The 112,906-nt window shown below is 60.5% G+C and carries 110 protein-coding genes and 1 tRNA gene (2 of these 111 cut by a window edge); 43 read left to right on the top strand and 68 right to left on the bottom strand.

All coding sequences use genetic code 11. The features are described 5' to 3' along the window. From chvE to AC097O_RS06715, 16 genes are all read left to right on the top strand, one after another. Window positions 1–517, top strand: partial view of a multiple monosaccharide ABC transporter substrate-binding protein gene (gene chvE / locus AC097O_RS06790; RefSeq protein ID WP_479592072.1) — the final stretch only. 554 nt of this gene lie to the left of the window's left edge; the window shows 517 of its 1,071 coding nt (coding positions 555–1,071); its start codon lies beyond the left edge, outside the window; the stop codon is at window positions 515–517. A 135-nt stretch (window positions 518–652) separates the two neighbouring features. Continuing rightward, entirely contained in the window at window positions 653–2,158 is a 1,506-nt protein-coding gene (gene mmsA, locus AC097O_RS06785; RefSeq protein ID WP_479592097.1) for a multiple monosaccharide ABC transporter ATP-binding protein, read from the top strand. 23 nt (window positions 2,159–2,181) lie between these two features. Continuing rightward, on the top strand, window positions 2,182–3,378 hold the full coding sequence (mmsB, locus tag AC097O_RS06780) for a multiple monosaccharide ABC transporter permease (RefSeq protein WP_479592071.1): 1,197 nt from the start codon (window positions 2,182–2,184) through the stop codon (window positions 3,376–3,378). After that, window positions 3,375–4,898, top strand: a complete 1,524-nt coding sequence (locus AC097O_RS06775; RefSeq protein WP_479592070.1) for a sugar ABC transporter ATP-binding protein — start codon at window positions 3,375–3,377, stop codon at window positions 4,896–4,898. Before mmsB ends, AC097O_RS06775 begins: the two co-directional genes overlap by 4 nt. Next, the gene (locus AC097O_RS06770) at window positions 4,891–5,931 is read left to right on the top strand and encodes an ABC transporter permease (RefSeq protein WP_479592069.1); all 1,041 of its coding nucleotides are present in this window, start codon (window positions 4,891–4,893) and stop codon (window positions 5,929–5,931) included. Before AC097O_RS06775 ends, AC097O_RS06770 begins: the two co-directional genes overlap by 8 nt. Continuing rightward, window positions 5,928–6,896, top strand: a complete 969-nt coding sequence (gene yjfF, locus AC097O_RS06765; protein WP_479592068.1) for a galactofuranose ABC transporter, permease protein YjfF — start codon at window positions 5,928–5,930, stop codon at window positions 6,894–6,896. Before AC097O_RS06770 ends, yjfF begins: the two co-directional genes overlap by 4 nt. 8 nt (window positions 6,897–6,904) lie before the next feature. Next, window positions 6,905–8,641, top strand: coding sequence for an IlvD/Edd family dehydratase (locus AC097O_RS06760; protein WP_479592067.1), 1,737 nt, complete (start codon window positions 6,905–6,907; stop codon window positions 8,639–8,641). Window positions 8,642–8,657: 16 nt separating this feature from the next. Beyond that, on the top strand, window positions 8,658–9,587 hold the full coding sequence (locus AC097O_RS06755; protein ID WP_479592066.1) for a dihydrodipicolinate synthase family protein: 930 nt from the start codon (window positions 8,658–8,660) through the stop codon (window positions 9,585–9,587). 131 nt (window positions 9,588–9,718) lie between these two features. After that, on the top strand, window positions 9,719–10,417 hold the full coding sequence (gene queC, locus AC097O_RS06750) for a 7-cyano-7-deazaguanine synthase QueC (protein WP_479592065.1): 699 nt from the start codon (window positions 9,719–9,721) through the stop codon (window positions 10,415–10,417). A gap of 160 nt (window positions 10,418–10,577) precedes the next feature. Further along, the gene (gene prsT, locus AC097O_RS06745; RefSeq protein ID WP_479592064.1) at window positions 10,578–13,382 is read left to right on the top strand and encodes an XrtA/PEP-CTERM system TPR-repeat protein PrsT; all 2,805 of its coding nucleotides are present in this window, start codon (window positions 10,578–10,580) and stop codon (window positions 13,380–13,382) included. Window positions 13,383–13,565: 183 nt separating this feature from the next. Beyond that, complete coding sequence (gene xdp1, locus AC097O_RS06740) at window positions 13,566–14,411, top strand: exosortase-dependent surface protein XDP1 (protein WP_479592063.1); 846 nt, start codon at window positions 13,566–13,568, stop codon at window positions 14,409–14,411. A gap of 158 nt (window positions 14,412–14,569) precedes the next feature. After that, complete coding sequence (locus tag AC097O_RS06735; RefSeq protein ID WP_479592062.1) at window positions 14,570–14,875, top strand: hypothetical protein; 306 nt, start codon at window positions 14,570–14,572, stop codon at window positions 14,873–14,875. Between the two features lie 87 nt (window positions 14,876–14,962). Next, window positions 14,963–15,442, top strand: a complete 480-nt coding sequence (locus AC097O_RS06730) for a hypothetical protein (protein ID WP_479592061.1) — start codon at window positions 14,963–14,965, stop codon at window positions 15,440–15,442. Window positions 15,443–15,444: 2 nt separating this feature from the next. After that, entirely contained in the window at window positions 15,445–15,981 is a 537-nt protein-coding gene (locus AC097O_RS06725; RefSeq protein ID WP_315187223.1) for a hypothetical protein, read from the top strand. Between the two features lie 36 nt (window positions 15,982–16,017). Further along, window positions 16,018–16,524 carry a hypothetical protein gene (locus AC097O_RS06720; protein WP_479592060.1) on the top strand — a complete coding sequence of 169 codons (507 nt, stop codon included), beginning with the start codon at window positions 16,018–16,020 and terminating at the stop codon, window positions 16,522–16,524. Between the two features lie 33 nt (window positions 16,525–16,557). Beyond that, complete coding sequence (locus tag AC097O_RS06715; protein WP_479592059.1) at window positions 16,558–17,337, top strand: hypothetical protein; 780 nt, start codon at window positions 16,558–16,560, stop codon at window positions 17,335–17,337. A 76-nt stretch (window positions 17,338–17,413) separates the two neighbouring features. On the opposite strand, the gene AC097O_RS06710 is transcribed toward AC097O_RS06715, so the two are convergent. Together AC097O_RS06710 and AC097O_RS06705 are read right to left on the bottom strand one after the other, a co-directional pair. Next, on the bottom strand, window positions 17,414–17,836 hold the full coding sequence (locus AC097O_RS06710; RefSeq protein ID WP_479592058.1) for a group I truncated hemoglobin: 423 nt from the start codon (window positions 17,834–17,836) through the stop codon (window positions 17,414–17,416). A gap of 11 nt (window positions 17,837–17,847) precedes the next feature. Next, entirely contained in the window at window positions 17,848–18,765 is a 918-nt protein-coding gene (locus AC097O_RS06705) for a DUF3034 family protein (RefSeq protein WP_479592057.1), read from the bottom strand. Between the two features lie 146 nt (window positions 18,766–18,911). On the opposite strand from AC097O_RS06705, the gene AC097O_RS06700 reads away from it, so the two are divergent. Then, window positions 18,912–20,546 carry an AMP-binding protein gene (locus tag AC097O_RS06700; protein WP_479592056.1) on the top strand — a complete coding sequence of 545 codons (1,635 nt, stop codon included), beginning with the start codon at window positions 18,912–18,914 and terminating at the stop codon, window positions 20,544–20,546. Here AC097O_RS06700 and dinB read toward each other — a convergent pair. Next, complete coding sequence (dinB, locus tag AC097O_RS06695; protein ID WP_479592055.1) at window positions 20,543–21,757, bottom strand: DNA polymerase IV; 1,215 nt, start codon at window positions 21,755–21,757, stop codon at window positions 20,543–20,545. The genes AC097O_RS06700 and dinB overlap by 4 nt on opposite strands. 210 nt (window positions 21,758–21,967) lie before the next feature. Here dinB and AC097O_RS06690 point away from each other — a divergent pair, with 210 nt between their 5' ends. Both AC097O_RS06690 and AC097O_RS06685 read left to right on the top strand, forming a co-directional pair. Continuing rightward, window positions 21,968–22,729, top strand: coding sequence for a substrate-binding periplasmic protein (locus AC097O_RS06690; protein ID WP_479592054.1), 762 nt, complete (start codon window positions 21,968–21,970; stop codon window positions 22,727–22,729). Window positions 22,730–22,833: 104 nt separating this feature from the next. After that, window positions 22,834–22,992, top strand: coding sequence for a hypothetical protein (locus AC097O_RS06685; protein WP_479592053.1), 159 nt, complete (start codon window positions 22,834–22,836; stop codon window positions 22,990–22,992). A 235-nt stretch (window positions 22,993–23,227) separates the two neighbouring features. On the opposite strand, the gene AC097O_RS06680 is transcribed toward AC097O_RS06685, so the two are convergent. From AC097O_RS06680 to AC097O_RS06660, 5 genes are all read right to left on the bottom strand, one after another. After that, on the bottom strand, window positions 23,228–24,619 hold the full coding sequence (locus tag AC097O_RS06680) for an 8-oxoguanine deaminase (RefSeq protein WP_479592052.1): 1,392 nt from the start codon (window positions 24,617–24,619) through the stop codon (window positions 23,228–23,230). Between the two features lie 93 nt (window positions 24,620–24,712). Beyond that, entirely contained in the window at window positions 24,713–25,174 is a 462-nt protein-coding gene (locus AC097O_RS06675; protein WP_479592051.1) for a DUF4864 domain-containing protein, read from the bottom strand. A gap of 90 nt (window positions 25,175–25,264) precedes the next feature. Then, window positions 25,265–26,173 carry a YihY/virulence factor BrkB family protein gene (locus tag AC097O_RS06670; RefSeq protein ID WP_479592050.1) on the bottom strand — a complete coding sequence of 303 codons (909 nt, stop codon included), beginning with the start codon at window positions 26,171–26,173 and terminating at the stop codon, window positions 25,265–25,267. A 69-nt stretch (window positions 26,174–26,242) separates the two neighbouring features. Beyond that, complete coding sequence (locus tag AC097O_RS06665; protein ID WP_479592049.1) at window positions 26,243–27,271, bottom strand: response regulator; 1,029 nt, start codon at window positions 27,269–27,271, stop codon at window positions 26,243–26,245. After that, entirely contained in the window at window positions 27,268–31,410 is a 4,143-nt protein-coding gene (locus AC097O_RS06660) for a PAS domain-containing protein (protein ID WP_479592048.1), read from the bottom strand. The genes AC097O_RS06665 and AC097O_RS06660 overlap by 4 nt, the downstream gene beginning before the upstream one ends. 529 nt (window positions 31,411–31,939) lie before the next feature. Here AC097O_RS06660 and AC097O_RS06655 point away from each other — a divergent pair. The 4 genes from AC097O_RS06655 to AC097O_RS06640 are packed head-to-tail and all read left to right on the top strand — an operon-like array spanning window position 31,940 to window position 34,777. Continuing rightward, on the top strand, window positions 31,940–32,818 hold the full coding sequence (locus AC097O_RS06655; protein WP_479592047.1) for a transglutaminase-like domain-containing protein: 879 nt from the start codon (window positions 31,940–31,942) through the stop codon (window positions 32,816–32,818). Between the two features lie 53 nt (window positions 32,819–32,871). Further along, window positions 32,872–33,249 (top strand): DUF4398 domain-containing protein, encoded by a 378-nt coding sequence (locus tag AC097O_RS06650; protein WP_479592046.1) that lies wholly within the window; start codon window positions 32,872–32,874, stop codon window positions 33,247–33,249. A 13-nt stretch (window positions 33,250–33,262) separates the two neighbouring features. Further along, entirely contained in the window at window positions 33,263–34,192 is a 930-nt protein-coding gene (locus AC097O_RS06645; RefSeq protein ID WP_479592045.1) for an OmpA family protein, read from the top strand. Between the two features lie 9 nt (window positions 34,193–34,201). After that, the gene (locus AC097O_RS06640) at window positions 34,202–34,777 is read left to right on the top strand and encodes a BON domain-containing protein (RefSeq protein ID WP_479592044.1); all 576 of its coding nucleotides are present in this window, start codon (window positions 34,202–34,204) and stop codon (window positions 34,775–34,777) included. A 132-nt stretch (window positions 34,778–34,909) separates the two neighbouring features. Here AC097O_RS06640 and AC097O_RS06635 read toward each other — a convergent pair whose 3' ends face one another. From AC097O_RS06635 to AC097O_RS06610, 6 genes are read right to left on the bottom strand one after another with little or no spacing between them, the layout of a single operon-like run. Beyond that, on the bottom strand, window positions 34,910–35,401 hold the full coding sequence (locus AC097O_RS06635; RefSeq protein ID WP_479592043.1) for a dihydrofolate reductase: 492 nt from the start codon (window positions 35,399–35,401) through the stop codon (window positions 34,910–34,912). After that, on the bottom strand, window positions 35,398–36,231 hold the full coding sequence (locus AC097O_RS06630) for a thymidylate synthase (protein WP_479592042.1): 834 nt from the start codon (window positions 36,229–36,231) through the stop codon (window positions 35,398–35,400). The genes AC097O_RS06635 and AC097O_RS06630 overlap by 4 nt, the downstream gene beginning before the upstream one ends. 6 nt (window positions 36,232–36,237) lie before the next feature. Then, window positions 36,238–36,552, bottom strand: coding sequence for a CcdB family protein (locus AC097O_RS06625; RefSeq protein WP_479592041.1), 315 nt, complete (start codon window positions 36,550–36,552; stop codon window positions 36,238–36,240). Window positions 36,553–36,555: 3 nt separating this feature from the next. Then, window positions 36,556–36,843 (bottom strand): type II toxin-antitoxin system CcdA family antitoxin, encoded by a 288-nt coding sequence (locus AC097O_RS06620; RefSeq protein WP_479592040.1) that lies wholly within the window; start codon window positions 36,841–36,843, stop codon window positions 36,556–36,558. A 42-nt stretch (window positions 36,844–36,885) separates the two neighbouring features. Beyond that, complete coding sequence (locus AC097O_RS06615) at window positions 36,886–38,313, bottom strand: FAD-binding oxidoreductase (RefSeq protein ID WP_479592039.1); 1,428 nt, start codon at window positions 38,311–38,313, stop codon at window positions 36,886–36,888. 16 nt (window positions 38,314–38,329) lie between these two features. Beyond that, a complete protein-coding gene (locus AC097O_RS06610; RefSeq protein ID WP_315187161.1) occupies window positions 38,330–38,710 on the bottom strand; it encodes a DUF2069 domain-containing protein in 381 nt (126 codons plus the stop codon). 21 nt (window positions 38,711–38,731) lie between these two features. Between AC097O_RS06610 and AC097O_RS06605 the strand changes: the two genes are divergently transcribed. Further along, window positions 38,732–39,979, top strand: a complete 1,248-nt coding sequence (locus AC097O_RS06605) for a YihY family inner membrane protein (RefSeq protein WP_479592038.1) — start codon at window positions 38,732–38,734, stop codon at window positions 39,977–39,979. 5 nt (window positions 39,980–39,984) lie between these two features. Here AC097O_RS06605 and AC097O_RS06600 read toward each other — a convergent pair whose 3' ends face one another. Both AC097O_RS06600 and AC097O_RS06595 read right to left on the bottom strand, forming a co-directional pair. After that, the gene (locus AC097O_RS06600) at window positions 39,985–40,944 is read right to left on the bottom strand and encodes a sensor domain-containing diguanylate cyclase (RefSeq protein WP_479592037.1); all 960 of its coding nucleotides are present in this window, start codon (window positions 40,942–40,944) and stop codon (window positions 39,985–39,987) included. Between the two features lie 151 nt (window positions 40,945–41,095). Beyond that, entirely contained in the window at window positions 41,096–41,761 is a 666-nt protein-coding gene (locus AC097O_RS06595) for a phosphatase PAP2 family protein (RefSeq protein ID WP_479592036.1), read from the bottom strand. 143 nt (window positions 41,762–41,904) lie between these two features. Here AC097O_RS06595 and AC097O_RS06590 point away from each other — a divergent pair, with 143 nt between their 5' ends. Beyond that, complete coding sequence (locus AC097O_RS06590; RefSeq protein ID WP_315187152.1) at window positions 41,905–42,357, top strand: CBS domain-containing protein; 453 nt, start codon at window positions 41,905–41,907, stop codon at window positions 42,355–42,357. Between the two features lie 155 nt (window positions 42,358–42,512). Here the strand turns inward: AC097O_RS06590 and AC097O_RS06585 are convergent, their stop codons facing one another. After that, window positions 42,513–43,736, bottom strand: coding sequence for a polyhydroxyalkanoate depolymerase (locus tag AC097O_RS06585; RefSeq protein ID WP_479592035.1), 1,224 nt, complete (start codon window positions 43,734–43,736; stop codon window positions 42,513–42,515). A gap of 182 nt (window positions 43,737–43,918) precedes the next feature. On the opposite strand from AC097O_RS06585, the gene AC097O_RS06580 reads away from it, so the two are divergent. Continuing rightward, a complete protein-coding gene (locus AC097O_RS06580) occupies window positions 43,919–44,575 on the top strand; it encodes a glutathione S-transferase (protein ID WP_315187147.1) in 657 nt (218 codons plus the stop codon). Between the two features lie 31 nt (window positions 44,576–44,606). Here AC097O_RS06580 and AC097O_RS06575 read toward each other — a convergent pair whose 3' ends face one another. Next, window positions 44,607–45,029, bottom strand: coding sequence for a cupin domain-containing protein (locus AC097O_RS06575; protein WP_479592034.1), 423 nt, complete (start codon window positions 45,027–45,029; stop codon window positions 44,607–44,609). A gap of 112 nt (window positions 45,030–45,141) precedes the next feature. Here AC097O_RS06575 and aroC point away from each other — a divergent pair, with 112 nt between their 5' ends. Beyond that, window positions 45,142–46,239 carry a chorismate synthase gene (gene aroC / locus AC097O_RS06570; RefSeq protein ID WP_479592033.1) on the top strand — a complete coding sequence of 366 codons (1,098 nt, stop codon included), beginning with the start codon at window positions 45,142–45,144 and terminating at the stop codon, window positions 46,237–46,239. A gap of 46 nt (window positions 46,240–46,285) precedes the next feature. On the opposite strand, the gene AC097O_RS06565 is transcribed toward aroC, so the two are convergent. The 25 genes from AC097O_RS06565 to AC097O_RS06445 all read right to left on the bottom strand — a co-directional run bounded on the left by AC097O_RS06565 (window position 46,286) and on the right by AC097O_RS06445 (window position 68,180). Next, window positions 46,286–47,149 carry an NAD-dependent epimerase/dehydratase family protein gene (locus AC097O_RS06565; RefSeq protein ID WP_479592032.1) on the bottom strand — a complete coding sequence of 288 codons (864 nt, stop codon included), beginning with the start codon at window positions 47,147–47,149 and terminating at the stop codon, window positions 46,286–46,288. 49 nt (window positions 47,150–47,198) lie between these two features. Then, window positions 47,199–48,077, bottom strand: a complete 879-nt coding sequence (locus tag AC097O_RS06560) for a glycosyltransferase family 2 protein (protein WP_479592096.1) — start codon at window positions 48,075–48,077, stop codon at window positions 47,199–47,201. A 350-nt stretch (window positions 48,078–48,427) separates the two neighbouring features. Next, complete coding sequence (locus AC097O_RS06555) at window positions 48,428–49,387, bottom strand: GDP-L-fucose synthase family protein (RefSeq protein ID WP_479592031.1); 960 nt, start codon at window positions 49,385–49,387, stop codon at window positions 48,428–48,430. A gap of 10 nt (window positions 49,388–49,397) precedes the next feature. Then, complete coding sequence (gene gmd, locus AC097O_RS06550) at window positions 49,398–50,492, bottom strand: GDP-mannose 4,6-dehydratase (RefSeq protein ID WP_479592030.1); 1,095 nt, start codon at window positions 50,490–50,492, stop codon at window positions 49,398–49,400. Window positions 50,493–50,900: 408 nt separating this feature from the next. Continuing rightward, on the bottom strand, window positions 50,901–51,701 hold the full coding sequence (locus tag AC097O_RS06545; RefSeq protein WP_479592029.1) for a glycosyltransferase family 2 protein: 801 nt from the start codon (window positions 51,699–51,701) through the stop codon (window positions 50,901–50,903). A gap of 65 nt (window positions 51,702–51,766) precedes the next feature. After that, the gene (locus AC097O_RS06540; RefSeq protein ID WP_479592028.1) at window positions 51,767–53,230 is read right to left on the bottom strand and encodes a glycosyltransferase; all 1,464 of its coding nucleotides are present in this window, start codon (window positions 53,228–53,230) and stop codon (window positions 51,767–51,769) included. Between the two features lie 18 nt (window positions 53,231–53,248). Further along, on the bottom strand, window positions 53,249–53,677 hold the full coding sequence (locus AC097O_RS06535; protein WP_479592027.1) for an FAD synthase family protein: 429 nt from the start codon (window positions 53,675–53,677) through the stop codon (window positions 53,249–53,251). After that, complete coding sequence (asnB, locus tag AC097O_RS06530; protein WP_479592026.1) at window positions 53,671–55,203, bottom strand: asparagine synthase (glutamine-hydrolyzing); 1,533 nt, start codon at window positions 55,201–55,203, stop codon at window positions 53,671–53,673. Before asnB ends, AC097O_RS06535 begins: the two co-directional genes overlap by 7 nt. A gap of 29 nt (window positions 55,204–55,232) precedes the next feature. Beyond that, on the bottom strand, window positions 55,233–56,477 hold the full coding sequence (locus tag AC097O_RS06525; protein WP_479592025.1) for a hypothetical protein: 1,245 nt from the start codon (window positions 56,475–56,477) through the stop codon (window positions 55,233–55,235). 17 nt (window positions 56,478–56,494) lie between these two features. Continuing rightward, the gene (locus tag AC097O_RS06520; protein ID WP_479592024.1) at window positions 56,495–57,598 is read right to left on the bottom strand and encodes a DegT/DnrJ/EryC1/StrS family aminotransferase; all 1,104 of its coding nucleotides are present in this window, start codon (window positions 57,596–57,598) and stop codon (window positions 56,495–56,497) included. 4 nt (window positions 57,599–57,602) lie between these two features. After that, entirely contained in the window at window positions 57,603–58,010 is a 408-nt protein-coding gene (locus tag AC097O_RS06515) for a sugar 3,4-ketoisomerase (protein ID WP_479592095.1), read from the bottom strand. Between the two features lies 1 nt (window position 58,011). Then, the gene (locus AC097O_RS06510) at window positions 58,012–58,692 is read right to left on the bottom strand and encodes a hypothetical protein (RefSeq protein ID WP_479592023.1); all 681 of its coding nucleotides are present in this window, start codon (window positions 58,690–58,692) and stop codon (window positions 58,012–58,014) included. Further along, on the bottom strand, window positions 58,682–60,487 hold the full coding sequence (locus tag AC097O_RS06505) for a glycosyltransferase family 61 protein (protein ID WP_479592022.1): 1,806 nt from the start codon (window positions 60,485–60,487) through the stop codon (window positions 58,682–58,684). Before AC097O_RS06505 ends, AC097O_RS06510 begins: the two co-directional genes overlap by 11 nt. Next, window positions 60,488–61,222 (bottom strand): ABC transporter ATP-binding protein, encoded by a 735-nt coding sequence (locus tag AC097O_RS06500; RefSeq protein WP_479592021.1) that lies wholly within the window; start codon window positions 61,220–61,222, stop codon window positions 60,488–60,490. It abuts the gene before it with no gap. A 1-nt stretch (window position 61,223) separates the two neighbouring features. After that, window positions 61,224–62,000 carry an ABC transporter permease gene (locus AC097O_RS06495; protein ID WP_479592020.1) on the bottom strand — a complete coding sequence of 259 codons (777 nt, stop codon included), beginning with the start codon at window positions 61,998–62,000 and terminating at the stop codon, window positions 61,224–61,226. A 132-nt stretch (window positions 62,001–62,132) separates the two neighbouring features. Next, window positions 62,133–62,220: transfer RNA gene (locus AC097O_RS06490), tRNA-Ser, on the bottom strand. 54 nt (window positions 62,221–62,274) lie between these two features. Then, window positions 62,275–62,640: a 6-carboxytetrahydropterin synthase gene (locus AC097O_RS06485; RefSeq protein WP_479592019.1), complete on the bottom strand. Its 366-nt coding sequence runs from the start codon at window positions 62,638–62,640 to the stop codon at window positions 62,275–62,277. Window positions 62,641–62,655: 15 nt separating this feature from the next. Continuing rightward, complete coding sequence (gene queE / locus AC097O_RS06480) at window positions 62,656–63,294, bottom strand: 7-carboxy-7-deazaguanine synthase (RefSeq protein ID WP_479592018.1); 639 nt, start codon at window positions 63,292–63,294, stop codon at window positions 62,656–62,658. A gap of 47 nt (window positions 63,295–63,341) precedes the next feature. Next, window positions 63,342–63,998: an urease accessory protein UreG gene (ureG, locus tag AC097O_RS06475; RefSeq protein ID WP_479592017.1), complete on the bottom strand. Its 657-nt coding sequence runs from the start codon at window positions 63,996–63,998 to the stop codon at window positions 63,342–63,344. 48 nt (window positions 63,999–64,046) lie between these two features. Further along, window positions 64,047–64,793 (bottom strand): urease accessory protein UreF, encoded by a 747-nt coding sequence (locus AC097O_RS06470; RefSeq protein WP_479592016.1) that lies wholly within the window; start codon window positions 64,791–64,793, stop codon window positions 64,047–64,049. Further along, window positions 64,793–65,368, bottom strand: coding sequence for an urease accessory protein UreE (gene ureE, locus AC097O_RS06465; RefSeq protein ID WP_479592015.1), 576 nt, complete (start codon window positions 65,366–65,368; stop codon window positions 64,793–64,795). The genes AC097O_RS06470 and ureE overlap by 1 nt, the downstream gene beginning before the upstream one ends. A gap of 293 nt (window positions 65,369–65,661) precedes the next feature. Next, window positions 65,662–67,380 (bottom strand): urease subunit alpha, encoded by a 1,719-nt coding sequence (gene ureC, locus AC097O_RS06460; RefSeq protein ID WP_479592014.1) that lies wholly within the window; start codon window positions 67,378–67,380, stop codon window positions 65,662–65,664. A 2-nt stretch (window positions 67,381–67,382) separates the two neighbouring features. Then, window positions 67,383–67,688, bottom strand: coding sequence for an urease subunit beta (locus tag AC097O_RS06455; RefSeq protein WP_479592013.1), 306 nt, complete (start codon window positions 67,686–67,688; stop codon window positions 67,383–67,385). Continuing rightward, entirely contained in the window at window positions 67,685–67,870 is a 186-nt protein-coding gene (locus AC097O_RS06450; protein WP_479592012.1) for a hypothetical protein, read from the bottom strand. Before AC097O_RS06450 ends, AC097O_RS06455 begins: the two co-directional genes overlap by 4 nt. A gap of 7 nt (window positions 67,871–67,877) precedes the next feature. Next, window positions 67,878–68,180: an urease subunit gamma gene (locus AC097O_RS06445; RefSeq protein ID WP_295954086.1), complete on the bottom strand. Its 303-nt coding sequence runs from the start codon at window positions 68,178–68,180 to the stop codon at window positions 67,878–67,880. 163 nt (window positions 68,181–68,343) lie between these two features. Here AC097O_RS06445 and AC097O_RS06440 point away from each other — a divergent pair, with 163 nt between their 5' ends. The 3 genes from AC097O_RS06440 to AC097O_RS06430 are packed head-to-tail and all read left to right on the top strand — an operon-like array spanning window position 68,344 to window position 73,512. Continuing rightward, window positions 68,344–71,871, top strand: a complete 3,528-nt coding sequence (locus AC097O_RS06440; protein ID WP_479592011.1) for an ATP-binding protein — start codon at window positions 68,344–68,346, stop codon at window positions 71,869–71,871. Continuing rightward, a complete protein-coding gene (locus tag AC097O_RS06435) occupies window positions 71,861–72,874 on the top strand; it encodes a response regulator (protein WP_479592010.1) in 1,014 nt (337 codons plus the stop codon). The genes AC097O_RS06440 and AC097O_RS06435 overlap by 11 nt, the downstream gene beginning before the upstream one ends. A gap of 8 nt (window positions 72,875–72,882) precedes the next feature. Then, window positions 72,883–73,512, top strand: a complete 630-nt coding sequence (locus tag AC097O_RS06430) for a flavin reductase family protein (protein WP_479592009.1) — start codon at window positions 72,883–72,885, stop codon at window positions 73,510–73,512. Window positions 73,513–73,571: 59 nt separating this feature from the next. Here the strand turns inward: AC097O_RS06430 and AC097O_RS06425 are convergent, their stop codons facing one another. Further along, window positions 73,572–74,177, bottom strand: coding sequence for a hypothetical protein (locus tag AC097O_RS06425; protein WP_479592008.1), 606 nt, complete (start codon window positions 74,175–74,177; stop codon window positions 73,572–73,574). A gap of 6 nt (window positions 74,178–74,183) precedes the next feature. After that, a complete protein-coding gene (locus tag AC097O_RS06420) occupies window positions 74,184–74,894 on the bottom strand; it encodes a YebC/PmpR family DNA-binding transcriptional regulator (RefSeq protein WP_315187063.1) in 711 nt (236 codons plus the stop codon). 282 nt (window positions 74,895–75,176) lie between these two features. On the opposite strand from AC097O_RS06420, the gene AC097O_RS06415 reads away from it, so the two are divergent. Next, entirely contained in the window at window positions 75,177–75,644 is a 468-nt protein-coding gene (locus tag AC097O_RS06415; RefSeq protein WP_479592007.1) for a CYTH domain-containing protein, read from the top strand. Window position 75,645: 1 nt separating this feature from the next. On the opposite strand, the gene AC097O_RS06410 is transcribed toward AC097O_RS06415, so the two are convergent. Then, window positions 75,646–76,818, bottom strand: a complete 1,173-nt coding sequence (locus AC097O_RS06410; protein WP_479592006.1) for an MFS transporter — start codon at window positions 76,816–76,818, stop codon at window positions 75,646–75,648. Between the two features lie 163 nt (window positions 76,819–76,981). On the opposite strand from AC097O_RS06410, the gene AC097O_RS06405 reads away from it, so the two are divergent. The 3 genes from AC097O_RS06405 to AC097O_RS06395 are packed head-to-tail and all read left to right on the top strand — an operon-like array spanning window position 76,982 to window position 79,513. Then, window positions 76,982–77,932 carry a diacylglycerol/lipid kinase family protein gene (locus AC097O_RS06405; protein WP_479592005.1) on the top strand — a complete coding sequence of 317 codons (951 nt, stop codon included), beginning with the start codon at window positions 76,982–76,984 and terminating at the stop codon, window positions 77,930–77,932. Then, window positions 77,929–78,732: a metallophosphoesterase family protein gene (locus AC097O_RS06400; protein WP_479592004.1), complete on the top strand. Its 804-nt coding sequence runs from the start codon at window positions 77,929–77,931 to the stop codon at window positions 78,730–78,732. The genes AC097O_RS06405 and AC097O_RS06400 overlap by 4 nt, the downstream gene beginning before the upstream one ends. Then, window positions 78,722–79,513, top strand: a complete 792-nt coding sequence (locus AC097O_RS06395; protein ID WP_479592003.1) for a phosphatase PAP2 family protein — start codon at window positions 78,722–78,724, stop codon at window positions 79,511–79,513. The genes AC097O_RS06400 and AC097O_RS06395 overlap by 11 nt, the downstream gene beginning before the upstream one ends. A gap of 4 nt (window positions 79,514–79,517) precedes the next feature. Here AC097O_RS06395 and AC097O_RS06390 read toward each other — a convergent pair whose 3' ends face one another. The 8 genes from AC097O_RS06390 to AC097O_RS06355 all read right to left on the bottom strand — a co-directional run bounded on the left by AC097O_RS06390 (window position 79,518) and on the right by AC097O_RS06355 (window position 89,262). Then, the gene (locus tag AC097O_RS06390; RefSeq protein ID WP_479592002.1) at window positions 79,518–80,444 is read right to left on the bottom strand and encodes an SGNH/GDSL hydrolase family protein; all 927 of its coding nucleotides are present in this window, start codon (window positions 80,442–80,444) and stop codon (window positions 79,518–79,520) included. Between the two features lie 80 nt (window positions 80,445–80,524). After that, a complete protein-coding gene (locus AC097O_RS06385; RefSeq protein WP_479592001.1) occupies window positions 80,525–82,018 on the bottom strand; it encodes a sensor domain-containing diguanylate cyclase in 1,494 nt (497 codons plus the stop codon). Window positions 82,019–82,109: 91 nt separating this feature from the next. Continuing rightward, entirely contained in the window at window positions 82,110–83,303 is a 1,194-nt protein-coding gene (locus AC097O_RS06380) for an MFS transporter (RefSeq protein WP_479592000.1), read from the bottom strand. Window positions 83,304–83,373: 70 nt separating this feature from the next. Then, window positions 83,374–84,453, bottom strand: coding sequence for an ABC transporter ATP-binding protein (locus tag AC097O_RS06375; protein ID WP_479591999.1), 1,080 nt, complete (start codon window positions 84,451–84,453; stop codon window positions 83,374–83,376). Between the two features lie 147 nt (window positions 84,454–84,600). Next, window positions 84,601–85,503, bottom strand: coding sequence for a carbohydrate ABC transporter permease (locus AC097O_RS06370; RefSeq protein WP_479591998.1), 903 nt, complete (start codon window positions 85,501–85,503; stop codon window positions 84,601–84,603). A gap of 2 nt (window positions 85,504–85,505) precedes the next feature. Continuing rightward, window positions 85,506–86,420 carry an ABC transporter permease subunit gene (locus AC097O_RS06365; protein WP_315187034.1) on the bottom strand — a complete coding sequence of 305 codons (915 nt, stop codon included), beginning with the start codon at window positions 86,418–86,420 and terminating at the stop codon, window positions 85,506–85,508. 131 nt (window positions 86,421–86,551) lie between these two features. After that, on the bottom strand, window positions 86,552–87,793 hold the full coding sequence (locus AC097O_RS06360) for an ABC transporter substrate-binding protein (RefSeq protein WP_479591997.1): 1,242 nt from the start codon (window positions 87,791–87,793) through the stop codon (window positions 86,552–86,554). Between the two features lie 95 nt (window positions 87,794–87,888). Further along, complete coding sequence (locus AC097O_RS06355; protein ID WP_479591996.1) at window positions 87,889–89,262, bottom strand: GH1 family beta-glucosidase; 1,374 nt, start codon at window positions 89,260–89,262, stop codon at window positions 87,889–87,891. Between the two features lie 161 nt (window positions 89,263–89,423). On the opposite strand from AC097O_RS06355, the gene AC097O_RS06350 reads away from it, so the two are divergent. Next, window positions 89,424–91,439: a sensor histidine kinase gene (locus tag AC097O_RS06350; protein WP_479591995.1), complete on the top strand. Its 2,016-nt coding sequence runs from the start codon at window positions 89,424–89,426 to the stop codon at window positions 91,437–91,439. Next, window positions 91,436–92,083, top strand: a complete 648-nt coding sequence (locus tag AC097O_RS06345) for a response regulator (protein WP_479591994.1) — start codon at window positions 91,436–91,438, stop codon at window positions 92,081–92,083. The genes AC097O_RS06350 and AC097O_RS06345 overlap by 4 nt, the downstream gene beginning before the upstream one ends. A 542-nt stretch (window positions 92,084–92,625) precedes the next feature. Here AC097O_RS06345 and AC097O_RS06340 read toward each other — a convergent pair. The 5 genes from AC097O_RS06340 to AC097O_RS06320 all read right to left on the bottom strand — a co-directional run bounded on the left by AC097O_RS06340 (window position 92,626) and on the right by AC097O_RS06320 (window position 97,888). Then, window positions 92,626–93,057, bottom strand: a complete 432-nt coding sequence (locus AC097O_RS06340) for a type II toxin-antitoxin system VapC family toxin (protein WP_479591993.1) — start codon at window positions 93,055–93,057, stop codon at window positions 92,626–92,628. Beyond that, window positions 93,054–93,314 carry a type II toxin-antitoxin system VapB family antitoxin gene (locus AC097O_RS06335; protein ID WP_479591992.1) on the bottom strand — a complete coding sequence of 87 codons (261 nt, stop codon included), beginning with the start codon at window positions 93,312–93,314 and terminating at the stop codon, window positions 93,054–93,056. The genes AC097O_RS06340 and AC097O_RS06335 overlap by 4 nt, the downstream gene beginning before the upstream one ends. A gap of 686 nt (window positions 93,315–94,000) precedes the next feature. After that, window positions 94,001–94,984 carry a xylose isomerase gene (locus AC097O_RS06330; protein ID WP_479591991.1) on the bottom strand — a complete coding sequence of 328 codons (984 nt, stop codon included), beginning with the start codon at window positions 94,982–94,984 and terminating at the stop codon, window positions 94,001–94,003. Window positions 94,985–95,043: 59 nt separating this feature from the next. After that, window positions 95,044–96,519, bottom strand: coding sequence for an NCS1 family nucleobase:cation symporter-1 (locus AC097O_RS06325; protein WP_479591990.1), 1,476 nt, complete (start codon window positions 96,517–96,519; stop codon window positions 95,044–95,046). A 112-nt stretch (window positions 96,520–96,631) separates the two neighbouring features. Next, a complete protein-coding gene (locus AC097O_RS06320) occupies window positions 96,632–97,888 on the bottom strand; it encodes an NAD(P)/FAD-dependent oxidoreductase (RefSeq protein ID WP_479591989.1) in 1,257 nt (418 codons plus the stop codon). Between the two features lie 110 nt (window positions 97,889–97,998). On the opposite strand from AC097O_RS06320, the gene AC097O_RS06315 reads away from it, so the two are divergent. Continuing rightward, window positions 97,999–98,874 carry a MurR/RpiR family transcriptional regulator gene (locus tag AC097O_RS06315; RefSeq protein ID WP_479591988.1) on the top strand — a complete coding sequence of 292 codons (876 nt, stop codon included), beginning with the start codon at window positions 97,999–98,001 and terminating at the stop codon, window positions 98,872–98,874. Between the two features lie 115 nt (window positions 98,875–98,989). Here AC097O_RS06315 and AC097O_RS06310 read toward each other — a convergent pair whose 3' ends face one another. The 4 genes from AC097O_RS06310 to AC097O_RS06295 all read right to left on the bottom strand — a co-directional run bounded on the left by AC097O_RS06310 (window position 98,990) and on the right by AC097O_RS06295 (window position 101,947). Continuing rightward, the gene (locus AC097O_RS06310) at window positions 98,990–99,439 is read right to left on the bottom strand and encodes a TA system VapC family ribonuclease toxin (protein ID WP_479591987.1); all 450 of its coding nucleotides are present in this window, start codon (window positions 99,437–99,439) and stop codon (window positions 98,990–98,992) included. Further along, a complete protein-coding gene (locus AC097O_RS06305) occupies window positions 99,420–99,725 on the bottom strand; it encodes a hypothetical protein (RefSeq protein ID WP_479591986.1) in 306 nt (101 codons plus the stop codon). Before AC097O_RS06305 ends, AC097O_RS06310 begins: the two co-directional genes overlap by 20 nt. Before the next feature lie 147 nt (window positions 99,726–99,872). Next, window positions 99,873–100,958, bottom strand: coding sequence for a LacI family DNA-binding transcriptional regulator (locus AC097O_RS06300; protein ID WP_479591985.1), 1,086 nt, complete (start codon window positions 100,956–100,958; stop codon window positions 99,873–99,875). A 131-nt stretch (window positions 100,959–101,089) separates the two neighbouring features. Then, the gene (locus AC097O_RS06295; protein WP_479591984.1) at window positions 101,090–101,947 is read right to left on the bottom strand and encodes a TIM barrel protein; all 858 of its coding nucleotides are present in this window, start codon (window positions 101,945–101,947) and stop codon (window positions 101,090–101,092) included. 259 nt (window positions 101,948–102,206) lie between these two features. On the opposite strand from AC097O_RS06295, the gene iolG reads away from it, so the two are divergent. The 3 genes from iolG (at window position 102,207) to AC097O_RS06280 (ending at window position 105,559) form a co-directional block, all read left to right on the top strand. Continuing rightward, window positions 102,207–103,202 carry an inositol 2-dehydrogenase gene (iolG, locus tag AC097O_RS06290; protein WP_479591983.1) on the top strand — a complete coding sequence of 332 codons (996 nt, stop codon included), beginning with the start codon at window positions 102,207–102,209 and terminating at the stop codon, window positions 103,200–103,202. A gap of 3 nt (window positions 103,203–103,205) precedes the next feature. Next, a complete protein-coding gene (locus AC097O_RS06285) occupies window positions 103,206–104,231 on the top strand; it encodes a Gfo/Idh/MocA family oxidoreductase (RefSeq protein ID WP_479591982.1) in 1,026 nt (341 codons plus the stop codon). Window positions 104,232–104,446: 215 nt separating this feature from the next. After that, window positions 104,447–105,559, top strand: a complete 1,113-nt coding sequence (locus AC097O_RS06280) for a response regulator (RefSeq protein WP_479591981.1) — start codon at window positions 104,447–104,449, stop codon at window positions 105,557–105,559. A 4-nt stretch (window positions 105,560–105,563) separates the two neighbouring features. Here AC097O_RS06280 and AC097O_RS06275 read toward each other — a convergent pair whose 3' ends face one another. Beyond that, entirely contained in the window at window positions 105,564–106,463 is a 900-nt protein-coding gene (locus tag AC097O_RS06275; RefSeq protein WP_479591980.1) for an inositol monophosphatase family protein, read from the bottom strand. A 110-nt stretch (window positions 106,464–106,573) separates the two neighbouring features. Here AC097O_RS06275 and AC097O_RS06270 point away from each other — a divergent pair, with 110 nt between their 5' ends. Next, a complete protein-coding gene (locus tag AC097O_RS06270) occupies window positions 106,574–107,365 on the top strand; it encodes an RNA methyltransferase (RefSeq protein ID WP_479591979.1) in 792 nt (263 codons plus the stop codon). 9 nt (window positions 107,366–107,374) lie between these two features. Further along, a complete protein-coding gene (gene cysE, locus AC097O_RS06265) occupies window positions 107,375–108,148 on the top strand; it encodes a serine O-acetyltransferase (protein WP_479591978.1) in 774 nt (257 codons plus the stop codon). Here the strand turns inward: cysE and creD are convergent. The 3 genes from creD to creB all read right to left on the bottom strand — a co-directional run bounded on the left by creD (window position 108,126) and on the right by creB (window position 111,727). Then, entirely contained in the window at window positions 108,126–109,550 is a 1,425-nt protein-coding gene (gene creD, locus AC097O_RS06260; protein ID WP_479591977.1) for a cell envelope integrity protein CreD, read from the bottom strand. The genes cysE and creD overlap by 23 nt on opposite strands. 81 nt (window positions 109,551–109,631) lie before the next feature. Next, the gene (gene creC / locus AC097O_RS06255) at window positions 109,632–111,032 is read right to left on the bottom strand and encodes a two-component system sensor histidine kinase CreC (RefSeq protein WP_479591976.1); all 1,401 of its coding nucleotides are present in this window, start codon (window positions 111,030–111,032) and stop codon (window positions 109,632–109,634) included. Between the two features lie 2 nt (window positions 111,033–111,034). Continuing rightward, on the bottom strand, window positions 111,035–111,727 hold the full coding sequence (gene creB, locus AC097O_RS06250; RefSeq protein WP_479591975.1) for a two-component system response regulator CreB: 693 nt from the start codon (window positions 111,725–111,727) through the stop codon (window positions 111,035–111,037). A 46-nt stretch (window positions 111,728–111,773) separates the two neighbouring features. On the opposite strand from creB, the gene AC097O_RS06245 reads away from it, so the two are divergent. Then, window positions 111,774–112,376, top strand: coding sequence for a Uma2 family endonuclease (locus AC097O_RS06245; RefSeq protein ID WP_479591974.1), 603 nt, complete (start codon window positions 111,774–111,776; stop codon window positions 112,374–112,376). Between the two features lie 69 nt (window positions 112,377–112,445). On the opposite strand, the gene AC097O_RS06240 is transcribed toward AC097O_RS06245, so the two are convergent. Continuing rightward, window positions 112,446–112,906: the 3' portion of a PhzF family phenazine biosynthesis protein gene (locus tag AC097O_RS06240; protein WP_479591973.1), read on the bottom strand. The gene runs 373 nt beyond the window's last position; 461 of the gene's 834 nt are visible here — the last part of the coding sequence; its start codon lies beyond the right edge, outside the window; the stop codon is at window positions 112,446–112,448.

Genomic DNA, 112,906 nt, shown 5'->3' with positions numbered 1-112,906 from the left:
TTACATCGACAGCGGCAAGCTGGTGGTGCGCAGCAAGCAAACCGGTATGGAAAAGGTCGGTACCCTGCGCTGGGACGGCGCGGTGGCCCAGGCCCGCATGGACAACCTGCTGTCGGCCTTCTACACCAAGGACAAGGTCGATGCCGTGCTGTCCCCGTACGACGGTATCTCCATCGGCATTTTGTCCTCGCTCAAGGGCGTGGGCTATTGCACCAAGACCCAGGCCTGCCCTGTGGTGAGCGGCCAGGATGCGGAAGTGCCTTCGGTCAAGTCCATTCTGCGCGGCGAACAGTATTCGACCATCTTCAAGGACACGCGTGAGCTGGCCAAGGTCACCGCCAACATGGTGGACGCAGAACTGTCCGGCAAGAAGCCCGAACTCAACGACACCAAGACCTACAACAACGGCATCAAGGTGGTGCCTGCCTATCTGCTCAAGCCCGTGGCGGTGGATGCCAGCAACTGGAACCCGATCCTGATCGGCAGCGGCTACTACAAAGAGTCGCAAATCAAGTAAAGGCAACCGCCCCAGGCCGAAAGCCTGGGGTGTTGCCAGTGCGCTTGAAAAGGCCCTGCATTGCGAGGTGTAGGGCCTTTTTTTCGGTGTTTCATAACTATAAAAAAGGTGCCGACGTTGCAAACGATCCTAGAGATGCACGACATCCGCAAGACATTCCCCGGAGTGGTTGCGCTGAACAAAGTGAACCTGCGCGTCAGCGCGGGTGAAATACATGCCCTGGTCGGCGAGAACGGCGCGGGCAAATCGACCTTGATGAAGGTGCTGTCGGGCGTGTACCCGCATGGCGAATACACCGGCGAAATCCGCTACAAGGGCCAGGAGCAGCGCTTCAAGGGCATCCACGACAGCGAGCAGCAGGGCATCATCATCATCCACCAAGAGCTGGCCCTGGTGCCGCTGCTGTCGATTGCCGAAAACATCTTTTTGGGCAACGAGACCGCGCACAACGGCGTGATCGACTGGATGGCCGCGCACAGCCAGACCCAGGCGCTGCTCAAAAAAGTAGGCCTCAAGGAATCGCCCGACGCGCTGATCACCAACATCGGCGTGGGCAAGCAGCAACTGGTGGAAATTGCCAAGGCGCTGTCCAAAAAAGTCAAACTGCTGATCCTGGACGAGCCCACCGCCAGCCTGAACGAAACCGATAGCGATGCGCTCCTGATGCTGCTGCTGGAGCTCAAAGCCCAGGGCATTGCCTGCATCTTGATTTCGCACAAGCTCAACGAAATTTCCAAGGTGGCCGACTCCATCACCATCCTGCGTGACGGCACCACCGTGGAAACATTGGACTGCCGCGCCGAGTCCATCAGCGAAGACCGCGTGATCCGCGGCATGGTGGGCCGCGAGATGGCCGACCGCTACCCCAAGCGCACACCTAAGATTGGCGAAACCGTGTTCGAGCTGCGCGACTGGCGCGCCTACCACCCGCAGCACGCCGACCGCGAAATGGTCAAGGGCATCAACCTCACCGTCAAGCGTGGCGAGATCGTCGGCATTGCCGGGCTGATGGGCGCGGGCCGCACCGAGCTGGCCATGAGCGTGTTTGGCCGCTCCTGGGGCCAGCGTATCAGCGGCAAGGCGCTGCTGCACGGCAAGGAAATCGATGTCTCCACCGTGCAAAAAGCCGTGGCCCACGGCCTGGCCTATGTGACCGAAGACCGCAAGGGAAACGGCCTGGTGTTGAACGAAGACATCCAGTGGAACACCTCGCTGGCGAACCTGCCCGGCGTGTCCAAAAACGGCGTGATCGACGATGGCCGCGAGTATGCCGTGGCCCAGGGCTACCGCGAGAAGATGCGCACCCGCTGCTCGGGCGTGGACCAGAAAGTGGTCAACCTGTCGGGCGGCAACCAGCAGAAAGTGGTGCTCAGCAAATGGCTGTTCACCAACCCCGAGCTGCTGATCCTGGACGAACCTACCCGCGGTATCGACGTGGGGGCCAAGTTCGAGATCTACACCCTGATTGCGCAGCTCGCCACCGAAGGCAAATGCGTGATCGTGATCTCCAGCGAGATGCCCGAGCTGCTGGGCTTGTCGGACCGTATCTACGTGATGAACGAAGGGCGCTTTGTGGCCGAGATGCCCACGGCCGAGGCCAGCCAGGAAAAGATCATGCGCGCCATCGTCAGCGCCAATTAAATAAAAACCAGAGCATTCAGACCATGGAAAACACCACCACCACCCCTGCCGCACCCGCCGCGCCTTCGGGCCTGAGCTTCTTCAAAAACAACCTGCGCGAATACGGCATGCTGCTGTCGCTGGTGGCCATCATGGGCTTCTTCCAGTTCATGACCGACGGCACGCTGATGCAGCCGCTGAACCTGACCAACCTGGTGCTGCAAAACAGCTACATCGTCATCATGGCGCTGGGCATGTTGCTGGTGATTGTGGCGGGGCACATCGACCTGTCGGTGGGCTCTATCGTCGGCTTTGTCGGCGCGGTGGCCGCCGTGCTGATGGTCACCTACGAGTGGCATTACGTGCCCACCACCATCGTCTGCCTGCTGGTGGGTGGCCTGATTGGTGCGGCGCAGGGCTATTTTGTGGCCTTCTTTCGCATCCCTTCGTTCATCGTCACCTTGGCGGGCATGCTGGTGTTTCGCGGGCTGGCGCTGGCCTTGCTGGCGGGGCAGTCCATCGGCCCGTTTCCGGACGAGTTCCAGTTGCTGAGCTCGGGCTTTATCCCCGATTTTTTCAATAGCGAAACTCTGCGCACCACCTCGTTGCTGCTGGGCGCTGCCGTGGCATTTGCCCTGGTGGTGGCCGGCATGCGCACGCGCAGCAACCAGCAGCAGCACGGCATTGCGGGCGAGCCCGCAGCGTTCTTCTGGGGCAAGATGGCCATTTTTACCGCCATTCTGGTCACCTTCAGCTACCTGCTGGCGTCCTACAAGGGCCTGCCCAATGTGCTGATCGTCATGGCGCTGCTGATTGCGGTGTTTGACTTTGTGACCAGCCGCACCACCATTGGCCGCCGCGTCTACGCCCTGGGCGGCAACGAGAAGGCCGCCAAACTGTCGGGCATCAAGACCGAGCGCCTGGCCTTCTACACCTTCATCAACATGGGCGTGCTGGCTGCGTTGGCCGGGCTGGTGTTTGCCGCACGGCTCAACACCGCCACGCCCAAGGGCGGCCTGGGTTTTGAGCTGGACGTGATTGCCGCCTGCTTCATCGGCGGGGCCTCGGCCTCGGGCGGTGTGGGCAAGGTGATGGGCGCGGTGATTGGCGCGTTCATCATGGGCGTGATGAACAACGGCATGTCCATCATGGGCATCGGCATCGACTACCAGCAGATCATCAAGGGCCTGGTGCTGCTGGCCGCCGTGTTTGTCGACGTGTACAACAAGAACAAGGGATGAGCATCGCTGGCGCACTGCCCGTGCTGGAGCTCACGGGTATCGACAAAGAGTTTGCCGGTAACCCTGTGCTCCGTAGCGTGCAACTGCGCCTGTACCCTGGCGAGATCCACGCCCTGATGGGGCAGAACGGCGCGGGCAAGTCCACGCTGATCAAGGTGCTCACCGGCGTGCTGGAGTCCAGCGGCGGGCAGATGCTGTTGATGGGCCAGCCCATCCGGCCCGATTCGCCCCTGGCAGCCCAAAGGCTGGGCATCAGCACCGTCTACCAGGAGGTGAACCTCTGCCCCAACCTGTCGGTGGCCGAGAACGTGTTTGCCGGGCGCTACCCGCGCCTGGGCTGGACGCAGGGTTACCGTATCGACTGGGCCACGGTGCACCGCCGCAGCCGCGAACTGCTGGAGCGCATCGGGCTGGACATTGACGTGACGCAACTGCTCTCCACCTACCCGGTGGCGGTGCAACAGCTGGTGGCCATCGCCCGGGCGCTGGGTGTGGAATCCAAGGTGCTGATCCTGGACGAACCCACTTCCAGTCTGGACGAAGACGAAGTGCAGAAGCTGTTCGAAGTGCTGCGCCGCCTGCGCGGCGAGGGCCTGGCGATTGTGTTTGTGTCGCACTTCCTGAACCAGGTTTATGCCATTTCCGACCGTATCACTGTGCTGCGCAACGGGGAGTGGGTGGGCGAATGGATGGCCGATGCCTTGCCGCCCCAGGCCCTGATCTCTGCCATGCTGGGCCGTGAATTTGCGGCGCAAAACGCCCACGCCGGGCAGCAGCGCGATGCCGCCCAGGATGTGGTGCTGTTGCAAACCCAGGGCCTGGGCCAGGCCGGGCGTTTGCAGCCGGTAGATATCAAGCTGCATGCGGGTGAGGTGCTGGGCCTGGCGGGCCTGCTGGGGGCAGGCCGTACCGAGCTGGCGCGGCTGCTGTTTGGCCTGGAGGCCGCCGACAAGGGCAGCCTGCAGATCGACGGCCAGACCGTGCAGCTCGGTAATCCCGCAGACGCGGTGCAGTACGGCATCGCCCTGTGCCCCGAAGAGCGCAAGACCGACGGCATCGTCGCCGAGTTGTCGGTGCGCGAAAACATTGCCTTGGCGCTGCAGGCGCGGCTGGGCGTACGCAAATTCTTGAGCGTTGCCGAGCAGACCACGCTGGCCGAGCATTTCGTCAAAACCTTGGGCATCAAAACCGCCAGCATCGAGACGCCCATCGGCCTGCTGTCGGGCGGCAACCAGCAAAAGGCGGTGATCGCCCGCTGGCTGGCCACCGACCCGCGCCTGTTGATTCTGGACGAACCCACCCGCGGCATCGACGTGGCGGCCAAGCAGGAAATCATGGAAGAAATCCTGCGCCTGGCGCGCGGCGGTATGGCCGTGCTATTCATCTCCAGCGAGATGGGCGAGGTGGTGCGCGTGTCCGACCGTATTGCCGTGCTGCGCGACCGGCGCAAAGTAGGGGAGCTGCCCGGTGGCAGTTCTGAAGACGAAGTTTATGCACTGATTGCCGCCGACCATGTTTAAGACCTTTTTGCGGCACCCGCGCGCGTGGCCCTTGCTGACCCTGCTATTACTTTTGATAGTGAATGTGGTTTTCAACCCCGGCTTTTTGCACATCGAGTGGCGCGACGGCCACCTGTACGGCAGCCTGATCGACATCCTGAACCGGGCCGCGCCGCTGGTGCTGGTGTCGCTGGGCATGACCTTGGTGATCGCCACCCGGGGTATCGACATTTCGGTAGGTGCGGTGGTGGCGATTTCGGCTGCGCTGGCCGCCTGGATGATTGGCGGCGCGCTGGTGGTGCAAGACGGTGTGGCGGTACACGCCAGCCGCTTCCCCATGCCGCTGGCGATTCTGGCCGCCCTGGGTGTGGCGGTGGTGTGCGGCCTGTGGAACGGAGTGCTGGTGGCCCGCATCGGCATGCAGCCCATCATTGCCACGCTGATTCTGATGGTGGCGGGCCGGGGCATTGCCCAGCTCATCACCGGCGGGCAGATCATCACCATCTACTACGCGCCGTTTTTCTTTCTGGGCAGCGGCTATCTGGCGGGCCTGCCGTTCTCGCTGTTCATCGTGGCCCTGGTGTATGGCGTGCTGCACCTGGCCATGACGCGCACGGCCTTGGGCCTGTTCATCCAGGCGGTCGGTATCAACCCGGTGGCGGCGCGCGGTGTGGGTATCCAGGCGCGCAAGCTCACCGTATGGGTGTATGCGTTTTGCGGCTTTTGCGCGGGCGTGGCGGGGCTGCTCATCAGCTCCAACGTGAAGAGTGCCGACGGCAACAACGCCGGGCAACTGCTGGAGCTGGATGCCATTTTGGCCGTCACCCTGGGCGGCACCGCGCTGACCGGTGGGCGCTTTAGTTTGTTTGGCAGCGTGATCGGCGCGCTGATCATCCAGACGCTGACCTACGCCATCTACTCGCTGGGCGTGCCGCCCGAGGTCAACCTGGTGGTGAAGGCCGTGGTGGTGTTTGCGGTGATGCTGCTGCAGTCCGCCGAGTTCCGCGCCACCGTGGGCACCTGGGTGGTCCGCCCCGTGCAAGGCCAGCCATGAAGACACTGAATCCCCAGCACCTGCCCATCGTGGCCACCGTCTCGCTGTTTGCCGCCATGGCCACGCTCGGCTCGGTGTTTTACGACGGTTTCTTCTCGCCGCAGGTGTTTTTGAACCTGCTGATCGACAACGCCTTTTTGGTGATCGTGGCCGTGGGCATGACCTTTGTGGTGCTGTCCGGCGGCATCGATCTGTCGGTGGGCTCGGTGATTGCGTTCACCACCATGGTGTCGGCGTCGCTGGTGGAAAAGCACGGCTGGAGCCCTGCGGTGGTGATTCCGCTGGTGCTGCTGATGGGCACGGCGTTTGGGGCCTTCATGGGGTTTTTGATTGAGCGCTTTCGGCTGCAGCCCTTCATCGTGACGCTGGCGGGCATGTTCCTGGCGCGCGGCCTGTGCTACCTGATCAGCATCGACTCGATCAGCATGACCAACGAGTTTTACTCCGAGGTCTCGCAAATGCGCATCCCGGTGTGGGGCGATGCCTCGCTGTCGATTGGCGCGGTGATTGCGCTCATCGTGCTGGTGGTGGCGGTTTTTGTGGCGCACTGCACACCGTTTGGCCGCACGGTGTACGCCGTGGGCGGCAGCGAACATTCGGCGCTGTTGATGGGTTTGCCGGTGCGCGCCACCGTGATCGGCGTGTACACGCTGTCGGGCTTTTGCTCGGCGCTGGCGGGCGTGGTGTTTACCTTTTACATGCTCTCGGGCTACGGCCTGCATGCCGTGGGCATGGAGCTGGACGCGATTGCCGCGGTGGTCATCGGCGGCACGCTGCTCACCGGCGGCTCGGGCTACATGGTCGGCACCCTGTTTGGCGTGCTGATGCTCGGGATCATCCAGACCCTGATTTCTTTTGACGGCTCTTTGAGTTCCTGGTGGACGCGCATCGTCGTGGGCGCGCTGCTGTTCCTGTTCTGCCTGCTCCAGCGCGTGTTTGCCGCCCATAAATCCCCCCAACCCTGAAATCTCCTATGACTGACACCCCTAAAAAAATGCGCTCCACCGAATGGTTTGGCAGCGCCGACAAAAACGGCTTCATGTACCGCAGCTGGATGAAGAACCAGGGCATCCCCGACCACGAGTTCGATGGCCGCCCCATCGTCGGCATCTGCAACACCTGGAGCGAGCTCACCCCGTGCAACGCCCACTTCCGCAAGATCGCCGAGCACGTGAAGCGCGGCATCTTCGAGGCCGGTGGCTTCCCTGTGGAGTTCCCGGTGTTCAGCAACGGCGAATCCAACCTGCGCCCCACGGCCATGCTGACCCGCAACCTGGCCAGCATGGACGTGGAAGAGGCCATCCGCGGCAACCCCATCGACGCGGTGGTGCTGCTTACCGGCTGCGACAAAACCACGCCCGCGCTGCTGATGGGCGCTGCCAGTTGCGATATTCCCGCCATCGTGGTCACCGGCGGCCCCATGCTCAACGGCAAGCTGGATGGCAAGAACATCGGCTCCGGCACGGCGGTGTGGCAACTGCATGAATCGCTGAAAGCGGGCGAGATCAACGAGCACCAGTTCTTTGCCGCCGAGGCGGGCATGTCGCGCTCTGCCGGCACCTGCAACACCATGGGCACGGCCAGCACCATGGCCTGCATGGCGGAGGCCCTGGGAACGTCGCTGCCGCACAACGCCGCGATTCCGGCGGTGGATGCGCGCCGCTACGTGCTGGCGCACATGTCGGGCATCCGCGCGGTGCAGATGGCCCGTGAGGGCCTCACCCTGTCCAAAATTTTGACCCGCGAAGCGTTTGAAAATGCCATCCGCGTCAACGCAGCCATCGGTGGCTCGACCAACGCCGTGATCCACCTCAAAGCCATTGCCGGCCGCATCGGTGTGCAGCTCGACTTGGAAGACTGGACCCGGGTGGGTAAGGGCACGCCCACCATCGTCGATCTGCAGCCCTCGGGCCGCTTCCTGATGGAAGAGTTTTACTACGCCGGTGGCCTGCCTGCCGTGGTGCGCCGCCTGGGCGAGCACGGCCTGCTGCCGCACCCCGATGCGCTCACGGTCAACGGCAAATCCATGTGGGACAACGTGCGCGAAGCGCCCCAGTACAACGACGAAGTGATTCGCCCGATAGACAACCCGCTGATTGCCGACGGCGGCATCTGCATCCTGCGTGGCAACCTGTCGCCCCGCGGTGCGGTGCTCAAGCCGTCGGCCGCCACGCCCGCGCTGCTCAAGCACCGGGGCCGCGCCGTGGTGTTCGAGAACCTGGAGCACTACAAGGAACGCATCGTCGATGAAGACCTGGACATCGACGCGAGCTGCGTAATGGTCTTGAAGAATTGCGGCCCCAAGGGCTACCCCGGCATGGCCGAGGTGGGCAATATGGGCCTGCCGCCCAAGTTGCTGCGCCAGGGCGTGAAGGACATGGTGCGTATCTCGGATGCCCGCATGAGCGGCACCGCCTACGGTACCGTGGTGCTGCACGTGGCCCCCGAAGCCGCCGCCGGTGGCCCGCTGGCTGCCGTGCGCGATGGCGACTTCATCGAGCTGGACTGCGAACAAGGCCGCCTGCACCTGGACATCAGCGATGCCGAGCTGGCCGAGCGCCTGGCTGCGCTGGCTGGTAACGCACCCAAGCCCCTTTCGGGTGGCTACGCCCGCTTGTACGTGGACCACGTGCTGCAAGCGGATGACGGCTGCGATTTCGACTTCCTGGTCGGCTGCCGCGGTTCTACCGTGCCCCGCCATTCCCATTAATTACCTGTTGAACGCCATGCACAACGCATCCAACCCCCGCTACCGGGGCATCTTCCCGGTCGTCCCCACCACCTTTACGCCCTCGGGCGAACTGGACCTGCCCAGCCAGAAGCGCTGCGTCGATTTCATGATCGATGCGGGCTCCGACGGCCTGTGCATCCTGGCCAACTTCTCCGAGCAGTTCTTGTTGTCGGACGACGAGCGCGAGATCCTGACCAAAACCATCCTGGAACACGTGGCGGGCCGCGTGCCGGTGATCGTCACCACCACCCATTTCGGCACCACGGTCTGTGCCCAACGCAGCCGCCGCGCGCAGGACATGGGTGCGGCCATGGTCATGGTGATGCCGCCCTACCACGGGGCGACCTTCCGCGTGGGTGAGGCGCAAATCTACGAGTTTTACGCCCGGCTGTCGGATGCCATTGACATCCCCATCATGGTCCAGGATGCGCCTGCGGCGGGCACGCCGCTGTCGGTGCCGTTCCTGGCCCGCATGGCGCAAGAGATCGAGCATCTGGCGTATTTCAAGATCGAGACCGCCGGGGCGGCCGCCAAGCTGCGCGAGCTGATCCGCGTGGGCGGCGAGGCCATCGAAGGCCCGTGGGACGGCGAAGAAGCCATCACCCTGATGCCCGACCTGGATGCCGGTGCGACAGGTGCCATGACCGGTGGTGCCTACCCCGATGGCATCCGCCCCATCATCGAAGCCCACCGCGCGGGCGACCGCGACAAAGCCTATGCGCTCTACCAGCAGTGGCTGCCGCTCATCAACTACGAAAACCGCCAGGGCGGCATACTCACCGCCAAGTCGCTGATGGCCGAGGGCGGCATCATCGCCTGCGAAGCCCCGCGCCACCCCTGGCCTGAAATGCACCCTGCGGTGCGTGCCGGTTTGATCGAAACCGCCCGCAGGCTCGATCCGCTGGTGCTGCGCTGGGGGCGCTGATACTATTTTTTGATAGCTTCTCGTGCTTATTGAATAAGCGCTAGAGGCCAATTTGATGCATATTTCAGGGCTGCGCACGCTCCATCCCCGGAGGTGGTAAATTGCCCACCCGTTCGCATTCCCCTGAAACCATGCACTCCCGCGCCCTCGTTCTGTTCTCTGGTGGGCAAGACTCCACCACCTGCCTGGCCTTGGCCTTGTCCAAGTACGCCCATGTGGAAACGGTCGCCTTCGACTACGGCCAGCGCCACCACGTCGAGCTGCAAGCGCGTTTGCAGGTTCTCGCCAATCTCAAAGCCCAGTTTCCCGAGTGGGCCGACAAGATGGGCGAAGACCATCTGCTGGACCTGTCGGTGCTGGGCCAGGTCAGCGAGACCTCGCTCACCCGCGACATGGCCTTCAAGATGGAGGAGGGCGGCCTGCCCAACACCTTTGTGCCAGGCCGCAACCTGCTGTTCCTCACCCTGGCCGCCGCGCTGGCCTACCGCCGCGATCTGGAAGTGATCGTCACCGGCGTGTGCGAAACCGACTTCTCCGGCTATCCCGATTGCCGCGACGACACCATGAAAGCCATGCAACTGGCTTTGTCATTGGGCATGGACAAGCGCTATTTGATCGAAACCCCGCTGATGTGGATCGACAAGGCCCAGACCTGGCAACTGGCCCAGCAACTGGGCGGCCAGGCGCTGGTGGACCTGATCGTGGAAGACACCCACACCTGCTACCTGGGCGACCGCGTGCACCGCCATGCCTGGGGCTACGGCTGCGGCGAATGCCCGGCGTGCGTGCTGCGCGCGCGTGGATTTGAGCGGTTTTTATCACCGGCTTGACTTGTCTGTAGCCCGGTTTCGACGGGCCCGTGACGGATATCACCCTTCGTGCTTTTCCTTATCGCCGGTAGCGGCGATAGGGGCATTGGCGCTTGTTCATCAGATACCATTCAAAAATGTGCGCACACATTGTGTGCAGATTTAGTAGCTGGACCTGTCTATGAAGCCAATTTTCCCTCCTTTTCGCGCTGTTTTTTTAGCGCTCATTTGCGCCAGTAGCCTGGCAAGTTACGCCGTTACCGACAGCAAAGCCTCCCGTTATTACGAAGATGCGCTGGGCCGGTTCGAAAAACGCGACATGCCCGGTGCCATCATCCAGCTGAAAAACGCCTTGCAGATCGACAGAAACATGTTGCCCGTGCAAGTGCTGCTGGGCAAAGCCTTGCTGGCCAATGGCGAGGCCGTCACGGCCGAAGTCGCCTTGCTGGAGGCCTTGCGTCTGGGCGTGAACCGGGCCGAGGTGGTTGTGCCCTTGGCGCAGGCTTTCATTGCCCAAGGCAAGCAAAAACTGGTGCTGGAGCAGGGCCAGTTCAGCCCTGCGGGACTGCCACCGGGCACGCAGGTGCAAATCCTGCTGTTGCGCGCGGCCGCCAGCGCCGATCTGGGCGATGTGCGTACGGCCCTGAAGTCGATCGAGGAAGCCCGTGCAGTGGACAGCCGGGCACCGGAAACCTGGCTGGCCGAAGTGCCGGTGCGTATCAGGGTACGCCAATTTGCCGAGGCCCAGATTGCCGTCGACCGGGCGCAATCCCTGGCTCCCAGTTCGGCGGAGGTCCGCTACCAAAAAGGCGCTTTGCTGCACGTGCAGGGCAAACTGGGCGCAGCCGTGGCTGCCTACGATGCAGCGCTGCAATCCGACCCCAATCATATTGAAGCCCGCGTCGCCCGCGCTGGCATCGCTATCGATTTAGGTAAAGACGCCGAGGCCGCCAAAGACGTAGTCGAACTGAAGCGCCTTTCGCCCCGCGAACCCCGTGCAGCCTACCTGAAGGCGCTGCTGGCAGAGCGCAGCGGCAATGTAGCCGCCGTGCGTGCTGCGCTGCTGGAAGTCACCAGCTTGCTGGATCCGGTGCCACCAAGTTTTATCCAGTATCGCCCGCAGTTGCTCATGCTCAATGGCCTGGCCCACTTTGGCCTTGGCGAGCGCGAAAAAGCCAAGCCCTACCTTGAGTCCTTCCAGCGTGTGCAGGGCAACAGCCCGGTCTCCAAACTGCTGGCCCAAATTTACATGTCCGAAGGCAATTTCAGCAGTGCCACCGAATTGCTGGATACCTACATCAAAGCCCAGCCAGGCGATGGCCAGGCCATCACGCTGCTGGCCGGTGCGAACATGGCCCAGGGCCGCCACGCCAAAGCCACGGCCCTGATGCAGCAAGCGCTCACCACCAGAGACACCCCCGAATACCGCGCGGCTCTAGGCCTGAGCCTGGTGGGCGGCGGCAAAACCGGTGATGCCATCGTCCAGCTGGAGACTGCCTTCAAAGACCCGAGCCAGGTTCAGGCCGGTGCTGCCCTGGTGGGCCTGTACCTGCGCGATGACCAGGCCAGCAAAGCCGTCGCGGTGGCCGAAAAACTGGTTCAACTCCAGCCCAATAACGCCGGTTACTACACGCTGTTGGGGATGGCCCATGCCCAGGGTGGCAAGCTGCCCGCTGCCAAAACCGCCTTCGAACGCGCCATCGCACTCGATGCCACCCTGATGGCTCCCGTGGTCAACCTGGCCCGGGTAGACATTGCCGCCAAAGCCTTTGACAGTGCCCAAGCCCGCCTGGCGGCCATTCTCAAAGCCGATGCCAAAAATATCGACGCGATGTACGAAATGGCCAATTTGTCAGACCGCCGTGGCCAGCCTGCCGAGACTCTGCGTTGGTTGCAAAAAGCCAGTGACATTGCGGGCCCGCACGAGTTGCGCCCCGACACCTCGTTGGTCGAGTTGCATCTGCGCAACCGCGCCCCCGCATTGGCCATGGAAGCCGCCAAGCGCCTGCTCGCCAAGGGGGCAGACAACCTGCCGTCCTTGTTGGTCTATGGCCGCGCCCAGTTGGCCAATGGCGACGTGGAGGGGGCCAAATCCACTTTCTCCGGAGCTACCCGCTTTGCCGAGTCCGATCCTCCCATGCAAACACAGATCGCCGTCTTGCAAATGGCCGTCAACAATACCGCCGGAGCCGCCTACAGCCTGGACAAAGCCCTGGCCAGCCAGCCCAACTTTTTGCCTGCCTTGGCCCTGATGGCCGATGTGGAACTGCGCCGCAACGACCCTGCCAAAGCCGAGCAACGGGCCCGCCAAGTGCTGGCGTTGGCCCCCAAGCGCGCCATCGGCAATAGCTTGCTGGGTGATGTCGCCCTGGCCCGGGGCCAGACCGCCGCTGCCATCGATGCCTACCGCCGTGCCCACCAGGTCGAACCCAGTGCCGACACCCTGCTGCGCCTGTTCCGTGCCCAGTTCAACCAAGACGGTGGCAAACCCGCTCTGCAACTGGCCGAGCAATGGGCCAAAACCCGTCCGCAAGACACCCAGGTACGCAAAGCGCTGGCTGAGGGTTACACCCGCACCGGTAACCTTGTCGCTGCACGCGGCCACTACGAGGGTCTATTGAAAACCGCTCCAAACGATGCCGAGGCGCTCAACAACCTGGCCAACGTATTGTTGCGACTGAAGGATCCGACGGCGATCGCTATCGCTGAAAAGGCCGTCGCGCAGGACGGCAATAACGCCAACGCCATTGACACCTTGGGTTGGGCCCTGTTCCAGTCGGGCCAAATGGACCGCGCACTGCAATTGCTGCGCGATGCCCGTTTGCGTGAGCCCGGCAATCCGGTCGTCCGCTACCACCTGGCCACCGTACTGGCCCAGTTGGGCCGCAAGATCGAGGCCCGTGACGAGGCGGAGGCAGCACTCAAGGCTGGACGGGGCTTTGAAGAGCAAGCTGCAGCCGAAAGCCTGCTGAAAACTCTACGTTAAAACGTGTAACCGAGACCTTAAAAAGAGGTGTCGGCATTTCTTACAAAACCATTAATTTAGCAATTTTATAGATGCATAAGCTGTTGATTTATAGAGTTTTTTTTGTCATGGCATGAGTTTGGCTTGATGGTACTTAGTTGAATGAAATTAGTGTTTATACATTTGGTTAACAGGATCACACATATGAAAACCACCCCCTTGAACCGTGCTGTCCAGGCCATTGCAGCTTGCGCTGTGCTGGGTTGGGCTTCGGCCAGCTTCGCCGCGACGACAACATGGAATCTGGAAGCCGGTTGCGGTTCCAATTCAACCGGTGCCGTAGCATGCGGTACCTCTGGTGGCAACACCTTGACGGCCCAGGCATACTCAACCGCTACAGGCACCACCAGCAGTCCCACTACGGGTACCGCGTTTGCGGCGGCCACTATTCAAAACTATGGCACCAACTATGGTGTCGGTGTCCAAAGTGTCAATGATGGAACGGGAAGCCCCAACCATTCCATGGACAACAACGCTGGCACGGACTTGATCGTTCTGAAGTTCACCTCCGCAGTGAACTTGGCCAATATCACCCTGGGCTGGTGGTCTAGCGACTATGACATTTCGGTGCTCGCTTACACCGGTACCGGTACGCCCACAGTTACGGGTAAAACTGCTGCGACGTTGGTCACTTCCGGTTGGACCTCGGTCAAAAACTATGGGAGCTCGGGTACCGCCGTTGGCACTAACCTTGTGGATATCAATGGCAACGGCGGCACGACTGCGAATGTGTCGTTGAATACCACCGATACCACCACTTACTCCAGCTGGTGGATCATCAGTGCCTACAACTCAGGCTACGGTGGCGGTGCCATGGACTCCATAGCCGATTACGTCAAGATCATGTCGGTTGCCAGCAATCCCCAGCCTAGCACTGGTGGCAAGGTTCCCGAGCCAGGTTCTTTGGCCCTGATCGGCCTGGGCTTGCTCGGCTTGATCGGCACCAGCCGTCGCAAAGCCAAGGGCCAGTCGGTTCATTTAGCCGCCTAAGTTTTTGCTCTCTGGCCACTTGCGGCCACTCCTGAAAAGGCACCGAGTTTCGGTGCCTTTTTGCATTGGGGCGTCGCTTTGCCAGTTTCATCAAACTTGTGGATGCGAAATTGGACGGCATCCACCATCATGAAGTTAATCCCACCCGGAGACGGTTGATGCAAACAGCAGAGCGCTTTGGAGCCAAGGTATCTATCGGTTTGCCGGGGCGTGGCATGTTTTTGCTGGAAGCGGCGGAGCCGGGTGGTCTGGACGCTTTGGTGCGCAGTGTGGGCGGCCAGGTGGTCGCCCGCCTCGACACTGCCAAGGCTTTGGTGGTAATGGGAGTGACTTCGTACATGGGTTTGCGGGGATCGCGGGCAGTGCGTTTCATTGGCCCGGTCAACGTGGACCAGCAGCGCCTGGCGGCGGTTCTGGGGGCTTTGAACCTTTCCAGAACAGTGCCAGCGCCCAGGGTTTCGTAACTGCTGCTGTGACCAGCGGCCCACTTCAAGGAGACAGCTATGGCCGGTAGTGTTGGACAAGAATTACTCGACGTACCCCTTCCCGATATGGTGCTGAAACTTGCGCTGGGCATTGCCGAGGCGCAAAAGGCGCTGGACGAAAACTCGGTGGAAACCGCCAAGGCCCTGGCCGAAACCGAGCTGCCGCTGGTGATGGGGGTCACCCAGACCATCGCCGCCAATGGCGACGTGACCTTTGTGAACTCTCCCCCGGTCAACGTGTCGCTGATCCAGATCGGGTTGATGCCCACGTTCTACCAGTTTGCCGAGGCAACCATCGAAGTGACGATGGACATCAAGACCACCACCTCGGTGGAAACCAGTCTCAAAATCGGTGTCAAAGCCAAAGCTGGGTTTGCCTGCTGGAGCGCATCGGTGTCGGTGGACGTGTCGCATAACCGCAAGTTTGGCAAAGAGGTGCGAGGCACCAGCCGCCTGCTGACCCGCATGGTGCCGGTGCCACCGCCGCCGCGCATTGCCCCGCAGCTTAACGTGGTGGATAACCGTCCACCCAAAGTACCCGCCTGACCATGGCCACGCTGGACAAGGTCAAGGCCTTTCGCACGCCCATCGTGGCGGCCGATGTGGCGGTGCAAGAAACGGCATCCACCTCGTTTGCCGACTTGGTGCGCCTGATGGCCGAGGGCATTGCCGATGCGCAGATGGCGCTGGACCGCAGCGCCGCCGAGATGGTGACCGAGCTGGCCGAAACCACGGTGCAGATCGTCCCCAGCATCACCGAAACGGTGGCGGCGGACGGCACGGTCAGCTTCACCCAGGGTGCGCCGCAAACCGTGTCGCTGCTGGCGCTGGGGGTGAAGCCGACCTTCTACCAGTTCTCGCAGGCCACGGTGGAGGTCAGCATGGACCTGAAGCTGGTCGAGCAGACCAACTCCGACGGCACCGTCAAGAAGGGCGGGCTGGGTTTGTTTGCGGAGACATCCAACATCCGCTTTGAGCGCAAGCTCAACCGCGACGTGTCGGTGCATTCCAAAATTACCGCTACCCTGGTGCCCGTGCCCGCGCCGCTGCGTCTGGAGATTCCGCGCCGCACGGTCACCAGCTGACCCACCCGTTGTACTGATAGCTGGAGCACTCTCGCCATGGCCCTCGCCACCAACCCCATCAATCTGCAGCGTGCTCCCCTGGGGGCCTTGCTGGGCAACGCCGGTGCCGCCCTGACCAGCGCCCAGACCGATCTGGGCCTGGGGGTCGGCCTGGCCAGTGGCATGGTGATGTCTGAGGCCACGCTGGAAATCAAGGCCGCGGTGTCGCGCAGCAGCACTGGCGAGCTGGAGATCGAGCCGTTGTCTTCTGCCCGTCTGTCCGGTGCACTTAATGCCTCGGCCGTGTCCACCATCCGCGTCAACTTTGTGGCCACCGCCGCCACACCGGCCTTGGCCAGCAACCCCGGCGGCAGCACCGTGCCCGTCAAGACCAAGGACGAGATCATCAAAGGCTTTAGGCAACGCGACGATCTGCAGGCGCTGGAGCGGGTGATGGGCCCGCTGGAGGTGCGCGCTACCTTTGTGCCGGGCAGCAGCCGCTGGCTGGTGAACGCGGTGGATGCCGATGGCCGCATGGTGCGTGAGCAGTTGGTGGCAGACTAACAACCCATCCTGTGCGCAACCGAGGAACCCAAGATGGCGACCAAACCCCCCACGCTGGCGCAGCTGCAAACCGCGTTGAAGGCCGCCCAGGCCCAGACGGCGGACACCGAGGCCGCCGCCCGCAAAAGCCTGGCCGAAGCGGCCGATGCCATGTCGCGCCTGAAACTGGCCGCCACCGCCGCCAGTGACCGTGAACTCAAGGCTACTGCCGAGGCTGACGCGCTGCGCCAGCAACTGGCCAGCGTGCAGGCCCAGTTGCGGGCACCCGAAGAGGCCGACGACCAGGCCGCCCAGATCAGCCTGCTGAAAACCCAGATCGAGGGTTTGCTGGCCGAAAACCAGCGCCTGGCCGAGCAGCGCGACGCGGCCCAGGCCGACAACCAGACGCTGTTCAAGCGCCTGGACGGCAGCGTCGAGCGCGAAAAAGCCGCCATTGCCGCCGCTGTGCAAACCAAGGTGGCCGAGCAGGAGGCCGCCACCAAGGCCAGTATGGAGAGCCTGCGCCTGGGTGCCGAGCGCATCAAGACCCTGTCGGCCCAATTAGGCGGTGCGGGCAAGCTGGAGGTGCTGGCCCCGGACCAGGTGGGGCATCTAATGGGTGGGTTCTTGCAGCAGCTGGAAACCGGGATGCCCACGCTGCGGCTGGCCGAGGGCGAGCTCAAACTCAAGCTGGGCCTGGCCCGCACCGACCAGCAAGACGGCTTTGTCATCCTGCCGCCGAACGCCAGCGCCGAGCTGCGCAGCAGCCTGCACGAAATCTCGCTGCGCTTTGACCGGGCGGGCAGCACGGTGTTGAAGACCGAAGTGGGTTGAACGGTTTCAAGCCTTTTTGGCCTCTCACGCTTATTCCATAAGCGCAATAAGCTATAAATTATGTAGCAAATGGATTTTACCTGGTCATGATGTCGCGGTGCATCGGTGCCAGCTTGGCCAATAGCTGGTTTTGGGCGGTAAACGGAATGCCTTGCGCATCCATGGCGGCCTGCAAAATCTCCACTACCAGGTTGAACTGGGCTTTGTCGATGCCCAGCTGGGCGTGCGAATTCTTCATGGTTTCGCCGTCGTACTTGCACGGCCCGCCGCTGATTTCGCAGAACTGGTCGGCGATCTGCTCCTTCAGGTAGGCGGGTTTGATGTCGTCAAACATCTTGCCGATGCGCGGGTGGGCTTTCATACGGTCCACAAAGTCGCTGGCCAGGGCGGTAATGCCGGGCTTTTCGCCAAGAGATTGGTAGAGCGGAGTAGTTTGTGCATGGCTGGCAGCGGACCACACCAGCAGTGCAGCGGCGATCCATGGTTTGCAAAATTGCATGCTGTAGCTCCTCAAAATGCGACCTGGGCGGACACGTAGCCACCGGTCTGTTTGCGGCCCGCTACCAGTGCGGGGGCGATGCGGCCCAGGTCCACATAGGCCAGGGTCAGCGAGAAGTGCTTGCTGGGGGCCCAGGCGATGAACAGGTCTTTCCAGCTGTCTTCGCGCAGCGCGCCCGAATTGGCACCGAACACGGCGTTGCCCACCGGCTCCAGGTTGTTGGGTTTGAAGCGTATTTCCGCGCCAATGGCGATGTCTTTGCGCAGCAGATAGGCCACCGAGAATTCCGGCATGAACCTGTACTTGCCTTGCCCCAGCGCCCCGCCAAAACCCAGCAGGCCGTTCTGGTTGGCCCGGGTGGCGCGCAGCGTGCCGTTGAGCAGCAGGCCCTGGCCCAGCAATAGTTTGGTGGCGCTCACATACAGGTCGGTGCCGGTGGTTTTGGCCCCCAGGGCGGTCAGCACCGGCTCCATGCCGCCGGCATGCAGGCGCTTGTGCTGCAGGCCCACGGCGATTTGCGGCATCCAGGTGTCGCTGTTGAGCACCGCATCGCCCCCCAGCCGCACCTTTGCACCGAAGATGTCCATCTTGAGGTGCTGGCCGGGTGCAATGCCCAAGGCCGCCGTAGGGCTGGCATCGAAATCTTGCCGGGCCAGAGACAGCTCCAGCCGGTCGTGGATGCCTATGACTGCACCCGCTACGGTCAGGCCGTAGTCTTGGGTGTGCACGCGGGTGAGCGCGGCGCTGACCCCGATCTCATGCGCGGTGGCGTTACTGCCCACCACCGCCCACGGGCTCAGCCCGCCACCGGCTGCGCCGTCGATGCTGCTGACACCGCCGGTCAGCAGCAATTTGCCGGTGTCGGCCATAGCCCCAGGGCTGCACAGAGCCCAAACGGATGCGGCCAGTGCCGTGGAGAACAAGCGCATAAAAACTCCTCGTGGAAGGGGGGGGAACCGGTAGATTTATTTGTAACATGCGCTTGTAAAGCCACACATTCGGATACGCCGAAAATACCGTAAAAACGGGGGCTCACGCTGTTTTGCTTTCGCCCATTTCAACCGGGAACCCTTCCATGCAACACCCCTGGCAAGCCCATTACCCCGCTGGAATGCCCACGGCCATCGACACCTCCGGCTTGCCGACGGCGGTGGCCCTGCTGGAGCACAGCTTTACCAGCCACCGAGACAGCGATGCCTACGTGTTCATGGGCCACGCGCTGCGCTACGGCGATGTGGATGCCTTGTCCAGAGCGCTGGCCGCCTGGCTGCAGGCGCAACCGCTGGCCCAGGGTGACTGCGTGGCCATCATGCTGCCCAATCTGCTGAGCTTCCCCGTGGCCATGGCGGCGGTGTTGCGGGCCGGGCTGGTGGCGGTGAACATCAACCCGCTGTACACCCCGCGCGAGCTGCAGCACCAATTGCAGGACTCCGGTGCCAAGGCTATCGTCATCCTCGACCGCTTTGTGCCCACGCTGGATGCCATAGCCGCCCACACCGATGTGGCCACCGTGCTGGTGGTCGCGGGTACCGACCTGATGGGCCTGCCTGCCGGGGCGGTGCTGCCCGCGCTGGCCGAGGGGGGCAGCAGCTTTGTCGATGCCCTGGTGCAGGGCCGCAGCTTGCCGTACCACCGCCCCGTGCTGCAGCCCAGTGACCCGGCGGTGCTGCAGTACACCGGCGGCACCACGGGCGTGAGCAAGGGGGCCACGCTGCTGCACAGCACCCTGGCGGCCAACGTGCTGGCTTCCGAGGCCTGGATGGCACCGGGCCTGCAGCGCCAAGCCCGCAGCACCCAGTTCACCATCGTCTGTGCGCTGCCGCTGTACCACGTGTTTGCGTTTGTGGCCTGCAGCCTGCTGGGCATGCGGGCCGGGGCGCGCAACATCCTCATCCCGAACCCGCGCGACCAGACCGCCATGATCGCGCTCTTGAAGCCCTACAAGCTGCACATGTTCCCGGCGGTTAACACCTTGTTTGGCGCGCTGCTGCAGCACCCCGACTTTGCGCAGCTGGACTTCAGCGAGCTGTGCATCAGCAACGGCGGCGGCAGCCCGGTGCAGGCCGCCGTGGCCCAGCGCTGGCTGGAGGTCACCGGCTGCCCCATCACCGAAGGCTACGGCCTGTCGGAAACCGCCGCCGCCGTGGTCTGCAACCGCACCGACCTGGAGGCCTTTACCGGCGACATCGGCCTGCCCATGCCCGGCGTGCACATCCGCATGCTCGACGATGCTGGCCAGGACGTGCCCCCAGGCCAGCCCGGCGAAATCGCTATCCACGGCCCGCAGGTCATGGCCGGCTATTGGCAGCGCCCCGAGGACACCGCCGCCGCCTTCACGCCGGACGGCTACTTCCTCAGCGGCGACATCGGCGTGATGGACGCGCAGGGCCGCATCCGCATCGTCGATCGCAAAAAAGACATGCTGCTGGTCAGCGGCTTCAACGTCTACCCCAACGAGATCGAAGCCGTGCTGGCCCGCCACCTCGGCGTGCTGGAATGTGCGGTGGTGGGCGTGCCCGATGCGGCCACCGGCGAAGCGGTGAAGCTGGTGGTGGTGAAAAAAGACCCGGCTGTGACCGAAGCCGACTTGCTGGCCTTTTGCGCCGAGCAGCTCGCCGCCTACAAGCGCCCGCGCAGTGTGGAGTTCATCGACGCGCTGCCCAAGTCGGCGTTGGGCAAGGTGCTGCGCCGCGAACTGCGCACTGCCTAAAACAGCCAGCCCGTCTGTGCTTCCAAATGCATAGCTGCTTGCGCAGATGGAATAAGCGCTGAGGCCGTATTTCCTTCTGAATCTGCCTTCACCAGCGAACCCACCCGTACGCCCAGCAGCCGCAGGCGTTTGTCCAGCGGCGCGCGCTTCAGGCACTGCCCGGCGGCGTGGCGGATGGCCTTGGCATCTGCGGTGGGTTGGAGGAGCGTGTGGTCGCGGGTGGCGGCCTTGAAGTCGTCATAGCGCAACTTGATGCCAATGGTTTTGCCCACATAGCCCTTGCGCTGCAGGTCGGCGGCCACCTGCTCGCACAGCCGGGTGAACACCGCACCCAGCTCGGCCCGGTCGTGCACCGCGTGCAGGTCGCGGTCAAAAGTGGTTTCGCGGCTCATGGACACGGGTTCGCTCTCGGTCACCACCGGCCGGTCGTCGCGCCCGTGGGCCGACGCATGCATCCACGCCCCGGTGGCCTTGCCAAAATGCGCCACCAGCCACTGCGGGTCGGCGGCAGCCAGGTCGCCAATGGTGTGTAGCCCCAGCGCCGTCAGCTTCTCGCTGGCCTTGGGGCCAATGCCGTTGATCTTGCGGCAGGGCAGGGGCCAGATCAGGGTTTGCAAATCGTCCGGCCCGACGATGGAAATGCCATTGGGTTTGTTGAACTCGCTGGCCATCTTGGCGATCAGCTTGTTGGGTGCCACGCCCACCGAACAGGTCAGCCCCGTGGCATCGAGCACCGCCTTCTGGATCAGCCGCGCCAGCACCCGCCCACCCTCGCGCTGGCCGCCGGGCACCTCGGTAAAGTCCAGATAAATCTCGTCCACTCCCCGGTCTTCCATCAGCGGCACGATGTCCTGCGCGATGGCCTTGAACTGGCGCGAGTAGCGGCGGATTTCCTCAAAGTCCACCGGCAGCAAAATCGCCTGCGGACACAGCTTGGCCGCCTTCATCAGCCCCATCGCCGACCCCACCCCAAACTGCCGCGCCGCATAGGTGGCCGTGGTAATTACCCCGCGCCCCACGTAGTCCTTGAGCTTGGGAAATTCGTTTACCCCAATTTCGGCCAGCGCCCGCCCCGCCAGCGCCTCGTCCTCCCTGCGCCGCCCCCCGCCAATCACCACCGGCAAGCCCTTGAGCTGCGGGTAACGCAGCAACTCCACGGAAGCGTAGAACGCGTCCATGTCGAGGTGGGCGATGCGGCGGGGGCTGTGCATTTAAACAGTGTAAGGGAGGTTGGGGATGTGAATTTTTGTCGCGTGGAAATGGGACGTCTGGGAAAATGGGAACGCTAAAAATCAAGCGGACCCAGGTCACTTGGTAGGTAGACACCAGTACCGAGAAGTCTTTGACCAAAAGTACAGCATTTGGCAATATTTTGAGTGGTATTTATTGATAATTAATTTTTAAACCAATAGGGGTTGGCTATGAGAAAAATTATTTTTTTTCTGACTGTTATTTTTTTGACAGGCCTGCATGGTGTTTCGGCGCAACAAAAAAAAGTGGTCATGGCCTCTGATAATTGGTGTCCTTATACTTGTGACAGCAAAGATAAAAATTATTCTGGTTTTTCTGTTGATTTAATACGTGAGGCACTAAAAATAAACGGACGCGATTCGGATTATGTAAATGCACCTTTTTTACGGGTGAATGATGGTGTACTTGAAGGGGTATTCCAAATTTTACCTGCCACTATTAGCAGTAGTTCACCAGACCTACGTATTAGCAAGGAGCCCGTGGCTTACCAAAAGAACATTTTTATTGTCAAAAAGGGGACGAAGTGGAGGTATGAAGGTATTAAGTCACTAGAGAAGGTGAAAATAGGCTTGATCACCGGCTATACCTACTCTCCCGAGATTGATGAATATGTAAAGAATAATCCATCAAAAGCCCAGGCGTTATACAGCGATAAAGCGCAAGAGCAAAATTTAAAGAAATTGATGGATGGTAAAATTACTGCCTATCTTGAAGATGAAAATGTTGTCAGATACTTTGCAAAAAAATTAAATATTGCGAATGAAATTGAAAATGCTGGCCTGGTCTTTGAGTTTCCAATTTACTGCGGTCTGGGAACCGATGAAAATGCAAAAATGCTTGCCGATAGTCTGGATGACGGCATCAGAAAGCTGAAGAAGACGGACACCATGAAAAAATTGGTGGAAAAATACCAGATATCCAACTGGAGATGAATATATTTGGTGAGGGTTATGTTCTCGCCAAAAGTCTGTAGCGGCGATGACGGAATCTATGCGCTCATGCCAGCAGCGCGCACCACACTACTAGAGTCGTACCGATGAAAACACTGATTGCTTGCCTTGTATTGGCATCTTGGATGGCGGGTTGCGCGGTTTACACACCGTCGGGCTCCGTCGTCGTCAATCCTGCCGGGTCGCAAAGCCAAGGCAGCGGAAAGTTCTGCCCGCCTGGCCAAGCCAAGAAGGGCAACTGCTAAGCACGGCCTTTTGCAACGGCCTGACACGACGGCGCTTTCGCCATTGGGGCACGATGGGCACAACTTCGAGGCCGTCTGCCATGCGCCGGAGGACGCTTCCTGACCGTTGGGGTACTGAATGCTCTTTTTTTGATAGTAAAAAATAGGAGCTGCTCGCGCCCATTCCATCAGCACAAAGGGCTATTTTGGCACCCGAAAAATGGCCTGAAAATACGAAACGGCGGAAGAACCCGCTTCACCCCGCCAACACCTGCGCCAACCGGTTATGCCGCTCCACCAGCGGCCCCAGTTCCACCGTCGCCAGCTGTCCCTCCCGCACCACCACCCGCCCGTTGACCACCGTATAGGCCGCCTGCGCGCTGGCGCACAGGAGCAGGCTGCCGACGGGGTCGTGCACGGCACCGCCTGCGAAGGGCAGGGTGCGCTGGTCGAACAGGGCCAGGTCGGCGCACATGCCGGGGGCGAGGTGGCCGATGTCGCTGCGGCCCAGTACCTGCGCGCCGCCGCGGGTGGCAATTTCCAGCATGTCGCGAACGGTCATTTCTGCCGGGCCGTGGTCGCAGCCGAAGGGTTCTAAAGATCGGCCCACGCGCGCCAGCAGCAGGGCCTGCCGGGCTTCGTTGACCATGTGGGCACCGTCGTTGCTGGCGCTGCCGTCTACGCCCAGGCCCACGGGCACACCGGCATTCAACATTTTGCGGATGGGGGCGATGCCGCTGGCCAGGCGCATATTGCTGCAGGGGCAGTGGGCCACGCCGGTGCGGGTGGCGGCAAACAGGCTGATGCCTTCCGTGTCCAATTTGACGCAGTGGGCGTGCCACACGTCGGGGCCGAGCCAGCCCAGGTCCTGGGCGTATTCGGCGGGGGTGCAGTGGAACTTTTCGCGGGTGTAGGCGATGTCGTGGTCGTTTTCGGCCAGGTGGGTGTGCAGGCGGGCACCCAGACTGCGGGCGAGGGCGGCGGATTCGCGCATCAGGTCGCGGCTGACGCTGAAGGGGGAGCACGGGGCCAGGGCCACCTGGGTCATCGCGCCCCAGGATGTGTCGTTGTAGCGGGTGATGAGGCGCTGGCTGTCGTGCAGGATGGCATCCTCGCGCTCGACCACGCTGTCGGGTGGCAGGCCGCCCTGGCTGGCACCTACGCTCATGCTGCCGCGGCTGGCGGTGAAGCGCATGCCGATGTCCGTTGCTGCGGCAATGCTGTCGTCGAGCTGCACGCCGTTGGGGTAGATGTAGAGGTGGTCGCTGCTGGTGGTGCAGCCTGAGAGCAGCAGCTCGGCCATGGCGACCTGGGTGGAGACGTGGACCATCTCGGGCGTGAGCCCGGCCCAGATCGGGTACAGGCCGCGCAGCCAGCCAAACAGCTCGGCGTTTTGCACCGGGGGGATGGCCTTGGTGAGGCTCTGGGTCATGTGGTGGTGGGTGTTGACCAGGCCGGGGATGACCAGGTGGCCTTGGGCGTTGATCACCTCGTCGGCGCTGTGCAGCAGGGCCGGGGGCAGGTCGGCGGCGCTGCCCAGCGATTCGATTTTGCCGTCGCGCACGAACACCCAGCCCTGGCGCAGCTCGCGGCGGGTGGCATCCAGGGTGGCGATGCAGTCGGCGTTGTGGATCAGCAAGGTGGGCATGGCATGTTTCGGAGAGTGTGGTCCGAATATTACATGCCAAATCGGCCTCTGGCGCTTATTAAATAAGCGCTACTAGCTATGAAAATAGTAGTATCAGGCCATGCGCCCGTTGGTGCCCTGTACAAAGCAGCCGGTGATGCGCCACTGTTTGTTCTTTTGCTGCTGCAGGGTGTAGACGGCCAGCCAGGCCACGCCTTCGGCATCGGACATTTGCACCGGTTGCACCACCATGTCACCGTCGCGCTCGGGCTGCATGAAGGCCACCGAGGCCGGGCGGTAGACCACCGCGTAGTGGCCGCGCACCATGGCCAGGAAGTGCTCGGCCGAGACCACCGACTTGCGCACGTTGGGGGCGGCATACGAGAAGGCTTTGGTGGCATCGTCGGCGGCAAAGGCAGCCAGTTGGGCCTGGATGACAGCGCGCACGTTTTTGACCTCTTGGGTGCTCAGCGGTGCGGCCAGGGCCGAGAGCGATAGCAGCAGTGCTGCCAGGGCGGTGGTGATCCGGCGCCACAGGGTGGCACTGTGGAAATGGGGGTGGGGGAGCGTGTGCATGGCGACCGTCCTTTCAGAATGGCCACGCGGCGGGTGGCGGTTCTATTCTCAACCTACCGCGCTAAAAAGCCAGTGTTATCCAGGCAATAACTACGGGCGCTGTGGTGGCTCTTCCAGGGCCATGCCGGGCGGCGTGGCGCAGTCCTTGCGCGAACCAAAGGCGTTGGCGTAGCACCAGGTGAATTCGGCCCCCACCAGAAAGATCTGCGCCGAGTAGTACACCCACACCAGCATCACCACCAGCGAGCCCGCCGCGCCAAAGGCCGATGCCACGCCGCTGCGGCCCACGTACAGGCCGATCAGCGATTTGCCCACGGTAAACAGCAGCGCGGTGAAGAGCGAGCCAATCCACACGTCTTTCCACTCCACCCGGGCGCGGGGCATGATTTTGTAGATCAGCGCAAACATGGTGGCGATCAGCACGAAGCCGCCCACGGCGTTGACGATGGAGGCCACTGCCAGCCAGCTGCCAAAGATGGGTTGCAGCCAGCGCTCGGTATAGGCCAGGGCGGCGCTGACCACCAGCGACACCATCAGCATGAAGCCGATGGCCAAAATCATGCCAAACGACAGCAGCCGAGCGCGCAGCATGCCGACCCAGCCCGCCTGTTTGCTGTGGGCCGGTACACGCCAGATGCGGTTCAATGCGTCTTGCAACTCCCCAAATACCGTGGCGGCACCGATGAACAGCAGCGCCACGCCCAGCAAGGTGGCGGCGATGCCTTCGCCGGGCTGGCGCACGCTGGCCAGCAGTTCTTGTACCGCGCCCGCACCCTGGTCACCCATCATTGAGCGCAGTTGCGCGGCGATTTCGCCGCGGGCGGCTTCCTCGCCAAACACCAGCCCGGCCACCGAGATGGCGATCAGCAGCAGCGGCGCCACCGAGAAGGTGGTGTAGTAGGCCAGCGCAGCCCCCATGCTGAGGGCGTAGTCGTCCACCCAGGAGTTAGCGACCTGTTGGAGTAGTTTCCAATAGGGTTTCAAGGATTTCAAAAGCATGCCTGCATCATCGCCTACGGGGTGGGTGTGGTCTGGCGGATGCCATGACGATGCGGTGTGGGATACGGCCTACGTGGTAGGGGCCACATACGGCTTGGGCGGGGTGGTTTCGGCCCAGCGGTTTTTCACCTCCAGGATCTCGGGCAGGTTGGCTTCGAACAGGGTGACCAGAGTGGGGTCGAAATGCTTGCCGCTTTGGGCGCGCAGCAGGTCCAGCGCGGCCTCCACTGTCCAGGCGTTTTTGTAGGGGCGCTCGCTGGTAAGGGCATCAAACACATCGGCAATGGCGGCGATGCGGCCCGAGATGGGGATGGCGGTGCCCGCCAGGCCATGGGGGTAGCCGCTGCCGTCCCATTTCTCGTGGTGGGTGATGGCGACTTCGCTGGCCACCTGCATCAGGCCGGGCGGGTGGGTGCCCAGGATGTCGGCACCGATTTGGGCGTGGGTGCGCATCACGGCCCATTCCTCGGGGGTGAGTGCGCCTTTTTTCAGCAGCACCGCGTCGGGAATGCCGATCTTGCCGATGTCGTGCATGGGCGCGGCGTTGAACAGGTTCTCTACATCGGCCGGGCCCAAGCCCGCGGCCTGGCCGAGGATGCGCGAAAAGTAGCTCATGCGGATGACGTGCATGCCGGTTTCGTTGTCCTTGAATTCCGCGGCCAGGCCCAGGCGGCGGATGATTTCCAGCCGGGTTTCGCGCAACTCGTCGATCTGCACCAGCGACAAATGGGTGCGCACCCGGGCTTTGACGATGGCCGGGCTGACCGGTTTGGTGAGGTAGTCCACCCCGCCCACGTCAAAGCCCCTGGCTTCGTCGTCGGTGTCGCTGAGTGCGGTGACGAAGATCACCGGAATATGCCGGGTGGGGGCATCGCGTTTCAGGGCTTCGCAGACCTCGTAGCCGGTCATGCCGGGCATCATGATGTCCAGCAGCACCAGGTCGGGATGCTCGGTGCGGGCGAGTTCCAGGGCCTTGGGGCCGTCTTTGGCAAACATCAGCTGGTAGTCGTCTTGCAGCACATGGCGCAGCACCTGCAGGTTGGTGGCTTCGTCGTCGACCGCCAGAATTTTGGGACGGTTGTTTGCAGAGGCGGTCATGGTGTGGGTTCCTCGGCAAGGGGGGCAAGTTCTGAGAGCAGAGCAACGAGCAGCTGCTGCGCGGTGGTGAATTCAAAGGCCGTCAGGGCCGATTCCAGGGCTGCCATGCGTGGGCCCCGTCCGGTACTGCGCATGGCCCGGCCCAACTGCTCCTGCGCGGCTTCGTCCAGGGTGTTGTGCCGGGTGGCGCGCAGCACGCTATGGACCAGCCGATGGAGGTGTGCCGGTGGCACCGGCGGCGTGGGGGCCGCGTACAAAGGAGCGGGTTCCGTATCGCCGTCGTTCAAGGCCATGTCCACGGCGGCCATGGCGGCCGAAACGTCTTCCAGCGCCAGACGGGCCTGTTCGGGCTGCGCGGAGGGCAGGATATCTTCCAGCACGTGGGCACTGTGCGCCAGGGTGGGCAGGCACAGGTTGCCGGCTGCCCCGCGCAGCCGGTGGGCCAGGTAGCGGGTGGCTTCAAGGTCTTTGCGCCGCAGCAAGGCCGCCATTTGCGTGAGGACTGCGTGGTTGTCTTCCAGGAAGCTGCGGATGGCCTTGGTCAGCGTGGCACCGTTGCCCCACAGGTCGGTACCCCGCTCCCAGTCGATGGCCGGGGGGCTGCTGTGGTCGTGCCGGATGGCCTGGGTGGTGGCACCTTCGGCATCGGGCAGCTGGATGCCCATGACGCGGGCGATTTCGGCAGCCAGCTCCGGCAGGTGGATCGGTTTGCTGGCAAAGCCATTCATACCCACCGCGGCCGTGGCCCGGCGGTCCTCTTCCATGACGCTGGCCGTCAGCGCCACGATGGGGGTAGGGCGCAGCTTGCGGTCCAGCTCCAGCTGGCGGATGCGGCGGGTGGCTTCCAGTCCGTCCATGCCGGGCATTTGCACGTCCATCAGCACCACGTCAAAGCCGTGTTCCTGGAAGGTCTGCACCGCCTCGGCCCCTCCGGCGGCCGTGGTCACCCGGTGCCCGACTTGGCCCAGGGCCAGAGACAGCAGCTCCAGGTTCTGCGGCACGTCGTCCACCGCCAGAATGCGCAGGCCGGGCAGTTCGTACAGCAGCATCTCGTGCACGACCTCTACCGGCTGGCCGGGTGCCAAGGGCAGGCGCACGTGGAAGGTGCTGCCCACGCCCAGCGTGCTTTCCACCTGCAGTTGCCCGGCCATCAGCTCCACCAGTTGCCGCGCAATCGTGGTGCCCAGGCCGGTGCCGCCAAAGCGCCGGCTCATGGATGCATCGGCCTGCGCAAACGGGTCGAAGATCTTGTCGATGCGGTCCTCGGCGATGCCGATGCCGGTGTCTACCACCGCGATGTGCACCAAGCCCAGATCGGAGTCGACCGAGACGTGCACCGAACCCACCTGGGTGAACTTGACGGCATTGCCCAGCAGGTTGTTGAGCACCTGCAGCACCCGCATCGCATCGCCCCGGAAGAACTCGGGCATGGAGGGCGCGTAGTGCACCTCCAGGTCCAGGCCCTTGTTTTCGGCTGTGAGGCGCTGGGCATCGGCGGCCTCGGTGACCAGGGCCTTGAGGGAGAAGTCCTTGTGCTCCAGCTCCACCGCACCTTTCTCCAGCTTGGCGGTATCCAGAATGTCGTTGAGCAGCCCCAGCAACGAGCGGGCCGATTGCCGCACCGTGGTCATGTGGCGGCGCTGCAACTGGCCCAGGTCGGTGCCCAGCAGCAGCTCGGTGAAGCCGATGATGGCGTTCATCGGGGTGCGGATCTCGTGGCTCATGTTGGCCAGGAAGCTGGTTTTGGACTGCACCGCGATTTCGGCCAGCCGGTGGGCCTCGCGCAGCTCGGCCTCCATGGTGTGGCGCTCGTGGATGTCCATGATGAAGGAATCGAACCACAGCGGCTGGCCTTGTGCGTCATAGGCGGCCGTGCCCCGGCCCCATACCCAGCGGTAGCTGCCGTCGTGGTAGCGCAGACGGTATTCAATGGAGTAGGTGGTGCGGTCGGCCACCGCCTGGGCCACGCTGGGCAACAGCATTGCCAGATCGTCGGGATGCACCAGGGTGGCGATATTGAGGTCGCCGTGCACAAATGCCAGCGCCGGATAACCGGTGAAGGCCTCTACCGCATCGCTGATGAACTGCACGGGCCAGTCGTCCTTGATGATGACCCGCAAGGCGATGCCGGGCAGGCTGCGGATCAGCGAGGTGATTTGCGCCTGGCTGGCCTCCAGGGCACTCTCGACCATCTTGCGTTTGGAGATGTCCATGATGAGGCCGTCCACCCACAGCGGCTTGCCCTGCGCGTCGTAAGAGGCCACGCCGCGCGCCCACACCCACACATAGTGCCCGTCGCGGTGCAGCAGGCGGTGCTCCACGTCGTAGGTGGTGTGCTCGGCAAGGGCGTTTTCCAGATGGGTCAGGACATTGGGCAGGTCGTCCGGGTGGGTGAGCAGCGGTAGCGAAAGCTCGCCAGCGACGAAGGCGGACGCAGGCCACCCGCTGATGGTCGCCATGGCATCGCTCATGTAGTGGATGTTCCAATGGTCGTCGGCCACAGCCCGTAGCACCACACCCGGAATGCTGTGCGTCATGGTCTGTATCTGCCGCTGGCTGGCGTTGAGCGCCTGTTCCACCGATTTGCGTGCGGTGATGTCGGTCAGCAGGCCGTCATACCAGCGTGGCGTGCCGCCGTCGTCATGCACCACCCGGCCCCGCGCCAGTACCCAGCGGATGCTGCCGTCGCGGTGCACCATGCGGTGCTCACTCTCGTAAGTCGTGCCCGCAGTCCGATGGGCGCTGACGCTGGCTTCTATCTGCGACCGGTCGTCGGGGTGGATGTAGTCGAGCAAATTATGGTGCAGTGCCAGAAATTCCGGGGCGGTCCAGCCGGTCAGCGCCAGCACGCCATCGCTGACAAACACGACGCGCCGTGCGCCCTCCAACTCGCGGCGAAACGCCAGGCCGGGGATGTGCAGCAGCAAGGAACGGTATTGCGATTCGCTGGCGTGCAGCGCCTGCTCTATGGTTTTGCGCTGGGTGATGTCCGTCAGCAGGCCGTCCAGCCAAAGCGGGGTGCCGTGGGTATCGAGGACCACGCTGCCGCGCGACATCACCCAGTGCAGGCTGCCATCGCGGTGCACCAGCCGGTATTCCATTTCGTAGCTGGTGTGCTGGGTCTGGGCCCGGCGGATGCCTTGCTGGACGTAGGCGGTGTCCTCGGGATGGATCTGGTCCCAGAAGTCGTGCCCATCGGCCATGCACTCCTGCGCCGACCAGCCGGTGATGGCCAGGGCACCGTCGCTGACGAACACCAGTGCGCGGGTATCCAGCCGGCGGCGGTAGGCCAGGCCGGGGATGTTGAGCAACAGCGATGCGTACTGGGATTCGCTGGCCACCATCTGCTGGAAAGCCGAACGGTACCGCAGCAGCAGGTTGCTGGTGACGGCGACCACGATGGTCCCCAGCACGGTGACGAGGGCGATTTTCAGCGCGTTGGTACGTGCGCCTTGGTCGACTGCCTCGGGCACAAAGCCCTGCACCACGCTGAACTGCGTCGCGGCCAGGCCCAGGTAATGCATGCCCACGGCGGCCACCGCCAGCACGGTGCCGCTGAGCACAATGGTATGGCCTGCCGCGTACTTGCCCTGGCCCAGCATGTCGCGCAAACCAAACCGTATCCAAAGCGCCAGTATGGACAGCAGGATGGCCAGGGCCAGGGACAGCAGCAACCCGCCCAGGTCGTAATGCCGCTGGGGCAGCATCTGCATCGATGCCATGCCGCCATAGACCACCGCCGCCATGCCGCAGCCCAGCAGCACCCCGGCCAGCCCGATATGCCGGGAGCCGATCCGGGTGAGCGCCAGCAGGAACAGCGCCAGCCACGATGCCAGCAATGCGGGCAGCAGCGACAACAGGGAATAGCCCAGGTGGTACTGCACCGGCGTGCCCAGGTCAAACCCCAGCATGCCGACGAAATGCGTGGCCCACATGCCACCGCCCATGGCCACCGCACCTGCCAGCAGCGCCAGATGGCGGTGCAAGGGCTCTGTCAAAGCGCGTGCGATACCGGCAATGTGCAGCGCCATGCAGGCGGTAAAGATGGCGATGCCCGCCGACAGTGCGACGAGCCAAAAGCCGTGGCTGCCCTGCAAAAGCAGGGCAGAGCTGGGCGGCGGGGAAAATAATAACGGCATGCAAAGTGTATTTTGTTTGCGAATGAGTCTCACAATTCGCACGGTATACGAAATATTCTGCGCCCAGAGTGGGCAATTGGCTAGCACATTCCCCGGAAATAGAACTGTGGGTTGGTGTAAGAGATGCGTGTATGCAAAGTTCTGCTTACTAACGGAAACGCTTCTGCCATTCATTGGCTGCATCTTTCATTTGGATGCTTTTTGGCATCTGGAACGCGTCCGCCAAGCCGACATTGCTATCAAAAACATAGCATTTGCCGGATGGCCGGTGTGGGTGCGCAGCGGGCACCGTGCGGTGCATGCAGCCGGGCTGGTTGTCGTGCGCTACCAACACCGACACCCGTGCCGGCGGGCCGGTTCCAGCCCTATTTCCACCCTGTGGCTTGTAGGAGGATGGCGGGTGCCGGGGCGCGACCGCGTCCTACTGCGGGTCGCGCGGGTGTCCGCTGGGCAGGGCGAGGGGGCATTTCTACACTGGCTGTATATCCAGATTCACCTTGGAGTTAGCGCTCCACCCCAGGACCCCGACATGGTTAGATTGAAGTTTTCGATAGGTCTGAACTACGACATCGCCGCCCCCGGCTGCGATTTCGTCTTCAGCATCCACGCCGCCCAAACACCGCACCAGACCGTGGTGAACGAGCTGCTGCAGATCAGCCAGCCGGTGCAGTCGAACATCTATACCGACCCGGTCACCCACACCCGTTTTCTGCGCTTCCATGCTGCTGCGGGCCCGCTGGCCGTGCACTACGGTGCCATCGTGGACCTGGCGCATTTCACCGCTCCGCCCGAGAGCATTCTGGAAGCGCCGGTGGCCAACCTGCCCGGGGCCGTGCTGCCCTATCTGTACCCCAGCCGCTATTGCCCGTCTGACCGCCTGCACCGGCTGGCGGTGAAGGAATTTGGCCATTTGCCGCAGGGCTACAGCCGGGTACAGGCCATCCACGACTGGGTGACCAGCCGGGTGAGCTTCCAGTCCAACAGCTCCAACGGCAACACCACGGCCATCGACACCCTGGTAGACCGGGTTGGCGTGTGCCGCGACTTTGCCCACCTGATGATCGCGCTGTGCCGCGCTGTCAACATCCCGGCCCGCTTTGCCTCGGGCATCGACTTTGGAGCCGACCCGGCCCTGGGCCCCCCAGACTTTCACGCCTATGTGGAAGTGTTCCTGGGTGACCGCTGGTACATCTTTGATGCCTCGGGGGTCGCCATCCCCATGGGCTTTGTGCGCCTGGGCACGGGCCGCGATGCCGCCGATACCGCCTTTGCCACCCTGTTTGGCGGCGTGACCGGCTCTGCGCCCACGGTACAGATCGAGGCCATTGCCAATGCCGAGGGCGTGCTGGTGCAGCCCGTCCAGGTGCCATACGGCCTGTCTACCGACGGGCAAACCCAGGCTTTTTGATTTTCAGGGCCCGCGCTGCGCGCAGGTCTTTCCGCTTTTTCACAGGAGACTTTATGACTACAAACACATGGGCCTTGGCCTTGAGCGCCACCGCACTCGCATTGCTGGTGGGCTGCAGCAGCATGAAAACCCCCGCCACCGCCGAAGTGGCCGTGTCCAAGGCCGCGGTAGACAGCGCCGTGGGCGCTGGCGGGCCGGAATTTGCCCCGCTGGAGATGGATTCGGCCCGCACCAAGATGGCCGCCGCCAACAAGGCCATGGCCAATAAGGACTACAAGCTGGCCGCCACCCTGGCCACCGAAGCCCAGGCCGATGCCAAGTTGGCCCAGGGCAAGGCCAACAACGCCAAAGCCCAGGCCGCGGCAGACGCGCTGCAAGACAACCTGCGGGTTCTGCGCGAAGAGCTCGACCGCGCCAGCAAGACCAACTAATTCAGGATAAAAAATGAAAAACCTCTACACCCCCCTTGCCTTAGCCGTTGCCGTCCTGTTGGGTGCCTGCAGCTCCCTGCCCACCAGCACCACGCTGCTGGACCAGACCCGCAGCGACTACCGCATGGCCCAGGCCAGCCCCAACGTGAACCGCTACGCCCCGCTGGAACTCAAGCAAGCCGGTGAGGCCCTGGCCCGCGCCGATGCATCCGCCAACGACAAGGACAAGCCCGCCAAGGTGGACGAGCTGGCCTACCTGGCCAAGCAAAAAATTGCGCTGACCCAACAGGTGGCCCAGCAGAAGTTTGCCGAAGCCGAAGTGCTGCGCACCGGCAAGGAAAGCGACCAGTTGCGCCTGCAACAGCGCTCCAACGAGGCCGACGCCGCCAAGGCCAAGGCCGTAGCGGCCCAGCAGGACGCGATGGTCGCCCAGGGCGATGCGGCAGATGCCCAGCGCAAGGCCGCCGAAGCGCAGCGCAGCAATGACGAGGCCCGCCGCGTCGCAACCGAAGCCCAGGCGCGCAACGCGCAGCTCGAAGCCCAACTGGCCGACCTGGCCGCCAAAAAGACCGAACGCGGCATGGTCATCACCCTGGGCGACGTGCTGTTTGGCACCGACCAGGCCCGCCTGACCCCGGACGGCATGCGCACGGCCCAGAAGCTGGCCGACGTGCTGCAGCAAAACCCGCAGCGCAAGGTGCTGGTGGAGGGCTTTACCGATAGCACCGGCGGCAGCGCCCATAACCTGGAGCTGTCCGACCGCCGCGCCGGTGCCGTGCGCACCGCCCTGGCCGGCATGGGCATTGGCAATGACCGCATCGCCACCCGCGGCTACGGCGCAGCCCACCCCGTGGCAGGCAACGACACGGCCCAAAGCCGCCAGATGAACCGCCGTGTCGAGATCGTCCTGTCGGACGACACCGGCAAAACCATCCAACGCTAGGAGAAACACATGCAAAAAACACCTTTTGAACGTTTTGCCGCCATGGCCGTGCTGAGCGCGCTGGCCCTGTCCATCGTCGCCTGCAGCAAGCCTGCGGAAACCGTGGCCACACCTGCACCTACCACCGTCGGCACCGAGATCGACGACACCGTGCTGACCACCACGGTCAAGACGGCCTTGCTGGCCGATTCCGAAGTGAAAAGCCTGGACGTCAAGGTCGAAACCCGCAAGGGCGAGGTCATGCTCAGCGGCTTTGTGGACAGCCAGGCGCAGATCGAGCGCGCCACCGCCGTGGCCCAGGCCGTGGCCGGCGTGAAAAGCGTCGACAACAAGATGGCCCTGAAAGTGGCCGACACCACCGTGGGTACCAAGGTGGATGACAGCATCGTCACGGCCCGCGTCAAGGCCGCACTGCTCAACGATGCCAGCGTTAAAAGCCTGGACATCGCGGTGGTGACCCGCCAGGGCGTGGTGCAGCTCAGCGGCTTTGTAGACAACCAGGGGCAGATCGACAAAGCCCTGGAAATCGTTCAGGCCACCCAGGACGTGAAGAGCGTGGGCAACGAGCTCAGCGTGAAGAAGTAACCGAATTGGAGGGCGTTGCGGCGACCTCCATCCTTGCCGTCCCTGGAGAATGCCTCGGACGGCTTTTTTACGTGCTTTTTAGGCCCTCCGCGCTTGTTATATAAGCACGAGAAGCTATCAAAAATATAGTATTCAGCTTTGCCGCAGGTAATGCACGAAGCTGTAGCCCAGTCCGGTGCTGCTGGTGTGCACCTCGCGGCTGGCCTCTACCCACTCCGGGCCGAAGCGGGGGGCGAAGGCATCGCCGTCAAAGTCTGCCGCGATCTCGGTGACCACTGCCGACTGTGCCAACGGCAGCGCCTGGGCATAAATCTCGGCCCCGCCGATCACCCAGGCATCGCCGTCCGCCGGGCACAGCGCCGCCGCCTCGGCAATCGACCCGGCGCGTACAGCACCTTCGGCTTGCCAATCCGTTTGCCGCGTCACCACAATGTTCAAGCGCCCCGGCAGAGGCCGAAACCGCGCGGGCAGCGAGTCCCAGGTTTTGCGCCCCATGATGACCGGACAGCCCAGCGTGGTGCGCTTGAAGTGCGCCATGTCCTCCGGCAGGTGCCAGGGCAGGGTGCCGCGTACGCCAATCACGCCGTTGGCGGCGCGGGCGAAGATCAGGTGCAAGCGCGTCATACCGCCACCGGGGCTTTGATGGCCGGGTGGCATTGGTAGTCCAGCACCTCGAAGTCGTCGAATGCGTAGCTGAAGATGTCGGCCGGTTTGCGTTTAATATGCAGCGTCGGGTAGGGGTAGGGCGCGCGGCTGAGCTGCTCGTTCACCTGGTCCACGTGGTTGCTGTAGATATGGCAGTCGCCCCCGGTCCAGATGAAATCGCCTACCTCCAGGTCGCACTGTTGCGCCACCATGTGGGTGAGCAGGGCGTAGCTGGCGATGTTGAAGGGCACGCCCAAAAAGATGTCGGCGCTGCGCTGGTACAGCTGGCAGCTCAGTTTGCCTGGCTGACCAGCCACCTCCGATGGCGCCACGTAGAACTGGAAGAAGGCATGGCAGGGCATCAGCGCCATCTTGTCCAGCTCGGCCACGTTCCAGGCGCTGACAATGATGCGGCGGCTGTCGGGGTTGGTTTTCAGCGTCTTGATGACTTCTGCAATCTGGTCGATGTGGCCGCCGTCGGGCGTGGGCCAACTGCGCCACTGCACGCCGTACACCGGGCCCAGGCTGCCGTCTGCACGCGCCCATTCGTCCCAGATGCTCACGCCGCGCTCTTTGAGCCAGTTGTTGTCGCTGCTGCCCGTGAGGAACCACAGCAGCTCCTGGATGATGGAGCGCAGGTGGACTTTCTTGGTGGTGACCAGCGGAAAGCCTTCGTTCAGATCAAAGCGCATCTGGTGGCCGAAAACGCTGCGCGTGCCGGTGCCGGTGCGGTCGGTTTTGGCGGTGCCGGTGGTGTGCACCAGGCGCATGAAATCTTCGTATTGGGAGCGGACGGGGCGGGTGGTCATCAGGGTTCAGTATCCAGAAATCAAATAGTCCAATGCCGCGACCAGATCATGGCGCTGGGCATCGATGCAGGTCACGGGGTTCTTTAGCAGGCGGGCGGGGAAGGAGGCGATGGCGGGTACGTCAGCGCACAGGCTTTGCCCGGCCACCGTCACCAAGGGCTGCAAGCCTTCGATGCGCGGCCCCATGGCGTGCAGGCTGCGCAGCGGGATGATGACGCGCGAATGGATTTGCCCAATGTGGTTGGACTGCAGGTCGAGCCAATAAGGAATGCGGCCCCGCTGGTCGGCCATGGGGTTGGTGTAAACGTCAAATTGCGCCATGTTTCAAGCGGCTTTTTGCACCGGGCCCGACGCGTCTTCACCTTGCTCGGCCAGCCAGCGATTGACCTGCTCGGCAAAGGTGCCTTCTTCCGCGATGCGGGCGTTGTAGTGGTCGATGGCCTCTTTGTTCTCGGCATTCCAGCGCTCCCAGTAGATGCGCTTGACCTCGGCGGCCAGCAGCGCATCGACGGTTTGCGAGACGTTGATACCCAGGCTGCGGGCCATTTCCAGCGTCTTGGTGTTGAGCGTGAGGTTGGTGGCTTTTTTGGGGGCTACAGCGAGATCCAACATGGCATTCTCCAAAAATGATGCGCGCAGTATATGCGCATCATTTTAAAACCCCGCAGCCGCCACCTGCACCACCCGCCCCGGATTCATCAGGTTCTGCGGGTCCAGGGCTTCCTTGATGCTGCGCATCAGCGCCATGGCTACGGGGGATTTGTAGTGCTCCAGGTGGCCTACCTTCAGGCTGCCCACGCCGTGCTCGGCCGAGATGGAGCCGCCATGCGCCATCACCGCATCGAACACCAGGGTGTTGACGCGGTCTTCCTGGGTGCGCAGAAATTCGGCAGCATCGCCTTCGGCGGGGGCTTGCACGTTGTAGTGCAGGTTGCCGTCGCCCAGGTGGCCGAAGTTGACCAGGCGCACACCGGGGATTTGCGTGGTCAGCAGGGCATCGGTGTGTTGCACGAACTCGGGGATGTTTGACACCGGGATGGAGATGTCGTGCTTGATGTTCAGCCCCTCTTCGGCCTGGGCCATGGAGATGCTTTCGCGCACATGCCACAGGGCGTGGGCCTGGGCGATGTTTTCGGCCACCACGGCATCGGTCACACAGCCTTGTTCCATGGCCAGCTCCAGCAGGTGCTCGAAGCGGTCGCGGGCGTGGGTTTCGGATTCGCTATCCGAGTTCTCCAGCAGCACGCACCAGGGCGTATCGAGGTACAGCGGCACGCGCTGCTGCGGGTAGTGCTTGGCCACCAGGCTGAGGGCAAATTGGCCCATCACCTCAAAGCCGGTCAGCCCCGCACCCAGGTGCTGGTGGGCCAGGCCGAGCAGGGTGACGGCGTGGTCCAGGCTGGGCACGGCCGCCCAGGCGGTGAGCGTGGCGGCGGGCTGGGGCATCAGCTTCATGGTGGCGGCGGTGATGATGCCGAGCGTGCCTTCGCTGCCAACAAACAGGTTGCGCAGGTCGTAGCCGGTGTTGTCCTTGCGCAGGCCACTCAGGCCGCTCCAGATCTCGCCGTGGGCTGTCACCACTTCCAGGCCCAGGCAGAGCTCGCGGGTATTGCCGTAGCGCAGCACCTGGGTGCCGCCCGCGTTGGTAGACAGGTTGCCGCCAATCGTGCAACTGCCTTCGGCGCCCAGGCTCAGGGGGAACAGAAAACCGGCTTTATCGGCCACGTCCTGCAGGTTTTGCAGAATGCAGCCCGCCTCGACCGTCATGGTCAGGTTGGCCGCGTCCACGCTACGCACCGCGTGCATGCGCTGCAGGCTGAGCACGATTTGCGTGCCGGAATCGTCCGGCGTGCTGCCCACCACCAGGCCGGTGTTGCCGCCCTGCGGCACGATGCTGACACCCGCCGCTGCGCAGGCTTTGACCACGGCGGCCACTTCCAAAGTGCTGCCGGGTCGCACTACGGCCAGGGACTTGCCGCGGCTGCGTTTGCGCCAGTCCAGCTCGTAGGCGCTGAGGTCACCGTCGGTGAGCACATGGGTTGCGCCGACGGTCTGGCGCAGGCTGTCGATCAGGTCTTGCATAAGGGTGTCTCCAGGTTCAGGCAGGCAGGGCAGCGGCCTTGGCGTTCTTGAAGCGCAGGCGTACGTGCATGGCGCAGGCCACGAACAAGGCCACGCACAGCAGGGCTTCGCCCAGGGCATACCAGCGGCTGGGCGCGGCATCGCTGTAGGCGCGCACCACGCCTTCGGTGAAGTAAAGCCACACCATCAGGCTGACCCAGCGGTAGGTGTACATGCGGTTCTTCAGCAGGCCGATGAGCGGAAAGCACAGCGGCACGGCCTTCAGCGCCAGCACTACGCTGCCCGGGCGCAGCGGGGCCAGCACCAGCTCCCAGGCCAGGCACAGGGCAATCAGGCCCAAAAGGCTGCCGACGGCCAGGTTGCGGGTCCAGGAGACAGAGTGTTCAGAGTGGTTCATAGCGATGGCATCATAGCGGCCATGTCTTTGTCCCTAGCCGCCCTGTCCCAACGTTTCGACCAGTTCCTGAAAGACCTGTCCCGCTTTCCCTGGAAAACCACCGCCCACACCTTGCGCGAGCGCTTTCGCGAGGACCAGCTGGGCCTGACCGCCAGCAGCCTGACCTTCACCACCTCGCTGGCGCTGGTGCCATTTTTTACCGTGGCGCTGGCCATCTTCACGGCTTTTCCGATGTTCGGCAAAGTGCAGGTGGTGCTGCAAAAGTGGCTGGTGCAAAGCCTGATTCCCGAGAGCATTGCCCGCCAGGTGCTGGGCTACCTGACCCAGTTTGCCAACCAGGCCAGCAAGCTGGGGTCGGTGGGACTGGCCATTGTGCTGTTTACCGCGCTGGCGCTGATCCTGACCATCGACCGCACGCTGAACGCCATCTGGCGCGTGCGCCGCCCCCGGCCCCTGGGCCAGCGGGTGCTGATTTACTGGGCCGGTATCACCCTGGGGCCGCTGCTGCTGGGGGCCAGCCTGGCGTTGACTTCCTATGTTGTCTCCAGCTCGCAGGGTGTGGTGGGCGACCTGCCCGGCGGCGTGCGGCTGCTGTTTGGCCTGTTGCAGATCACCCTGCTGGCGGGTGGTATGGCCGCGCTCTACCACTATGTGCCCTACACCCGGGTGAAGTGGGCGCACGCCTGGGCCGGTGGCGTGTTTGTGGCCATCAGCATCGAGCTGGCCAAGCGGCTGCTGACGTTTTATTTGTCTGCCGTGCCCACCTATTCGGTGGTGTACGGCGCATTTGCCACGCTGCCCATCATGCTGATCTGGATCTACCTGGCCTGGGTGATCGTGTTGCTGGGCGCGGTGATTGCGGCCTACATGCCCAGCCTGCTGGAAGGCGTGCCGCGCCGCTCCACGCCGTACGGCTGGTCGTTTTTGCTGGCCATCGAAGTGCTGCAGCACCTGCATGCCGTGCAGGCCCGCGGCGACAAAGGCCTGGGCGTGGCGCAACTGGCCCACACCATGCAGGTCGATACCTTGCAACTGGAGCCGGTGCTGGCGGCCCTGGGCGGGCTGGACTGGGTGGGGCGGCTGGACGAAGCCGACCCGCTGGACACCACCGCCAAACCCCGCGAGCCGCGCCTGCTGCTGCTGGCCAACCCCGACACCACGCTGCTGCTGCCGCTGGTCGATGCGCTGCTGCTAACCCCGGCCCCGGCGCTGGAGAATTTATGGAAAAACAGCGGTCGCCGCTCTATGTATCTGCGTGACGTGCTCTGAATTTGCTAGCGAATCAGCCCAGCGCGGGATACCGTGGCAGCGGCCAGGCTGGGGGGGACGGCTTCCACCCGGTTGCGGCCCAGGTGCTTGGCGCGGTAGAGCTGCTTGTCCACCGCGTCCAGAAATTCCGCCATGCTGGAATCCGCGCCCGGAATGGTGGTGCCCACGCCCAGGCTGGCGGTAAGCTGGCCCAGGGGCGAGCCCTGGTGCGGAATTTGTAGCTGGGCCAGCAGGTTGCGGCAGCGTTCGGCGATTTTCAGGGCGGCTTTTTCGTCGGTTTCGGACAGCACCAGCACAAACTCTTCGCCGCCGTAGCGGCCCACAAAGTCGCGCGACCGGGTGGCCGCCGAGGCCAGGGCTTGGGCCACCTGCTTCAAGGTGTCGTCGCCCTTCAGGTGGCCGTAGTGGTCGTTGTAGGGTTTGAAGAAGTCGATGTCCAGCATGATCACCGATACCGGCTGGTGGTTGCGCCGGGCGTTGCCCCATTCGATCTCCATGATCGAGTCAAACAGCCGCCGGTTGGCAATGCCGGTCAGGCCGTCTTTGAAGGACAGCTCTTCCAGCTCTTTTTGCAGGGTGATGAGCTTTTCTTCGGTCTTCTTGCGTTCGCTGATGTCGAACATGAAGCCCACCAGCGCCTCTACTTCGCCGTCTTTGCGCACCACGTGCACCACGTCGCGGATCCACATGTAGCCGCCGTCCTGGGTGAGGGCACGGTAGTCGGCTTCGTGGTCTACCCCGGCCTGCGACTGGCTGACGCAGAAGTTGAAGGTTTCCTCGCAGTCCTCGGGGTGCATGCGGTCGGCCCAGTCTTGCGCGCCCACCCAGCTCTCGGGGCTCCAGCCCAGCAGCGCTTCGATTTGCGGGCCGATGTAGGTGAACTTCAGGGTCTTCCAGTCGATCCGCCAGGGAATGGCCTGGGTGGATTCGAGCAGGGTCTTGTAGACGGAGGGGTCAATGTCCATGGGGCAGTGCGCTCAAAGGTCCGCAGCTTACCGCATCTGCATTAATTTGTAACAAGTTGTGCAAATCCCCGTCGAACCCTGAGGCGATTTATAAGAAATCGCCCTCTCGTGCTTATTCCATAAGCGCAAGTAGCTATAAAAACTGGAGTATTCAGGCCCCAGGCGGCACGGGCACCGCATGCAGGTCGGCCCGCCGAAATGGCTTGTCATGCGCCGACAGGCGCAGCGCCAACTGCGTCACCATGTCGTGCGACCGGGACGGGGATGCATGCACCGGCATCACCGCCAGCCAGGCCAGCAGCGCCAGCAGCACCCAGCGGTGCGGGCGCGGGTGGGGCGCGGCCAGCCTGCGCGACAGGCGCCAGATCGTCCAGCCGCTGGCACTGGCCCCCAGCGCCAGACCGGCCACCACCTCGGACACAGAATGCACCTGGATATGCACCCGGCTCCAGCCGATCAGCAGCGCCAGGGCATAACCTGCCAGCGTGGCCCCCACGCGGGTGCCGGTCTGGCGGCTGGATTGCGCGGCCAGGGTATAGGCTAGTACCGGATAAATGGTCGCCGAGAACATCGCATGGCCTGAAAACCCGGTGAAATCGATGGCCGCAATACCCAGGCCCCATCCGATAAAGGCGATTTTGGACAGTGCGGTGATGCCCACCGCCAGGCCCAGCGGCAGCAGCCACAGCAACACCGGGCGGACGGCGCGGGTGCTTGCCAGCATCCACAGCGTGAGCGCCACGGCCAGGGGCACGACGATGCCCATTTCGCCAAAACGGGTGATCCAGTAGGGGGCTTTGGCAATGAAGAAGTCCATGGGCGGATTTTATTGCAGTGCAACATGGGTTAGCAGCGCCACGCAGGCGCATTTCCTGCCGTGCCATAGGCGTTTGTGGGCTATATTGCAAGCACATCTGTCACTTATCCATCCATTGCGCTCTGCGTTACCAGGAGAACCCCATGAAAGTCAGCGACATTCTGCGTGTGAAAGGCAATACGCTCTATACCGCCAGCCCCGACGAGCCGCTGGCGACCGCCCTGGCCATGATGGCTGAAAAGGATATGGGTTCCCTGGTCATCATGTCGCACGGTGACCTGGTCGGCATGCTGACCTTTCGCGAGGTGATCCAGCTGGTGGTGAAGAACGCCGGCTCCATCGGTACCACCCTGGTCCGCACCGCCATGGATGACCACCCCCTGACCTGCACCCCCAACACCGAGCTGGACGATGTGCGCCGCATGATGCTGGAGCGCCACGCCCGCTACATGCCGGTGATGGACGGCAAGATGCTGATGGGTGTGATCAGCTTCTACGACGTGGCCAAGGCCGTGGTGGACAGCCAGAATTTCGAGAACAAGATGCTCAAGGCCTACATCCGCGACTGGCCGGCGGGCGAAGAAGAAGGCAGCTGAGACTTGCAGACCCCCCCCAGGCCTGCCGATGGCTTAGGGGTCTTTTAGGCCGCTCGTGCTTATTCCATGAGCGTGAGCAGCTACTGAATATGTAGCATTTGGTTTTGAACAAAAAAAGCCCGGTGGGTTCCACCGGGCTTTTTGCTGTGTGCCGTTCAGAGCTGGTTGGCGTAGATCATGTCGCGCACGCGCGGGTAGATCTGCTGGTTCCATTTCTTGCCGCTGAACACGCCGTAGTGGCCTACGCCGGTCTGGATGTGGTGGGTGCGCTGGCTGGGGCGCACGCTGCTGGCCAAATCCTGGGCGGCCATGGTCTGGCCGACCGAGCAGATGTCGTCGCGCTCGCCCTCCACCGTCATCAGCGCGGTGCGGCGGATGGCGGCGGGATTCACGATGCGGTCCTTGTAGGTGAGCACGCCCCGGGGCAGGTCGTAGGTCTGGAACACCTTGGCCACGGTCTCCAGGTAGAACTCGGCGGGCAGGTCGTTGACGGCCAGGTACTCGTCGTAGAAGGTGCGGATGGTGTCGGCCTTGTCGATATCGCCTTCCAGCAGGTATTTGTACATGTCCTTGAACTGGGCTTTGTGGCGCGCCGGGTTCATGCTCAGGAATGCGCTGAGCTGGATGAAGCCGGGGTACACCCGGCGCATGAAGCCCTTGTGCGGCAGCGGCACGTAGGTGATCAGGTTCTTTTCAAACCACTCGATGGGCTTGCTCACGGCCAGGGTGTTGACCCCGGTGGGGTTGATGCGGCAGTCCACCGGGCCGGCCATCAAGGTGAGGCTGCGCGGCTGGCAGGGGTTGTCGTCTTCCGCCATGATGGCGGCGGCGGCCAGCGCGGCCACACAGGGTTGGCACACGGCCACCACATGCACGCCAGGGCCAATGGCCTCGATGAAGCGGATCATGTGTTCGACGTAGTCGTCCAGCGCAAAGCCGCCTTCGGTGAGCGCCACATCGCGGGCGTTGAGCCAGTCAGTGATGTACACGTCGTGGTCTTGCAACAGGGTGCGCAGGGTTTCGCGCAGCAGGGTCGAGAAGTGGCCCGACAGCGGGGCCACCAGCAGCACCGGGGGCTGGTCGTCCATGTCCACCGCGTCCCCCGTGCGCTTGAAATGCAGCAGGCTGCCAAAGGGCAGGGCGAGGGTGACTTCTTCGGTCACCGCCACCTCGACCTGGCCGACCTTGACCGAGGTGATGCCGTAGCCGGGCCGTGAATGGGTGAGTCGCAGGCGCGAAAACACGTCGCAGGCGGCGGCTATTTTGCGCACCGGGCTGTTTTCAGTGTCTTTGAACCAGAGCGACGCGCCAAGGCTCTGCGCCATCAGGCGCAGCGGCGACATCAAGTCGGACTGGAGTTGGTAGGCCTGGTAGAGCATGTGTGTTATTCCTGACTTGGTGCGGGGTGTGCACCAACTACAGGCAAGTAACGGGCCAGTTACTTTGCACGGCCTAGACGCGGACATCCACTTCGCGCAGCATACGTAGAAATACGGATTTGGATTGTTGCGGACTCTGGCACAGCCCTTGCTGAAAGCATCCACAACACAAGGAGCTACCCATGCGTAAAGCAGAGTTGACGATCAGCAGCAAAAACTATGGTGCCTGGGCTCTGCGCGGTTGGCTCGCTGCCAAGTTTGCCGGGCTGGAGTTCACCGAAAACGTGGTCTCGCCCGATGATCCGGCCATGAAGGCCGAGATGATGCTGCTGTCGTCCTCGATGCTGGTGCCGTCTTTGCAGCACAACAAGATCAAGGTGTGGGACACGCTGGCGATTGGCGAATACCTCAATGAAATCAAGCCCAAAGCCGGTTTGCTGCCCGCCGAGCAGGCCGCCCGCGCCCACTGCCGCGCCATCTGTGGCGAGATGCATTCGGGCTTCTCGTCGCTGCGCACCGCACTACCGATGAACATCAAGGCGCATTTCTCCGAATTCAAAATCTGGTCGCGTGCCCAAAGCGACATCGACCGCATCGTGGAGATCTGGAAAGAGTGCCTGGCCAACTACGGCGGCCCGTACCTGTTTGGCGAGCAAGTGGGCATGGCCGATGCCATGTACGCCCCGGTGGTCACCCGCTTTTTGACCTACAACGTGGCGCTGGACCCGGTGTGCGCCGCCTACTGCCAGCGCATCATGGCCTTGCCCGCGATGCAGGAATGGGTGGCCGAGGCCATGAAAGAGCCGGAAGAAATCGACGAACTCGACGCGGAGTTCTGAAGAAAAAAGGGGGCCTAGCGGCCCTTTTTTCTTACTTCCAGGGTGTGGATTCGGGGATCTCGCACACGGGCTCCACGTCGACCGACTTGAAATCGGCGGGCGACACAATCTCCAGGTACTCCATGTCGGGCGAGTAATCGAACAGGTAGTGGCGGATGCCGGGGCGCTGGTGCACACAGTCGCCCGCCTGCACCAGGGTCTCTTTGTCCTCGTACATGAAGCGCGCCCAGCCCTTGACCATGATCACGATCTGGAAATCCGCCTCATGCCGGTGCCAGCCCGTGCCCTTTTCTGGAGCCATATTCGCCTTCACAAGGTGCGCAATCACCTTTCCGTGCGTGGCTTCGGCAATGCCAAGGTCGCGGTACAGAAAAAAGTCGCGCAAACCGCCTTGGACAAAATCGGTGTCGCCGGGTTTGACGTGGGAAAACTCGGTCGTGGTTGCTTGCAGCATGGGCCTCTCCTAGGTGAAAAATACGTGTAAACCCGCAAAGGGTGTGAGGGCATAAGCATGAACCGTTCCCAAATCTAGAGCGGCTGCTCCACGTCAGGGATAATCGACGGCTATGAGCGGAAATACCTTCGGAACCCTATTCGCAGTCACCAACTTTGGTGAATCCCACGGCCCGGCCATTGGCTGTGTGATCGACGGCTGCCCCCCCGGCATGGCCTTGTGCGAGGCCGATATCCAGGCCGACCTGGACCGCCGCCGCCCCGGCACCAGCCGCCACGTCACCCAGCGCAACGAGCCCGACGCGGTCGAAATTCTGAGCGGCGTGTACGAGGGTAAAACCACCGGCACCCCCATCGCCCTGCTGATCCGCAATGCCGACCAGCGCAGCAAGGATTACAGCGCCATCGCCCAAAGCTTTCGCCCCGGCCACGCCGATTACACCTACTGGCATAAATTCGGCATCCGCGACCCGCGTGGTGGTGGCCGCTCGTCCGCCCGCCTCACCGCGCCCACGGTGGCGGCCGGTGCCGTGGCCAAGAAATGGCTGGCAGAGAAATACGGCATGGTGTTTCGCGGCTGCATGACCCAGGTGGGCGACCTGGTGGTGCCGTTCGAGAGCTGGGACCACGTGCCCAACAACCCATTTTTCGCCCCGGTGGCCGATGTCTCGGCACTGGAAGACTACATGGATGCCCTGCGCCACGCCCAGGATTCCTGCGGTGCACGCATCCGCGTCACCGCTACCGGCATGCCCGTGGGCCTGGGCGAACCTCTGTTCGACAAGCTCGATGCCGACATCGCCTTCGCCATGATGGGCCTGAACGCCGTCAAAGGCGTGGAGATCGGTGCTGGCTTTGCCAGCGTGGCCCAGCGCGGCAGCATGCACGGCGATTCGTTGTCACCCCAGGGCTTCCGAACCAACAACGCGGGCGGGGTGCTCGGCGGCATCAGCACCGGCCAGGACCTGGAAGTGTCCATCGCCATCAAGCCCACCAGTTCCATCACCACGCCCCGCGAGTCGATTGACACGGCGGGTAACTCCACCGAAGTCATCACCAAGGGCCGCCACGATCCCTGCGTAGGTATCCGCGCCACCCCCATCGTGGAAGCGCTGCTGGCCTTGGTAGTGATGGAACACGCCTTGCGCCAGCGTGCGCAGAATGCCGATGTGGTGCAGGCGGTGGGGCCGATTGCGGCATCGGCGGGGTGATATACGTGAAATAATGCTCTATCGCCCTATTGATGGGCGTGAGTAGCTATCTATTGGATAGCAACTGGGGGCCGGGTAGTGTCGTGCTTTCCCGTTCCAGTGTGAACACCCGTGGCTGGAAGCCAAAATCCCGTGCCGCCTCGCTGTGGTCAAACACCATGTCACGGTTCATGCGCTCGGCCATGGCCGTCGTCCAATGGCGGTAGCGCGGCAGGCAGCGCAACAGCGAAACCGCCAGCTTGAACATCCACAACGGTATACCCAGTATGCGCGTCACCCGCCCCTGGGCGGCAAAAATACGGCCCACCATGCTGCGGTAGGGCAGGGTTTCGCCCCCCGAGATGTTGTATGCCCGGTTGGCGGCGGCGGGCGAATGCAAGGCTGCCACGCATGCACCGGCCACATCGGCGGCGTGGATGGGTTGACGTAATCCCTGGGCCTTGCCCAGTACCGGGAAAAACCCGAAGCGCCCAATGAAACGGGCAATTTCAGAGACGTTTTTGTCCTGCCCGGGTTGGTAAATCAGGGTAGGGCGCAGTATCACCCATTCGATTCCGCGGCTTTCGGCCCAGGTTTGCAGCTTGCTTTCGGCATCGGCCAAGCGCTCGGCAATGGCTTGCTCGTGCGGGTCGGAAGACGTATCTTTGGTGAACCGGCTGGTGGATGAAAGCACCACAATCCGCCGAGCCCCCCGAGCCTCTAGCCAGGAAAAATGGGCAGGCAAGGCCCAGATGGGCGCGATGCAAATCCAATCGGAAATCGTTGCGCCACAGGGTGATGCAAGTGCTGGCGAAGACGGAATCTGCTGCCAGTCCACGCCTTGACCACTAATTTGCAAGGCCTTGCGCGAAAAGGCGCTGACATGCACCTTGGCTTGCACCAATTGCGACAAAACACATGCGCCGACCATGCTGCTGGCACCTAATACGCCGATGGAGCGAGGTAAGGGCGGCGCTGGGCTATCCACGGACCAGTCCCAGTGCCTGTCCGGCCCGTTTAGCCAGGTAATAGGCTGTCACCATGCCGAAGCGCATCCACACGCCGGCCGCCACCAGTCCCATCAACATTCCAGGGTACTGGTGGTGGAAGAATTTTCGGTAGAAGCGCATCATCCCTTTGTGCTTGTGCCACTCTACAAAAATAGGCCTGCTGCGGCTGCTGACACCCAGGGCGTGCAAGATGTGCGCTGAGGGGACGAATAGAATTTTCCAGCCCGCTTTTCTGAAGCGCATGCACCAGTCCAGGTCTTCGCAGTGCAAAAAGTAACCTTCGTCCCATAATCCGACCTCATCCACCGCCTGCCGCTTGACAAGCATGCAGGCACCCGAAATGGCCTCGACGTCGATGGGATGCAAAGGTAGAGCCTGCTTATGCAGGTGGAAATCAAAAAATAGCTTGGGCCAACGGCTTTCAAAGCGGTTCAAACCAAAGGCGCGCACAAATGATCGCCATGGTGTGGGTATGGCCCGCCGCCCACCGCCTTGTTCGGAGCCGTCGAGGTTCATCAGTAGTCCGCCTACCATTCCTGCCAAGGGGTCTGCCTGTAAAGCCGCGAGCAGCGCTGCCACCGCGTTTGATTCCAGGCGGCAGTCCGGATTTAGAAACAGGATGGAGTCGCCTTTGGATTGTAAGAAACCCATGTTGCAGCCAGCCGCAAAGCCCAGATTGGCACCGCTGGAAATAAGGGTCAGGCGCGGATCCGCCGAATACAACTCGGCACATTGCGCCATGCTGGAATCGTGCGAAGCATTGTCCACTACCAATACTTCATCCACTTGCGCTAGGGCCGAACCTACGCACTCTGCGAGAAGGCTCCCCGCGTTGTAATTAACGATCACCACAGAAATCAAAATACGCCTTTTTATTATGGTATTTTTTTCAGTTTCGCTACTTTCGCTTCGTCAATAGCCACTTTTTGGTTCGCAATGAACTTAGGTGGGCAGTGAGATCGACAGATTCGGACTAAGGTCGTGTAAAAAATTTTGCTTGCCAGCTTCTTTGATACCTGTCTACTAAATGGGGAAAAATCAGAGAAATCCAAGCCAATGCAACGAGATGTCTCGATATCATGATTTCGCGAGACCAATTTCTCTGAACATACTCTGGATTTCATTGCCGATTAAACGATGCAATTGTTGGAAATCGAGTTCACGTTACCCAGGATTCTCAGGCTGTTCTTGCACTCTATTCAGGGTTGGCAACACAGGTAGTTTTTATAGGCCTGCTGAATACCTTCCTTCAGTCCGGTGGTCGACCTCCATCTCAATTGCTGGATCTTGCTGGTGTCCATTACTTTTCGCATAGTGCCGTCAGGCTTGCTCGCATCCTGCACAAATCTGCCCTTGTAGCCAACTACCTCCGCTACCGTTTCAGCCAAGGCCCGAATGGTCAGGTCTTCGCCCGACCCGACATTAATCAGAGGGCAGCGTGTCGGATCGGTCAGTGCGCTGTAGCGCGTGTCGTCCAAGGACGCCAGGAACACCAGTGCGTCTGCAAGGTCATCCACATAAAGGAACTCGCGCTTGGGCGTGCCACTTCCCCACAAAACGACTTCTTCTGCGCCAGATGCCTTGGCATCGTGCATCTTGCGAATCAAGGCTGGCAATACGTGCGAATTGTTGAGGTCGTAGTTGTCGCCTGGGCCATAGAGATTGGTGGGCATTGCCGCCAGCCACTTCGTACCGAATTGGCGGTTGTAGGACCAGCACATTTCAACACCAGCGATTTTTGCCAAAGCGTAGGGGCGGTTGGTGGGCTCTAGGACGCCAGTGAGCAAGTACTCCTCCTTGATCGGTTGAGGGCAATCTCGGGGATAGATGCAGGAACTGCCCAGGAAGATCAAGCGCTCCACCTTGCAGGCATGTGCTGCACGGAAGACATTGGCTTCAATGAGCAAATTGCCCATCAGAAAATCGACGGGATAGGTATTGTTGGCATGGATGCCGCCAACCTTGGCTGCAGCCATGAAAACCACTTCAGGGCGTTCCTGGTCGAAAAACCGTTGTGTGGCGGCCCCATCTTCCAGATCCAGTTCGGCATGCGTGCGAACTACCAGATTGGTGTATCCACGGGCTTGCAGGGTGCGCAGAATCGCACTGCCCGCCAAGCCTCGGTGGCCTGCTACATAGATTTTGCTTGTTTTTTCCATGAGCGTGGCGTTACTCGTGGTAATCGTAAGTGGCAAAGCCGTGCTTCTTGACCAGCTCATCACGTTGTGCGCTTTGCAGGTCGGATTGCACCATTTCTGCCACAAGTTGCTGGAAGCTAATTTGCGGCGTCCAGCCCAGTTTTTGCTTGGCTTTGCTCGCGTCGCCAAGCAGTGTTTCCACTTCTGTGGGCCGGAAGTAACGGGGATCTACCTGGACAATGCATTTACCCGTTGCAGTGTCATAGCCTTTTTCATCCACGCCATGGCCTTCCCACCGCATCTGGATACCCAGCTCTAAAGCAGCGGTATTCACGAAGTCCCGCACGCTGTACTGCACGCCGGTGGCGATGACAAAGTCCTCAGCTTGTTCTTGCTGCAGCATCAGCCACTGCATCTCCACGTAGTCTTTAGCATGGCCCCAATCGCGCAGTGAATCCATGTTGCCAAGATACAGGCAGTCTTGCAGGTCAAGCTTGATGCGTGCCAGGGCGCGGGTGATTTTGCGTGTAACGAACGTCTCGCCACGGATGGGGCTCTCGTGGTTAAACAAAATACCGTTGCAAGCATAGATGCCGTAGGCTTCGCGGTAATTCACCGTAATCCAGAACGCATACATCTTGGCTACGGCATAGGGGCTGCGCGGATAAAACGGAGTCGTTTCCTTCTGCGGACTTTCTTGCACCAAGCCGTATAGCTCGGAGGTGGAGGCTTGGTAAAAGCGGGTCTTCTTTTCCAACCCTAGGATGCGAATGGCTTCCAATATGCGCAAGGTGCCAATACCGTCTGCGTTGGCGGTGTACTCTGGCGTCTCAAATGACACAGCCACATGGCTCATCGCCGCCAAGTTGTATATCTCATCCGGCTGCACGAGCTGGATGATGCGGATCAGATTGGTGGAATCGGTCAAATCACCATAGTGCAACTTCAACCTGGCGTTATCGACATGCGGATCTTGGTAAAGATGGTCGATGCGGTCCGTGTTGAACAACGATGAGCGGCGCTTGATGCCATGCACCTCGTAGCCCTTCTTCAGCAACAGTTCGGCTAGATAGGCGCCGTCTTGGCCTGTGATGCCAGTGATGAGCGCGATTTTCGATTTTTTCAATTGATGCCCCTATAGATTAAGTAAGGCTTGAATAAGCAAGAAGAAGCGATAACGCGTTAATTTTAAAATATATGTACAAATGACTAGGTAGATAATTTTATACGAAGCGTGATTGCGAGCCGAACAGATTTGACATATGTGGTTTGGTATGCTGTTTGAATACTTAAGTACATAAATAGGAATTCAACTTGCACCTTCTAAGGAAGCTTGTAGTTTTTCAGTATTCAATTTTCTCAAAATTTATAAAAAATCACTTAAATATTTTTTAAAGCTATTGTGTGAAGTAATCTGTCCACCTATCGTGTAAGCTGCATGCGACGATACACAGGCTTCGGCATCATCAAGATATCTGATAAAAGCGCTTTATCAGATGTTATGCGATTACGCAGACAAGCGCCCGCAATCCGATCAACATCGCAAGCAATGGTGGCGAAAGAACTTGCGGTAAAAGCGCATCATCCCTTTGTGCTTGTGCCACTCTACAAAGATGGGTCTGCCACTGCTGCTGACGCCCAGGGCGTGCAGTATGTGTGCTGAGGGGACGAAAAGGACTTTCCAACCCGCTTGCCGAAAGCGCATGCACCAGTCCAGGTCTTCGCAGTGCAAAAAGTAGCCGTCATCCCACAAGCCCACCGCATCGATCGCCTGCCGTTTGACGAGCATGCAGGCGCCCGAGATGGCCTCGACTTCGATAGGGCCCGGTGGCAAAGCTTGCTTATGCAGATGAAAATCAAAAAATAGCTTAGGCCAGCGCCGTTCAAAGCGGTTCAAGCCAAACGCCCGCACAAAGGAGCGCCAGGGCGTAGGTATGGCGCGCCGACCTCCGCCCTGCTCGGAGCCGTCCATATTCATCAGCAAGCCGCCCACCATGCCCACCGAGGGGGTCGCGTGCAACGCCTCTACAAGTAAAGGCACCGCCGTGGGCTCCAGGCGGCAATCAGGATTCAGAAAAAACACGGTATCGCTTTTGACCTGCGCATAACCCATATTACAAGCCGCCGCAAAACCATAGTTAGCTGTGTTGAAAATAAACTGCACACGCATGTCACCTGCAAATTGCAGGGCGCAATCCTGCATGCTTGTATCGTGTGACGCGTTGTCCACCACCACCACCTCAGCCACTTGCGGCAAAGCTGAAGCGATGCACTCGGCGAGAAGACGACCAGCGTTGTAACTAACTATTACTACAGAAGTCAAAATCGCTTTCAAGGCAAAAAATATCTAATAAAATTTAGGATAATTATCTCTATAAATATATAGGCGCGCGTAAATTTTTATATGGAGTACCAGGCCCGACGGATATATTTAAAGCATCTGTACATTTTTCTTTTTATCAAATTCCGAAAGCTTAGTTGTTGCGTCATCCAAAAGGCCCACTCATCGGCATGGGTAACAAAAACATTTCTAGAGTCTTCAGGGCTTATAGGTCTGGTCAGAATATTTTCTAGAACTGAAGGAAGCAATGCGCTTGAATGGTATTTTTCAAAATGATTTCGACCAGTTCGGCTGGCTTCCGCTAGCTCATCAACCGAAATAGTCTTGCAATAATTTAATAATTCTTCAGGACGATTCCAAACAAATGCGCCATGGTAGGCTAAATCTAGACCAGATAATATTTCCGAATAAATATGATTATGAAGAGCAACTGGAACACCTGCACCCATGGCTTCGATAAGTGTCAATCCTCCCCCGTAGGGAAATGAAGCGATATATAAATCTACTTTGTATGCTATCAAACTTTTCCAAACACTTGGAACGTATGGGATGTATACAAACCTTCCCCTTGAAACACCAAGCTTTTTTAGTCCAGCATGTATTCTAAATATTGCCCAAGGGCTTAATCGGCCTATGTGGATATGTGTGCCGCCAGTAGTTTTTAAAATGTGGGGTAGCAGATCAACATAACCAACAAAATAAGATACCTCAACTTTATTAGATCTTGCAGCCGTGCAGGTTATTAAATTCTTATTGGAAAGAAAAGGCGTTTCTTTGTCCCTATTCCTCAAATCATCGACTGTAAGCGGAACATAAAAATTATCGATAAGTAATGAATTTCTGCAATTGTGGTACCCCATAGGGTGTGGATCTATGTGATATAAATGTTCTAAATAAACACCCAAGCAAAAATGATGGTCCCCGTGATGGTAAAAAAATCCATTAATCTTCATCTCTGGTTGAATCGCGGCGGTTGCCACACTGTCATGGTGATTGTTAAATAAATAAACTCGTACAGGATTAAATTTTATTATATTTTCTTGGAGCCAAGTTAACTTATCAACGAAAGATTTTTTCGGAGATGGATAGAAAGCAATGTTTATTTTTTCTAGGATTTTATTATTAAATATACTTGCATCGGAACTTCCGTCGAGTTCGGTTGACAAAATTACATGTGACGCAGCAGGTTTACTCGATATGAAATCTCTAACGACTTTAGTGTGCCCCCCAGATTTTTGAAGTTTTGTAACGATGTAAACTATAGTTTCTCTTTCACTGGTTGATATATTTAGATGAGGAAAATAAAAGTTATTTAGATAATTTTTGAAATTTATCCCACCAATTCTTAGGCAGAGTTCGTCAAGTGTTTTGGAACCGAATACTTGTGATGTACATAAAGGCTCAGTAATAATTTCTTCAACTACTTGGTGAATACATTTCAATGCTAAGTCAAGCTGGTTAGAATCACACAATTTATTTATATAATCGGCTACAGCACTTACGGATGTGTTTTTCGAAAACATATTTTTTACAAATAAAAATTAATCACCTTCTTTAACCTTTCGAAGATTTTCAAGAGTTTGATTGATTAGCGTCGATGATGTTGTTTTAGTGTAGGGGAAATAAACAACACGAACATTTAAATCTTTAAAATCATCATCTATCTCCTTCCATTTTTTTGATTCATACCAATCGTCCCCAACAAACATAATATTGAACTTATACCTTTTGTAAGCATCAATTTTATCCATTGAATTTTGCGAAACAGCCAAATCGACATAGCGACAGCTAGAGACAATCTCAATTCTTTCAGAAAATGGAATCACTGCACTTTTGTTTTTATAACTTACGAGCTCATCAGTGCTTACGCCCACTATTAGCTTGTCGCAGATTGCCTTGGCATTTCGTAGAAGTCGAACATGACCAATATGAAATAAATCAAAAACACCGGTTGTGTATCCAATTACCATCCTAATACATCCAAATTAAAAGACCTAAAAAATTCATATTCATCTATTCTCGACATGCTTTTGGTGGCGGTAGAGGAAAAGCCTATTTTTTTCCTCTGTAGAGGCCCCCATATATTAAAACTTTCCAAGATATTTCTGAGAGGGATTTTTGAGAAATATTTATTTATTTTTTCTGAAGCAGGTTGTCGGTACATATAACTCAGTATATCCATTGTCACGAAAGGCACTCGAGCCTCTTTAGAAGCCGCCATACTTGCTCCATCCATGCGTCTCAGCAATCCAGGTAAATGGACATCTAAGAAAAAGTCTTCCAAGAAGGCAATATTTGATTTAGAACCTCTCATTTCATCAATATAATCAAATAATCTTTCTGTATTGCAAGACACAGATGCGTAGCCATAAGTCTTTAGAAAATCTGCTGTCGATATAGTGGTCGTATTCTCAATGGCGGAACGGAAAATGTTGTCGTAGCCAAAAAAAATCTCATCAGCCCCTTCTCCAGTTAAAACAACTTTTTCCTTGGACCCCATTGCAGCACATGCCAAATATATCAATCCTTCGTTCGGGACACTCAGAGGCTCACCTCGTAAACGTATTAAAAACTCCCAACTATCCCGCAAATCATCTGGGTGTACGTTAACTTCAATCAGATCCAATTTAAGAAATTCAGCAGTCAATTGAGCCTCTTTAAACTCGTTGTTATCTTGATTTCCGACTGTGTAGGCTTTTTTAACCGATGATATCGCTGCAATAATCGTGCTATCAATACCCCCTGATAAAAGACAAACATTTTCTACGTCACCTAGTTCGTGATTTCTAATAGACTCTTTTATAAGATGTTCTATCTTATGTTGATTAAACTTTTCAGGGTTAACATCGTACTCTCGCCTTTTAATTCGTGATGATATATTTCCATTAAAATATATTGTTCCTGGAATAATTTCTGAAATTTCATTGAAAAATGTAAAACCTGGCAAAGGGCGACGAATTATTTTCCATTCCGCAATAGATTGTTCGCTAACGCTACACTCCACAATTGATCTAATTGATATTGTTTCAGAGGAGATAATTGTCTTATTATTTGTTTTCAATATATAAAGCGGTTTAATACCAAATCTGTCTCTAGCAGCCCACCAGTCACCAGTATTCTTATCAACTATAACAATAGAAAACATTCCATCCAGCATTGGAAATATTTTTTCACCAATTGCAGAAAATCCTTCCAATATAGTTTCTGTATCTGACGAGGTCTTACATTTCAAAAGTAATATTTTCCTTAAATTTTTATGATTATATATTTCGCCATTAAATATAATGCAATATCTACCATTATCTGAGTTCATCGGTTGATCTGCTGCCGGAGACAAATCTTGTATTGATAATCGAACATGACCAATCATTATTCCATCCCGAGCGCGCAAAGTTCCCGATGCATCTGGACCTCTCCAGATCTGCTTATCCAGAGCTCGCCGAAAACTTAAATCATCAATTTCAACTGATGATTTATAAAAAAGAATTCCACACATATAGATCTAGTCGGATTTACTTTTATGGATTAGAACCGCAAATATTTCTTCATTTCTTCTATGATCTTAAATGAAGAACATGGATAATTAACCTTCAACCTCCTATTGACGAATTTAAGTCGTTCCATTTTCATATTATCATTTTCTGATATTATGACATAATCAATAAAACTAATAATATCATTTTTGGATGTCGCGTGGTAGTGATGCTGCAAACAGGCTTTGCCGATTGGTGCAAATTCTTCCAAAATTACATTAGGTCTAGAGAAAATAAAGCAACTTGGTTTATCTGTGAATAAATATTCAGCCACAAATGAACCGCAATCGTGTATCAACGCATCGCTATTTTTAAATAAATCAAAATAATCTGAACCCTCGCTGTACACGACATTTCTATGGTTGAGCAGCGATCTTAAGTATTCGATAACTTTATCCATTCCCCAAAATTCATCCTGTTGTAATGTAACAAAAAGAAGAGGGTGTGGCCTGAATACAAAATCTATATCAGGGTACAGATAAGGCAAATCCAAGAAAAAATTTGCATATTTTAAGAAACTACTAAGATTAACCCCTCCATCCCACTGGCTAACTGTGTGATGTGGTGCAATGATGATTCTTTTACGAACTCTCGGATATACTTGAGTGCTTTCCAAAGCATCCATTTTGGGATAGCCCACAACCAAAGCATTCTTCCCTTTCATTTGAGAAAAGTCTATTAACTCAGTAAGGTTTTCTGGGGTACTACAAAATATTTTCCAAAAAAAATTAAATTCATTGAGTGCTATAACTTTTCTGTCATACAAGCTAACGGAAAAAGTGTAATTAATGAAAAAAGGAATAATATTCTTTTTCACTATTTGGCTAATTTGGAAATATTCGTGCGTAAGACAGTCATATGGGTTTGAAAAGCATACGAAATCTAACTGACTAGAAAAGTCAACGAAGCTATCATTTTTAGCATCGTAACCAAATTTAATTTTTTCGTATTTTTGAGAAAAAGTATTGTATGACTTTTCTAACTGAAAGATCATATTTTCACGACCGCGCATTGTGTCGGGGATTAGAATAATGGTCGGACTAAACTCATCTGATTTTTCGAGTAAGTTATATAAAGATTCTCCGGGAAATGCGCTATCGTATAAAATAAAAAAACCAACAGATATACGTATTCCTTTTGAGTAATTCTCTCTTGCTGACTTTAGACTTTTTTCCAGAAATATTTGACATTCAGGTAATTCTGGTTTGTCTTTAGCTACGGGAGGTGAATTATTCATTTCTTAAATTTAAGATTTCAAAAAGAAGCACCAAAATCTATTAACGTCTGTGCCACGTACGTTGCATCGGCATTAGTAAATGTTGATGAAATTGGAAGACTCAAGACTTCGTCCGCGAGAGTCTCTGAAATTGGTAACTCATAATTTGAATATTCTGTATAACAAGCTTGCTTGTGCGGAGGAGTTGGGTAGTGAACTACAGTTGAAATCCCATTTTTTGCTAAATGATCTATTAATTTTTTTCTATTCTTACTTCTAATGACATAGAGATGCCAGACTGGATCAACATAATTTGGGGTGTAAGGTAGAACTATGTTCTCATCTACCAATAATTTGGAATATGTATTAGCTATTGCGCAGCGGTGAGTATTCCACGAGTCTAGTGCTATTAACTTTACGCGCAGAAACGCCGCTTGAATCTCATCAAGACGGGAGTTGTATCCAGCAATATCATGCTGATACTTCGTCGCTGAGCCATAATTTCTTAGCATTCTGACTTTTGACGCAATCGCTTCATCATTTGTGAGAATTGCCCCTCCATCCCCTAAAGCACCTAAATTTTTTCCCGGGTAAAAGCTTGTTCCTGCGGCATGTGCTAGTGAACCTACGCGACGACCCTTGTAACGTGCCCCCTGTGCTTGAGCTGCATCCTCAATAACAATTAATCCATACTCCTTTGCAATAATATTTATTGCATCCATATCGGCAGGTTGTCCATATAAATGAACAGGCATGATCGCTTTGGTTCTTTTTGTTATTGCTTTTCTAATTAAGTCAGGGTTAATATTGTGTGTACTAATATCTGGCTCAACCGGAATCGGGATGGCCCCGCATTGCGAAACTGCTAACCAAGTTGCAATAAAAGTATTCGATGGTACTAATACCTCGTCGCCCGAACCTATTCCATATGCTTGTAATAGTAAATGAAGCGCTTCAAGTCCATTTCCAACCCCAATACAGTATTTAACCTCACAATATTGAGCAAATTCAGACTCGAATGCTTCAAGTTCAGGACCCATAATGAACCATCCCGAATTCATTACACGATGATAGGCCTCATCGAGCTGTGAACGCTGGCTTGTGTGCAATTCTTGTATGTTTAAAAAAGATATGGATTTCATGTGATTATTTTTTTGCAGAAGTAATGAAGCTATTATATTCTCTATAATAATCTAATTCATCATAATAGTCCGAGGCCAGCACCATACAAACGGCACCTGAGGAAAAATTATCAATTTCGCGCCAAATCATTGGGCAAACATATAACCCATAATAACTTCGATTCATATGGATGGTTTTTTTTCCAAATCCGTCATCAAGATGAATGTCGAATGATCCGGACATCGCTATGACTAATTGATGTAAATTTTTGTGTGCATGGCCACCCCTCTCAGAACCGCCTGGAACATCATACAGATAATATACTCGTTTTATGTTAAATGGTATGTGCCGACCTGCTTCAACAAATGTCAGATTCCCTCTTGGGTCATTTATTTTAGGTAAGTCTATAATTTGGCATTTATTTAAATTCATTTTAATAAACAGGACGACCTGACTCAATTAATTTTTTCTCAAAATATTCAACTATTTCTAATAATTTAATATTGGTTGGTTTTACTCCTTCTAATACATAGCTATATATTTCATTACGAACTGACTCGAAACCATATTTTTTGATTGCATACTCATTGATCGATATGGCTTTGCCAGGTACATATTTGCAAAATGGACGTACATTTTTAGATAATGCCGCACCCATGCCAACGATTGAATAATCTCCAACTACTGTGTGTTGATGAATTGAACATCCGACTGCTAAATTTGCACCTGTTAATATCGTAACAATTCCCCCCATTACCACCATTGGTGTAATAACTACATCGTCGTAAATAATAGCATCATGTGGCACATGAACACTTTGCATTATATAAACTCTATTTCCAATTTTTGTGATGTCGCGATAGCAAGGCTTTTGTATGGCGGTATATTCTCTTATGATATTATCATCACCAATTTCAATCTTCGAATTGGAACTGTCGTATCTTGGATTGCGTGTGTCTTGCCCAGGTGTGCCTATAGTTACATGAGGGCCAATGATGTTACCATTTCCAATTTTAGTTGGCCCAAAAATAACTGAATAAGGTCCGATTGTGTTGTTTGATCCGATTTCAATATTTCCTTCAAGAATAGCTGTCGGATGAATTTTATTGTTCATATGCTGATAATATCTGTTGAATTTCTCTAGTTGAAATAGAGAAATCTGCATGAATCGAGTTTTGGTTATTCAGTGAAGATTCACCAAGTATGTAGTTTATTTTGTTGCCTGTAGAGCAAGCAATGTTTTGCCAGTACCAATAACTTGTATCTGGATTTTTGGATAGAAAAATAAATATATCAACATTATTCTTGCAAAAAATAATGTTCGCTAAAGCTGCACCTGACGCTGAAAAAATTATCCTTGCATTTCTGAAGACATTTACCTGTTCTGCGAAATTTAACTTTTCGGGCTCTACGATTGAGAATCCATTAGATATCAGTAGATTTTCTATTTCGTCTGAATTGGTTAAATTTCTTGCGTGCGAATTTCTTTTTATATATATTTTCTCTGGTGATTCTATAGTTAAGTTATTCTTTAATTTTTCAATAATTTTTTCTTTGAAAGAATTAATGCCGTCAGGACTAAAGAGTCCGTGAGAATGATTAATTAGGAGTTTATTTCTTCTTTCAAAAGGAACATATCCTGTAACTGACATAGCATAAAATTCATTTACGAAAATATCTCTACCTAATGGTACTGTTACTATTTCTCTGAGCTTCCCAACTGCAAGGAATAGAGATTCCAATATATTTTTATGCAAATTGTCATTTATGATTAAAGGAATGTCTTCGTAATCTTTGTTGTTGCAAAATAATGAAATTCTAGGTAGGACTTCCGTTAACCAATGGGCATAATTTGTAGCGCATGCATCGACGAAAAATGCACCACGTTCAATATTAATTGGATTAATATCTTTTTCTAAAAATTTGGCTTTTAATTTATTTTTACTTAGCTGTAATCTTCCGTGAAGCTCTTCGCTTGTATAGTCATGTTTGAAATTGTAAAGATCGTGGTGAATTATAAAATTATCTGAAATTAATAAATTTGATCCTCCCGTTGCAGTGATATTTCTTAGTTTTAAAAAGTAAATTTGCGGGTATAAATAGCTATCGTGAGGAGATATTAGATCCTTTTGATCTTTTGCCGGATTTACTTTGGGCGGTGGGGTAATAACGAGTTTGGGTGTCGAAATTATATTTTTTGTAATATTTTTATACTCGGCATACGTTTCTAATTTTATTAGATTTAACCAAGGTGCGGAGTGATTTTTAAATATTTTGTTTGTAGTTATTTTTATATAAGTTGGATAGTATTTTTTCCATAATTCTATTGCTATAAGTCGTCCGATCGGGTTGGGTTTTATTTTATTTATATAAAATTTTCCAAATGGTGATCCTTTTAATTTTTCGAAGCTACTATATTTTTTTTGATTGTTGGAGTAATGCTTTATTTCATTGATAAACTGGTTTAATTGATCACTGTGTTCCGCTAAGCCTGATTTCTTGGAATGAAGTACCGGGTGTTTTTTTATTACCAGTGATCTTAATATATTTAAATCTATATTTTCTCCGGTAAAATTTACTAGTTTTAAAAAATATTTTGTTGCCTCCCAATTTTCATTGTTCAATAGCGATATTAAGTAGTTTTTTATTTGTATATTTTCTCCGCATGCGGCATGAATAATTTTTTGTTCTAGGGTTTTGGCCTTTGAGAATCTTGCTGACCATTCTTTGGATGCAATAAGCGATTGTCGAAAATTTTCTGCTTCAACGGCAGAAAGTGTTTCTATTCTTCGGTATATTTTTCTTAAATCTGGGAAAATTTCGTACGCTAGAGCCCAGTCTTCTTCTATGGATATGCTTATTATTTTTTTTGTTTTTAAAAAGGTTTTATTATTTTGTATGTCTAACATTTAGTTTCCTAAAATATATTTGTCTACTATATCTTTTGGTTCTCCGTCCCCTACCACTTTCCCGTGATCGATCCATATAACTCGATTACATAGTGATTTAATCAATTCGTGATCATGTGAGACCATAATCATAATTGTTGCATCATTGATTAATTTGTGCATTCTATTTTTCGCTTTTAGCATAAATTTTGCGTCACCACCTGCAAAAATTTCATCTAAAACCAATATGTCTGGGCGCATTGCTGTTGCTAGTGAAAATGCAAGCCGCATGTACATGCCAGTCGAGTAGTATTTAACCGGAGTGTCTATAAATTCTTCAAGTTCAGCAAATTCAATTACTTCACTTTCGATCAAATTTATTTCAGACTTTTTGTATCCAAGAATTGAACCATTTAAGTAGATATTTTCTCGTCCAGTAAATTCAGGATGGAAGCCCGCACCAATTTCCAGAAGTGGAGCAATTTTTCCATTAATAATTACTTTACCACTTGACGGTGAATAGACGCGACATAGAGCTTTTAATAGCGTACTCTTTCCTGCTCCATTTCTGCCGACGATGCCGATCCTGTCACCCGAGTTAATTTGTATGGAAATATTATTGACGGCTAGAAATTCTGTATATGCGGAATTTTTTCTTTTCTGAAAGATTTCAGAAAAATAGCTCTTTAATGACGCTGATTTGTCATGATATATTCTAAACTTTATTGATAAATTGGTTGTTTTAATGCTTGACATTTTATAATCTAAATATTATTTTGTTTTCTTGGGATTTAAATATTAATACGCCAATTGTTATTGCTACTAACGATGTGGCCCCTGCAGTTATTAAGGTTTCAGTGCTAGGTGCTTCTGCATAATATATTGGTATGCGAAAAAGATCGATAAATGGCACTACCGGATTAAATTTTAGAAGCCATTTCGCATTACCTGTTATGGCGTCATGCTTGTAAAAAATAGGAGTTAGGAAAAATAGGCCCTGCATTGCAATTAGTATCACATGTTGTATGTCTCGGAAAAAGACTGTTGCAATTGACATTGTGAGACCTACGCCTAGGGAGAATAAATATAATAGGATATATGATGGAATTATGTATAAAATATTCCAAGATAAACTTCCACCAATTGCAATAATTATTGTGAATAGAGCTACAAAAGATAGAATGCTATCTATTAGTAGTGCAAAGGAAATACTTAGTGGGAAAATTATTTTCGGCAAGTATATTTTTTTTATCAAGCCTTCATTTTGAATTAGTGCTCCGCCGGATTGAGTTACAACTGAACTAAAGAATGTCCATGGAATCATCGCTGAAAAAAGAAAAACTGAAAAATCCTTCAGTTCTGATTTGAATAGAGTTGAAAATACTATAGCCATTATGGTCATCATTAAAATTGGATTTATTAATGTCCATAAGTATCCAAAAAATGTTCGTCTATAGCGAAGTATTAATTGTTGCGAAGTTAGCTGAAGTATAATATCTTTGCTTGCTAATAGTTCTAAAATAATAGTTTTCATTTTTTGTGTGTATGTATTTTGCGGAATTTATTTAATTTTATTTAAATAAAAAAACCTCGTAAACGTTAAGCTCACGAGGTTTTATTTTTATAGACACATAACTTTTCATGACTGTATGTTAGTCCATGAATCTGGCGGAAGCGGTGAGATTCGAACTCACGGATAGTTTCCCATCGCCGGTTTTCAAGACCGGTGCAATCGACCACTCTGCCACGCTTCCAAGCCTTCCATTCTAACCTTGGTATTTACACCTAGGTTACAAAACGTACACCATTTAGAGGATGTCTAAAACACAGGCATCGCCCAGTGCATCGCGCCATACGCGTACCCGGCTCACAGCAGGGCGTACGTCGGCTAGCTGTGCTGCGATATAGGTACACAGGTTCTCCAGCGTAGGAGTGCCGATCTGGGGCACTTCGTCCAGCAGGTGGTGGTCTAGTTGTTCGCGTACGGCTTCCAGGCGCTGCCGCAGAAAGCCCAGATCCAACACCATGCCGTTGGCGGGGTCGCGCGGGCCGCTGACGCTGACTTCGGCGTGGTAGGTGTGGCCGTGGATGCGGCGGCTGCCTGCGGCTTCGATCTCGCGTTGCAGGGTGTGGGCCGCGTCAAAGTAGAAGCGTTGGCTGATGGTGTACTGCATGGATGGGGCCGTGGGTTAACGGATCTGGGTAATCTTGTGGGTCTGCAGGCTCAGGCGCCATGCGGGGTGCTGCATGCAGGTGTCTATGCACAGGGCGATGTTGGCGGCTTGCTCGGGGCCGTCCATGGGCTGCAAGAAGCGGTGGGTGAACTGCCCGGTGTTCGCGAGGGTGGCTAGGTCCAGGCCGGGCTGGGGCCACACCACCTTGAGCTCCTGCCCTCGCTGCTGTATCCAGGGTGCACCGGCTTTGGGGCTGATGCACAGCCAGTCTATGCCGTCGGGCGCGCGCACGGTGCCATTGCTTTCCACTGCGATGCGAAAGCCGCGCGCATGCAGGGCGGCGACCAGGGCGCTATCTACTTGTAGCAGGGGTTCTCCGCCGGTGAGCACGGTGAGGCGGTTGGTGGTGTCGCCTGCAGGCCATTGGGCGGTGATCTGGTCGGCCAGCGCCTCTGCATCGGTAAATTTACCGCCCAAGGTGCCGTCGGTACCCACAAAGTCGGTGTCACAAAAACGGCAGACGGCGGTGGCGCGGTCGCTTTCGCGGCCGGTCCAGAGGTTGCAACCGGCGAAGCGGCAGAACACGGCGGGGCTGCCGGCCTGGCCGCCTTCGCCTTGCAGGGTGTAGAAAATTTCTTTGACGCTATAGGTCATGGGGAAACGCCGTTGTAAGCGGTGTGGAGCTGGCTAAGCCCTTGATTTTACGGGGCAGGAGGCGACACCAGCATTCCCTTGGTTTCGATGAAGGCCACCACCTCGGCCAAGCCACCGAGCGTTTTCAGGTTGGTCATGACAAACGGTTTGACCCCGCGCATGCGCCGGGTGTCGGATTCCATCACGTCCAGGTTCGCGCCCACGTGCGGGGCCAGGTCGGTTTTGTTGATGACGAACAGGTCGCTCTTGGTGATGCCGGGGCCGCCTTTGCGGGGAATTTTTTCGCCTGCGGCCACGTCGATCACGTAGATGGTGAGGTCGCTGAGCTCGGGGCTGAAGGTGGCGGCCAGGTTGTCGCCGCCGCTCTCGATGAACACGATGTCGGCGTTGGGGTGCTCAACCAGCATGCGGTCAATGGCCTCCAGGTTGATGGAGCAGTCTTCGCGGATGGCGGTGTGCGGGCAGCCGCCCGTTTCTACGCCCATGATGCGCTCGGCGGGCAGGGCGCCGCTGACGGTCAGGATGCGCTGGTCTTCCTTGGTGTAGATGTCGTTGGTGATGGCCACCAAATCGTATTTTTCGCGCATGGCTTTGCACAGCATTTCCAGCAGTGTGGTTTTGCCGGAACCCACCGGGCCGCCAATGCCGACGCGCAGGGGCGGGAGTTTTTTGGTGCGGTGGGCGATGTGGTGCAGAGTGGACATGGTGTTTTGCTATTAAATAAAGAGCTGCTTGTGCTTGTGGAATAAGCGCTATGACCTGAAAAGCCTTGAATATTGCACTTCGTGCTGGCTGCTCAGAATAGCCAGCATGGGCGAGAACGCCTGGCGCTGGCTATCGGGGAGTTGGATGGCGCGGTCTACGGCGGCGGGAATGTCAGCGGCCAGGCGCGCCAGGATGCGTTGCCCGGCGCTTTGGCCCAGCGGCACCGATTTGATCGCCGACTGGGTCATGTTCTCGGCCCAGCCAAAGGCGTAGGCCAGCATGCAGTCGCGCAGCAGGGCCTGGGTGGCGGAGGCGGCCAGGGCGTAGGCGATGGGGTAGGTGGGCTGCATCTGGGCGCAGGCCGCTATCTGCTGGGCTGACGCGGTATGGTGGTTGCGCAGCCATTCCAGCAGCGAGCGGCCCATCTGCTCGGCCTGGGCGCGCAGCTCGCTGGTTTCGCGGGTCTGCAGCACCCAGGCGTTCAGCTCGGCCACATAGGTGATATCGCCGCGCCGCCAGGCCGGGATGGCTTTGGCTATTGCCGCCAGGTCGCCCCGGGTCAGCGCCAGGTGCAGTTGGTCGATCAGCCAGTCGGATGCTGCACTTTCTGTAGCTACTCCCGCCCTGTCTACGGCCGCTTCCAGCCCCTCGGAGTAAGAAAATCCGCCTACCGGCAGGGCGGGCGACGCCAGCCAGATCAGTTGCAGCAGGCTGGGTGTGGCCGATTCCTGTGGCGCTACAGTTCTAGCGGGCCTTCTCCGGAATGGCGCAACTTGAGGACGAACGCGCAACATCAGTGGGAATGGCCGTGCCCATGGTCATGCCCGCAGCCAGGGCCATGGACGTGGGGGGCAGCTTTGATCGGAATGGCAACGGGCTTGGGTGCTGCATGGCTGTGGTCGCCATGGCTGTGTCCGCCCGCCGCATAGGCACCGCCTTCGGGCTCAAACGCCACCGTGGCTTCCACCACCGTCAAATGCATGGCGCGCAGCATCTCGGCCAGCACGTGGTCGGGTTCGATCTTCAGGTGGTCGGGCTGCAGCTCAATCGGCACATGGCGGTTGCCCAGGTGGTAGGCGGCGCGGGTCAGGTCGAAAGGTGTGCCATGCCCGTGGATGGTAATAACCAGCACCGGCTGGGGGGCTGCCAGTACCTGGACCAGCGAGCCGTCTTCCACCACCAGCACATCGCCACCGCGCACCAGGGTGCCGCGGGGCAGGAAAACGCCGAGCTGGCGGCCCAGGGAATCGGTGGCATCGAAGCGGCTTTTTTGCCGCACGTCCCAGTCCAGTTCGACGGTGCTGCCACGTTTGAGCAGGGCAGGGGCCAGGCCTTTGCCTTGGGGGATGAGTTTGGAGGTTTGGAGCATGGCGGGCTGTAGATAATCAGTTGAATGCAGTCATTGGAGGATGCGTGTATGCCAGTTCTGAAATTAATCGAAATCGGTGACTCAGTGGGGGTCATTTTGCCCCCCGAGTTGTTGGACCGACTTAAATGCGCAGAGGGCGATGCGTTGCTGTGGACGGTAACCGCTAACGGGGTTTTACTCACGCGAGACGATCAGGTGCCGGATGTGCAACTTCCGTTAGGACGTGAGTTTATGGACGATTACCGCGACACTTTCCGTGGGTTGGATTCGTAAACATTCCCTGATTTACCTACCTAAAACAAAAAATACCGCTGCGCCATCGGCAAGCTTACAGCCGCTTCGCACGTCAGCAGCACCCCATCCGCCCGCACGCTGTAGGTTTGCGCGTCAATTTCCATCTTCGGCAGATAGCTGTTGTGCACCATGTGCTGCTTGCGCACGGCGCGGATGTCTTTCACGGCGCTCAAAGTCTTGGCCAGGCCGAAGCGCTCCTTGATGCCACCGGTTAGCCCGGCTTGCGACACAAAGGTGAGCGAGCCGCGCGCCAATGCCGTGCCGTAGGCGCCAAACATCGGGCGGTAGTGCACGGGCTGGGGCGTGGGGATGCTGGCGTTGGGGTCGCCCATGGCGGCCATGGCGATGAAGCCGCCTTTGAGGATCAGCGCGGGTTTCACGCCGAAGAAGGCCGGTTTCCACACCACCAGGTCGGCCCATTTGCCCACCTCGATGCTGCCCACTTCGTGGCTGATGCCGTGGGCCAGCGCCGGGTTGATGGTGTACTTGGCCACGTAGCGTTTGGCGCGGAAGTTGTCGTTGCGGCTGCTGTCCTCGGGCAGGCTGCCGCGCTGGGTCTTCATCTTGTGCGCCGTCTGCCAGGTGCGCAGAATCACCTCGCCCACGCGGCCCATGGCCTGGCTGTCGCTGCTCATCATGCTGATCGCGCCCAGGTCGTGCAGCACGTCTTCGGCGGCAATGGTTTCCTTGCGGATGCGGCTTTCGGCGAAGGCCAGGTCTTCAGGGATGCTGGCATCCAGGTGGTGGCAGACCATCAGCATGTCCACGTGCTCGTCCAGCGTGTTCACGGTGTAGGGCATGGTGGGGTTGGTGCTGCTGGGCAAGAAGTTGGCCTCGCCCACCACCCGCAAGATGTCCGGGGCGTGCCCGCCGCCCGCGCCTTCGGTGTGGAAGGCGCACAGGCCGCGCCCCTTGGTGGCAGCAATGGTGTTCTCGACGAAGCCGCTTTCATTGAGCGTGTCGGAATGGATGGCCACTTGCACGTCTTCCAGCTCGGCCACGTCCAGGCAGTTGCTGATGGCGGCGGGGGTGGTGCCCCAGTCTTCGTGCAGCTTCATGCCGATCACGCCCGCGTCGATCTGCTCGTGCAGCGCGGCGGGCAGGCTGGCGTTGCCCTTGCCCAGAAAGCCCAGGTTCATGGGGAAGGCATCTGCCGCCTGCAGCATGCGCTCGATATTCCACGGGCCGGGCGTGCAGGTGGTGGCAAAGGTGCCGGTAGCCGGGCCAGTGCCGCCGCCCAGCATGGTGGTCACACCGCTGGCCAGGGCCTCTTCGATCTGCTGCGGGCAGATGAAGTGGATGTGGCTGTCGATGCCGCCTGCGGTGACGATGTTGCCTTCACAGCTGATGATCTCGGTGCCGGGGCCGATGATGATGTCCACGCCCGGCTGCACGTCGGGGTTGCCCGCCTTGCCTATCGCCACGATGCGTCCGTCCTTGAGGCCAATGTCGGCTTTGACGATGCCCCAGTGGTCCAGGATCAGCGCGTTGGTCATTACGCAGTCCACGGCCCCTTCAGAACGCATTTTTTGCGACTGCGCCATGCCGTCGCGGATGGTCTTGCCGCCGCCAAACTTGACTTCTTCACCGTAGGCACCTGCGGCCAGGGTGTAGTCTTTTTCGACTTCGATCAGCAGGTCGGTGTCGGCCAGGCGGACCCGGTCACCCACGGTGGGGCCAAAAATCTCGGCGTAAGCGCGTTTGCCAATGGTTGCCATGGTCAGAGTTTCCCTTGCACAAGTGCGCGAAATCCATACACCGTGCGGTCGCCCGCGTAATCCACCAGTTCCACCGTGCGCTGCTGGCCGGGCTCGAAGCGCACCGCGCTGCCCGACGCAATGTTCAGCCGCATGCCCTGCGCCGCAGCCCGGTCAAAGCCCAGCGCGCCATTGGTTTCGGCAAAGTGGTAGTGGCTGCCAACCTGGATGGGCCGGTCTGCGGTGTTATTGACCACCAAGGTGACGCTGCGTCGCCCGGTGTTCAGCGGGTGCTCACCCTCGTCTACCAGCAGTTCGCCGGGGGTCATTTGCCGCCCCGGTCGCGCCACAGTGCCCAGGCCGACACCCCCGCCAATGCCGCCAGCACGCAATAGCCCACGGCATCCGAGGTATGCCAGTGGCTGCTGCCCAAGCCGGGGACTTCGTGGCCAAATACGGTGCCCGTGCTTATCAGAAAAGCGCAAGCAGCTATCAATTTAGTAGTTTTCATACAAGGCTCACAAAATGGGTTGGTGCACGGTGACCAGCTTGGTGCCGTCCGGAAAGGTGGCTTCTACCTGGATGTCGGGAATCATCTCGGCGATGCCGTCCATCACGTCGGCGCGGGTCAGGATGTTGCGGCCTGCGCTCATCAGCTGGGCCACGCTCTGGCCGTCGCGCGCGCCTTCCATCACTGCGGCGCTGATGAAGGCAATCGCCTCGGGGTAGTTCAGCTTCAGGCCCCGGGCTTTGCGCCGCTCGGCCAGCAGGGCGGCGGTAAAAATCAACAGCTTGTCTTTTTCGCGAGGAGTCAGTTCCATCTCGTTGCACTCGATATTTAGTTAGTTAGCTCGCGCGGCCGCAGAAGCTGGCCGAACGCGCGGCGTGAGTTCCATGGAGGCTCGCTAAATGTGATGTTTGTCACGCATTATTAAGCAAGCGGTATGCCGTAGGCCTACGCCAAATGGCGCACAAGCTTGGTGCATGGCTGGGCACAAAAGCTGCGAAGATCGTGCAGTGACCGACTCCGACCTGACCCCTTTGAATGACGCCCCCCAGCAGGTGGTGAAGATCCGGCGCGACTACAACAGCTGGGTGGCCAGCGAGACCCTGGAAGACTACGCCCTGCGCTTTGCCCCGCAGCGTTTTCGCAAGTGGTCCGAGTGGCGGGTGGCCAACACGGCGTTTGGCGCGGCATCGTTTTTGATTCTGGAGGCGGTGGGGGCCACCTTGCTGGTGCAGCACGGTTTTGTGAACGCCTTCTGGGCGATTGTGGCCACCGGGCTGATCATCTTTCTGGCCGGGCTGCCCATCAGCATTTACGCCGCACGCTGCGGGGTGGACATGGATTTGCTCACCCGCGGCGCGGGCTTTGGTTACATCGGCTCCACGCTCACCTCGCTGATCTACGCGTCCTTCACCTTCATCTTTTTCGCGCTGGAGGCCGCGGTGATGGCCTACGCGCTGGACCTGTCGCTGGGCATACCGCCGCGCTGGGGCTATTTGATTTGCGCGCTGGTGGTGATTCCGCTGGTCACGCACGGTGTGTCCATGATCAGCCGCCTGCAGGTCTGGACCCAGCCGCTGTGGCTGATCATGCTGGTCGTGCCGTTTGTCTACGTGTGGATGCGCGAGCCCAGCGCGTTTGCCGGGGTGCTGCACTATGGTGGTGTGGCCGGGCATGCCGATACTTTTAATCTGCTGTCCTTCGGCGCGGCGCTCACCGTGGGCATTGCGCTCATCACCCAGATGGGCGAGCAGGCCGACTACCTTCGTTTCATGCCCGCCTACACCCCGGCCACCCGCCGCCGCTGGTGGCTGGGCGTGCTGGTGGGCGGGCCGGGCTGGGTGCTGCTGGGGGTGCTGAAGATGCTGGGCGGCGCGCTGCTGGCCTACCTGGCCATTACCCACATGGTGCCGCCCGAGCGCGCGGTCGATCCCAACCAGATGTACCTGGCGGCTTATGAATATGTGTTCCCGCAGTACGGCTGGGCGGTGGCGGCCACGGCCCTGTTTGTGGTGCTTTCGCAGCTCAAGATCAACGTCACCAACGCCTACGCCGGGTCGCTGGCCTGGTCCAACTTTTTCTCGCGCATCACGCACAGCCATCCCGGCCGCGTGGTGTGGGTGGTGTTCAACACCCTGATCGCCTTCATGCTGATGGAGATGAACGTGTTCGAGGCGCTGGGCGACGTGTTGGGGCTGTACTCCAACATCGCCATCGCCTGGATCATGGCGGTGGTGGCCGACCTGGTCATCAACAAGCCGCTGGGCCTGTCGCCGCCGGGCATCGAGTTCAAGCGCGCCTATCTGTATGACATCAACCCGGTGGGCGTGGGCGCGATGGGCCTGGCCTCTACTTTGTCAGTACTGGCCTACCTGGGCGCGTTCGGGCCGATGGCGCAGGCGTTTTCGGCGGTGATCGCCCTGGGCACGGCCATGCTGGTGTCGCCCTTGCTGGCCTGGTGGACCCAGGGCCGTTACTACATCGCCCGTGGGCCCCAGTCGGACTGGAAAGGCATCACCCAGCCTTTGGCCGACGACAGTTACCAGCGCCTGCGCGTGCAGCGCTGCGTGATTTGCGAGCGCGAGTACGAAGCGCCCGACATGGCGCAGTGCCCCGCCTACCAGGGCGCGATCTGCTCGCTGTGCTGCACCCTGGATGCGCGCTGTGGCGATTTGTGCAAACCCCAGGCCAGCCTGAAAGTGCAGTGGACGGCGGCCATGCGCTGGCTGCTGCCCCAGCGCGCCTGGCCCTACCTGGACACGGGGCTGGCGCACTTCATCTTGCTGATGCTGGTGGTGGTGCCCATACTGGCCACCTTGTTTGGTTTGCTATATTTTCAAGAGCTAAAAGCCCTTGTGCAATCGGCGGTAGAGGCCGATTTTGATCCAAGCCTGGCGCTGCGTTCCGGCTTTGTCAAAGCCTACATGGCCCTGGTCGTCATGGCCTGCATCGTGGCCTGGTGGTTTGTGCTGGCGCACAAAAGCCGCCAGGTGGCGCAAGAAGAATCGAATCGCCAGACCCATTTGCTGCAGCGCGAAATCGCCTCGCACGCGCAAACCGACCAGGCCCTGCAAGCCGCCAAGCGGGTAGCCGAGCATGCCCGTGCCCAGGCAGACCAGGCCAACCAGGCCAAAAGCCGCTACATCAGCGCCATCAGCCACGAGCTGCGCACCCCGCTCAACAGCATCCTGGGCTATGCGCAGCTCATGGGCGAAGATGCCAGCGTGCCCCCGCACCGGCAGCAGGCCATCGGCGTGATCAAGCGTGGCGGCGAGCATTTGCTGTCGCTGATCGAAGGCACGCTGGACATTGCCCGCATCGAGTCCGGCAAGCTCACCCTGGCCACCCGGCCCATGCCGTTTGCCGACCTGCTGCACGAGATGGCCGAGATGTTCGAGCCCCAGGCCCGCGCGAAGGGCCTGCAGTTCCACTTCGACCCGCAGGGCGTGCTGCCCGAGCAGGTGCGTGCGGACGAAAAGCGCCTGCGCCAGATCCTCATCAACCTGCTGGGCAACGCCATCAAGTTCACCGCTACGGGCAGGGTGCGCCTGCGTGCCCGCTACGCGCTGGAGATGGCCTTTATCGAGATCGAAGACACCGGCCCCGGCATGCACGCCGACGAGCTGGCGCAGGTGTTCGAGCCCTTTGAGCGCGGTGCATCCCCTGGCAGCGGCGGTGCCGGTTTGGGCCTGACTATCGCCAAAATGCTCACCGACCTGATGGGCGGCGAGATGACCGTGGTCAGCACGCCCGGCAGCGGCTCGGTGTTCCGCGTCAAGCTCTTCCTGCCCGAAATCCACGGTGCCGACCTTCAAGGCGTGCAGCGCAGTACCCCGCGCCTGCGCCGCGCCTACCTGGGGCCGCGCCGCAAGCTGCTGGTGGTAGACAACGAAGAGCCCGACCGCGAGCTGCTGGTGCAACTGCTGCAACCCCTGGGCTTTGAGGTGCGCACCGCCGCCAGCGGCCACGACGCGCTGGACCTGCTGGCTGCCGGTTACCAGCCGGATGCGGTGCTGATGGACCTGGCCATGCCCGGCATCGACGGCTGGGAAACCATCCGCCGCATCAAGTCGGATGGGCTGAGTACGGCACACGTAGCCATCGTCTCCGCCAACGCGTTCGACAAAGGCCTGGACAACGATGTCGGCATCCGCACCGACGACTTCATCACCAAGCCGGTGCGCCACAGCGAGCTGCTCGACTGGCTGGAGCGCCGCCTGCAGCTCCAGTGGCTGGAAGCACCCGCCGTGGCCGAGGTGCCACCGCCCGCGCCGGTGCTGCGCGTCTGGCCCGATGCAGCCCGGCTACAGGCGCTGCGCCAGGTGGCCGAGCTGGGGTTTTACCGGGGTATCCTCAACCAGTTGGCCGCGCTGGAACAGGCGCAGCCCGCATGCCGGGGCCTGGCGCAGGAAGTGCGCACCCTGGCCCAACAATTCCAATTTGAAGCCATCGGTCGCCTGCTGGCCCAGGCACCCGCCAGCCCAGATACCACCCATGCTCCCTGAACCCCAAGCCATCCTCGACCGCAGCAACTCCGACGTGGTGCTTATCGTCGACGACGTGCCCGACAACCTGGCCGTGCTGCACGACGCGCTGGACGAATCCGGCTACACCGTCCTCGTCGCCACCCGCGGTGAGACGGCATTGCAGCGCGCCGCCCAGGCCCTGCCCGACATCGTGCTGCTCGACGCGATGATGCCCGGCATGGACGGCTTCGAGGTGGCCCGGCGCTTGAAGGCCAACCCGGCCACCGCCCACATCCCCATCATCTTCATGACCGGCCTCACAGAGACCGAGCACCTGGTGGCCGCGTTGGAGGCGGGCGGGGTGGACTATGTGACCAAGCCCATCAAGCCCAAAGAGGTGATGGCCCGCATGAACGTGCACCTGCAAAGCGCCCGCCGCGCCCGCCAGCAGGTCCACCAGGCCGGCCAGGCCCGCAACGCGCTGGACGCTTTCGGCTACGCCAGCATCACCGTGCGCGCCAGCGACGGCAAGCTGATGTGGCAAACCCCGCTGGCCCGCGACCTGCTGCGCGACTACTTCGGCACCAGCGCGCCCTTGCCCCAGTTCGCGCCGCCGCTCGTGGTGGAGTGGCTGCAGCAGCATTTACCCGCCGCCCGGAAACAGATCGAGCCCCCGCGCCTGAGCATAGAGCAGGGCGCACGCCGCCTGAGCTTTCGCCTGCACCAGCAAACCGGCGATGGGGAAGGGGAGGGAGAAGGAGAGGGCGATTGGCTGATCGTCATGCGCGAGGTGTCCGACGCGGCAGTGATCGAGGCCATGAGCCTGAGCTTCAAGCTCACCACCCGCGAAGCCGAGGTGCTGTACTGGGTGGTCAAGGGCAAGACCAACCGCGACATCGGCGAAATCCTGGGCAGCAGCCCCGCCACCGTGAAGAAGCACCTGGAGCGCGTCTACGTGAAGATGGGTGTAGAAACCCGCACCGCCGCCGCCGGGGCCGCCATGACCAAGATCCGGCAACTGCATCCGCAATTTGAAGGCTGACCCACCCCATGAACATCGACTTCGCCACCCTTTCTGAGTACCAACGCTACAAGATGATGGCCAGCCTCATCGTGCCCCGGCCGATTGCGCTGGTCACCACGCTGAGCGAGGGCGGGGTGGTCAACGCCGCGCCGTTCAGCATGTTTGCCATGGTGGGCGAGGAGCCGCCTATCGTGATGATCAGCCTCAACCGGCTCAAAGATGGCCAGCTCAAGGACACGGCCGCCAACATCCTGCGCAGCAAGGAGTTTGTGGTCCACATGTGCGACGAAGACCTGGCCGAGCAGATGCACCGCTGCGGTGAACGCCTGCCGCCCGACCAGAGCGAGCTGGAGGCCGTGGGCCTGACGACAGCGCCGTCCTGCGCCATCGCCCCGCCGCGCATTGCCGAGGCCCCGGTGGCGTTTGAATGCACGCTGTGGGAGCTGATGGAAACCGACAGCCGCCAGATTTTCATCGGCAAAGTGCTGTGGATGCACGCCCGCGACGAACTCATTGACACCGAAACCTGGCGCGTGCGCCTGCAAAACTACCACCCGGTAGGCCGTTTCGGTGCCAGCTTCTACGTCAAGACCCGCGAGCGCTATGCACTGCAAGCCCAGGCCGGGAGCCGCTCCACGCCGATCGATGAAATGTGAGCGTTTTAGGCCTCCAGCGCTTATTGAATAAGCGTGAGAAGCTACTATTTAGATAGCAATCAGGCTTCCACCAGGCTGCTGTACGCCCGGCGTGTTTCGGGCGATACCGCGGCTACCAGCTGGGCGTAGGTCGTCTGGTGGCGGGCCATCATGCGGGCCGAGGCCACGGTTTTGGATTTGCAGAACCAGTGGCAGGTGTGCTGCATCAAAAACAGCTCGGCCGACATGGTGAAGGCCTTGTCCTTGGCCGAGGTGCCGACAGCCGTGTCGGCGGCGCGGGCGATGCCCTGGGCGTGGATGGCAAAGGCCTTGCGCAGGTCGAAGGTGGCGGCGGGGAACAGCGTGTCGGCATAGGGCAGGGCGATGGCGATCTTGCTCACGCGGGTCTGCTCGGCACCGGCCTTGGCAAATTCGCTGGCAAAGCGCTTGAACTGCTCGGCCAGCTGGGCTTCGCTGGTGTTCAGCAGGGCCCAGATCTGCTCTTGCCGGGCCGCGTCTTTTTCGCCCAGCGCCCGCAGGTAGCCCTGGGTGACGGTCTCCATCAGTTTTTCGATCTGGTACTGGCTGAGGTGGCTGCCCAGGGTGGCAATGCGCTGGCGCTGCTCGCGCGAGGTCAGCGCGTAGCTGCCGATGGCGATCAGGATCGCCAGGATGAGAAAGTCCATGGAAGGTTAATTCAGGCCTGCATAAATGTTTTGCACGTCATCGTTCGCATCGATGGCGGCCAGGAAGGCTTCGACTTCTTCCAACTGCTCGGCGCTCAGGCTGGTGGCGGCGATGGGGTTCTTGGCCTTGTAGCCCAGCTTGGCCGACAGCACGGTAAAGCCGTGGGTGGGCAGGGCGCGGCTGACCAGGTCCAGGTCGGCGGGGTCGGTCAGGAAGGTGGTGCTGCCGTCTTCCTCGCCGGGCTCAAAATCTTGCGCACCGGCTTCGATGGCGGCCAGCTCGGCATCTGCGCCCTTGGCCGCGGGTTCGGCTTCGATCATGCCGACGTGGTCAAAGTCCCAGGCCACCGAGCCCGACGTGCCCAGCTGCCCCTTGCGGAACAGCACGCGCATCTCGGGCGCGGTGCGATTCACGTTGTCGGTCAGGCACTCAACCATCAGCGGCACGCGGTGCGGGGCGTAGCCCTCGTAGATCACGTGGTCGAAATGCACCGCCTCGCCAGTCAGGCCCGCGCCCTTTTTGATGGCGCGGTCCAGCGTGTCCTTGGGCATGGAAACCTTGCGGGCCTGCTCTACCAGCAACCGCAGCCGTGCATTGGCCGCCGGGTCGGCCCCGCTGCGCGCGGCGATCATAATGTCTTTGGACAATTTGCCAAATACGCGGCCCCTGGCGTTGGCTGCCAACTCTTTACCTTTTGCTTTCCACTGCGCGCCCATAGGGATCCTTCGGATGTTGCTCACCCCCAGGCTGCAGCGCAAGCGCTTTTCGCCAACCCCCTTGCAGGGGGCGATACCAGTGGCCTGGCAAAGCCAGTTCCACGGTATCCCTGGAAGGGCGTGCGTTCCGCCTGACCCTGGGGGGTGTTAATTAACGGGGCTTGGTTATAACACCTTGCAGCAGCGGGAAAGAGGCAGCAGCTAGGCTTTTGCGCGCAGCCATCGGTTTGGCAGAATGGCCAGCCCCGTAGCAATCCGTTCATCCCCCTTCCGGAGACCCCCTTGGCCCTAGAAATCGAACGCAAGTTTCTCGTCACCGGCGATGCCTGGCGCAGCGGCCCCGGCACCCTGCTCAGCCAGGGCTACCTGAACCGCGACAAGCAGCGCACCGTGCGGGTGCGCATTGCGGGCGAGCAGGCTTTTTTGACCATCAAGGGCGCGAACCAGGGCGCGACGCGGGCCGAGTTTGAATACCCGATTCCGCTGGCCGACGCAGCGCAGTTGCTGGCTTTGTGCGATGGGCCCACCGTCGAGAAAATCCGCCGCGTCGTCCTGCACGAGGGATTCGCCTGGGAGGTGGACGAGTTTTTAGGCCAGAACGCCGGGCTGGTGGTGGCCGAGATCGAACTGGCATCCGAAGACCAGGTGTTTGCCCGGCCCGCCTGGGTGGGCCTGGAGGTGACGGACGATGCGCGTTACTACAACTCCCGCCTGGCAACGCACCCGTACTGCGATTGGCAAGTCGCCTGAGTCAGGCGTTGACCATTTCACCGCGCACGGGCACACCCCGGTCCAGCCGAGCCGAGTACAGCGTCAAGGCCAGTGCAGCCAGCGTCACCCCGGCGGCCAGCAGCGGCAAAGTGCGCAGCGACCAGCCCGCGGCAATCGCACTGCCGCCCAGCCAGGCACCCAGGGCATTGCCCAGGTTGAAGGCACCGATGTTCAGCGTGGAGGCCAGGCTGGGTGCATCCCCGGCCTGCGACACCACCCGCACCTGTAAGGGCGCACCGGTGGCGAACGACACCACGCCCCACAGCACCAGGGTGGCCACGGCGGGCCAGACCCATTGGCTGGTGACGGAGAACGCGGCCAGCACCACGGCGATGGTCGCAAAGATGCACATCAACGAGGGCATCAACCGCCAGTCGGCCAGCCGCCCGCCCAGCAGGTTGCCGATGGTCAGGCCCACGCCGCACAGCAGCAGCACGTAGCTGACGTTTTGCGGCGCAATGCCGGTCACGTCGCGCAGGATGGGCGTGATGTAGGTAAACATGGTGAACATGCTGGCCGATGCCAACATGCTCATGCCCAGCGCCAGCCACACCTGCTTGTGGCGCAGCACGCGGAACTCGCCCAAGGCGCTGCCGCTCAGCGTCTGGCGCAGCGCAGGCACCCAGCGCAGCACGGCGGCCATGGCCAGCACGCCGATCACCGACACGGCCCAGAAGGTGCTGCGCCAGCCGGTTTGCTGCCCCAGCAGCGTGCCCAGCGGCACGCCCAGCACATTGGCCAGCGTCAGGCCCGCAAACATCATCGACATGGCCTGGGCACGCTTTTCCGGTGCGACCACCTGGGTGGCCACCACCGCGCCAATGCCGAAGAAGGCCGCGTGGCAGAACGAGGTGAGCACCCGCGCCACCATCAGCCAGCCGTAGCTGGGGGCCAGGGCGCAGCCGATGTTGCCCACCACAAACAAGGCCATCAGCCAGGCCAGCGTGGTTTTGCGCGGCAGCTTGGCCGTGGCCACCGCCAGAAACGGGCCGCCTACTGCCACGCCCAGGGCGTAGGCCGACACCAGCATGCCTGCCGCGGGGATGGTGACGCCCAGGTCGGTGGCGACTTCGGGCAGCAGGCCCATGATGACGAATTCGGTGGTGCCAATGCCAAAAGCGGCAACGGCCAAGGCCAGCAGGGGGAGGTTCATGGGGGGAGGATTGAAGGGAAAACCCCTGCATTTTAGGGGGATTGGCTATTTCGTGCAGGCGCCGAATTTTGTAAGCTTTTTTGGCCTCTAGCGCCCTATCCATAAGCGCAAGCAGCTATTTATTTTGTAGTAAGCAGTGCCTGCGGCTGTTAGGATGCAGGCCATGAACCCAAGCCCTCCCCAAGACCCCGCCGCGCCGCTGATCTTTGTCATCAACGCCGCCTCGGGCCACAGCGATGCCGATGCCAAGCGCTCGGTGATCGAGCAGGCCTTGCAAGCTGCCGGGCGCACCGGCGCGCTGCGCTTTGCCCCCGGCGCCGATTTGCCCCGCGTGGCGCGCGAGGCCGCGGCCACCGCCCTGGCCACCCGCTCGGCGGTGGTGGCAGTGGGCGGCGATGGCACCATCAACGCCGTGGCCCAGGCGGCGCACGCCGCGGGCTGCGCCATGGGCGTGGTGCCGCTGGGCACCTTCAACTACTTTGCCCGCACCCACGGCATCTCTACCGAGCCCGCGCAGGCCGCGCAGATGCTGATGCAGGCCGTGCCCACGCCGGTGCAGGTGGGCACGGTGAACGGCCACGTGTTTCTGGTCAATGCCAGCCTGGGCCTGTACCCGGTGCTGCTGGAAGACCGCGAAACCTACAAAGCCCGCTTTGGCCGCAGCCGCTGGGTGGCCCTGGGTGCGGCCTGCATGACCCTGTTGCGCTTCAACCGCCAGTTGCACCTGCAGATCGACCAGGGTGGCGTGCTGCGCAATGTGCGCACGCCCACGCTGTTTGTGGGCAACAACCGGCTGCAGCTGGAGCAGGTGGGCGTGAACCTCAGCGACCACCCGGCGCGCCCGCTGGACGACGGCCAGATTGCCGCCGTGATGCTCAAACCCATGGGCACGCTGGCCATGGTGGGCCTGATGGTGCGCGGCGCCATGGGCACGCTGGGCGAGGCCGACAGCGTGGAGAGTTTTGCTTTTTCGCGCATGGTGGTGCAGCCGCGCCGGCGCAAGATCAAGGTGGCGTTTGACGGCGAGGTGACCCGCATGCGCACGCCCCTGGAGTTTCGCGTGGCCGCGCAGCCGCTGTATTTGCTCAAACCCGCCGAGGGCAGCCGTTCATGACCGTGCTGCTGCAGATATCCGACCCGCATTTCGGCACCGAGCAGGCCCCGGTGGTCGAAGCCTTGGCCGAATTGGCCCGCCTGCAGCGGCCCGATTTGCTGGTGCTGTCGGGCGACATCACCCAGCGCGCGCGTGGGGCCCAGTTCCGCGCGGCGCGGGCGTTCATGGACCGGCTGGGCGGGCCGCTGCTGGCGATTCCCGGCAACCACGACATTCCGCTGTTCAACCTGTGGGCGCGCTGGCAGCACCCTTACGCCCAGCACCGTGCGGCTTTTGGAGACGATCTGGAGCCGGTGTTTCGCTCTGCCGACCTGCTGGTGCTGGGCGTGAACACCACCCGCGCCGCCCGGCATGAGAACGGCGAGGTGTCGCCCGCGCAGATCGACCGCGTCGCCACCCTGCTGGCCGGAGCCACGGCGGCGCAGTTGCGGGTGGTGGTGGTGCACCAGCCCATCGCGGTGGAGCGGCCTGAAGACGTGAAGAATCTGCTGATCGGCCACGCGCAAGCGCAAAAGGTCTGGGCGCAAGCCGGGGCCGACCTGGTACTGGGCGGGCATATCCACCTGCCGTTTGTGCGGCACCTGCCGGGTCTGGCGCGGCCCCTGTGGGCGGTGCAGGCGGGTACGGGGCTGTCGAGCCGGGTGCGCGAGGGTGCGCCGAACTCGGTGAACCTGCTGCGCTGGCAGGCGGCTACCGGGCGCTGTGAAGTGGAGCAGTGGGATTTCGCTGCCAAAAACGGGGCTTTTGAACGCGCAAAAGTGTCACCAATCCAGGTGGAGCGGGGGCTGCATGCTGCTTGAAGTGCAAGCCTGGGCCCCGTGGGCGGTGGAAATTTATGGGGTTACGCTGGCGTTGCTGCTGCTGACCGCCACCGGCGGCTGGTGGCTGGTGCGGCGCATCCACGTGCCGCGCGACCAAAGCAGCCTGTCGCCCGCGCTGTACCTGGGCCTGCGGCTGGCGGCGGGCTTTGCGGTGATCGTCAGCGGGGCCTGGGTGTTTGCCGAGCTGGCGGAAAAGCTGGGTACCGATGGGACCATGGGGCTGGCCGACCAGGCGCTGGCCGACAGCCTGCGCACCCAGTTGCCGCCCGGCGTGCTGCAGGCGTTTGCATGGCTCACCCGCCTGGCCGATACCCCCACCGTCACCGGGGTGTGCATTCTGGTCGCCGTGCTATTGGTATGGCGTGGTCGCCGCTGGCTGGCGCTGGCCTGGGTGCTGGCGGTGGCAGGCAATGGCGTGCTCAACAACACACTGAAGCAGGTGTTCGAGCGGGTGCGGCCGGTGCACGACGACGGCCTGGTGATGGCCCACGGCTTCAGCTTTCCCAGTGGCCACAGTTCGGGCTCGGTGGTGCTGTACGGCATGCTGGCCTATGTGCTGTGCCGCTTCGTGCCGCCGCGCGCGCATCTGCCGCTGGTGCTGGCCGCGGTGGCATTGGCGTTCTCGGTGGGGGTGAGCCGGGTGTTTTTGCGCGTGCACTTTGCCAGCGACGTGCTGGCGGGCTTTGCGTCGGGCACGGCTTGGCTGGTGGTGTGCATCACCAGCATCGAGCTGACGCGCTGGATGCGCACGCGGCCCTGAAAAATCAAGGCGCTGACAGCAGATGCCGCATCTCAGCCGAGATTTTGGCGCCCAGCTTTTTGTAGCCCTCTGATGTCGGATGGATCTCGTTGAGCCAGTCACCGTCTTGGCCCTCGGTGCCGAGCCGGGCGCGAACCAGGGTTTCGCGGGTGGAGGTGATGGCGTGGAAATGGTCGATTTGGGATGTGAGCGAGATGATGCAGGCCCCCAACTGCTCAAATAAATAATCGGTAATGGATATCCAAAAATCTACGGGAATATCGTGTTGTTTGAATGCCGGAAAAAGCCATGGCCCTTTTACTTTGAACCCCAGAAATGTGGCCTTGGCATCTCTGGGCGTGGGGTAATCATAGACATGGGCAATGATGGGTGTCTTGGCATTTTTCTCGCTGCCGTTGCGAAGATTGGCTATATCTATAAAACCTTTTTTTACTTTCTGCTTCAGGTTTTCCAGATCAATATGGTTGATGTAGTCGTGCATATGGTTGCCAGCGCCAGTGGAGGGCTTGCAAATAATCTGGTTGGCATCGTCAATCAGGTCGTTTCCACCGCCGCTGATAAAAATGGCATCCCATTTGGTGGAGAATTTTTTATCAAAGATGATTTGTTTGAGCACGGGATTTGCGCTGATGGAAGCCATATTGCGGATGGTGTCGCCGGGTTCCGCCAGATTCACCAGCAAAGTGGCTTGGTCAAATTCCAGGGGAAGCAACAGGTTGCCTGAGGGAATGGCACCTATCGAAAACCACGAATCTCCTTCGCAGAGTATTCTTTTGGCAAATTTGGGGTCGTCGGGGCCGGTAGTTCCGGTGGATTTGTACGCATCGGTATTAAATCCATTGAATTTGATTACTTTGCCAACAAAATCAAAGCCCATGATTTTCTCCTGGGGTGCAGCGGTAGCGGTCTGGCGATATTGCCAAGCTGTCATTTTGTTTTTTTACGCTTTTCCCCACATCCCTCATATAGAGGATGTTTTTAAATCTCTCCTTGGCCTCTATTCGCTTTGGCTTAAGGACCGTCCACCACGCTCTGGTTGCGCCCCCGTGCCTTGGCCTGGTACAGGGCCTGGTCGGCTTTTTGCACCAGCAGCTCGGCGGGTTCGCCCACGGCGGGCAGGTGCAGGGCCACGCCCAGGCTGGCGGTGACGGTGCCAAAGGGCGATTGCGCATGCGGCAGGGCCAGGGCGACCAGGGCCTGGCGGGCGGTTTCGGCGATGTGCATGGCATCGGCAGCATCGTGTACCGAAGCCAGCAGCACAAATTCTTCGCCGCCGTAGCGGGCCACCAGGTCGCCGCCACGGTGCAGGTGTGCGGCCAGTACGCGGGCCACGTGGCGCAGGCAGTCGTCGCCCGCCAGGTGGCCGTAGTGGTCGTTGTAGGGTTTGAAAAAGTCCACGTCCAGCATCACCAACGCCAGGGGCTGGCCGTTGCGGGCGGCCCGGCTCCATTCGCTGGCCAGCACTTCGTCGAAGCGGCGGCGGTTAGCAATGCCGGTCAGGCCGTCGGTGGCGCTGAGCGCGGCCAGCCGGGCGTTGGAGGCTTCCAGCGCCTGGGTGCGTTCGCGCACCTTGTCTTCCAGCCGGCGTTCGTGGGTTTTCAGCTCGGACAGCAAGATGGCGCAGCCAATGCCTACGGTACACAGCGTGAAGATGAATTCTTGCGCCCGCACGATTTCCAGGTGCACATCGACTGCCCCGAAAGGCTGTTGGCCGGTGGTCAACACCCAGGCGGTGGCCAGGGAGATCAGCGCCACGGCCAGCGCCGTCCAGCGCACGCCAAAGCGCACCGCCAGGTACAGCACCGGTGGCAGCAGCAGGTCGGGCGTGACCGATACGCCGCCCACCTGACCCCGCTCGGCGGTAAAGACCAGCACGGCCAGCGCCAGGCCCAGCAGCACGATGGTGCCGTCGAGCAGGGTGAAGCGGGTGGGGGCTGAGCGTACCGGCCCCGAGAAGCTGAGCAGCAGCGGCGTGTAGATCAACAGCCCCAGCGCATCGCCAAACCACCACACCCGCACCAGGGTCAGGTACGGCGTGGTGGTGCTGGTATCCAGGCGCTGCAGCACGACCGATGCCAGCAGCGCGGCCAGCAGGGCGGCGATGATGGGCCCGGCGGCGATGAACTTGCCGAAGTCCTGGAACCGCTGCAGCCCCCGCGATACCTGCATGCGGCGCATCAGCCCGTAGGCCAGCAGCACCTCGGCCAGATTCACCAGACTCAGCAAGACGGCACCCCACAGCGGAAAAGCCGAACTGGTGGCCAGCACATCCGAGCTGGTCGTCAGTGCTGCCATGGCCCAGCCACGCTGGCCCTGGTAGCGCAGCAAGGCGGCCAGCAGCACGGCATTGGGCAGCCAGACCACCGCCTCGGTCTCCGGGGTCACGGCGCAGAACAGAGTGAGCTTGACGCTGGCGAAATGCAGCAGGGGCAGCAGCAGGTAAATCCACCAGGGCGGGCGGTCGGGTCCGTGCTGCGACGGGGTGGGTGCATTTGCGGCGTTCACCCACCTATCGTATAAGAATCCAGTTACATCTCTAAACTCTTATTGCGAGTATCTTTTTGGCACCTGGTGCTTACCCTTAAAGCGCAAGCAGCTATGTTTTTTGTAGTACGGGTTCGGTGGGTTGCCAGATGCGCCGCAGCGCGGGCACCAGCGCCAGGTACACCGCGCCAAACAGCACAAAGCCCAGGGTCAGCACCTGGCTTTCGAACTGGGTGTGCAGCAGCACAAACAGGCCTACGCCCACCATGCGGCCCAGGCCCAGCGGGATTTCGCGCACCACGATGTAGTCCAGCTTGTGTTCCTGGTAGTCGGGGGCGGACTCGATGGCGGCGTAGCTCCAGGCCATTTCGCAGGTGGTGATGGTGTTCATGCCGATGGCGCTGGCGATGCCGTAGACCACCAGCATGGCGGGCTCTTGCACCAGGGCCAGCGCGACGGACGCGGCGCACAGCAGCAGCGCGCCCAGGGTGTAGGTGCGCAGCCGGTGCCGGGCCTGGGACCACAGGGCCAGCGCGATGCTGGACACCAGGCCCACCAGCGCCACCATGGCGCTGTAGGCACCAAAGGCAAACTCGTCCTGCAGGATGGCGTAGGCCATGATGGTGACCAGAAAGCTGGTGTAGGTGCCCTGCACCGTGGCCATGGCGGTACTCACCCAGAACATGCCGCGCCAGGTGCGTTGCTTGTTGCGCCAGGCACCCAGCAGGTTGGAGGCGCGGCCCAGCGGCTGGCCGCTGATGCGGGTCGACCACCAGGCGGCGGCGGCAAAGGTCAGCAACGACAGGCCGAACACGGTGTTATAGCCGGGCGGGCCTGCAATGTGCCGTATCAGCCAGCCCGCCAGCAGCGGGGCCACGATGGCGGCACCGCTGGTCATGTAGTTGGCGGCGTAGAGAAAGCGGTCGCGCTGCGCGTCCTGCGCGTTTTCCAGAAACTGCATGTGCTGGCCGATGACGAAGAAGCTCACCGCCAGCCCCAGCAGGCCGCCGATCAGCCCCACGTGCCGGGCGCAGTCCTCCTGCAGCCACAGAATCACCGCGTAGGCCAGCATGAAGATCACCAGCCCGACCCGCGAGCTGGCCATGGGCGAGGTGCGCCGCGCGTGCAGGCTGCACAGCGGAAAGCTCAGCAAGATCGCCGCCGACTGGCTCAGGCTGTAGTGGGCCTGGGTGATCAGCGAGCGGTCGATGTTCCAGATGTAGAGGTTGACGAAGATGTTGGACAAGCCTACGGCAAAGGCCTGCAGCAGCATCAGGATCAGGAAACGGCGGGCGTTGGGGAGCATGGATGGATTGTGGCGGGGGCTGCCCCCACCCCGACCCTCCCCCGGTAGGGGAGGGAGGAAGTCCAGGCAGTTACAGCCGCTTGCCGTCCTCGCCAAACAGCGAGATGCGCCGCACATCGCAGCGCACGCCCAGGGTGTGGCCGCGCTGGTGCGGGGTGTGGCTGTCGGCGATGCACGACATGGCGGTGCCGCCCAGGTCCAGCCACAGCACCACCATCGCGCCCATGGGCTCGGCCAGGGTCACGGTGGCTTTGCCCAGCGCGGGCTGGTCTTCGGGCACCAGGTCCACGTGCTCGGGGCGCACACCCAGCACGGCTTTCTGGCCCATGTGGGGTGGCGAGGCGAAGGGGTAGGCGGCCACGTCCACGGTCAGGCCCGGAGCGCGCCACACCAGTTGGCCGTTGTCGGAGGCAATCACGCCCTCGAAGAAGTTCATGGTGGGCGAGCCCAGAAAGCCCGCCACGAAGCGGTTGATGGGCCGGTCGTAAACCTCGGCGGGGGTGCCGATCTGCTGGATCTTGCCGTCCAGCATCACCGCGATGCGGCTGGCCAGCGTCATGGCCTCGGTCTGGTCGTGGGTGACGTAGATCATGGTCTTGCCGATGTCTACGTGCAGTTGCTTGAGCTCGCGGCGCAGCTCGTTGCGCAGCTTGGCATCCAGGTTGGACAGCGGTTCGTCAAACAGATACACCCCGGCATCGCGCACCAGGGCGCGGCCAATCGCCACCCGCTGGCGCTGCCCGCCTGACAGCTGCGAGGGCTTGCGCTGCAGCAGCGGCCCCAGGTGCAGCATGGTGGCCGCGCGGTCCACGCGGCGGGCGATTTCGTCCTTGGCGATGCCGGTGATGCTGGGGCCGAAGGTCATGTTGCGCTCCACCGACATGGTGGGATAGAGCGCGTAGCTCTGGAACACCATGCCGATGGAGCGGTCCTTCGGGTCGGCCCAGGTCACGTCGTTGCCACCGATTTCGATCACGCCGTCATGCACGTCGATCAGCCCGGCTATCGTGTGCAGCAGGGTGGACTTGCCGCAGCCCGAGGGGCCCAGCAGCACCAGGAATTCGCCATCGACGACCTCGAGGTTCATGTTTTGCAGGATGTCCACATTGCCCAGGCGGATGTGGAGTTGTTGGATGCTGACACTAGACATATGGATTCCTCTAATTTTTGTAAGACCGCCAAGGCAGGTGGTAGACCACCCTTCCAGTAACACCGCAGAACTGGCTCTGCCAGGCTGCTGGTGTTGCCCCCTGCAAGGGGGTTGGCGAAAAGCGCTTGCGCTGTAGCCTGGGGGTGTTCAACCCTTCACTGCGCCAGCGGCGATGCCGCGTACGAACCAACGACCGGAGATGAGATAGATGAACAGCGGCACCGACGAGGTGAGGATGGTGGCCGCCATGTTGACGTTGTACAGACGCTCGCCGGTGGTGGTGTTGATGATGTTGTTGAGCTGCACCGTCATGGGCAGGTTCTCACGTCCGGCAAACACCAGGCCCAGCAGGAAGTCGTTCCAGATGCCGGTGACCTGCATGATCACGGCCACGATGATGATGGGCGTGGACATGGGAATCATCAGCTGGAAGAAGATGCGCCAGAAGCCACCGCCATCGATGCGCGCGGCCTTCACCAGCTCTTCGGGCAGGCTTGCGTAGTAATTGCGGAACAGCAGCGTCATCACCGGCATGCCGAAGATGGTGTGCACCAGCACGATGGCGGGCAGGGTACTGAACAGGCCCATCATGGAGAGCCCACGCACCAGGGGGTACATGTGCACCTGGTAGGGAATGAACGCGCCCAGCAGCAAAATGCCAAAGAACACCCCGGCCCAGGGCCTGCGCCAGTAGGCCAGCGCATAGCCGTTCAGCGCGCCCACAAAGATCGACAAAATCGCGCTGGGGATGACGATCTTCAAAGAGTTCCAGAACCCCACCTGGATACCGGTGCATTCCAGCCCGGTGCAGGCGCTGGACCAGGCGATGCCCCAGGCCTCCAGCGTGGGCTTGCTGGGCAGGGCGAAGATCTGGCCCAGGCGGATCTCTTCCATGGGCTTGAGCGAGGTCACCACCATCACATACAGCGGCAGCAGAAAGAACACCGCGCTCATCAGCAAGAAGGCGTAGATGCCGATGCGGGCCGGGGTGAACCAGGATTTGGCAGGGCGCTGGTTGCGCACCTTGATAGGGGAGTTGGTCGTGCTCATGGTCAGTGGCCCTTTTTATTGTTTTTTTCCATGCGGTTCTTGGCGTACAGCCAGGGCAGCAGCAGGGCCAGCACGGTGAGCAGCAGCACCACGGATGCCGCAGAGGCCAGGCCGATGTTGGCGCGGTTGAACAGGTAGTCCATGATGAACTTGGCGGGCACCTCGCTGGCGATGCCGGGGCCGCCGCCGGTCATGGAGACCACCACGTCGAACACCTTGATTACGCCCAACGACAGCAGCACGGTGGCGGTGGCGATGCTGGGCGCAATCATGGGCACCACGATGCTCATGTAGACGCGCCACACCGGGATGCCGTCGATGCGCGCGGCCTTCCAGATTTCTTCGTCCACCCCGCGCAGGCCCGCCAGCAGCAAGGCCATGACCAGCCCTGCCGACTGCCATACGGCGGCCAGGGCGATGGCGTACATCACCTTGTCCTGGCTGATGATCCAGTCGAATTCAAAGTTCGGGAAGCCGAGCTGGCGTACCGCCTCCTGCAGGCCCAGGCCGGGGTTCAGCATCCACTGCCAGACCAGGCCGGTGGCCACAAAGCTCATGGCGTAGGGGTAGAGAAAGATGGTGCGAAAAATGCCTTCGCCGCGCACCTTCTGGTCGATGAACACGGCCAGAAAGAAGCCCAGCACCAGGCAGGCCACCACAAAGATCACGCCAAACAGCGCCATGTTGTGCAGCGACAGCCACCAGCGGTCGGTGCTGAACAGGCGCTCGTACTGGGTCAGGCCGACGAAGTTGGTGTTGGGGAAGGTTTTGGAGCTGGTCATCGACACCACGATGGACCACAGCACGGTGCCCAGGTAGCAAAGCAGCACGGTCACGGCCATGGGCATCAGGGCGAAGTTGACCGCCCAGTTCTGGCGCTTGCCGCGCCGGGGCGAGGGGGGAGAGTGTGTGGCCATCTAAGGTGTCCTTTGTGCGGTACGGGATACGGTGAGGGATGCGGTCAGGAATGCAGTGCAAAGCTGTGCCGACGTGGGTTTGCACGTCGGCACGGGTGCGGCTGGCGCGTCAGCGCCAGGCCGGCCCCTGCTTAGCCCTTGATGGCGTTCTGCAGGGCTTTGACGACATCGTCCACCGACTGGTTGGTGTTCCAGTACTTGGAGATGATGTCCTGCACGGCGCCGCCCACATCGGGGGCCAGCAGCATGTCGGGCACGGCGATCTGGCGGGTTTTGTCCTTCATGATGGCCAGGCCGGTCTGGGCGCACAGGTCCATCTGCGATGCGTCGACATCGGTACGGATGGGGATGGAACCCTTTTTGTTGTTGAAAGCCACCTGGGTGGTGGCCGAGGTCATCGAGGTGGCCAGCATCTGCTGGGCCTTGATGGCGTTGGCATCCTTGGTGCGGGGGAACACAAACACGTCACCGGCAATGATGTAGGGCGACTTGGGGCCAAAGCCGGGGAAGCAGCCAAAGTCCTTGCCTGCCACCTGCTTGGCGTTGTTGAATTCGCCCTTGGCCCAGTCGCCCATGATCTGTACGCCCGCCTTGCCGGTGATCAGCAACGAGGTGGTGTCGTTCCAGTTGCGGCCAGGAGAGCCTGCGTCGGTATAGCTTTTCAGGCGCTTGAAGTCGGTCAGCACCTTGCGGAAGGCGGGGGTGTTGATGACCGCCGGGTCGTGGCTTTTGAAGAACTTCATGTACAGGTCGGTACCGCCGACTTGGGCCACCCAGCTGTAGAAGGTGATGTATTCCTGCCAGCCCTGGCCACCCAGTGCCAGGGGCACCAGGCCAGCGGCCTTGAGTTTGTCCAGCGCGGCGAACAGCTCGTCGGCGGTCTTGGGTTCGCTGGTGATGCCGGCCTTGGCAAACGCGGGCTTGGAGTACCAGAACCAGCTGGGCATATGGATGTTGACCGGGGCGGCGTAGTAGTGGCCGTTGACCTTGATGCTGTTGACTACGGGCGCTGGCAGCATGGTGTCCCACTTTTCCTTGGCAGCCACGGCATCGATGTCGTTGAGCATGCCTTCCTTGATGATGTCCAGGTACTGCTGCGAGGTGTTGAACATGGCGGCGGTGGGTGGGTTGCCGCCGACGATGCGGTTGATGGCCGCAGCACGGGCGGCCTCGCCACCGGCCACGGCCGTATCGACCCACTGGCCGCCGGATTTGTTGAACGCGGCGGCCAGCTCTTGCACCGCTGCCGACTCGCCCCCCGAGGTCCACCAGTGCATGACTTCCGCCTTGGTTTGCGCCTGTGCGCCCGTGGTGGCCAAGATGGCCAGCGATGCAATGGCCAGGGCCACGGTGGTACGAACTTGTGCTTGCATGTTGTCTCCAGTTTTTATCGAAAGAGGGCTCACTGCCCAGGGGAAAGAAGGGCAGAACCGGCCTGTGTGCGCCGTTCCTGCCAGGGAAAACAAAGTTAGCGCGCGGGGCGTTCCTTGCGCTGTTTCAAGAAGGCCTGTACCGCCAGCGAACTGTGCTTGGGTGTGCGCACCTGGGTGGTGTAGTCCACATGGGTGATGCCGAAGCGGCGCTCGTAGCCGTAGGCCCATTCAAAGTTGTCCATCAGCGACCAGATGAAGTAGCCGCGCACGTCCACCCCGGCCATGATGGCGGTGTCCACGGCCATCAGGTGGCGCTCCAGAAAGCTGATGCGCTGGGTGTCTGCCACGCTGCCGTCGGCGGCTACGCTGTCGTCGTTGGCCATGCCGTTTTCAGTGATGTACACCGGGGGCATGTCGGGGTAGCGGGCGTTGAAGTCCACCAGCAGGTCGGTCAGGCCCTGGGGATACACCTCCCAGCCCATCTGCGTACGCTCTACCGCGTTGGTGTGGGGCGCTTCCTGGTAGCCGCCTTTGCCATCGGACTCGATCTCGGTACGGAAGTAGTAGTTGATGCCCAGGAAATCCATCTTGGTGGAGATGATCTCCATGTCACCTGCCAGCACCAGCGGCTCGCAGCCGGGCCACAGGCGGAACAGGTCTTGCGGGTAGGTGCCCAGCATCAGCGGGTCGAACACCCAGTGGTTTTGCTGCACATAGGCCAGGTAGGACGCGTCCTGGTCGGCGGCGCTGTCGGTACGCGGGCCAAACACACCGGTGTTGCAGACGATGCCGCGCATCGCTTTCGGGTCGTTGGCCTGGATTTTGGCCAGTGCCAAGCCGTGGCCCAGCAGCAGGTGGTGCAGGGCCTGCGTGGTCTGGCGCAGGTCGGTCACGCCGGGGGCATGGCGGCCAATGCCGTAGCCCAGGAAGGCGGAGCACCAGGGTTCGTTCAGCGTGGCCCATGCCGTTACTTTGCCCGCCAGCTCGCGGCTCATCAGGTCGGCGTATTCGGCAAAGGCGTAAGCGGTTTCGCGGTTGGCCCAGCCGCCCTTGTCTTGCCAGTGCTGGGGCAGGTCCCAGTGGTACAGGGTGACGTAGGTCTGGATGCCTTTGGCCTTGAGCGCGTCCAGCAGGTTCTTGTAAAAGCTGATGCCCTTGGCATTGGGGTTGCCCTTTTCGTCCATGACCCGTGGCCAGGCGATCGACAGGCGGTAGGCATCCACGCCCAGGCCGGCAATCAGGTCCACGTCGGCTTGCCAGCGGTGGTAGTGGTCGCAGGCCACGTCGCCGGTGTCGCCGTGCAGCACGCGGCCGGGCTCGTCGCAGTAGGTGTCCCAAATGGACTGCAAGCGGCCATCCTCGTCGGCAGCGCCTTCGATCTGGTAGGAGGCCGTGGCCACTCCCATCAGGAATTCAGGCCGGGCAATGATCGAGGTGGCGGGAATGTTCAGGGCGGGTACAGCAGGCATGGTGCTCCAGAAAAGGCTACAAAGTGGGTAAGTGCCGCGATGTTAGAGACGGTGGATGCACTAGTCTGTAGGGAAAGTTTGATACCCGTACTATGGGTATCCCTGAGTGCCTGTTCTGGCGCTGGGCGTTGCGGCACACTTGGTAACCAATTAGCCAGACCATGCACCACCAACCCCCCCAACTGAGTGACCGCCCGGACCCCGACGATCTGCCGGGTGTCTCCGCCATGCCCAAGCAAAAGCTGCATATGACCGACCGCCTGGGGGCCGACGGCCTGCCCGGCGTGCCCGGCTACAGCGAGCAAAAGCAGAAGAACGACCCCCGTTTCGGCCAGGGCGCGGTATGGCGCTGGCTGAGCGAGGCCGACCTGCTGGACCAGCGCGGCGAGGCCCAGGCCGAGTCGGTGCTGGTGTCCAACAGCCACCGCGTGTGGCAACTGCTGCGCGAGATGCCGGTGGGCCTGGTGCTGTACGACGCGGACTTCAACGTGGTCTACCAGAACCGCGCCAGCGAGCTGATGACCGGCTTTGGCGCCGACGAGGCCGTGGGGCGCTCGCCCATCGGCCTGTGGATCCTGCCCGACCAGGTGGCCAACCTGCAAAACACGTTGCGCCGCATGCGCACCGAACGCATCTCGCTGCACGGGCGCGGCGTGCAACTGCGCCGCGACGGCCACGTGGCCTGGGTGCAGTGGTACACCACGCCGCTGTTTGAGGGCGAGACCTTTATTGGCTACCTGGGCACCCACACCGACATCAGCGAAGAGCTGCGTGCCCACACCGCCGTGCGCGCCGCCAAGCAGCAGGTCGATCTGCTGGTGGACGCGGCGGTAGACATCGCCATGCTGCAGCTCTCGCCGCTGGGCCGGGCGCAAAGCTGGAACCGCAATGTGCAGGCCCTGTTTGGCCTGCCCGCGCTGGACGTGCTGGGCCAGGACATGGCCCAGGTGCTGGCCCTGCCGGAGCAATGGCCCGCGCTGCTGGCCGGGGCCGCAGGCGGCGCGCGCATGGAGTTTGAAGGCTGGCTGCCGCGCCAGCCCGGTGGCCGCTTCTGGGGCAACCTGCTGCTGTACCCCAAAGCCGACGAGAACAACGCCGTGGTGGCCGTGGTGCTGGTGGCCCGCGACCTGAGCGACCGCCGCCTGGCCGAGCAAAAAATCCGCGACAGCGAAGCCCTGCTGTCGGCCATCGTCTCCACCACCAGCGACGCGATTCTGGGCCTGGACGCGCAGCGCTGCGTGGTCTTCAGCAACCCCGCCGCGCAGCGCATCTTTGGCCGCAGCGCCGCGCAGTTGCTGGGCCTGCCGCTGGCCGACGTAATGCCCGATGTGGAGCTGCCCAGCCTGATCGGCGCGGTGCGCACCCTGTCGGCCCGGCACCCCGATGGGGCCACGCTGCACCTGGAGGCCTCGGCCAGCGAAACCCGCGTCAACGGCGAGGTGCTGTTCACCCTGACCGCCCGCGACGTGACCGAGCGGGTCGAATCCGAGCAGGCCCTGCTGCACTACCGCCAGCAGCTGTCGGCCCTGTCGCGCCAGCTCATGGAGGCCGAGCAGCAAACCAACCAGCGCCTGGCCCAGTTGCTGCACGACCAGCTCGGCCAGACGCTCACCACCCTGCGCATTTCGGTCGATGCCCTGCGCGCCCAGTTGCCGCCCCCTGCCACGCCCGCCATCGACAAGGGCTGGACGCGGGTCTCCGGCATGATCGACCGCGGCATGCGCGAGGTGCGCCAGGTGCTGGTCGAGCTGCGCCCGCCGCTCTTGCAAGAGCAGGGACTGGGCGTGGCGCTGGACAACGAAATCCAGGCCGAGGCCGCCAACCACAGCGCCGTGGCCCTGCGCCTGCACATTCCCCCCGCCATGGCCGATCGCCGCTGGAACCCCGAGGTCGAATACGCCGTCTTCATGGTGGCCCGCGAAGCCATTGGCAACGCCCTGTGCCACGCCCGCTGCCACAGCCTCACCGTGGGCATCGAACCCCTGGGCACGCTGGGCCTGCGCCTGCTGGTGCAAGACGACGGCATCGGCCTGGGCCCCATCGGCCAGGCCCTGAAACCCGGCCACCTGGGCCTGGTGGGCATGCGCGAACGCTCCCAGGCCATCGGTGCCCACCTGAGCGCCCGTACCGCCGACAACGAGCGCGGTACCGTCATCGAACTGAGCTATTCCCCATGACCGATTCTGTGTACCTGGTCGACGACCACGCCATCCTGCGCGAAGGCCTGCGGGCGCTGCTGGAGCCATCTGGCTTTAACGTGGTGGGCGAAAGCGGCGACCTGCCCACCGCCTTGCACGACATCGTGCGCGCCCCGCCGGATTGCGTGCTGCTCGATTTGTCGCTGGGCGAGCGCTCGGGCCACGAGCTGCTGGCCGAGCTGCAGCGCCGCAAAATCCCCAGCCGCGTAGTCGTGCTGAGCATGATGGCCCAGCCCCGCCAAGTGATGGATGCCGTGCGCATGGGGGCCATGGGCTACGTGCTCAAGGGCGCGTCGGGTTCCGAGGTGATCAACGCCCTGCGCCAGGCCTGCTGCGGCCAGCACTACTGGAGCCCCGCCATCGAGCGCGTCGCCCAGGAAGCCCTGCTGCCCGCCGACCCCGGCACCGCGCCCGAGCCCCTGCACACCCTGTCGCAGCGCGAGCGCCAGGTACTCAACCTGGTGGTGCGCGGCCAGCCCAGCAGCAGCATCGCCCACACCCTGAGCCTGTCCGCCAAAACGGTGGAAACCTACCGCTCCCGGGTGATGGCCAAGCTGGGCGTGAGCGACATCACCGGGCTGGTGCGGCTGGCGGTGAAGGAGGGGTTGCTGGATGGGGAGTGAGTTTCAGGTTTTTTGGGGTATTTTTGTAGGGTTGAATCGGCAGCCTGCGCTCATGGAATGGGCGTGACGTGCTCCTGTTTTTAACTATCAAAAGTAGAGCAATCTGTAGGGCTGCACCAGCTGTAGCCAATGGGGTCGGATCATCCGCGCGCTCCAAAAGCTGGATGCCGCCCAGGCCGTATCTCGCGCGTGTGCTCCGACCCCTCTGGCGGGTTGGCGTTCCAACGATCCCCGGCCGGGTAGTGCGCCCGGCAGCGCAGTCACTTGTTCTTTTGCGCAAAAGAAAAGTAACCCAAAGAAAGGCGCCCCAACTGTCTGCGCCCTGCGCTGGCGCTACGGGAACCTGCGGTGCGCGCTTTGGGCGGGGTCTGGCTAAACTCGCCTGCGGCTCAGACAGACGCCAGCCCTGATCCGCCCAAAGCTGTGCTCCTCGGCGCACACAGATGGGGACCCCGGGGAGCGGGATCGGCCCGGCGGTGCCGGGCATCGCGCCGGTCGCGAACTGGGGTGTCCAGTGCGTGGGGGGCTATTTCGCCCACCTTTCACACCAGCGGATTCACCGTTTTCAACGCCTTGAACCGCCCAAAATCCCGGTCCGCACTCCACAGCACCGATACGCCGTTTTCGATGCAAATGGCGGCAATGCGCGCGTCGTGGAACTGGCCGCCTTGCAGCTTGGCCTTGCGGGCCAGCTCGGCAAGGATGGGCCAGTGCTGTGCACCGCTGTGCAACACCTGGGCCTGGGGCGATTCCAGCCAGGCATCGACCTGCGCCAAGGCCTGCTCGTAGCTGCTGGCGGGGTTGAAAATCTTGGGGTTGGTGGCGATGGACAAAAACTCGTGCAGGCAAGCCACCGGAATACCCCATGGCTGGCTACCCTCGGCCAAAGCTTGCAGGCAGACGTAGGCCGGGGCGTGGAAGGGCGACTCCGCCCGGTGCGCGTACACCAGGACGTTGGTATCGACGGCAATCATGCCTGGGGTTTGGCAATGCGTTGCCGCACGTGCTCTTCTTCCATCTGGTGCCATTGCCGGGGGTCTGTCACGTGCATGGCTTGTCCACGCACCCGTGCATCCCGGAGCTTGAATGCCGGTGGGGCCTTGGTTTGGGAGTCGGCCAGAACCCGGCGCAAGCCGTCTTCTACCAGGGCGCGCAGCGTGGTGTGGCGGGTGCTGGCGAGTGCTTTGGCAGAGCTGAAAAGTGCGTCCGACAATTCGATGGTGGTTTTCATATGGGCACCCATATTATGAAGTATGGGTATATTTTAACTTTCTTGGGGTTGGATGTTGGTGTTGAATCTGCGATAGGATTTTTTGCCATTTTTTAAGCGATAAATCGGCAGCCTGCGCTGATGGAATGGGCGTGACGTGCTCCTGTTTTTAACTATCAAAAGAGAAGCAATCTGTGGGACTGCACGGGGGGTAGCCAATGGGGGGCGGATCATCCACGCGCGCCGAAAAATGGAGGCCAACCCTCCCGCCCAGTCGCGTGCGTGCTCCGACCCCTATTGGCGGGTTGGCGTTTACGTTTTCTGGGTGTCTGCCAGCATCCTCGGCCGGGTGATGCGCCCGGCGGCGCAGTAACTTTTTCTTTTGCGCAAAAGAAAAGTCACCAAAAGAAAGGCGCCCCAACTGTCTGCGCCCTGCGCTGGCGCTACGGGAACCTGCGGTGCGCGCTTTGGGCGGGGTCTGGCTAAACTCGCCTGCGGCTCAGACAACGCCAGCCCTTTTCCGCCCAAAGCTGTGCTCCTCGGCGCATACAGATGGGTATCCCGGGGAGCGGGATCGGCCCGGCGGTGCCGGGCATCGCGCCGGTCGCGAGCTGAGTGTGGCGGTTAGCTTGGGCTGGTTTAGATGCAAAATCGGCCTCTAGCGCTTATCAAATAAGCGCAAGCAGCTATCTAAAAAATAGCACCCATCACCCCTGCAACGCCCGCCATTCCTCCTGCAGCCAAGCCGCGCAGGCGATGTTGTTGTCCATGATCGAATAGCGGCCACCACCGCCGTAGTCGGCAAACGGGATGAACTCGCAGCTGATGCGCTGGGGGGTGTTGGCGGGGTGGGCGTGCATGGCGGCGAGCAGTTCGCGCACGGCTTGCTTCCAGGGCTCCAGTTTTTGCGCGTCCCAGGGGCTGTGGAACGTGCCTGCAGGGGGCGCGATAAAGGGGTACTGGATGGCGCGGCCGGGCTGGCCGGGTTGGCGGTCCATGGCTGGGTTGTGGGGGATGCCGGGGGCGACGCTGCGGGTGTGGGCGTGGGCGACCCAGCCCTCGGCCAGCCACTGGCGGTAGAAGGCGGGCAAGACTTCGCGGCTGCCACCATCGGGCAGGCCGCTCAGGGCCAGTTCTTCGGGGTGGTCCATCTTGAACACCAGGTGCGAGTGGTCCAGGGTGATGCGCAGGGGCACGTGGCGGCGCGCCAGCAGCTCGGCTACGCGCTCCACGCGGGCGAACTGTTCGCTCCACATGTCCACGTGCACTTCCAGGCTGGGCAGGCAGCCCACCGGCGCGCCCACCTGCATGGCATCCAGGAAGAAGTCGGCCACTTCCTGGTCGGTGATGGCGGCACCGTCGGCGCGCCGGGCAAAGAGCTGCATGTTGAACACTTTGGCACCGAGCTGGCCGCCGGTGGCCACGCACCAGCGCATGCGTTCTTCATCGCGCCCGGCGCAGAAGATGCCGCCGAACACGCCGATCGGCACGCCGTATTCCTGCACCAGGTCGGGGTAGGGTGCGAAGTCTTCTGCCGGGTTGTGGTTCTTCTCGATGTAGGCAAACGCACCGCTGTCGCGCACCCATTTAAACCGGGTGGCGGCATCGGGCGTGGGCAGGCCGTCGTGGTGGAGCACGCCGTCGAGGTTGATGCCGATGGGCAATGTAGGCAGGTTGGCAGTGGTGTTCATGTCCAGGACTTTAGTTTCTATTTCATTATAAAATAGAAAATAATTTCCTGTGGTGAAACTTAAGCTTTGGCAATCACCGGCATCGCCACAGCGCGGCGGCTGGCCGCCACGTACACCACGGCCCCGGCCACCGAGCCGATCAGCCAGCCCCAGTCGCCCACATTGAACATCAGCCCGAACGCGCCCGCCAGCGCCAGCCCGATGGACAGCGTGCCCGACACCGCCAGCGCCAGCAGCGCCTTGCGGTTCCAGCCACCGTCAAAGTACAGCGCGCCTTTGGGCGACAGGGTGTAGAGGTCTTCCAGGTGGATGCGTTGGCCTTTGATGAGGTAGTAGTCGGCCACCATGATGCCGAACATCGGGCCCAGCACCGCGCCAAAGATGCTGACAAACAGCGTGATGGCGTGCGCGCTGGACACAAACAACCAGGGGCACACCAGCACCGACAAAATGGAGGTGATCAGCCCGCCCATCTTGAAGTTGATTTTTTGCGGTGCCAGGTTGGCGATGTCGTAGGCGGGCGAAACAAAGTTGGCCACGATGTTGATGCCCATGGTGGCCACGATGAAGGTGATGGAGCCCACGATGGAGGCAATCGGGTTGTTGATCTTTTCCACGATCAGCACCGGGTCCATGATGACCTCGCCAAACACCTTGAGTGAGCCGCCGGTGACGATCACCGTGATCACCGCAAACACGATGAAGTTGACCGGCAGACCCCAGAAGTTGCCCTTTTTCATGGCCGCCTCGTCCTTGGCAAAGCGCGAGAAATCGCCAAAATTGAGCAGCAGGGCGGCAAAATAGGCCACGATGAGCATGGCAGCATTGGCCATCAGGCCCAGCGACTCCAGCCCGGTGAATTGCTTGTCCGACAGCTGCATCGAGAAGCTCGACATGCCGGTCTGCGAGATCATCCAGCCCGCCAGAATGAACATCACCAGGTACACCACGGGGCCACAAAAGTCGATGAACTTGCGGATGGTTTCCATGCCCGACAAAAAGATCACCAGCTGGAAGAACCACATGAACAAAAAGCTGGCCCAGCCCAGGGTGGATAGGCCCAGCACGCTGTTGTGCGTAAGGTCGGCTGCCGACGGCATGAGCGTGACCACCAGAACCTGCACCGCCTTGGACGCAAAGTAGGTTTGCACCCCGTACCAGACGATGCCCACGATACCGCGCACGATGGCCGCCAGGTTGGCACCCATCACCCCAAACGCCATGCGCGCCACCACCGGAAACGGAATGCCGTACTTCAGCGATGGCCGCCCGATCAGGTTCATCAGGTGGTAGACGATGGTGATGCCCACCACCATGGCCGCCAGCACCTGCCAGCCCGCCAGCCCCAAAAAGAACAGGCTGGCCGCAAAGGTGTAGCCGCCCACCGAATGCACGTCCGACATCCACATGGCAAACAGGCTGAAGGTCCCCCAGGTGCGGCCCTCGGGCGCGGTGGGGGCCAGGTCGTGGCTATAGAGCTGCGGGTGGGCACCGGTAACGGCGAGCACCGGGACTTCAGAGGATGTGCTTGACATAGTGATCCTTGTGAAATAAGTCACGAACAGACCACCAGTTTTGCAAAAACCATGCCATTGAGGGTGGTTTTTGCCTTGCCGTATTGCAACGGATTGCAAGCTTCGTAAGCGCTCAACCCTTTAGCAAGCCCTTGAGCTTGGTGGCCGGGTCGGCCAATACCTCGGCGCTGGCGCTGATGCGTTTTTCCACCAGGGTGCGGGCCAGCTTCAGCTCTTTGGCCACGCGGCTGGTTTCGCCCCAGCCGCAGGCACCGACCAGGCGGCTGTCGGCATCCAGGTAAAAAATCACCATGCCGCCTGCGTCGTCCAGCGTGCGGGTGGCGCTGCTGGCGGCCAGCGCGGGCTCGCCCATCACCTGCAACTGGTGGTCGTACTGGTCGGACCAGAACCAGGGTAGCGACGTGTAGCTGGCCAACTCACCTTGCAGCATGTTCTGCGCGGCAATGGCGGCCTGGGTTTCGGCGTTGTGCCAGGTTTCCTGCCGCACCAGCTGTCCCGACAGCACGCTGGGGAATTCGGCGACATCGCCCGCCGCAAAAATGCCCGGCAGGCTGCTCTGCAAATGCGCGTTGACCAGCACGCCGCGGCCCACCGCCAGGCCGGCGGCCTGCGGCAGAGCCAGGTCGGGTTCGATGCCGATGCCGGCCAGGATGGTGTCGGCCTCTATGCTGCTGCCGTCGGCCAAGTCCATGCGCACGCCGTTGGCGGTACGGGTAATGCTTTGCGGGCTGACACCCAGCAGCACGCGCACGCCGCGGGCCCGGTGCAGGGCCAGGGCGCGCTCGGCTATCGGCTCGGGCACGGCGCGGCCCATCAGGCGCGGCGCGCCCTCGACCACGGTGACCTCGCAGCCCAGCTTGCGGGCCGAGGCCGCCACTTCCAGGCCGATGAAGCCGCCGCCCACCACCAGCAGGCGCTGGCCCGGGCTGAGGCGCTGGGCCAGCACGGCCGCATCACCCAAATTGCGCAGCGTCATCACCTCGGGCAGATCGCCGCCGGGAATGCGCAGCGTGCGCACCTTGCCGCCGGTGGCCAGCAGCAGCGACTGGTAGGCCAGGGTTTGGCCGTCGGACAGGGTGAGGCTGCGGGCCGTTGCATTGATGGATGTCACGCGGGCGACATGGCGGGTGATGCGTGCTTCCAGCATATCGGCATCCGACAGCAAGGCGCAGGCCTCGGCGGTTTTGTCGCCGGTGAGCAGGTCTTTGGACAGGGGCGGGCGCTCGTAGGGGTGGTGCGGCTCGTCGCCCACCAAATGGATGCTGCCTTGCCAGCCCGCGGTGCGCAGTGCCAGCGCCGCGCGGCCACCACAATGGCCCGCGCCCACGATGACCATGGCAGCAGGGGACGTACTATCGGGGGTTTGCATGGGTGGTTACCGCTTGAAAATAGAAAATAATTATACGAACGCTATCCAAAAAATAACCTAGTATTTCTATTTAGTTTTTGCAATAGAAAATTTTTTACACGAAAGAATCCATGGCCGTTGACAAGGTCCAGCAGCTCAGCGTTGACCAGCTGATCAAGCGCATTACCGGCGAGTACGAGTCCTTGAGCAAACAGCTCAAGGTGATTGCCCGCCACGTCGAGCTCAACCGCCACCACATCGGGCTGGACGGCATCCAGCAGGTGGCCTCGCAGTGCAGCGTGCAGCCCTCGGCGGTGGTGCGCTTTGCCAAGCACTTCGGCTTCTCGGGTTTTTCGGAAATGCAGGCCATCTTCCGCGAAGGCCTGTCGCGCCAGCTGGCCCCGGCGCGCAACTACAAAACCCGCATCCGCGACGTGATCGAGTCGGGCGCGGGCAGCCTGTCCAGCGTGGAGATTGCCAACGAGTTTTTATCGGGCAGCATCGCCGGGATGCAAGAGCTGCAAAACAGCCTGCACGGCCCCACCTTCAAGAAAGCCGTAGACCTGCTGGCCGAGGCCGACAGCATCTGGATCGCCGCCTCGCGCCGCTCGTTCCCCATCGCCGTGTACCTGGATTACGCCCTGCAGCACACCGACAAGCGCGTCGGCCTGGTGTCGGGCATGGGCAGCATGCACCTGGGGCAGATGCGCTCGGTGCGCAAGGGCGACGTGATGGTGGCCATCTCGTTCCTGCCCTACGCCGACGAGACTATTGCCGTGGCCAAGATGGCCGTGGAGCGCGGTGCCCGCCTGATCGCCATCACCGACAGCCGCATGAGCCCCCTGGCCAAGCTGGCCCAGGTAACCCTGGTGGTGCAAGACAACTCCACCTTCGGCTTTCGGTCACTCAACAGCACCATGGGCCTGGCGCAAAGCCTGTTCATCGCCCTGGCCTATATGCTGGAGTTGCCGTACCAGACGACTACGCCGCAGGGTACGCCTTCTTAAGCTTGAAGCCGGGCAAAGTGCTTTGGTGGGCGAATCTCCAAAATCTTCCAATGACCCGGCACTTCCCCCAACCATTCCACGCCGCTGTCTTTGTAAGCCGGGTAGCGCGGGAAGCTCATGGGTTTAGCAGGGCCAGATCCAGCCCCTGCGGCACGAAGTTTTTGAAGTCCCGGTCCAGCGTGACCAGGCGCAGCCCGCCCGCAATGGCAAAGGCGGCCAGGTAGGCATCCATCCAGACTTTGGGCGACGCGCTGTCCAGTGCGGCCAGGGTACGCCATTGCGCGCCCGCGCCCGGTGGCTCGTCGCGCCATGCCACCTGCGGCAGGGCCTGCAGGGCATCCAAGGTCATCAGTGCTCCCCGGTTGGTAAGAGGGGGTTCTCCGTATGCTTTGGCAATGCCTGCAGTGGACATCAAGCGCAAGGCGCTTTGCTGGATGGCACGGCATAACACCGCCGGTTGATGGGGTGAGGCTTGCTGCAATGCCTGCCGCGCGATGCTGTGCATTGGGTGCTGCGCAAAGATGGCGGCCAGCCAGACGCTGGTGTCAAACAGAGATGCCGGCACGTTGCATGTCCTCGCTGGTGAGGGCATCTTGTTCGAGTTGCAACAATTCCTCCAGGCTCATCTGCGCCGCGGGCGCGTTGGCATTGCCTCGAAAGAGGGGTATGCCGTCTGCACCCCGTTCAAATGGCGCGTCCTGCGGTGGTGTGCTCGCTGACCGCGGTGCGGCCATGCCCAGCCCCTGGCGCAAAAAATCAGCGGCCAAGTCGCGCAGGGTGCGGCCTTGCATCACGGCACGAAGCTTCATTTCGCGTACCAGTTCGTCGGGTAGATCGAGGGTGGTTTTCATGCGAGCAAGCTTACCAGCTCGGCGGTAAGCTGTAAAGCTGGGTTGCTTGCCACTATGTCGTCAGCTTCCTGATCATGGCCACGCGGGGAGCTTAGTGAGAATTTATAAGAAATCGGCCTCTAGCGCCCATTCCATAAGCGCAAGAAGCTATTTATTCTGTAGCGACCCACTCCCCGGCAAGTACGGTTGGCTGGGCAGGTTCTCAGCGCAGAACAGGCGGAACTCGTTGGGGCCGGCCACGGGTTTCTGGGCCAGCCATTTGTTTTGGAACAGCAGGTGCTGCATGCCCGACAGCACCTGGCCATCCGGGTCCTGGTCGATCACCAGGTCCATCGCGCCCTGCTGCAGCCAGCGGCGGTGCTCGTCGCTCAATTCGTGCCCAATCCACACTACTTTGCCCGCCAGACCATGGCGCTGCAGGGCCTGGTGGATGCCTGCCGAGCCCGCACCGCTGTGGTAGATGCCCGCCAGCGGGCCTTGTTGGCAAGCGGCATCCACGGCCTGGAAAACCTGGTCGGGGTCGTCGAAGCACGGGATGGCGGAGGTGCAGGTGAACTGGCCAAACTTCTCCTGCACCACGTCCAGAAACCCGGCGGTGCGGTCGCGGTGGGCGCGGAAGTGCAGGTCGTTGGTCAGCAGCAGCAGCCGTCCGCCTGGCCGGGCCAGTCGCCCCATGAAATGCCCGGCAGTGCGGCCTGCGTGCAGGTTGTCGATGCCTGCGTAATGCAACCGGGATACGTCGCTGATGTCGCTCATCAACGTGACCACAGGCACGCCCTGCTGGCTCACCTGTTGCACGGCGGCGCGCAGTACAGGGGTGTCGTGCACGGCCAGCAGCAGGCCGTGGCGGGGGTGCGGGGGCTGGCGGATGAACTGCGCGGTGCGCTCATCGTCACCGGGCGCGAAGGTGTGGCGGTGCACCACGATGCGCCGGTCCAGCAGGGGCATGAAGCGTTCCAGGGCCAGCTCCATGCGCCGAAAAAATGGGGTCTGGCTGCGCGCAAACACGACATCCAGCCGGGTCAGGCCCCGGTGCACTTCGGGCATCAGGCGTGGCACGGCGAGTTGCTGCGCCGCGCGGACCACCTTTTCACGGGTGGCGGTGGAGACGCTGCCCCGGTCGTTCAGCACCCGGTTGACGGTGGCCGGGCTGACCTGGGCCAGCGCGGCAATGTCGATGAAGCGGGCGCTGGATTTTCTACGGGGCGGGGGCAGTTCTGGCGTTTCGGGCATGCCTTGACTGTAGAGGCAATGGAGCAGCCCGGCTTTTCTCCCTCCCCCTGTGGGGGAGGGCCGGGGTGGGTAGTTAAGCGCAGCCCCCATCCCAACCTTCCCCCGGAGGGGAAGGAGCCACGCGCATGCAATCAGGCGGGCTGGGCTTCTTTTTGGCGCGCTGCTGCCACGGCCTGGGTCAGGTAGGCCATGCTGGAAGCCAGTTGCTGCTCGATCTCGGCCTCGGACGCGGCGGCGATTTCTTCGGCGAAGGGCTCGAACGACACAAATCCTGCATAGCCCGCGTCCAGCAGCGTGCCGAGCTGCGCGGCATTGCCCAGGCGGTCGCTGGAACCCACCAGCACGCGGTGGCTGTCGCGCATCTGGTTGGGGGTCAGGGCGGTGTCTTCCACGCCCGAGATGTGGATGAGGCCGGTGTGCTCGGGGAAGAACAGGCCTTCGCCCGCCAGGTGGTGGTGGAAGGTGTCGTGCACCAGCTTGAAGGTGCTGCCGCCGCCAATCTCGTCGATGGCGCGCACGGCCTGCGACTTGCGGCGCACGGCGCATTCTTCGAAGCCCAGGGGCTCGACCAAGCCGACCAGCTTGGCAGCTTCCAGCAGGGGCTTGAGCTGGGTCAGGGCGTTGACCAGATCGAGGTGGCGCTGATCGGCGGTGCGGTGGTCGCGCAGGTCGTTGGTGGGGCAGAGCACCAGGGCTTCGGCTCCGCAGGCCACGGCGTAGGCAATCATCTCTTGCGCTTCCGCCAGGCGCTTGGCATCGAACTGCTCGAAGCGCTGCAGGGCGTTGATGGAGCGGATGGTCAGGCCCTGGGTCTTGGCGGCAGCGCCGATGTCGGCAGCCTTGGCACCGTTGACCATTTCAGCCTCGGGCAGGTCGTTGCGGATTTCGATGGCGCCCACACCCAGGCGTTGGGTCATGGCGGCGAAAGCCGCGAAGGGGATGCGGGGGGCGCTGATGCGGTTGATGGAAAAAGGGATGCTGGTGGTCATGGGGTTTGTCTCCTGGAATAAACGGGCTGAAATGTGGGCTGGGATGGCCGCCACTTTAGACAGGCCGTGCCGCTTTGGCAGCCGGTTTTTTGACCATTTATGGTCATTTCTAAGGGTTTACCTTGAAGTTAAATTCGAATTTAAATTTTTTTGGAAAATTATTTTCGTTTGTCGAAAATCCCCGTATAGTCCGGCATCTTGGTTCCCGCCGTTGCCCTGTTCAGGCGGATTTTTTGTGTTTTCTTCTCTGGTAAACCCTATGAAAAACGTTGCTGTATTCGGTGCCGGTCGCATTGGCCGTATCCACTCTTCCAATATCGCCGCACTGCCCGGTGTCAAGCTGCAAGCCGTGTGCGACCCGGTGCCCGCCGCCGCCGCCGATTTGGCGCAACAACTCGGTGCCCAGGTGTCCACCATCGAAGCCGTGCTGGCCGACAAGAGCATTGATGCCGTGGCCATCTGCTCGTCCACCGCCACCCACAGCGACCTGATCACCCGCGCCGCCGCCGCAGGCAAGCACATTTTTTGCGAAAAGCCGGTCGATCTGTCTGTGCCCCGCGCCGTGGCCTGTGCCGAAGCCGTCAAGGCCGCCGGTGTGGCCTGCATGATCGGCTTCCAGCGCCGTTTCGACCCCACCTTCAACGATGCCAGCCGCCGCCTGGCCGCCGGTGACATTGGCAAGCCCGAGATGCTGATCATCACCAGCCGCGACCCCGGCGCGCCCCCGGCCGACTACATCAAGGCCTCCGGCGGCATCTTCCGCGACATGCTGATCCACGACCTGGACGTGTTCCGCTGGATCCTGTGCGCCGACGGCGACGAAGCCGTCTGGCTCAGCGCCACCGGCTCGGTATTGACCGACCCCGCCATTGCCGACCTCGGCGACGTGGACAGCACCGCCGTGACCATCCGCACCAAATCCGGTCGCCTGTGCCAGATCAACACCACCCGCCGCGCCGCCTACGGCTACGACCAGCGCTTTGAAGTGCTGGGCTCGGGCGGCTTGCTGCAATGCGGCAACCAGACCCCTTCGGCCGTGGTGCAGTGGGATGCCGTTGGTATCCGCGCCGACAAGCCCGAAGCCTTCTTCCTGCAACGCTACGCTGCGGCCTACAAGCTGGAAATGGCGCACTTCTTTGAATGCCTGCAGACCGGCTCGCCGTTCAAAACCACGGTGGCCGACGGCGTGGCAGCGCAAAAGCTGGCCGATGCCGCCGCGGAAAGCTGCAAGAGCGGCCAACCCATCCTGTTCTAAGCCATGGCTGCCGCGAAACCTTTACGGATAGGTATTGCCGGCCTGGGCCGCCTGGGCCAACGGCACGCGGAGGCCTTGGCTTTCCGCACCCGCCACTGCAGCCTGGTGGCGGCCTGCAGCCCGGTGGCCAGCGAGCGCGCCTTTGCGGGCGAGCAGTTGGGCATCGGTCGTCTGTATGACGACTTCGACGCGTTCATTGCCGACCCGGATATCGACGCAGTGGTGCTGGTCACCCCCACCTCGCTGCACGCCAACCAGGCGATTGCCGCGCTGGAAGCAGGCAAGCATGTGTTTGTGGAGAAGCCGCTGGCGCTGAACCTCGCCGACTGCGAACGCGTGCTGGCCGTGGCCGACAAGCACCCGGACCAAGTGGCCATGGTGGGCTTTGTGCGGCGCTTTGACCCCAGCTACCAGGCCGCGCAGGCCAGCGTGGCGGCGGGCGAGATCGGCAAGCCGTTTCTGGTGCGCAGCCAGACCTGCGACCAAAACGACCCCGAAGGCTTCTTTGTGCGGTTTGCCCCCACCTCGGGCGGCATCTTCATGGACTGCAGCGTGCACGACATCGACCTGGCGCGTTGGATGCTGGGCCGCCCCAAGGCCTTGCGCGCTTTTGCCACCGGCACCAACGCGCTGCACCCGGCGCTGGCCGAGTTTGGCGATGTGGACAACGGCCTGGCCGTGGTGGAGTTTGAAGGCGGTGCCAAGGCGGTGTTGTACGCCTCGCGCACCATGGCGCACGGGCACGAAACCAGCACCGAAGTGATCGGCACGGCAGGCAAGCTGCTGGTGGGCGAGCACGCCGCACGCGACCGCGTGGTGCGCAGCGACAGCCTGGGCGTGCGCCACGCGGTGCTGGGCGACTTTTACGAGCGCTTCGAAGCCGCCTTTGCCGCCGAAATGGCTGCGTTTGTGGCCGCCTGCCGGGGTGTGCAGCCGCTGACGCTGACCTTGTCGGACGCACTGGAAGCCACCCGCATCGGGCTGGCGATTGCCAAGTCGCTGCGCAGCGGGATGCCAGAAGCGGTCTGAACCGGTTCTTTCCTGCCAACGGGCGGTGTACGGGTGCAAGCCTGTATACCGCCCGTTGGCTTTTGGCCTTGTGCACTCCGCAGTCGCCTTGGTTGCCGATAGTGCCTCAACACGGGTATGCTTCGACCCGTAAACTAATTGCATTCGGGGTATGTACCTAGCGAGCCCGGGTCCTTTCTCGCTTGTTCGGCAAAAAATACTTTTCTGCTTTATCCATGGACCTTCCAACTACCTTCATAGACAAGCCGGTCGTGACCGTGTTGGTCGTGGACGACACGCCGGACAATTTGTCCCTGATGAGTTCGTTGCTCAAGGACCACTACAAGGTCAAGGTGGCCAACCATGGCGAAAAGGGCTTGCGCATCGCCAATTCCGATGCGCCGCCTGACCTGATCCTGCTCGACATCATGATGCCCGACATGGACGGCTACGAGGTCTGCCGCCGTCTCAAGGCCGAGCCGCGCACCCGCCATATCCCGGTGATCTTTCTCACCGCCAAGTCCGAGGTGGAAGACGAGACCAAGGGCCTGGAGCTGGGCGCGGCCGACTACATCACCAAGCCCATCAGCCCATCCATCGTGCTGGCGCGCGTGCATGCCCATCTGGCGCTCAAGGCCTCGGCCGACTTTTTGCGCGACAAGAGCGAGTTTTTAGAGCAAGAGGTGGTGAAGCGCACGCAGGAAGTGCATGCCATCCAGGACGTGACCATCATGGCCATGGCCTCGCTGGCCGAAACCCGCGACAACGAAACCGGCAACCACATCCGCCGCACCCAGATGTATGTCAAGCGCCTGGCCGAGCAGCTCCGGGACCACCCGCGCTTTTCCAGCTTTTTGACCGATGCCACGATCGAGCTGCTGTTCAAGTCGGCACCGCTGCACGACATCGGCAAGATCGGCATTCCCGACAATATTTTGCTGAAGCCCGGCAAGCTGACCCCGGAAGAATTCGAGATCATGAAGACCCACAGCCGCCTGGGCCGGGATTCGATCGAGGATGCCGAGCGGCGGCTGGGCATGGAGGTGGCGTTTTTGACGCTGGCCAAGGAAATCGCCTACAGCCACCAGGAAAAATGGGACGGCTCAGGCTACCCCGAAGGCTGGGCGGGCGATGCCATCCCGATCTCTGCCCGCCTGATGGCGCTGGCCGATGTGTACGACGCGCTGATCAGCAAGCGCGTCTACAAGCCCGCCTTCAGCCACGAAGAGGCCTGCCGCATCGTGGTGCAGGGCCGGGGCACCCACTTTGACCCCGACATCTTGGATGCGTTTGTGGCCATTGCGGACGATTTCCAGAAAATCGCCCTGGCCTACAGCGACAACGACTGATCCGTTAGAAGGGCGCGTCTTCGCTCTTTGCGGCATCTGCAGCTGGAGCGGCTTCTTCTGCAACTTCAATGGTTTCTGCCGATGGTGCCTGGCGCAAAGTCGCCTTCTCGCCCGCGCTGGCAAACTTGCTGTACTTGCCCAGCACCGACACCAGTTGGCCGTACACGCGGGGGTTGCCGGCCATGCATTCCTTCTGCTCCAGGAAGTCGGCTTCGCCGGTGAAGTTGCCCACCAGGCCACCGGCTTCGGTGATCAGCAGCGAGCCCGCGGCCACGTCCCAGGGGTTCAGGCCGGACTCGAAGAAACCATCGGTGAAACCTGCGGCCACATAGGCCATGTCCAGTGCCGCCGCGCCAGGGCGGCGGATGCCAGCCAGCTTGGGCATCAGGTCGGACATCATGCCCAGGTAGTTCTTGAAGTTGTCACCCGGGCGGAACGGGAAGCCGGTGGAAATCAGGCATTCGTTCAGGCGCACGCGCTTGGAGACGCGGATGCGGCGCTCGTTCATGTAGGCGCCACGGCCTTTGGTGGCGGTGAACAGGTCGTTGCGGGTGGGGTCGAAAACCACGGCTTGTTCGATCTTGCCCTGCACGGCCAGCGCGATGCTGACGCAGTAGAACGGAAAGCCGTGGATGAAGTTGGTGGTGCCGTCGAGCGGGTCGATGATCCACACAAATTCGGAATCTTTGGCGCCAAACTCTGAACCCGATTCTTCTGCCAGGATGCCGTGGCCAGGGTAGGCCGTGGTCAGCGTCTCGATGATCACTTTCTCAGCCGCCTGGTCGACTTCGGTGACGAAATCGTTGATCTGCTTCTGGTTGATACGTACCGCTTCGACATCGAGTGCCGCACGGTTGATGAGCTTGCCAGCTTCGCGGGCGGCCTTGACGGCCACGTTCAGCATCGGGTGTAGGTTTGGGAGCGCCATAGATTTTTAAGAAGAGCAAAAGAAGAGCGGCCAGGCGATGCAGGCAGCGACAATCGCAGGATTTTACCCGCCCCACCGTTTCAGCCATGCAAAGCCGTTTTATTCTGATCCAACCCAGCCACGCTGGCAATGTGGGTGCTACCGCCCGCGCCATGAAAGTCATGGGCTTTGACGACCTGGTGCTGGTCAACCCGCGCTGGCCGAATGTGCTGCGCCGCCTGGAAACCATACAGCGCGCCAGCGGTGCCCTGGACGTGCTCCACAACGCCCGCATCGTCGCCACGCTGGACGAAGCACTGGACGGCATGGACCACCTGTGCGCCACCGCCATGACCCCGCGCGATTTCGGCCCGCCCACCACCACGCCGCGCCCGCATTTTGAAATGCTATTGAAAAGAGAGCTGTCTACGCTGATGAATTCAGCGCAAGAGGCCGATTTGGCACTGAAAAGGCCCGAGGGCGTCGCTTTCCTGTTTGGCTGCGAACGCTTTGGCATGGCCAACGAAGACGTGTACCGCTGCCATGTGGCATTGAGCATTCCCACCAACCCGAACTTCGGCTCGCTCAACTTGGCCGCCGCCGTGCAGCTCATCGCCTACGAATGGCGCATGGCGCTGGGCGGCTACGGCGTGGAGGCCGCCACCCCGCCGCCCGTGCAGGCCGACGCGCGCCAGGTGGGCGGCATGCTGGCGCACTGGGAGCAGGCATTGACGGCGCTGGGCTTTCTGGACCCCGCCGCGCCCAAGAAGCTGATGCCGCGCCTGAACCAGCTGTTCAACCGCGCCCAGCCGCTGCAGGAAGAAATCCACATCCTGCGCGGCATCGCCAAAGCCATTACCCAAGCTGCGGGCAAAGCGAAACCTGAAATGAACGACTAGACTTCGACCATGTTCTCCCGCCTCCGCTCCGACATCCGCTGCATCCTCGACCGCGACCCCGCTGCGCGCACCACCTGGGAGGTGCTGACCTGCTACCCCGGCCTGCATGCGGTGGTGCTGCACCGCCCGGCCCACTGGTGCTGGCACCACGGCTTCAAGTGGCTGGGGCGGTTTATCTCGCACATCGCGCGGGGGCTCACCGGTATCGAAATCCACCCCGGTGCCAAGCTGGGCGAGCGGGTGTTCTTTGACCACGCCATGGGGGTGGTGGTGGGCGAAACCGCCGAAATCGGTGACGGCTGCACCATTTACCAGGGCGTGACGCTGGGTGGCACCTCGCTGTACAAGGGCACCAAGCGCCATCCCACGCTGGGCCGCGACGTGGTGGTCAGCGCCGGGGCCAAGGTGCTGGGCGGCTTTACCGTGGGCGATGGCGCGAAGATCGGCTCCAACGCGGTGGTGATCAAGCCCGTGCCGGCAGGGGCCACTGCGGTGGGCATTCCGGCCCGCATCATTCTGCCCAAGGACGGCCCCGCCGGGGATGCCGCCATGGCCACGCCGCGCTTTTCGGCCTACGGCATCACCCCCGACGGCGACCCGATTGGCGAAGCCATGCGCGGCCTGATCGACAGCGCCTCCAGCCAGGAGCACCAGATTGCGCTGCTCTGGCAGGCCATCGAAAAGCTCTCGGCCACCCAGACCACGCCCGACTGCGTGCCCTGCGACGCGGCCCGCACCGAGTGCTTCGAGGCCGAGAAATTCACGCAACTGGTGGGGAAGTAACTGCGCTCGGGGCCACCCGCAGCAGCGCATACCAGTCCAGCTTGCGGGTCAGCGCCATCACCCCGGCCAGTACCGCGAACAGGGCTAGCGCGCCCACCACCATCGCCGTTTGCTCCAGTTGCAACAGCACAAACAGCAGACCGTACAGCGCCGCAATGCCTAGGCCAAACGGCAGGCCGCGCCGCCAGCTGTGCAGCATGTGGCTGGCGTAATAGGCCAGCAGCAGCACGCAAGCACTGGCGGCCAGCGCATAGGCGGTGTTGAAGGCCAGGTGTTCCGACAGACTCACCAGCAGCAAAAAGAAGATGCTGATGGCCGCGCCCACCAGAAAGTACTGGATGGGGTGTACCCGCAGCCCGCGCATGCACTCAAACAGCCCCACCGCGCAGAAGGTCAGCACGATGAACAGCAGGCCGTATTTGGTAGCCCGGTCGGACAGCGAATAGGTGTTGATCGGGTCGATAAAGCCCAGCCCCAGGGTTTCCACACAGGCCGAGCCGTGGCTGCTTGCATCTACCGCCGTGGTGTGGGCGACGGCGTATTCGGCACTGTCCGCCGCGCTGCGTGGGACCATGCTGGCACTGCACAGCGCGCCTCCGTCCACCACCGCCTGCTGGGCACTGCTGGCCAGTGCCGAGACGCGCCAACTGGCTTCAAAACCCTGGTCGCTGATCGTGCGCTCGGCGGGCAAAAACTGCCCTTCAAAACGCGGGTGCGGCCAGTTAGACGACAGGCTGATCTGCGTCGCACTGCCCAGTGGCACGAAGTTCAGCGCCTCGGTGCCCAGCAGCTCCAGCTCCACCTCGGCGCGCAGCGGCGTAGCCAGTGTGGTGTTGGCGGGCAGGCTGGCCTGCACCCCGCGCGGGTAGGCGCTGTGTTGGGTGCCCGCTTGCACGGTTTGCGGCTGGCCGTTGACCTGCACCACCGCCTGGCGGATGCCGCGCGCGTCGCTCACCGCCAGCATCAGCACCGGCGGACCGCAGCGCACGGTCCCCCCCGCGTGCCGCGCCTGGCTGGCCAGGCCTTGCAGGTCCGCCCACTGGGCCGACAGCTTGGCTTTGAGGGTGAACACCTGGGTGGCGTGCAGGCCACGCGCCCGCGCCTCCACCTGGCTGGTGCTGACCACATTCAGCGTGCTGGGCGCGGCCACCAGGTTGAAACTTTGCCGCTCCAACACCACACCTTTGTCACCGGTGTGGCTCCATTCCTCGGTACAGGCGCGGTGCACCAGCGGCCCCAGCACGGTCTGGCTGCCCGCCAGGCTGCGGGCCACGCTGTCGACCGCGCTCTGGTGCCGCCATTGGCGCTCTTGCACCAGGTCGGTAATCTGGGCCAGGCCCAGCAGCAGCAAGACTGCCACCACCAGCAGCCCGGCAAATTTGCCAAAAATCAATGCTTTCATCGCCCACTCCTTGTTGAAAGCGGCCAGTTTCTGGGGCGCTCGTGAGGGCAGGGTGAAGTCTGTGAAGTGGCTGTGAAGAGGCTAGGGAAACTGCAGCGTCAAGCGCAAACCGGGGTGGGTGTTTTCAATGTGCAGCGTGCCGCCATGCAGCGCCATGGTCTGCGCCACGATGGCCAGGCCTAGGCCCGAGCCTTTGGTGATGCCATCCGGGCGCACGGTGGAGAAGAATTTTTGCCCCAGCTTGGGCAGGGCAAAGTCGGGCACGCCGGGGCCATCGTCCTGCACCACGATGCTGCGGCCCACGGCGGCCAGGGTAGTGCGGCCCCCGGGCGGCGCAAACGCGGCGGCGTTGTCCAGCAGGTTGGCCAGCGCCAGGGACAGCAGGGCGGGCTCGATACGCACCACCTCGGCACTGTCGCTTGCTATCAAGGTAATAGCTAGTTGCGCCCTTTCCACCAGCGCCTGGGCCATAAAAGATGCCAAAAAATCGGCCAGCACCAGGCTCTGCGGCTGGTGCAGTTCCTGGCGTTGCTCCAGCTTGCTGAGTTCCAGCAGGCGGTCTACCAGCGACTGCAGGCGCTGGGTTTGCGCCAAGATGTCGGTGGCGAATGCCTGGCGGTCGGGCTCGGGCAGCGGGTCTTGCAGCAGCTCGCCCGCGCCACGGATGGCGGCCAGCGGGCTTTTGAGTTCGTGCGTCAAAGCACGGACATAGCCCTCGATGTAGTCACGCCCCTCGACGCGCTGGCGCATGGCCTGCATAGCCTGGGCCAGCTCGCCCAGCTCGCCCTGGATGCGCGGCAGCGGCAGCTTTTTGCCCGATTCCATGGCGTTGGCGTAGCGGCGCAGCTGGCGGATGCTGTGCACCACCCACAGCGTCACCGCCACCCCCACCGCGGCAGACAGGCCCAGCAGCCAAAACCCGCTGACCAGAATCTTGCGCTCGGCCCGGTCGATGAAGGCCTGCACCGTGGCCACTGGCTTGGCCACCGTCAGCACGCCGATCACGCGGCCCTGGTCGGTGACCGGCGCGGCCACGTACAGCACCGAGCTGCGGTCGTCGGCGTACACCTCGCGGGTGGCGCGGGCCCCGTACTCGCCGCGCAAGGTGCGGGCCACGTCGCGCCATTGCGAATAGTCTTGCCCCAGGGCGGCGTGGGCCGAGTCGAACACCACCAGGCCCTTTGCATCGGTGACGTAGACGCGGAAGTCCAGCGACTGCTTGTCCAGCCCCCAGATGCGAGCATCGATGGGACGCCGGGCATAGGCTGCCACCTGGGTGGCAAATGGTCCCTGGGCCATGCGGCCCGCACGCAGGTCGTCAGCGGCCAGTTCGGCCAGGATGTTGGCGGTGTCCACCATCATGTCTTCCATCACCTCGCGCACGCTGGGCTTGACCTCGGCCACGAAAATCCGCAGCACAAAAATCCCCGCCAGCCCGGTGATCAGGAAAAAGCCGAACAGGATGCGGATGCCTAAATGCACGGCTAGCTTTGCGCCGAGACCGAGTAGCCCAAGCCCCGGTGGGTGGTGATCGGGTCGCGCTCGGGGGTGATCTGCTGCAGCTTGGCGCGCAGGGTTTTGATGTGCGTGTCCACCGTGCGGTCGGCGCTGTCCGAGTCATGGCCCCACACGGCGGCCAGCAGGGCATCGCGGCTGCGCACCCGGCCCGGCTGGCGCAGCAGCTCGGCCAACAGGCCCAGCTCGCGCCGCGTCAGCGCCAGCGGCTGGCCCTGCCAGGTGGCACGCTGGCTGTCGGAGTCCAACGTGAAGCCGGTGGGTGGTGGTGCTGCCACCGCCGGGGCCGTGGCACGGCGCAGCAGCCCGCGCACCCGCGCCACCAGCTCGCGCGGGCTGAACGGCTTGGTCACGTAGTCATCCGCCCCCAGCTCCAGCCCCACCACGCGGTCGATCTCCTCGCCGTGGGCGCTCAGCACCAGCACCGGCAAATGCTGCAGCGCCGGGGTGGCCCGCACATGGCGGCACACGTCCAGCCCCGAGCCGTCAGGCAGCCCGATGTCCAGCACCAGCGCATCCGGCGCTGCCAGGGCCAATTGCCGCAATGCATCCGCCACCAGCAGGCAATGCGTCACCCGCAGCCCCGCGCGCTCCAGGGCATAGACCACGGTTTTGGCGATGGCCGGGTCGTCTTCTAGCAGGAGGATGTGGGGTGGGGGCATGGGCGCGTAGACTGGTCGGCGGGAGGCGAAGGCGGTAGGATAAGCCATGTCCTACGCCCAACCCCAACACCGTTTTGATGCCGATGCCTACCTGGTTTGGGAGGCTAACCAGAGTGAGCGCCATGAATACTTTCAGGGCGAAGTCTTTGCGATGGCGGGTGGAACGGAGAACCACAACACGGTGGCCTTGAATGCCGCCGTGGCTTTGCGCAGCCATCTCAAAGGCACGCCCTGCAAGGTGTTCATTTCCGATATGCGGGTGCATGTGGCGACTGCGGATGCCTATTTCTACCCCGATGTCGTGGTTCGTTGCCAGCCAAAGACTCCTCTCGACGGAAAGGCGGTATCGACGGATACGCCCGTGCTGGTCATCGAAGTCCTGTCCGACAGCACTGCCACCTGGGACCGGGGCGGTAAGTTCGCGGCCTACCGGCAACTGCCCAGCCTGCAAGAGTACGTGCTGATCGACCCGCAGGTCCGCACGGTCGAGCTGTACCGGCGCAACGCGGCCCAGCGGTTTGAACTCTATGCCTGGGATGCCCGCAACCCCGGGCCTTGCGAATTTGCCAGCGTGGGGCTGCTGTTGCCCCTGGAGGATGTGTTCGAGGGCGTGGTGATGGACCCACCCTTCGATGCCGCCGCTGCCTGAAAACTACAAGCCTTTTAGGCCCCTCGTGCTTATTCCATAAGCACAAGCAGCTCTATTTTAAATAGCAATCTAGTCCGCCATCACCCGTGCCGTGCCGGACACGCGGACCGAGCTGCCCGGCGTGTCGGACAGTTCGGCCCGCAGCAGCGAGCGCATGCCCATGTCTTCGCCTTGCACCACGTCGATGCGGCCCGCGTGCGGCCAGGTGATGTCGCGCAGGTAGCCTGCGAGAGCGGCGGTGGCGGCTCCGGTGGCGGGGTCTTCCAGCACGCCGCCCCCGGCAAAGGCGTTGCGGGTGTGCAGGCGCTGGGCGGATTCGGCGAACACCCACACGATGGTGGTCAGGCCTGCGCTGCGCATCAGCGTGCGGCCTGCGGCCAGGTCGTATTGCATGGCAGCCAGGGCAGAGCGGGTTTTGAGTGCCAGCACCAGATGGTCGGCACCGCCGTGGGCCAGGGCGGGCGGGATGCGTGGGTCCAGGTGGTCTGGCGTGTAGCCAAACAAGGCCAGGGCGGCATCCACCAGCGCCT

The sequence above is a fragment of the Rhodoferax sp. LS1P39 genome (genome assembly GCF_056521425.1).
This window is presented reverse-complemented; position numbering and strand designations above follow the sequence as displayed.

Coding starts and splice junctions, on each gene's coding strand:
- aroC (WP_479592033.1), top strand. CDS start 45,142: ATGAGCGGAAATACCTTCGGAACCCTATTCGCAGTCACCAACTTTGGT.
- AC097O_RS06640 (WP_479592044.1), top strand. CDS start 34,202: ATGCAAAAAACACCTTTTGAACGTTTTGCCGCCATGGCCGTGCTGAGC.
- AC097O_RS06330 (WP_479591991.1), bottom strand. CDS start 94,984: ATGAACACCACTGCCAACCTGCCTACATTGCCCATCGGCATCAACCTC.
- AC097O_RS06525 (WP_479592025.1), bottom strand. CDS start 56,477: ATGAATAATTCACCTCCCGTAGCTAAAGACAAACCAGAATTACCTGAA.
- AC097O_RS06760 (WP_479592067.1), top strand. CDS start 6,905: ATGACTGACACCCCTAAAAAAATGCGCTCCACCGAATGGTTTGGCAGC.
- AC097O_RS06775 (WP_479592070.1), top strand. CDS start 3,375: ATGAGCATCGCTGGCGCACTGCCCGTGCTGGAGCTCACGGGTATCGAC.
- creD (WP_479591977.1), bottom strand. CDS start 109,550: ATGAAAGCATTGATTTTTGGCAAATTTGCCGGGCTGCTGGTGGTGGCA.
- AC097O_RS06320 (WP_479591989.1), bottom strand. CDS start 97,888: ATGCAAACCCCCGATAGTACGTCCCCTGCTGCCATGGTCATCGTGGGC.
- AC097O_RS06305 (WP_479591986.1), bottom strand. CDS start 99,725: ATGAAAACCACCCTCGATCTACCCGACGAACTGGTACGCGAAATGAAG.
- AC097O_RS06435 (WP_479592010.1), top strand. CDS start 71,861: ATGCTCCCTGAACCCCAAGCCATCCTCGACCGCAGCAACTCCGACGTG.
- asnB (WP_479592026.1), bottom strand. CDS start 55,203: ATGTGTGGAATTCTTTTTTATAAATCATCAGTTGAAATTGATGATTTA.
- AC097O_RS06485 (WP_479592019.1), bottom strand. CDS start 62,640: ATGCAGTACACCATCAGCCAACGCTTCTACTTTGACGCGGCCCACACC.
- AC097O_RS06660 (WP_479592048.1), bottom strand. CDS start 31,410: ATGCCGTTATTATTTTCCCCGCCGCCCAGCTCTGCCCTGCTTTTGCAG.
- AC097O_RS06295 (WP_479591984.1), bottom strand. CDS start 101,947: ATGACCACCAGCATCCCTTTTTCCATCAACCGCATCAGCGCCCCCCGC.
- AC097O_RS06600 (WP_479592037.1), bottom strand. CDS start 40,944: ATGGACATTGACCCCTCCGTCTACAAGACCCTGCTCGAATCCACCCAG.
- creB (WP_479591975.1), bottom strand. CDS start 111,727: ATGCCCCCACCCCACATCCTCCTGCTAGAAGACGACCCGGCCATCGCC.
- mmsB (WP_479592071.1), top strand. CDS start 2,182: ATGGAAAACACCACCACCACCCCTGCCGCACCCGCCGCGCCTTCGGGC.
- AC097O_RS06705 (WP_479592057.1), bottom strand. CDS start 18,765: ATGCGCTTGTTCTCCACGGCACTGGCCGCATCCGTTTGGGCTCTGTGC.
- AC097O_RS06580 (WP_315187147.1), top strand. CDS start 43,919: ATGCGTAAAGCAGAGTTGACGATCAGCAGCAAAAACTATGGTGCCTGG.
- AC097O_RS06565 (WP_479592032.1), bottom strand. CDS start 47,149: ATGGTCGGCGCATGTGTTTTGTCGCAATTGGTGCAAGCCAAGGTGCAT.
- AC097O_RS06430 (WP_479592009.1), top strand. CDS start 72,883: ATGAACATCGACTTCGCCACCCTTTCTGAGTACCAACGCTACAAGATG.
- ureE (WP_479592015.1), bottom strand. CDS start 65,368: ATGCTCCAAACCTCCAAACTCATCCCCCAAGGCAAAGGCCTGGCCCCT.
- AC097O_RS06300 (WP_479591985.1), bottom strand. CDS start 100,958: ATGCCCGAAACGCCAGAACTGCCCCCGCCCCGTAGAAAATCCAGCGCC.
- AC097O_RS06520 (WP_479592024.1), bottom strand. CDS start 57,598: ATGAAATCCATATCTTTTTTAAACATACAAGAATTGCACACAAGCCAG.
- AC097O_RS06675 (WP_479592051.1), bottom strand. CDS start 25,174: ATGCACACGCTCCCCCACCCCCATTTCCACAGTGCCACCCTGTGGCGC.
- AC097O_RS06615 (WP_479592039.1), bottom strand. CDS start 38,313: ATGCAAGACCTGATCGACAGCCTGCGCCAGACCGTCGGCGCAACCCAT.
- AC097O_RS06540 (WP_479592028.1), bottom strand. CDS start 53,230: ATGTTTTCGAAAAACACATCCGTAAGTGCTGTAGCCGATTATATAAAT.
- xdp1 (WP_479592063.1), top strand. CDS start 13,566: ATGAAAACCACCCCCTTGAACCGTGCTGTCCAGGCCATTGCAGCTTGC.
- AC097O_RS06360 (WP_479591997.1), bottom strand. CDS start 87,793: ATGCAAGCACAAGTTCGTACCACCGTGGCCCTGGCCATTGCATCGCTG.
- AC097O_RS06715 (WP_479592059.1), top strand. CDS start 16,558: ATGGCGACCAAACCCCCCACGCTGGCGCAGCTGCAAACCGCGTTGAAG.
- AC097O_RS06380 (WP_479592000.1), bottom strand. CDS start 83,303: ATGCTCCCCAACGCCCGCCGTTTCCTGATCCTGATGCTGCTGCAGGCC.
- AC097O_RS06680 (WP_479592052.1), bottom strand. CDS start 24,619: ATGCCCACCTTGCTGATCCACAACGCCGACTGCATCGCCACCCTGGAT.
- AC097O_RS06590 (WP_315187152.1), top strand. CDS start 41,905: ATGAAAGTCAGCGACATTCTGCGTGTGAAAGGCAATACGCTCTATACC.
- AC097O_RS06510 (WP_479592023.1), bottom strand. CDS start 58,692: ATGAACAATAAAATTCATCCGACAGCTATTCTTGAAGGAAATATTGAA.
- cysE (WP_479591978.1), top strand. CDS start 107,375: ATGTTCTCCCGCCTCCGCTCCGACATCCGCTGCATCCTCGACCGCGAC.
- AC097O_RS06280 (WP_479591981.1), top strand. CDS start 104,447: ATGGACCTTCCAACTACCTTCATAGACAAGCCGGTCGTGACCGTGTTG.
- AC097O_RS06650 (WP_479592046.1), top strand. CDS start 32,872: ATGACTACAAACACATGGGCCTTGGCCTTGAGCGCCACCGCACTCGCA.
- AC097O_RS06595 (WP_479592036.1), bottom strand. CDS start 41,761: ATGGACTTCTTCATTGCCAAAGCCCCCTACTGGATCACCCGTTTTGGC.
- mmsA (WP_479592097.1), top strand. CDS start 653: ATGCACGACATCCGCAAGACATTCCCCGGAGTGGTTGCGCTGAACAAA.
- AC097O_RS06770 (WP_479592069.1), top strand. CDS start 4,891: ATGTTTAAGACCTTTTTGCGGCACCCGCGCGCGTGGCCCTTGCTGACC.
- AC097O_RS06350 (WP_479591995.1), top strand. CDS start 89,424: ATGCACCACCAACCCCCCCAACTGAGTGACCGCCCGGACCCCGACGAT.
- AC097O_RS06270 (WP_479591979.1), top strand. CDS start 106,574: ATGCAAAGCCGTTTTATTCTGATCCAACCCAGCCACGCTGGCAATGTG.
- queE (WP_479592018.1), bottom strand. CDS start 63,294: ATGACCTATAGCGTCAAAGAAATTTTCTACACCCTGCAAGGCGAAGGC.
- AC097O_RS06690 (WP_479592054.1), top strand. CDS start 21,968: ATGAGAAAAATTATTTTTTTTCTGACTGTTATTTTTTTGACAGGCCTG.
- AC097O_RS06585 (WP_479592035.1), bottom strand. CDS start 43,736: ATGCTCTACCAGGCCTACCAACTCCAGTCCGACTTGATGTCGCCGCTG.
- AC097O_RS06535 (WP_479592027.1), bottom strand. CDS start 53,677: ATGGTAATTGGATACACAACCGGTGTTTTTGATTTATTTCATATTGGT.
- AC097O_RS06515 (WP_479592095.1), bottom strand. CDS start 58,010: ATGAATTTAAATAAATGCCAAATTATAGACTTACCTAAAATAAATGAC.
- AC097O_RS06345 (WP_479591994.1), top strand. CDS start 91,436: ATGACCGATTCTGTGTACCTGGTCGACGACCACGCCATCCTGCGCGAA.
- AC097O_RS06395 (WP_479592003.1), top strand. CDS start 78,722: ATGCTGCTTGAAGTGCAAGCCTGGGCCCCGTGGGCGGTGGAAATTTAT.
- AC097O_RS06625 (WP_479592041.1), bottom strand. CDS start 36,552: ATGGCGCAATTTGACGTTTACACCAACCCCATGGCCGACCAGCGGGGC.
- AC097O_RS06425 (WP_479592008.1), bottom strand. CDS start 74,177: ATGGACTTTCTCATCCTGGCGATCCTGATCGCCATCGGCAGCTACGCG.
- AC097O_RS06375 (WP_479591999.1), bottom strand. CDS start 84,453: ATGTCTAGTGTCAGCATCCAACAACTCCACATCCGCCTGGGCAATGTG.
- dinB (WP_479592055.1), bottom strand. CDS start 21,757: ATGCACAGCCCCCGCCGCATCGCCCACCTCGACATGGACGCGTTCTAC.
- AC097O_RS06755 (WP_479592066.1), top strand. CDS start 8,658: ATGCACAACGCATCCAACCCCCGCTACCGGGGCATCTTCCCGGTCGTC.
- AC097O_RS06505 (WP_479592022.1), bottom strand. CDS start 60,487: ATGTTAGACATACAAAATAATAAAACCTTTTTAAAAACAAAAAAAATA.
- AC097O_RS06245 (WP_479591974.1), top strand. CDS start 111,774: ATGTCCTACGCCCAACCCCAACACCGTTTTGATGCCGATGCCTACCTG.
- AC097O_RS06470 (WP_479592016.1), bottom strand. CDS start 64,793: ATGTTGCGCGTTCGTCCTCAAGTTGCGCCATTCCGGAGAAGGCCCGCT.
- AC097O_RS06315 (WP_479591988.1), top strand. CDS start 97,999: ATGGCCGTTGACAAGGTCCAGCAGCTCAGCGTTGACCAGCTGATCAAG.
- AC097O_RS06630 (WP_479592042.1), bottom strand. CDS start 36,231: ATGACCACCCGCCCCGTCCGCTCCCAATACGAAGATTTCATGCGCCTG.
- ureG (WP_479592017.1), bottom strand. CDS start 63,998: ATGTCCACTCTGCACCACATCGCCCACCGCACCAAAAAACTCCCGCCC.
- AC097O_RS06725 (WP_315187223.1), top strand. CDS start 15,445: ATGGCCACGCTGGACAAGGTCAAGGCCTTTCGCACGCCCATCGTGGCG.
- AC097O_RS06410 (WP_479592006.1), bottom strand. CDS start 76,818: ATGAACCTCCCCCTGCTGGCCTTGGCCGTTGCCGCTTTTGGCATTGGC.
- AC097O_RS06655 (WP_479592047.1), top strand. CDS start 31,940: ATGGTTAGATTGAAGTTTTCGATAGGTCTGAACTACGACATCGCCGCC.
- AC097O_RS06610 (WP_315187161.1), bottom strand. CDS start 38,710: ATGAACCACTCTGAACACTCTGTCTCCTGGACCCGCAACCTGGCCGTC.
- AC097O_RS06665 (WP_479592049.1), bottom strand. CDS start 27,271: ATGACCGCCTCTGCAAACAACCGTCCCAAAATTCTGGCGGTCGACGAC.
- AC097O_RS06390 (WP_479592002.1), bottom strand. CDS start 80,444: ATGACAGCTTGGCAATATCGCCAGACCGCTACCGCTGCACCCCAGGAG.
- AC097O_RS06730 (WP_479592061.1), top strand. CDS start 14,963: ATGGTGCTGAAACTTGCGCTGGGCATTGCCGAGGCGCAAAAGGCGCTG.
- AC097O_RS06700 (WP_479592056.1), top strand. CDS start 18,912: ATGCAACACCCCTGGCAAGCCCATTACCCCGCTGGAATGCCCACGGCC.
- AC097O_RS06325 (WP_479591990.1), bottom strand. CDS start 96,519: ATGTCAAGCACATCCTCTGAAGTCCCGGTGCTCGCCGTTACCGGTGCC.
- AC097O_RS06400 (WP_479592004.1), top strand. CDS start 77,929: ATGACCGTGCTGCTGCAGATATCCGACCCGCATTTCGGCACCGAGCAG.
- iolG (WP_479591983.1), top strand. CDS start 102,207: ATGAAAAACGTTGCTGTATTCGGTGCCGGTCGCATTGGCCGTATCCAC.
- AC097O_RS06455 (WP_479592013.1), bottom strand. CDS start 67,688: ATGACCCCCGGCGAACTGCTGGTAGACGAGGGTGAGCACCCGCTGAAC.
- AC097O_RS06450 (WP_479592012.1), bottom strand. CDS start 67,870: ATGAAAACTACTAAATTGATAGCTGCTTGCGCTTTTCTGATAAGCACG.
- AC097O_RS06445 (WP_295954086.1), bottom strand. CDS start 68,180: ATGGAACTGACTCCTCGCGAAAAAGACAAGCTGTTGATTTTTACCGCC.
- AC097O_RS06735 (WP_479592062.1), top strand. CDS start 14,570: ATGCAAACAGCAGAGCGCTTTGGAGCCAAGGTATCTATCGGTTTGCCG.
- AC097O_RS06495 (WP_479592020.1), bottom strand. CDS start 62,000: ATGAAAACTATTATTTTAGAACTATTAGCAAGCAAAGATATTATACTT.
- AC097O_RS06635 (WP_479592043.1), bottom strand. CDS start 35,401: ATGACGCGCTTGCACCTGATCTTCGCCCGCGCCGCCAACGGCGTGATT.
- AC097O_RS06645 (WP_479592045.1), top strand. CDS start 33,263: ATGAAAAACCTCTACACCCCCCTTGCCTTAGCCGTTGCCGTCCTGTTG.
- AC097O_RS06335 (WP_479591992.1), bottom strand. CDS start 93,314: ATGAAAACCACCATCGAATTGTCGGACGCACTTTTCAGCTCTGCCAAA.
- AC097O_RS06420 (WP_315187063.1), bottom strand. CDS start 74,894: ATGGGCGCGCAGTGGAAAGCAAAAGGTAAAGAGTTGGCAGCCAACGCC.
- AC097O_RS06720 (WP_479592060.1), top strand. CDS start 16,018: ATGGCCCTCGCCACCAACCCCATCAATCTGCAGCGTGCTCCCCTGGGG.
- AC097O_RS06670 (WP_479592050.1), bottom strand. CDS start 26,173: ATGCTTTTGAAATCCTTGAAACCCTATTGGAAACTACTCCAACAGGTC.
- yjfF (WP_479592068.1), top strand. CDS start 5,928: ATGAAGACACTGAATCCCCAGCACCTGCCCATCGTGGCCACCGTCTCG.
- AC097O_RS06575 (WP_479592034.1), bottom strand. CDS start 45,029: ATGCTGCAAGCAACCACGACCGAGTTTTCCCACGTCAAACCCGGCGAC.
- AC097O_RS06605 (WP_479592038.1), top strand. CDS start 38,732: ATGTCTTTGTCCCTAGCCGCCCTGTCCCAACGTTTCGACCAGTTCCTG.
- AC097O_RS06710 (WP_479592058.1), bottom strand. CDS start 17,836: ATGCAATTTTGCAAACCATGGATCGCCGCTGCACTGCTGGTGTGGTCC.
- AC097O_RS06685 (WP_479592053.1), top strand. CDS start 22,834: ATGAAAACACTGATTGCTTGCCTTGTATTGGCATCTTGGATGGCGGGT.
- AC097O_RS06405 (WP_479592005.1), top strand. CDS start 76,982: ATGAACCCAAGCCCTCCCCAAGACCCCGCCGCGCCGCTGATCTTTGTC.
- queC (WP_479592065.1), top strand. CDS start 9,719: ATGCACTCCCGCGCCCTCGTTCTGTTCTCTGGTGGGCAAGACTCCACC.
- AC097O_RS06555 (WP_479592031.1), bottom strand. CDS start 49,387: ATGGAAAAAACAAGCAAAATCTATGTAGCAGGCCACCGAGGCTTGGCG.
- prsT (WP_479592064.1), top strand. CDS start 10,578: ATGAAGCCAATTTTCCCTCCTTTTCGCGCTGTTTTTTTAGCGCTCATT.
- AC097O_RS06370 (WP_479591998.1), bottom strand. CDS start 85,503: ATGAGCACGACCAACTCCCCTATCAAGGTGCGCAACCAGCGCCCTGCC.
- AC097O_RS06500 (WP_479592021.1), bottom strand. CDS start 61,222: ATGTCAAGCATTAAAACAACCAATTTATCAATAAAGTTTAGAATATAT.
- AC097O_RS06285 (WP_479591982.1), top strand. CDS start 103,206: ATGGCTGCCGCGAAACCTTTACGGATAGGTATTGCCGGCCTGGGCCGC.
- AC097O_RS06355 (WP_479591996.1), bottom strand. CDS start 89,262: ATGCCTGCTGTACCCGCCCTGAACATTCCCGCCACCTCGATCATTGCC.
- AC097O_RS06440 (WP_479592011.1), top strand. CDS start 68,344: ATGGCTGGGCACAAAAGCTGCGAAGATCGTGCAGTGACCGACTCCGAC.
- AC097O_RS06620 (WP_479592040.1), bottom strand. CDS start 36,843: ATGTTGGATCTCGCTGTAGCCCCCAAAAAAGCCACCAACCTCACGCTC.
- AC097O_RS06365 (WP_315187034.1), bottom strand. CDS start 86,420: ATGGCCACACACTCTCCCCCCTCGCCCCGGCGCGGCAAGCGCCAGAAC.
- AC097O_RS06275 (WP_479591980.1), bottom strand. CDS start 106,463: ATGCTGAACGTGGCCGTCAAGGCCGCCCGCGAAGCTGGCAAGCTCATC.
- ureC (WP_479592014.1), bottom strand. CDS start 67,380: ATGGCAACCATTGGCAAACGCGCTTACGCCGAGATTTTTGGCCCCACC.
- AC097O_RS06340 (WP_479591993.1), bottom strand. CDS start 93,057: ATGATTGCCGTCGATACCAACGTCCTGGTGTACGCGCACCGGGCGGAG.